Origin of the sequence: Pandoraea captiosa (assembly GCF_902459775.1) — a bacterium.
GTDB lineage: Bacteria > Pseudomonadota > Gammaproteobacteria > Burkholderiales > Burkholderiaceae > Pandoraea > Pandoraea captiosa.
In genome coordinates, this window is the sequence record NZ_CABPSQ010000004.1 from 169,367 (window position 1) to 284,709 (window position 115,343).

99 protein-coding genes and 1 tRNA gene (2 of these 100 running past the window's edge) are annotated in these 115,343 nt (G+C 63.0%); 72 read left to right on the plus strand and 28 right to left on the minus strand.

Features of this window, described 5'->3' with window-relative positions:
• The 20 genes from PCA31118_RS14195 to PCA31118_RS14290 all read left to right on the plus strand — a co-directional run.
• Window positions 1-372: the 3' portion of an NADH-quinone oxidoreductase subunit C gene (locus PCA31118_RS14195; RefSeq protein WP_150625828.1), read on the plus strand. Its footprint begins 228 nt before the window's first position; only the last 372 of its 600 coding nucleotides appear in the window; its start codon lies off the left edge, out of view; it ends in the stop codon at window positions 370-372.
• A 9-nt stretch (window positions 373-381) separates the two neighbouring features.
• On the plus strand, window positions 382-1,635 hold the full coding sequence (locus PCA31118_RS14200; protein ID WP_044455297.1) for an NADH-quinone oxidoreductase subunit D: 1,254 nt from the start codon (window positions 382-384) through the stop codon (window positions 1,633-1,635).
• Window positions 1,636-1,806: 171 nt separating this feature from the next.
• A complete protein-coding gene (nuoE, locus tag PCA31118_RS14205; protein ID WP_150625829.1) occupies window positions 1,807-2,307 on the plus strand; it encodes an NADH-quinone oxidoreductase subunit NuoE in 501 nt (166 codons plus the stop codon).
• Window positions 2,304-3,596, plus strand: a complete 1,293-nt coding sequence (gene nuoF, locus PCA31118_RS14210) for an NADH-quinone oxidoreductase subunit NuoF (RefSeq protein ID WP_044455299.1) — start codon at window positions 2,304-2,306, stop codon at window positions 3,594-3,596. The genes nuoE and nuoF overlap by 4 nt, the downstream gene beginning before the upstream one ends.
• A 29-nt stretch (window positions 3,597-3,625) precedes the next feature.
• A complete protein-coding gene (gene nuoG / locus PCA31118_RS14215) occupies window positions 3,626-5,938 on the plus strand; it encodes an NADH-quinone oxidoreductase subunit NuoG (RefSeq protein WP_150625830.1) in 2,313 nt (770 codons plus the stop codon).
• Entirely contained in the window at window positions 5,939-7,003 is a 1,065-nt protein-coding gene (gene nuoH / locus PCA31118_RS14220) for an NADH-quinone oxidoreductase subunit NuoH (RefSeq protein WP_044455301.1), read from the plus strand.
• 23 nt (window positions 7,004-7,026) lie between these two features.
• On the plus strand, window positions 7,027-7,518 hold the full coding sequence (gene nuoI / locus PCA31118_RS14225; RefSeq protein ID WP_039399235.1) for an NADH-quinone oxidoreductase subunit NuoI: 492 nt from the start codon (window positions 7,027-7,029) through the stop codon (window positions 7,516-7,518).
• 80 nt (window positions 7,519-7,598) lie between these two features.
• Complete coding sequence (locus PCA31118_RS14230; protein ID WP_150625831.1) at window positions 7,599-8,234, plus strand: NADH-quinone oxidoreductase subunit J; 636 nt, start codon at window positions 7,599-7,601, stop codon at window positions 8,232-8,234.
• Between the two features lie 9 nt (window positions 8,235-8,243).
• Window positions 8,244-8,555: an NADH-quinone oxidoreductase subunit NuoK gene (nuoK, locus tag PCA31118_RS14235; RefSeq protein ID WP_023596640.1), complete on the plus strand. Its 312-nt coding sequence runs from the start codon at window positions 8,244-8,246 to the stop codon at window positions 8,553-8,555.
• 15 nt (window positions 8,556-8,570) lie between these two features.
• Window positions 8,571-10,622 carry an NADH-quinone oxidoreductase subunit L gene (gene nuoL / locus PCA31118_RS14240; RefSeq protein ID WP_150625832.1) on the plus strand — a complete coding sequence of 684 codons (2,052 nt, stop codon included), beginning with the start codon at window positions 8,571-8,573 and terminating at the stop codon, window positions 10,620-10,622.
• An 18-nt stretch (window positions 10,623-10,640) separates the two neighbouring features.
• Window positions 10,641-12,122: an NADH-quinone oxidoreductase subunit M gene (locus PCA31118_RS14245; protein WP_044455304.1), complete on the plus strand. Its 1,482-nt coding sequence runs from the start codon at window positions 10,641-10,643 to the stop codon at window positions 12,120-12,122.
• Between the two features lie 20 nt (window positions 12,123-12,142).
• Complete coding sequence (gene nuoN / locus PCA31118_RS14250; RefSeq protein ID WP_150625833.1) at window positions 12,143-13,612, plus strand: NADH-quinone oxidoreductase subunit NuoN; 1,470 nt, start codon at window positions 12,143-12,145, stop codon at window positions 13,610-13,612.
• 54 nt (window positions 13,613-13,666) lie between these two features.
• Window positions 13,667-13,978, plus strand: coding sequence for a DUF2818 family protein (locus PCA31118_RS14255; protein ID WP_150625834.1), 312 nt, complete (start codon window positions 13,667-13,669; stop codon window positions 13,976-13,978).
• 79 nt (window positions 13,979-14,057) lie between these two features.
• Window positions 14,058-14,651 (plus strand): NUDIX domain-containing protein, encoded by a 594-nt coding sequence (locus PCA31118_RS14260; RefSeq protein ID WP_150625835.1) that lies wholly within the window; start codon window positions 14,058-14,060, stop codon window positions 14,649-14,651.
• Between the two features lie 72 nt (window positions 14,652-14,723).
• Complete coding sequence (locus PCA31118_RS14265) at window positions 14,724-15,209, plus strand: DUF1178 family protein (protein WP_150625836.1); 486 nt, start codon at window positions 14,724-14,726, stop codon at window positions 15,207-15,209.
• A gap of 124 nt (window positions 15,210-15,333) precedes the next feature.
• On the plus strand, window positions 15,334-15,789 hold the full coding sequence (locus PCA31118_RS14270; RefSeq protein WP_150625837.1) for a MaoC family dehydratase: 456 nt from the start codon (window positions 15,334-15,336) through the stop codon (window positions 15,787-15,789).
• A gap of 202 nt (window positions 15,790-15,991) precedes the next feature.
• Window positions 15,992-16,942, plus strand: a complete 951-nt coding sequence (locus PCA31118_RS14275) for a hypothetical protein (protein ID WP_150625838.1) — start codon at window positions 15,992-15,994, stop codon at window positions 16,940-16,942.
• A gap of 93 nt (window positions 16,943-17,035) precedes the next feature.
• On the plus strand, window positions 17,036-22,114 hold the full coding sequence (locus PCA31118_RS14280; protein ID WP_150625839.1) for an RHS repeat domain-containing protein: 5,079 nt from the start codon (window positions 17,036-17,038) through the stop codon (window positions 22,112-22,114).
• 14 nt (window positions 22,115-22,128) lie between these two features.
• Window positions 22,129-23,223 carry a hypothetical protein gene (locus PCA31118_RS14285; protein ID WP_150625840.1) on the plus strand — a complete coding sequence of 365 codons (1,095 nt, stop codon included), beginning with the start codon at window positions 22,129-22,131 and terminating at the stop codon, window positions 23,221-23,223.
• A gap of 100 nt (window positions 23,224-23,323) precedes the next feature.
• On the plus strand, window positions 23,324-24,385 hold the full coding sequence (locus tag PCA31118_RS14290; protein WP_150625841.1) for a hypothetical protein: 1,062 nt from the start codon (window positions 23,324-23,326) through the stop codon (window positions 24,383-24,385).
• Window positions 24,386-24,527: 142 nt separating this feature from the next.
• Here PCA31118_RS14290 and PCA31118_RS14295 read toward each other — a convergent pair whose 3' ends face one another.
• The 7 genes from PCA31118_RS14295 to PCA31118_RS14325 all read right to left on the minus strand — a co-directional run bounded on the left by PCA31118_RS14295 (window position 24,528) and on the right by PCA31118_RS14325 (window position 31,854).
• Window positions 24,528-24,863 carry a YegP family protein gene (locus PCA31118_RS14295; RefSeq protein ID WP_150625842.1) on the minus strand — a complete coding sequence of 112 codons (336 nt, stop codon included), beginning with the start codon at window positions 24,861-24,863 and terminating at the stop codon, window positions 24,528-24,530.
• Between the two features lie 208 nt (window positions 24,864-25,071).
• A complete protein-coding gene (locus PCA31118_RS14300) occupies window positions 25,072-25,764 on the minus strand; it encodes a glutathione S-transferase C-terminal domain-containing protein (RefSeq protein ID WP_150625843.1) in 693 nt (230 codons plus the stop codon).
• A gap of 166 nt (window positions 25,765-25,930) precedes the next feature.
• A complete protein-coding gene (locus PCA31118_RS14305; RefSeq protein ID WP_150625844.1) occupies window positions 25,931-27,178 on the minus strand; it encodes an acyl-CoA dehydrogenase family protein in 1,248 nt (415 codons plus the stop codon).
• A gap of 101 nt (window positions 27,179-27,279) precedes the next feature.
• The gene (locus PCA31118_RS14310) at window positions 27,280-28,416 is read right to left on the minus strand and encodes a phosphotransferase (RefSeq protein WP_150625845.1); all 1,137 of its coding nucleotides are present in this window, start codon (window positions 28,414-28,416) and stop codon (window positions 27,280-27,282) included.
• Window positions 28,417-28,541: 125 nt separating this feature from the next.
• Window positions 28,542-29,219 (minus strand): histidine phosphatase family protein, encoded by a 678-nt coding sequence (locus PCA31118_RS14315; protein WP_246190239.1) that lies wholly within the window; start codon window positions 29,217-29,219, stop codon window positions 28,542-28,544.
• Between the two features lie 282 nt (window positions 29,220-29,501).
• Window positions 29,502-30,281 (minus strand): oxepin-CoA hydrolase, alternative type, encoded by a 780-nt coding sequence (locus PCA31118_RS14320; protein WP_150625847.1) that lies wholly within the window; start codon window positions 30,279-30,281, stop codon window positions 29,502-29,504.
• 16 nt (window positions 30,282-30,297) lie between these two features.
• The gene (locus PCA31118_RS14325; protein ID WP_150625848.1) at window positions 30,298-31,854 is read right to left on the minus strand and encodes a 3-hydroxyacyl-CoA dehydrogenase; all 1,557 of its coding nucleotides are present in this window, start codon (window positions 31,852-31,854) and stop codon (window positions 30,298-30,300) included.
• Between the two features lie 455 nt (window positions 31,855-32,309).
• Here PCA31118_RS14325 and PCA31118_RS14330 point away from each other — a divergent pair, with 455 nt between their 5' ends.
• Complete coding sequence (locus PCA31118_RS14330) at window positions 32,310-32,957, plus strand: glutathione S-transferase family protein (RefSeq protein WP_150625849.1); 648 nt, start codon at window positions 32,310-32,312, stop codon at window positions 32,955-32,957.
• A 125-nt stretch (window positions 32,958-33,082) separates the two neighbouring features.
• Here the strand turns inward: PCA31118_RS14330 and PCA31118_RS14335 are convergent, their stop codons facing one another.
• Both PCA31118_RS14335 and PCA31118_RS14340 read right to left on the minus strand, forming a co-directional pair.
• Window positions 33,083-34,270 (minus strand): pyridoxal phosphate-dependent aminotransferase, encoded by a 1,188-nt coding sequence (locus tag PCA31118_RS14335; protein ID WP_150625850.1) that lies wholly within the window; start codon window positions 34,268-34,270, stop codon window positions 33,083-33,085.
• 89 nt (window positions 34,271-34,359) lie between these two features.
• Window positions 34,360-34,872 (minus strand): putative toxin-antitoxin system toxin component, PIN family, encoded by a 513-nt coding sequence (locus PCA31118_RS14340; RefSeq protein ID WP_150625851.1) that lies wholly within the window; start codon window positions 34,870-34,872, stop codon window positions 34,360-34,362.
• Between the two features lie 58 nt (window positions 34,873-34,930).
• Between PCA31118_RS14340 and yaaA the strand changes: the two genes are divergently transcribed.
• Both yaaA and PCA31118_RS14350 read left to right on the plus strand, forming a co-directional pair.
• Complete coding sequence (gene yaaA, locus PCA31118_RS14345) at window positions 34,931-35,710, plus strand: peroxide stress protein YaaA (RefSeq protein ID WP_150625852.1); 780 nt, start codon at window positions 34,931-34,933, stop codon at window positions 35,708-35,710.
• Window positions 35,711-35,776: 66 nt separating this feature from the next.
• Window positions 35,777-36,925, plus strand: a complete 1,149-nt coding sequence (locus PCA31118_RS14350; RefSeq protein ID WP_150625853.1) for a M14 family metallopeptidase — start codon at window positions 35,777-35,779, stop codon at window positions 36,923-36,925.
• A 109-nt stretch (window positions 36,926-37,034) separates the two neighbouring features.
• On the opposite strand, the gene PCA31118_RS14355 is transcribed toward PCA31118_RS14350, so the two are convergent.
• The gene (locus PCA31118_RS14355) at window positions 37,035-37,688 is read right to left on the minus strand and encodes a BspC domain-containing protein (protein WP_150625854.1); all 654 of its coding nucleotides are present in this window, start codon (window positions 37,686-37,688) and stop codon (window positions 37,035-37,037) included.
• Between the two features lie 439 nt (window positions 37,689-38,127).
• Here PCA31118_RS14355 and trmB point away from each other — a divergent pair, with 439 nt between their 5' ends.
• Window positions 38,128-38,838 carry a tRNA (guanine(46)-N(7))-methyltransferase TrmB gene (trmB, locus tag PCA31118_RS14360; RefSeq protein ID WP_150625855.1) on the plus strand — a complete coding sequence of 237 codons (711 nt, stop codon included), beginning with the start codon at window positions 38,128-38,130 and terminating at the stop codon, window positions 38,836-38,838.
• A gap of 194 nt (window positions 38,839-39,032) precedes the next feature.
• On the opposite strand, the gene PCA31118_RS14365 is transcribed toward trmB, so the two are convergent.
• The 6 genes from PCA31118_RS14365 to PCA31118_RS14390 all read right to left on the minus strand — a co-directional run bounded on the left by PCA31118_RS14365 (window position 39,033) and on the right by PCA31118_RS14390 (window position 47,999).
• A complete protein-coding gene (locus PCA31118_RS14365; RefSeq protein ID WP_150625856.1) occupies window positions 39,033-40,211 on the minus strand; it encodes a DUF2863 family protein in 1,179 nt (392 codons plus the stop codon).
• 202 nt (window positions 40,212-40,413) lie between these two features.
• On the minus strand, window positions 40,414-41,043 hold the full coding sequence (locus tag PCA31118_RS14370; protein WP_150625857.1) for a methylated-DNA--[protein]-cysteine S-methyltransferase: 630 nt from the start codon (window positions 41,041-41,043) through the stop codon (window positions 40,414-40,416).
• Window positions 41,040-42,536 carry a DNA-3-methyladenine glycosylase 2 gene (locus tag PCA31118_RS14375; RefSeq protein WP_150625977.1) on the minus strand — a complete coding sequence of 499 codons (1,497 nt, stop codon included), beginning with the start codon at window positions 42,534-42,536 and terminating at the stop codon, window positions 41,040-41,042. Before PCA31118_RS14375 ends, PCA31118_RS14370 begins: the two co-directional genes overlap by 4 nt.
• Before the next feature lie 428 nt (window positions 42,537-42,964).
• The gene (acnA, locus tag PCA31118_RS14380) at window positions 42,965-45,673 is read right to left on the minus strand and encodes an aconitate hydratase AcnA (RefSeq protein ID WP_150625858.1); all 2,709 of its coding nucleotides are present in this window, start codon (window positions 45,671-45,673) and stop codon (window positions 42,965-42,967) included.
• A 206-nt stretch (window positions 45,674-45,879) separates the two neighbouring features.
• The gene (locus PCA31118_RS14385; protein ID WP_150625859.1) at window positions 45,880-46,368 is read right to left on the minus strand and encodes a hypothetical protein; all 489 of its coding nucleotides are present in this window, start codon (window positions 46,366-46,368) and stop codon (window positions 45,880-45,882) included.
• 647 nt (window positions 46,369-47,015) lie between these two features.
• Entirely contained in the window at window positions 47,016-47,999 is a 984-nt protein-coding gene (locus PCA31118_RS14390; RefSeq protein ID WP_150625860.1) for a malate dehydrogenase, read from the minus strand.
• Between the two features lie 347 nt (window positions 48,000-48,346).
• Here PCA31118_RS14390 and PCA31118_RS14395 point away from each other — a divergent pair, with 347 nt between their 5' ends.
• The 26 genes from PCA31118_RS14395 to PCA31118_RS14520 all read left to right on the plus strand — a co-directional run bounded on the left by PCA31118_RS14395 (window position 48,347) and on the right by PCA31118_RS14520 (window position 77,166).
• Window positions 48,347-49,189, plus strand: coding sequence for a GntR family transcriptional regulator (locus tag PCA31118_RS14395; protein ID WP_150625861.1), 843 nt, complete (start codon window positions 48,347-48,349; stop codon window positions 49,187-49,189).
• A 243-nt stretch (window positions 49,190-49,432) separates the two neighbouring features.
• Window positions 49,433-49,846 (plus strand): succinate dehydrogenase, cytochrome b556 subunit, encoded by a 414-nt coding sequence (sdhC, locus tag PCA31118_RS14400; RefSeq protein ID WP_044455323.1) that lies wholly within the window; start codon window positions 49,433-49,435, stop codon window positions 49,844-49,846.
• A gap of 1 nt (window position 49,847) precedes the next feature.
• Window positions 49,848-50,213 carry a succinate dehydrogenase, hydrophobic membrane anchor protein gene (sdhD, locus tag PCA31118_RS14405; protein WP_044455324.1) on the plus strand — a complete coding sequence of 122 codons (366 nt, stop codon included), beginning with the start codon at window positions 49,848-49,850 and terminating at the stop codon, window positions 50,211-50,213.
• Between the two features lie 3 nt (window positions 50,214-50,216).
• Complete coding sequence (gene sdhA / locus PCA31118_RS14410; RefSeq protein ID WP_150625862.1) at window positions 50,217-51,992, plus strand: succinate dehydrogenase flavoprotein subunit; 1,776 nt, start codon at window positions 50,217-50,219, stop codon at window positions 51,990-51,992.
• A gap of 12 nt (window positions 51,993-52,004) precedes the next feature.
• On the plus strand, window positions 52,005-52,709 hold the full coding sequence (locus PCA31118_RS14415; RefSeq protein WP_044455326.1) for a succinate dehydrogenase iron-sulfur subunit: 705 nt from the start codon (window positions 52,005-52,007) through the stop codon (window positions 52,707-52,709).
• A gap of 10 nt (window positions 52,710-52,719) precedes the next feature.
• Window positions 52,720-52,992: an FAD assembly factor SdhE gene (locus tag PCA31118_RS14420; protein WP_150625863.1), complete on the plus strand. Its 273-nt coding sequence runs from the start codon at window positions 52,720-52,722 to the stop codon at window positions 52,990-52,992.
• 29 nt (window positions 52,993-53,021) lie between these two features.
• The gene (gene gltA, locus PCA31118_RS14425) at window positions 53,022-54,323 is read left to right on the plus strand and encodes a citrate synthase (protein ID WP_044455328.1); all 1,302 of its coding nucleotides are present in this window, start codon (window positions 53,022-53,024) and stop codon (window positions 54,321-54,323) included.
• A gap of 284 nt (window positions 54,324-54,607) precedes the next feature.
• Complete coding sequence (gene leuC, locus PCA31118_RS14430) at window positions 54,608-56,017, plus strand: 3-isopropylmalate dehydratase large subunit (protein WP_150625864.1); 1,410 nt, start codon at window positions 54,608-54,610, stop codon at window positions 56,015-56,017.
• Window positions 56,018-56,072: 55 nt separating this feature from the next.
• Window positions 56,073-56,201 carry an entericidin A/B family lipoprotein gene (locus tag PCA31118_RS14435; protein WP_044455330.1) on the plus strand — a complete coding sequence of 43 codons (129 nt, stop codon included), beginning with the start codon at window positions 56,073-56,075 and terminating at the stop codon, window positions 56,199-56,201.
• A gap of 131 nt (window positions 56,202-56,332) precedes the next feature.
• Window positions 56,333-56,983: a 3-isopropylmalate dehydratase small subunit gene (leuD, locus tag PCA31118_RS14440; RefSeq protein WP_150625865.1), complete on the plus strand. Its 651-nt coding sequence runs from the start codon at window positions 56,333-56,335 to the stop codon at window positions 56,981-56,983.
• A 32-nt stretch (window positions 56,984-57,015) separates the two neighbouring features.
• Entirely contained in the window at window positions 57,016-58,083 is a 1,068-nt protein-coding gene (gene leuB, locus PCA31118_RS14445) for a 3-isopropylmalate dehydrogenase (protein WP_150625866.1), read from the plus strand.
• Window positions 58,084-58,143: 60 nt separating this feature from the next.
• Complete coding sequence (asd, locus tag PCA31118_RS14450; protein ID WP_072617453.1) at window positions 58,144-59,274, plus strand: aspartate-semialdehyde dehydrogenase; 1,131 nt, start codon at window positions 58,144-58,146, stop codon at window positions 59,272-59,274.
• A 124-nt stretch (window positions 59,275-59,398) separates the two neighbouring features.
• Window positions 59,399-62,629, plus strand: a complete 3,231-nt coding sequence (locus PCA31118_RS14455) for a motility hub landmark protein FimV (protein WP_150625867.1) — start codon at window positions 59,399-59,401, stop codon at window positions 62,627-62,629.
• 110 nt (window positions 62,630-62,739) lie between these two features.
• On the plus strand, window positions 62,740-63,540 hold the full coding sequence (gene truA, locus PCA31118_RS14460; RefSeq protein ID WP_150625868.1) for a tRNA pseudouridine(38-40) synthase TruA: 801 nt from the start codon (window positions 62,740-62,742) through the stop codon (window positions 63,538-63,540).
• On the plus strand, window positions 63,537-64,196 hold the full coding sequence (locus PCA31118_RS14465; RefSeq protein WP_246190228.1) for a phosphoribosylanthranilate isomerase: 660 nt from the start codon (window positions 63,537-63,539) through the stop codon (window positions 64,194-64,196). The genes truA and PCA31118_RS14465 overlap by 4 nt, the downstream gene beginning before the upstream one ends.
• Window positions 64,197-64,273: 77 nt before the next feature.
• On the plus strand, window positions 64,274-65,476 hold the full coding sequence (gene trpB, locus PCA31118_RS14470) for a tryptophan synthase subunit beta (RefSeq protein WP_150625870.1): 1,203 nt from the start codon (window positions 64,274-64,276) through the stop codon (window positions 65,474-65,476).
• A 159-nt stretch (window positions 65,477-65,635) separates the two neighbouring features.
• On the plus strand, window positions 65,636-66,469 hold the full coding sequence (locus PCA31118_RS14475; protein ID WP_044457949.1) for a DNA-methyltransferase: 834 nt from the start codon (window positions 65,636-65,638) through the stop codon (window positions 66,467-66,469).
• Complete coding sequence (gene trpA, locus PCA31118_RS14480) at window positions 66,423-67,247, plus strand: tryptophan synthase subunit alpha (RefSeq protein ID WP_150625871.1); 825 nt, start codon at window positions 66,423-66,425, stop codon at window positions 67,245-67,247. Before PCA31118_RS14475 ends, trpA begins: the two co-directional genes overlap by 47 nt.
• A 159-nt stretch (window positions 67,248-67,406) precedes the next feature.
• A complete protein-coding gene (gene accD / locus PCA31118_RS14485; RefSeq protein WP_044455339.1) occupies window positions 67,407-68,282 on the plus strand; it encodes an acetyl-CoA carboxylase, carboxyltransferase subunit beta in 876 nt (291 codons plus the stop codon).
• Between the two features lie 105 nt (window positions 68,283-68,387).
• Window positions 68,388-69,686: a bifunctional tetrahydrofolate synthase/dihydrofolate synthase gene (gene folC, locus PCA31118_RS14490; RefSeq protein ID WP_150625978.1), complete on the plus strand. Its 1,299-nt coding sequence runs from the start codon at window positions 68,388-68,390 to the stop codon at window positions 69,684-69,686.
• Between the two features lie 45 nt (window positions 69,687-69,731).
• Entirely contained in the window at window positions 69,732-70,760 is a 1,029-nt protein-coding gene (locus tag PCA31118_RS14495; protein WP_246190229.1) for an SPOR domain-containing protein, read from the plus strand.
• A 1-nt stretch (window position 70,761) separates the two neighbouring features.
• Window positions 70,762-71,703 (plus strand): CvpA family protein, encoded by a 942-nt coding sequence (locus PCA31118_RS14500; RefSeq protein ID WP_150625872.1) that lies wholly within the window; start codon window positions 70,762-70,764, stop codon window positions 71,701-71,703.
• A 55-nt stretch (window positions 71,704-71,758) separates the two neighbouring features.
• Window positions 71,759-73,279, plus strand: a complete 1,521-nt coding sequence (gene purF / locus PCA31118_RS14505) for an amidophosphoribosyltransferase (protein WP_150625873.1) — start codon at window positions 71,759-71,761, stop codon at window positions 73,277-73,279.
• 308 nt (window positions 73,280-73,587) lie between these two features.
• Window positions 73,588-74,775 carry an O-succinylhomoserine sulfhydrylase gene (locus PCA31118_RS14510; RefSeq protein WP_150625874.1) on the plus strand — a complete coding sequence of 396 codons (1,188 nt, stop codon included), beginning with the start codon at window positions 73,588-73,590 and terminating at the stop codon, window positions 74,773-74,775.
• Between the two features lie 16 nt (window positions 74,776-74,791).
• Complete coding sequence (hisC, locus tag PCA31118_RS14515; RefSeq protein WP_150625875.1) at window positions 74,792-75,865, plus strand: histidinol-phosphate transaminase; 1,074 nt, start codon at window positions 74,792-74,794, stop codon at window positions 75,863-75,865.
• A gap of 323 nt (window positions 75,866-76,188) precedes the next feature.
• Window positions 76,189-77,166, plus strand: coding sequence for a halovibrin HvnA (locus PCA31118_RS14520; protein ID WP_150625876.1), 978 nt, complete (start codon window positions 76,189-76,191; stop codon window positions 77,164-77,166).
• A 106-nt stretch (window positions 77,167-77,272) separates the two neighbouring features.
• On the opposite strand, the gene PCA31118_RS14525 is transcribed toward PCA31118_RS14520, so the two are convergent.
• From PCA31118_RS14525 to PCA31118_RS14540, 4 genes are all read right to left on the minus strand, one after another.
• Window positions 77,273-78,553, minus strand: coding sequence for an MFS transporter (locus PCA31118_RS14525; RefSeq protein WP_150625877.1), 1,281 nt, complete (start codon window positions 78,551-78,553; stop codon window positions 77,273-77,275).
• Window positions 78,554-78,656: 103 nt separating this feature from the next.
• On the minus strand, window positions 78,657-80,288 hold the full coding sequence (locus PCA31118_RS14530; RefSeq protein ID WP_150625878.1) for a phosphoethanolamine transferase: 1,632 nt from the start codon (window positions 80,286-80,288) through the stop codon (window positions 78,657-78,659).
• 209 nt (window positions 80,289-80,497) lie between these two features.
• Entirely contained in the window at window positions 80,498-80,863 is a 366-nt protein-coding gene (locus PCA31118_RS14535) for a tRNA-binding protein (RefSeq protein ID WP_150625879.1), read from the minus strand.
• A gap of 213 nt (window positions 80,864-81,076) precedes the next feature.
• On the minus strand, window positions 81,077-81,874 hold the full coding sequence (locus tag PCA31118_RS14540) for a helix-turn-helix domain-containing protein (RefSeq protein WP_150625880.1): 798 nt from the start codon (window positions 81,872-81,874) through the stop codon (window positions 81,077-81,079).
• Window positions 81,875-82,168: 294 nt separating this feature from the next.
• Between PCA31118_RS14540 and ssuE the strand changes: the two genes are divergently transcribed.
• From ssuE to gltX, 6 genes are all read left to right on the plus strand, one after another.
• Window positions 82,169-82,777, plus strand: coding sequence for an NADPH-dependent FMN reductase (ssuE, locus tag PCA31118_RS14545; protein WP_044455346.1), 609 nt, complete (start codon window positions 82,169-82,171; stop codon window positions 82,775-82,777).
• 14 nt (window positions 82,778-82,791) lie between these two features.
• The gene (gene ssuD, locus PCA31118_RS14550) at window positions 82,792-83,952 is read left to right on the plus strand and encodes an FMNH2-dependent alkanesulfonate monooxygenase (protein ID WP_150625881.1); all 1,161 of its coding nucleotides are present in this window, start codon (window positions 82,792-82,794) and stop codon (window positions 83,950-83,952) included.
• Between the two features lie 108 nt (window positions 83,953-84,060).
• Entirely contained in the window at window positions 84,061-84,957 is an 897-nt protein-coding gene (gene ssuC, locus PCA31118_RS14555; RefSeq protein WP_150625882.1) for an aliphatic sulfonate ABC transporter permease SsuC, read from the plus strand.
• Window positions 84,954-85,970, plus strand: a complete 1,017-nt coding sequence (locus tag PCA31118_RS14560; RefSeq protein WP_150625883.1) for an ATP-binding cassette domain-containing protein — start codon at window positions 84,954-84,956, stop codon at window positions 85,968-85,970. Before ssuC ends, PCA31118_RS14560 begins: the two co-directional genes overlap by 4 nt.
• Before the next feature lie 58 nt (window positions 85,971-86,028).
• The gene (locus tag PCA31118_RS14565) at window positions 86,029-86,244 is read left to right on the plus strand and encodes a TOBE domain-containing protein (RefSeq protein ID WP_010807342.1); all 216 of its coding nucleotides are present in this window, start codon (window positions 86,029-86,031) and stop codon (window positions 86,242-86,244) included.
• Between the two features lie 273 nt (window positions 86,245-86,517).
• A complete protein-coding gene (gene gltX, locus PCA31118_RS14570) occupies window positions 86,518-87,909 on the plus strand; it encodes a glutamate--tRNA ligase (protein ID WP_150625884.1) in 1,392 nt (463 codons plus the stop codon).
• 125 nt (window positions 87,910-88,034) lie between these two features.
• Here the strand turns inward: gltX and PCA31118_RS14575 are convergent, their stop codons facing one another.
• Window positions 88,035-88,895 carry an inositol monophosphatase family protein gene (locus PCA31118_RS14575; protein ID WP_150625885.1) on the minus strand — a complete coding sequence of 287 codons (861 nt, stop codon included), beginning with the start codon at window positions 88,893-88,895 and terminating at the stop codon, window positions 88,035-88,037.
• 419 nt (window positions 88,896-89,314) lie between these two features.
• On the opposite strand from PCA31118_RS14575, the gene PCA31118_RS14580 reads away from it, so the two are divergent.
• The gene (locus tag PCA31118_RS14580; protein WP_150625886.1) at window positions 89,315-90,160 is read left to right on the plus strand and encodes an RNA methyltransferase; all 846 of its coding nucleotides are present in this window, start codon (window positions 89,315-89,317) and stop codon (window positions 90,158-90,160) included.
• Window positions 90,161-90,504: 344 nt separating this feature from the next.
• The gene (cysE, locus tag PCA31118_RS14585; RefSeq protein WP_150625887.1) at window positions 90,505-91,293 is read left to right on the plus strand and encodes a serine O-acetyltransferase; all 789 of its coding nucleotides are present in this window, start codon (window positions 90,505-90,507) and stop codon (window positions 91,291-91,293) included.
• Window positions 91,294-91,452: 159 nt separating this feature from the next.
• Here the strand turns inward: cysE and PCA31118_RS14590 are convergent, their stop codons facing one another.
• From PCA31118_RS14590 to PCA31118_RS14605, 4 genes are all read right to left on the minus strand, one after another.
• A complete protein-coding gene (locus tag PCA31118_RS14590) occupies window positions 91,453-92,331 on the minus strand; it encodes a UDP-2,3-diacylglucosamine diphosphatase (RefSeq protein ID WP_246190230.1) in 879 nt (292 codons plus the stop codon).
• Window positions 92,332-92,368: 37 nt separating this feature from the next.
• Window positions 92,369-92,863, minus strand: a complete 495-nt coding sequence (locus tag PCA31118_RS14595; RefSeq protein ID WP_044455353.1) for a peptidylprolyl isomerase — start codon at window positions 92,861-92,863, stop codon at window positions 92,369-92,371.
• Between the two features lie 45 nt (window positions 92,864-92,908).
• A complete protein-coding gene (locus PCA31118_RS14600; protein WP_150625981.1) occupies window positions 92,909-93,496 on the minus strand; it encodes a peptidylprolyl isomerase in 588 nt (195 codons plus the stop codon).
• A 67-nt stretch (window positions 93,497-93,563) separates the two neighbouring features.
• The gene (locus PCA31118_RS14605; protein ID WP_246190231.1) at window positions 93,564-94,292 is read right to left on the minus strand and encodes a tetratricopeptide repeat protein; all 729 of its coding nucleotides are present in this window, start codon (window positions 94,290-94,292) and stop codon (window positions 93,564-93,566) included.
• 280 nt (window positions 94,293-94,572) lie between these two features.
• On the opposite strand from PCA31118_RS14605, the gene cysS reads away from it, so the two are divergent.
• The 8 genes from cysS (at window position 94,573) to PCA31118_RS14645 (ending at window position 104,082) form a co-directional block, all read left to right on the plus strand.
• The gene (gene cysS / locus PCA31118_RS14610) at window positions 94,573-95,976 is read left to right on the plus strand and encodes a cysteine--tRNA ligase (RefSeq protein WP_150625888.1); all 1,404 of its coding nucleotides are present in this window, start codon (window positions 94,573-94,575) and stop codon (window positions 95,974-95,976) included.
• Between the two features lie 24 nt (window positions 95,977-96,000).
• A complete protein-coding gene (locus tag PCA31118_RS14615) occupies window positions 96,001-97,242 on the plus strand; it encodes an endonuclease III domain-containing protein (protein ID WP_150625889.1) in 1,242 nt (413 codons plus the stop codon).
• 231 nt (window positions 97,243-97,473) lie between these two features.
• Complete coding sequence (locus PCA31118_RS14620; protein ID WP_150625890.1) at window positions 97,474-98,442, plus strand: acetyl-CoA carboxylase carboxyltransferase subunit alpha; 969 nt, start codon at window positions 97,474-97,476, stop codon at window positions 98,440-98,442.
• A gap of 292 nt (window positions 98,443-98,734) precedes the next feature.
• Complete coding sequence (tilS, locus tag PCA31118_RS14625) at window positions 98,735-100,081, plus strand: tRNA lysidine(34) synthetase TilS (RefSeq protein ID WP_174990473.1); 1,347 nt, start codon at window positions 98,735-98,737, stop codon at window positions 100,079-100,081.
• 536 nt (window positions 100,082-100,617) lie between these two features.
• Window positions 100,618-101,868, plus strand: a complete 1,251-nt coding sequence (locus PCA31118_RS14630) for an aspartate kinase (RefSeq protein WP_044455357.1) — start codon at window positions 100,618-100,620, stop codon at window positions 101,866-101,868.
• Between the two features lie 245 nt (window positions 101,869-102,113).
• Window positions 102,114-102,207, plus strand: a tRNA-Ser gene (locus PCA31118_RS14635).
• Window positions 102,208-102,362: 155 nt separating this feature from the next.
• Window positions 102,363-102,704 carry an FKBP-type peptidyl-prolyl cis-trans isomerase gene (locus PCA31118_RS14640; protein WP_044455358.1) on the plus strand — a complete coding sequence of 114 codons (342 nt, stop codon included), beginning with the start codon at window positions 102,363-102,365 and terminating at the stop codon, window positions 102,702-102,704.
• A gap of 127 nt (window positions 102,705-102,831) precedes the next feature.
• Window positions 102,832-104,082, plus strand: a complete 1,251-nt coding sequence (locus tag PCA31118_RS14645; RefSeq protein WP_174990474.1) for an MFS transporter — start codon at window positions 102,832-102,834, stop codon at window positions 104,080-104,082.
• Window positions 104,083-104,211: 129 nt separating this feature from the next.
• Here PCA31118_RS14645 and PCA31118_RS14650 read toward each other — a convergent pair whose 3' ends face one another.
• Window positions 104,212-105,084 carry an aspartyl/asparaginyl beta-hydroxylase domain-containing protein gene (locus PCA31118_RS14650; protein WP_246190232.1) on the minus strand — a complete coding sequence of 291 codons (873 nt, stop codon included), beginning with the start codon at window positions 105,082-105,084 and terminating at the stop codon, window positions 104,212-104,214.
• A gap of 234 nt (window positions 105,085-105,318) precedes the next feature.
• On the opposite strand from PCA31118_RS14650, the gene PCA31118_RS14655 reads away from it, so the two are divergent.
• The 5 genes from PCA31118_RS14655 to PCA31118_RS14675 all read left to right on the plus strand — a co-directional run bounded on the left by PCA31118_RS14655 (window position 105,319) and on the right by PCA31118_RS14675 (window position 111,993).
• Window positions 105,319-107,223, plus strand: a complete 1,905-nt coding sequence (locus tag PCA31118_RS14655; protein ID WP_150625893.1) for an extracellular solute-binding protein — start codon at window positions 105,319-105,321, stop codon at window positions 107,221-107,223.
• Between the two features lie 2 nt (window positions 107,224-107,225).
• The gene (locus PCA31118_RS14660; RefSeq protein WP_150625894.1) at window positions 107,226-108,281 is read left to right on the plus strand and encodes a microcin C ABC transporter permease YejB; all 1,056 of its coding nucleotides are present in this window, start codon (window positions 107,226-107,228) and stop codon (window positions 108,279-108,281) included.
• Window position 108,282: 1 nt separating this feature from the next.
• On the plus strand, window positions 108,283-109,380 hold the full coding sequence (locus PCA31118_RS14665) for an ABC transporter permease (protein WP_150625895.1): 1,098 nt from the start codon (window positions 108,283-108,285) through the stop codon (window positions 109,378-109,380).
• Window positions 109,377-110,972, plus strand: coding sequence for an ABC transporter ATP-binding protein (locus tag PCA31118_RS14670; RefSeq protein WP_150625896.1), 1,596 nt, complete (start codon window positions 109,377-109,379; stop codon window positions 110,970-110,972). Before PCA31118_RS14665 ends, PCA31118_RS14670 begins: the two co-directional genes overlap by 4 nt.
• Before the next feature lie 322 nt (window positions 110,973-111,294).
• Window positions 111,295-111,993, plus strand: coding sequence for a C40 family peptidase (locus PCA31118_RS14675; RefSeq protein WP_150625897.1), 699 nt, complete (start codon window positions 111,295-111,297; stop codon window positions 111,991-111,993).
• 101 nt (window positions 111,994-112,094) lie between these two features.
• Here PCA31118_RS14675 and PCA31118_RS14680 read toward each other — a convergent pair whose 3' ends face one another.
• Entirely contained in the window at window positions 112,095-113,216 is a 1,122-nt protein-coding gene (locus PCA31118_RS14680; RefSeq protein ID WP_425495363.1) for a patatin-like phospholipase family protein, read from the minus strand.
• Between the two features lie 534 nt (window positions 113,217-113,750).
• Here PCA31118_RS14680 and PCA31118_RS14685 point away from each other — a divergent pair.
• The gene (locus PCA31118_RS14685) at window positions 113,751-114,803 is read left to right on the plus strand and encodes an extracellular solute-binding protein (protein WP_150625898.1); all 1,053 of its coding nucleotides are present in this window, start codon (window positions 113,751-113,753) and stop codon (window positions 114,801-114,803) included.
• A gap of 157 nt (window positions 114,804-114,960) precedes the next feature.
• On the opposite strand, the gene PCA31118_RS14690 is transcribed toward PCA31118_RS14685, so the two are convergent.
• Window positions 114,961-115,343, minus strand: the 3' portion of a protein-coding gene (locus PCA31118_RS14690) for a tetratricopeptide repeat protein (protein ID WP_150625899.1). The gene runs 634 nt beyond the window's last position; only the last 383 of its 1,017 coding nucleotides appear in the window; its start codon lies off the right edge, out of view; the stop codon is at window positions 114,961-114,963.

The window sequence follows — 115,343 nt, forward strand, 5'->3', positions numbered from 1 at the left end:
TACGCCGCCGTCTCGCATCTGCTCTCGCTTACCCACAACTGGCGCCTGCGCGTGCGCGTGTTCGCACCGGAAGACGATCTGCCGGTCGTGGCATCGCTGATCGATGTGTGGAGTTCGGCGAACTGGTTCGAGCGCGAAGCATTCGATCTGGTCGGTATCGTGTTTGAAGGTCACCCGGACCTGCGCCGTATTCTCACGGACTACGGTTTCATCGGTCACCCGTTCCGCAAGGACTTCCCGACGTCGGGCTATGTCGAGATGCGTTACGACCCGGAGCAGAAGCGAGTGATCTACCAGCCGGTGACGATCGAGCCGCGCGAAATCACGCCGCGCATCATCCGCGAAGAGCATTACGCCGGTCTGAAACATTAAGGTGGCCTTGTGGCAGACATCAAGAATTACACCCTGAACTTCGGTCCGCAGCACCCGGCAGCACACGGCGTGCTGCGTCTGGTGCTCGAACTGGACGGCGAAGTGATCCAGCGCGCCGATCCGCATATCGGCCTGTTGCACCGCGCGACCGAAAAACTCGCCGAATCGAAGACGTTCCTTCAGTCCGTGCCGTACATGGATCGTCTCGATTATGTGTCGATGATGTGCAATGAGCACGCATACGTCATGGCGATCGAAAAGCTGCTCGGCGTGGACGTGCCGATTCGCGCACAATACATCCGTGTGATGTTCGACGAGATCACGCGCGTGCTGAACCATCTGATGTGGATCGGCTCGCACGCGCTCGACGTGGGCGCGATGGCGGTGTTCCTGTACGCCTTCCGTGAGCGCGAAGATCTGTTCGACGTGTACGAAGCCGTCTCGGGTGCCCGTATGCACGCGGCTTACTACCGTCCGGGCGGCGTGTATCGCGATCTGCCGGACACGATGCCGAAATATCGTGCGTCGAAGATTCACAACGAGCGCGCCATCAAGAAGATGAACGAAGCACGGGAAGGCTCGTTGCTCGACTTCATCGAAGACTTCGCCATTCGTTTCCCGAAGTGTGTCGACGAGTACGAAACGCTGCTCACCGACAACCGTATCTGGAAGCAGCGTCTGGTCGGTATCGGTGTGGTGTCGCCCGAGCGCGCCATGCAACTCGGCTTCTCCGGCGCGATGCTGCGCGGTTCGGGCATTGCCTGGGACTTGCGCAAGAAGCAGCCGTACGAAGTGTACGACCGCCTGGATTTCGAGATTCCGGTGGGCAAGGAAGGCGATTGCTACGACCGTTATCTGGTGCGCGTGGAAGAAATGCGCCAGTCGGCCAGCCTGATCCGCCAGTGCGTGAAGTGGCTGCGTGCGAACCCGGGTCCGGTGATCACCGACAACCACAAGGTAGCACCGCCCTCGCGCGTCGAGATGAAGTCGAACATGGAAGAGCTGATTCACCACTTCAAGCTCTTCACGGAAGGCTTCCACGTGCCCGCGGGCGAGACGTACGCCGCAGTCGAGCACCCGAAGGGCGAGTTCGGCATCTACCTGGTGTCGGACGGCGCGAACAAGCCGTACCGCCTCAAGATTCGTGCGCCGGGCTTTGCCCACCTTTCCGCGCTCGACGAGATGGCGAAGGGTCACATGATTGCAGACGCTGTCGCGATCATCGGAACCCAGGACATCGTGTTCGGCGAGATCGATCGCTAAATGCGCAGCGGGCGCCTCAGGCGCCCGCGAGTTTTATTCGGCAGGGTTTCGCAGGTCGATACCATTGCCGTTTCCAGTAGCCGTGCCAGTAGTGCGTGGGCAGTCGACAACATCGGCGCGCCCGCGCTGGCACGAGCGGGGATAACGTTTTAGAAAACAGTCGGATCGGAAATGCTTTCTCCCGAAGCCCTGAAGAAAATCGACCGTGCCGTTGCCAAATACCCTGCCGAGCAGAAGCAGTCGGCGGTGATGCACGCGCTTGCCGTTGCGCAGGTCGAAAAAGGCTGGTTGTCGCCCGAAGTGATGCAATTCGTGGCGGACTACCTCGAAATGCCCGCCGTCGCGGTGCAAGAGGTCGCAACCTTCTACACCATGTTCAACACGAGCCCGGTGGGCAAGTTCAAGTTGACCGTGTGCACGAACCTGCCTTGCCAGCTCACGCGTGGCGAAGAGATGGCCAAGTACCTGAAGGAGAAGCTGGGCGTCGAGTATGGCGATATCACGCCCGACGGCCTCTTCACGGTCAAGGAAGGCGAGTGCATGGGCGCTTGCGGCGATGCCCCCGTCATGCTGGTGAACAACCATCGCATGTGCGGCTTCATGAACGAAGAAAAGGTCGACGCGCTCATCGATGAGCTCAAGGCCAAGGGCGCTGCAGGAGAGAAAGCATGACGTCGCTGCACAACCGTCACATCAAGCCCTTGATTCTTGCCGATCTGAACGGCGAGAACTGGCATCTGGAAGATTACGTCAAGCGCGGTGGTTACCAGCAGCTCGCCCGTATTCTGAAGGAAGGCATCACGCCGGAGCAGGTCATTGCCGACGTCAAGGCGTCGGGCCTGCGCGGTCGTGGAGGCGCAGGCTTCCCGACCGGCCTGAAGTGGAGCTTCATGCCGCGCGCGTTCCCGGGGCAGAAGTACCTCGTCTGTAACTCGGACGAAGGCGAACCCGGTACGTTCAAGGATCGCGACATCCTGCGCTACAACCCGCACGCGCTGATCGAAGGGATGGCCATCGGTGGTTATGCCATGGGCATTACGGTGGGCTACAACTACATCCACGGTGAAATCTACGAAGTGTACGAACGCTTCGAAGAGGCTCTGGAAGAAGCGCGCGCAGCCGGTTATCTGGGCGACAACATTCTCGGCACGGACTTCTCGTTCCAGTTGCACGCACACCATGGCTATGGCGCGTACATCTGCGGCGAAGAAACGGCGTTGCTCGAGTCGCTCGAAGGCAAGAAGGGACAGCCGCGTTTCAAGCCGCCTTTCCCGGCGAGCTTCGGTCTGTACGGCAAGCCCACGACCATCAACAACACCGAAACGTTCGCTGCGGTTCCGTTCCTGCTGGCCACCGGCCCGCAGCAGTATCTGGAACTGGGCAAGCCAAACAACGGCGGCACCAAGATCTTCTCGGTGTCGGGCGACGTCGAGCTGCCGGGTAACTACGAAGTGCCGCTGGGCACGCCGTTCTCCGAATTGCTCGAACTGGCCGGCGGCATGCGCGGCGGCAAGAAGTTGAAGGCGGTGATTCCTGGCGGGTCGTCGGCACCGGTGGTGCCGGCCGGGCTGATGATGGAAACCACGATGGACTACGACAGCATCGCGAAGGCGGGTTCGATGCTGGGTTCGGGCGCCGTGATCGTCATGGACGAGACGCGCTGCATGGTGAAGTCGCTGCTGCGCCTGTCCTACTTCTACTACGAAGAATCGTGCGGTCAGTGCACGCCTTGCCGTGAAGGTACCGGCTGGCTGTGGCGCGTGGTCAATCGTATCGAGCATGGTGAAGGCCGCAAGGAAGATCTGGACCTGCTCAACTCGGTGGCCGAGAACATCATGGGCCGTACCATTTGCGCGCTGGGCGACGCCGCAGCGATGCCGGTGCGCGGCATGCTCAAACACTTCTGGGACGAGTTCGCCTACCACGTCGAGCACAAGCATTGCTTGGTCGGCGCTCACTAATCCCTTTTGACGCTTGGCATTGAACCGCTATGGTTGAAATCGAAATTGACGGCCAAAAGGTCGAGGTGCCCGAAGGCAGCATGGTGATCCAGGCTGCCAAGAAGAACGGCACCTATATTCCCCACTTCTGTTACCACAAGAAGTTGTCCATCGCTGCGAACTGCCGCATGTGCCTGGTCGAGGTCGAGAAGGCCCCGAAGGCAGTGCCGGCATGTGCGACGCCTGTGGCCAACGGCATGATCGTGCGCACGAACTCCGAGAAGGCTGTGAAGGCACAGCAATCGGTCATGGAGTTCCTGCTGATCAACCACCCGCTCGATTGCCCGATCTGCGATCAGGGCGGTGAGTGCCAACTGCAGGATCTGGCGGTGGGTTACGGCAAGTCGGCATCGCGCTATCAGGAAGAGAAGCGCGTGGTGTTCCACAAGAACGTGGGCCCGCTCATCTCGATGGAAGAGATGTCGCGCTGCATCCACTGCACCCGCTGCGTGCGCTTCGGCCAGGAAGTGGCCGGCGTCATGGAATTCGGCATGCTGGGTCGTGGCGAGCACTCGGAAATCACGTCGTTCGTCGGCAAGACGGTCGACTCCGAACTCTCGGGCAACATGATCGACCTGTGCCCGGTCGGTGCACTGACCTCGAAGCCGTTCCGCTACAGCGCCCGTACGTGGGAACTGTCGCGCCGCAAGTCGGTGAGCCCTCACGACGGCGTGGGTGCGAACCTCGTGGTGCAAGTGAAGAACAACAAGGTCATGCGCGTTGTGCCGCTCGAGAACGAAGCGATCAACGAATGCTGGATCTCGGACAAGGATCGCTTCTCGTACGAAGGTCTGAACAGCGACGAGCGCCTCACCAAGCCGATGCTCAAGCAGGGCGGTGAATGGCACGAAGTCGACTGGCAGACGGCGCTCGAGTATGTCGGTCATGGCCTGACGGACATCATCCGCGACTTTGGCGCCGACGGGCTCGCCGCGCTGGCGTCGCCGCATGCGACCGTCGAGGAACTGCACCTGCTGCAAAAGTTCGTGCGTGCACTCGGCAGCGACAACATCGACTTCCGTCTGCGTCAGACCGACGTGTCGGGCGGCACGCAGGGGGCGCCGTGGCTCGGCCTGCCGATCGCCGAACTGGACACGCTGCAAAGCGCGCTGGTCGTCGGTTCGTTCCTGCGCAAGGATCATCCGCTGTTCGCCTCGCGTCTGCGCTCGGCCGTCAAGGCCGGTGGCCAACTGAACCTGCTGCATGGCTCGGACGACGATCTGCTGGTGAAGCTCGCCAACAAGATCATTGCCGCACCGAGCGCGTGGGTGAGCGAGCTGGCCGGTATCGCCGTGGCTGCCGCTGCTGCCAAGGGCGTTTCCGCGCCTGCGGAGCTGGCTGGTGTGACTGCCAGCGAGGCCGCCAAGGCCATCGCCGCTTCGCTGATCAGCGGCGAGCGTCGTGCGATTCTGTTGGGCAATGCCGCGGTTCAGCATCCGCAATTCGCGCAACTGCATGCCATCGCGCAAGTGATCGCCGACACGACGGGCGCCAAGCTTGGCTTCCTGACCGAAGGCGCCAACACGGTTGGCGGCTATGCGGTCAAGGCGACGAATGCCAAGGGCGCTGCCGCGCTGTTCGCGCAGCCGCGTCAGGCTTATCTGCTGCTGAACGCCGAGCCGGAATTCGATTCGGCCGATGCCAAGCAAGCCCTCGCGGCATTGGGTGCCGCGAAGATGGTCGTTTCGCTCTCGCCGTTCAAGCACGGTCTCGAATACGCCGACGTGCTGCTGCCGATCGCCCCGTTCACGGAAACGGCGGGTACGTTCATCAACGCCGAAGGTCTGCCGCAACACTTCAACGGTGTGGTGCGTGCGCTGGGTGAGACGCGTCCGGGCTGGAAGGTGCTGCGCGTGCTGGGCAACCTGCTCAAGCTGCAAGGCTTCGAACAGGACACGGCCGAACAAGTGCGCGACGAAGCGCTGGCCGGTTTCTCGGCGGCGTCGCTCGACAACCGCGCGAAGGCTGCACTGGCGGCACCGAAGGCACCGGCCCAAGGTCTGGAGCGTCTGGCCGATGTGCCGATCTACGCGGCCGACGCGCTCGTGCGCCGCGCACCGTCGCTGCAACTGACCAACGATGCCAAGGCTGCGCTGCGCGCCACGCTGCCGGCGGCGCTGTTCGACAGCCTGGGTCTCGCCAAGGGCGACGCGGTTCGCGTGCGCCAGGGCGACGCCGTGGTTACGCTGCCGGCCGCTCGCTCGGAAACGCTGCCCGCCAATGTGGTGCGCGTACCGGCAGCCACGCCGGCGTCCGCCGCGCTTGGCGCGATGTTCGGTGAAATTTCGGTGGAGAAGGCGTAAATGAGCCTGAACGAAGTCATCAATCAATACGGCACGCAATTGCTGGGCGTTGCCTGGCCGACGGTGTGGGCGCTGGTCCGCATTCTCGTCGTCGCCGTGATTCTGCTGCTGTGCGTGGCGTATCTGATTCTGTGGGAGCGCAAGCTCATCGGCTGGATGCACGTGCGTCTCGGTCCGAACCGCGTGGGCCCGGCCGGTTTGCTCCAGCCGATCGCCGACGTGTTGAAGCTTCTGCTCAAGGAAGTGATTACGCCGTCGCAGGTCAGCAAGGGCATTTACGCCATCGCGCCAGTGATGGCCGTGCTGCCCGCGTTCGCCATCTGGGCGGTGATCCCGTTCCAGCCGGGCGCCGTGCTGGCCGACGTGAACGCCGGTCTGCTTTATGCCATCGCCATTTCGTCGATCGGCGTCTACGGCGTGATTCTCGCCGGCTGGGCGTCGAACTCGAAGTACGCGTTCCTCGGCGCGATGCGCGCATCGGCCCAGATGATTTCGTATGAAATCGCAATGGGCTTTGCGCTGGTCACGGTGCTGATGACGGCCGGTTCGCTCAACCTGTCGGACATCGTCCGCTCGCAAGAGCACGGCATGTTCGCCGGCATGGGCCTGAACCTGCTGTCGTGGAACTGGCTGCCGCTGCTGCCGATGTTCGTCGTCTACTTTATCTCGGGCATTGCCGAGACGAACCGCCACCCGTTCGACGTGGTGGAAGGCGAGTCGGAAATCGTGGCCGGTCACATGATCGAATACTCGGGCATGGGCTTCGCCCTGTTCTTCCTGGCCGAGTACATCAACATGATCATCATCTCGGCGCTGGCGTCGGTGCTGTTCCTGGGTGGCTGGAGTGCGCCGTTCGGCTTCCTGTCGTTCATCCCGGGCGTGTTCTGGCTGGCGTTCAAGGTGTTCCTGCTGCTGTCGGTGTTCATCTGGGTGCGTGCGACGTTCCCGCGCTACCGCTACGACCAGATCATGCGTCTGGGCTGGAAGGTGTTCCTGCCGTTGACGATCCTCTGGGTGATCGTGGTTGGGGGCTGGATCATGTCGCCCTGGAACATCTGGGGCTGAGGCGAACGGAGTAGAGGAATCCCATGGTAAGGGCAATCAAGGACTTTTTCGGCAGTTTCCTGTTGTTGGAACTGCTCAAGGGCATGGCGCTCACGGGGCGCTACACGTTCGCACGTAAGGTGACGGTGCAGTTTCCGGAAGAGAAGACGCCGCTGTCGCCGCGTTTTCGCGGTCTGCATGCGCTGCGTCGTTATCCCAACGGCGAAGAGCGTTGCATCGCCTGCAAGTTGTGCGAAGCCGTGTGCCCGGCAATGGCCATCACGATCGAATCGGACGTGCGTGAAGACAACACGCGTCGTACCACGCGTTACGACATCGATCTGACGAAATGCATTTTCTGCGGCTTCTGCGAAGAAAGCTGCCCGGTGGACTCGATCGTCGAGACGCACATTCTCGAGTATCACGGCGAGAAGCGCGGCGATCTGTACTTCACCAAGGAGATGTTGCTCGCGGTGGGCGATCGTTACGAAAACGAAATCGCGGCGGCCAAGGCGGCCGATGCGCCGTACCGTTAAAGCAGGGCAGGGCGCGGTGCATGGGTAGCGCGCCCGGTACGGCAACAGACGTTGGCTAATTCTCGGCACACCCGGTGATTATGGAATTCACAACTTTTCTTTTTTACGTGTTTGCGCTGATCCTCGTGATCTCCGGCCTCAAGGTCGTGACCTCGCGCAACCCCGTACAGTCGGCACTGTTCCTGGTGCTGGCGTTCTTCAATGCTGCGGCGATCTGGATGCTGCTCGAAGCCGAGTTTCTGGCAATCATGCTGGTGCTCGTCTACGTCGGCGCGGTGATGGTGCTGTTCCTGTTCGTGGTGATGATGATCGACATCAATCTCGACGAACTGCGTCGTGGCTTCGGCAAGTTCATTCCGCTGGCGAGTACGGTCGGCGCGATCATGATCGTCGAAGCGGCGCTCGTGCTGATGCGCGGCTACGGCGCCACGCGTGCCCCGGTCAAGGCCGTGTCGGCGCCGGACGTGCCGAACACCAAGGCCCTCGGCATTGCGCTCTACACCGATTACATCTTCGCCTTCGAAGTGGCAGGTCTGATCCTGCTGGTAGCTGTCGTGGCAGCCGTTGCGCTCACGATGCGTACCCGTAAGGACCACAAACAGACCGACCCGAGCCAGCAGGTGCGCGTGAAGAAGCGTGACCGCGTGCGTCTGGTGTCGATGCCCGCCGAAGCCCGGCAGCAATCCACCGGCACTGACAAGCCGGCGGCGGAATAAGGAGACAGCATGATGTCGTTGTCGCTAGCGCATTACCTGGTGTTGGGCGCGATTCTGTTCGCGATCAGCATTACCGGTATCTTCCTCAACCGCAGAAACGTGATTGTGCTGCTCATGGCCATCGAGCTGATGTTGCTCGCGGTCAATCTGAACTTCGTCGCGTTCTCACATTACCTGGGCGACATCGCCGGCCAGGTATTCGTGTTCTTCATTCTTACGGTGGCCGCCGCAGAAGCTGCGATCGGTCTGGCCATTCTGGTCACGCTGTTCCGTAAGCTCGAAACGGTCAACGTCGAAGATCTCGACCGCCTCAAGGGTTAAAAAGCGAACGCTGTTATGGCATCCACATTGAATCCCAACCTGCTGCTCGCGATTCCGCTGGCGCCGCTCGTCGGCTCCATGATTGCCGGCCTGTTCGGCAAGCAAGTCGGACGCGCGGGCGCCCACACGGTCACGATCCTCGGCGTGCTGGTCGCGTTTGTCCTGTCGGTCATGACCTTTATCGACGTGTTGAACGGGGCGAGCTTCAACGCCACGGTCTACGAATGGGCGCGCATCGGCGAGCTCAAGCTCGAGATCGGTTTCCTCGTCGACACGCTCACCGTCACGATGATGTGCGTGGTCACCTCCGTCTCGCTGATGGTGCATATCTACACCATCGGCTACATGGCGGAAGATCCTGGCTACCAGCGCTTCTTCTCGTACATCTCGCTGTTCACGTTCTCGATGTTGATGCTCGTGATGAGCAACAACTTCCTGCAACTGTTCTTCGGCTGGGAAGCGGTGGGGCTGGTCTCGTACCTGCTGATCGGTTTCTGGTACACGCGTCCGACCGCGATCTACGCCAACATGAAGGCGTTCCTGGTCAACCGTGTCGGTGACTTCGGCTTCCTGCTCGGTATCGGCCTGCTGCTGGCGTTCACCGGCACGCTGAACTACGGCGAAGTGTTCGCCAAGGCCAACGATGTCGCGGCCCTGTCGTTCCCGGGCACCGACTGGCGCCTGATCACCGTGGCCTGTATCTGCCTGTTCATTGGCGCAATGGGTAAGTCGGCGCAGTTCCCGCTGCACGTCTGGCTGCCGGACTCGATGGAAGGCCCGACCCCGATCTCGGCGCTGATTCACGCGGCAACGATGGTGACGGCCGGTATCTTCATGGTGAGCCGTATGTCGCCGCTGTTCGAACTGTCGGACACTGCGCTGTCGTTCATCACGATCATCGGTGCGATCACGGCGTTGTTCATGGGCTTCCTGGGCATGATCCAGAACGACATCAAGCGTGTCGTGGCCTATTCGACGCTTTCGCAGCTCGGTTACATGACGGTCGCGCTCGGCGTGTCGGCCTACCCGGTCGCCATCTTCCACCTGATGACGCACGCGTTCTTCAAGGCGCTGTTGTTCCTCGGTGCGGGCTCGGTCATCATCGGCATGCATCACGATCAGGACATGCGCAACATGGGCGGCCTGTGGAAGTACATGCCGATCACGTGGATCACGTCGCTGCTCGGCTCGCTGGCTCTGATCGGCACGCCGTTCTTCTCGGGTTTCTATTCGAAGGACTCGATCATCGAAGCGGTGGCTGCCTCGCATCTGCCGGGTTCGGGCTTTGCCTACTTCGCCGTCGTCGCCAGCGTGTTCGTCACGGCGTTCTACTCGTTCCGCATGTACTTCCTGGTCTTCCACGGCAAGGAACGTTTCGGTCAGGCGCATGCGCATGATCATCACGATGCGCACCACGAGGAAGAAGAGGATTCGCACGACGAGCACCACGGTCTGGCCCCGGGCCAGAAGCCGCACGAGTCGCCGGCTGTCGTCACGATTCCGCTGATTCTGCTGGCGATTCCGTCGGTCATCATCGGCGCCATTGCGATTGCCCCGATGCTCTTCGGCGAGTTCTTCAAGCAGGGCGTGGCGTTCAAGGACGTGATCTTCATTGGCGAGAATCATCCGGCGATGGAAGAGCTCGGTCACGAGTTCCACGGCTGGGTGGCGATGGCGCTGCATTCGTTCGGCACGCTGCCGATCGCGCTGTCGGCGCTGGGCATCATCCTGGCGGCGTTCTTCTACCTGAAGCGCCCGGATATTCCGGAAGCGCTGAAGAACAAGTTCTCGGGTGTCTACAAGCTGCTCGATAACAAGTACTACATGGACAAGATCAACGAAGTGGTCTTCGCCAAGGGCGCGCTCAAGATTGGTCGCGGCCTGTGGAAGGCGGGCGATCAGGGCCTGATCGACGGCGCGCTTGTGAATGGCAGCGCACGTCTGGTGGGCTGGTTCGCCGGCGTCATCCGCTTCGTCCAATCCGGTTACATCTATCACTACGCGTTCGCCATGATCATCGGCATGCTCGGGCTCCTGACGCTGTTTGTGACGTTGAACGGCAAGTAACAGGGGGAGCCAATAACAATGCAATCGCTACCGCTTCTGAGTCTGGCCATCTGGCTGCCCATCATCTCGGGGATCGTCGTCCTCGCGGTGGGTAACGACCGCAATCCGGGCGGCGCACGCGCGCTGTCGCTCATCGGTTCGCTGCTGAGCTTCCTGGTCACGCTGCCGCTGATCTCGAATTTCGACGCCAAAGCCTCTGCGTTCCAGTTCGTCGAGAAATCGAGCTGGATCGAACGCTTCCACATCAACTACTTCCTCGGCATCGACGGCATATCGCTGTGGCTGGTCGTGCTCACAGCGCTCATCACGGTGATCGTGGTGATCGCGGGCTGGGAAGTGATCACGGAGCGTGTGGCGCAGTACATGGCCGCATTCCTGATCCTCTCGGGTCTGATGATCGGCGTGTTCTCGGCACAAGACGGCATGCTGTTCTACGTGTTCTTCGAAGCCACGCTGATCCCGATGTATCTGATCATCGGTGTGTGGGGCGGACCGAACCGTGTGTACGCAGCGTTCAAGTTCTTCCTGTACACGCTGCTCGGCTCGCTGCTGATGCTCATCGCGCTGATCTATCTGTACAACGTGACGGGTTCGTTCACGCTGACCGACTGGTACGCCGCGAAGCTGCCGATGAACGTGCAGATACTGCTGTTCGTGGCCTTCTTCATGGCCTTCGCCGTGAAGGTGCCGATGTGGCCGGTGCACACCTGGCTGCCGGACGCCCACGTGGAAGCGCCGACGGGCGGCTCGGTCGTGCTGGCGGCAATCATGCTCAAGCTCGGCGCATATGGCTTCCTGCGCTTCTCGCTGCCGATCGCACCGGACGCCAGCCATTACCTGTCGGGTCTGATGGTCGCGCTCGCGCTGATCGCCATCGTGTACATCGGCCTCGTGGCACTGGTGCAGACGGACATGAAGAAACTCGTGGCCTATTCGTCGATTGCTCACATGGGTTTCGCGATCCTCGGCTTCTTCATGTTCAGCGAAATCGGCATGCAGGGCGCGATGGTGCAGATGATCTCGCACGGTTTCGTCTCGGGCGCCATGTTCCTGTGTATCGGGGTGCTGTATGACCGCATGCACTCGCGCAACATCGCCGACTACGGTGGTGTCGTGAACACGATGCCGAAGTTCGCCGCATTCCTCATGCTGTTCGCGATGGCCAACAGCGGTCTGCCGGCAACGTCGGGTTTCGTGGGCGAATTCCTGGTGATTCTCGGTGCCGTGAAGCTGAACTTCTGGGTGGGCCTGCTGGCTGCGACCTCGCTGATCACCGGTGCTGCGTATTCGCTGTGGATGTACAAGCGTGTGATTTTCGGCGCGATCGCCAACGATCACGTGCGCGAACTGGTCGATATCAACAAGCGTGAGTTCTTCATGCTGGCCGTGCTCGCAGCGCTCACGCTGTTCATGGGTATCTATCCGAAGCCCTTTACGGACCTGATGCACACCTCCGTGGTTAACCTCCTCGCCCACGTGGCGCAGACCAAGCTGCCGTAATCGGGGAGGACATCTAGATCATGCAAAACATTAATCTGCTGCCTGCGTTGCCGGAGGCCATTCTGCTGCTCATGATCCTCGTGATCATGATGTGCGACGCGTTCCTCGGCCAGACGCGCAAGCTCAACTACGTGCTGGCGCTCATCACGTCCGCTGTCGTTTCCGTTCTGTGGGCGTGCAACGCCGGGGACCCGACGTCGCATTACCTGTTCGGTAACGTGTTCATCGCCGACCCGATGTCGAACCTGCTCAAGGCCTTCGGTGGTCTGGCAACGTTCGTCACGTTCATCTACGGCCAGAAGTATCTGGAAGCGCGCGGGCTCGCCCGGGGTGACTTCTACGTCCTCAGTCTGTTCTCGCTGCTCGGCCTGTCGGTGATGATCTCCGGCAACAGCTTCCTGACGCTCTATCTGGGTCTGGAGCTGATGTCGCTGTCGCTGTACGCCCTGGCTGCGGTGTGGCGTGACTCGACGAACGCGACCGAGTCGGCCATGAAGTACTACGTGCTGGGCGCGCTCGCTTCGGGCTTCCTGCTGTACGGTATGTCGATGATGTACGGTGCGACCGGTTCGCTCGAACTCGCCAAGGTCTTCGAAGTGATCGCTTCGGGCGCCGTGAACAAGATCGTGCTGGTGTTCGGCGTGGTGTTCGTGGTGGCCGGTCTGGCGTTCAAGCTGGGGGCCGCGCCGTTCCACATGTGGGTGCCGGACGTCTATCAGGGCGCACCGACCCCGGTGACGCTGCTCATCGGTGGCGCACCGAAGCTGGGTGCCTTTGCACTGCTGCTGCGCTTGCTCGTCGAAGGCATGCTGCCGCTGGCGATCGACTGGCAACAGATGCTGATCATTCTGGCGGTGCTCTCGCTGGTGATCGGTAACCTGACGGCCATCGTGCAGACCAACGTTAAGCGTCTGCTGGCTTACTCGACGATCTCGCACATGGGCTTCGTGCTGCTGGGCATGCTCTCGGGCGTGGTGGGCGGCAAGATCGACGGTATCGCCGACGCCTACGGCTCGTCGCTGTTCTACAGCGTGATCTACCTGCTGACCACGCTGGGCACGTTCGGTATCGTGCTGCTGCTCTCGCGTCAGGGCTTCGAGGCCGAGAACCTCTCGGACCTGAAGGGTCTGAACCAGCGTAGCCCGTGGTTCGCGTTCGTCATGCTGATGCTGATGTTCTCGCTGGCCGGCATTCCGCCGCTCGCAGGGTTCTACGCCAAGCTGGCCGTGCTCCAAGCGGTGGTGAACGCCGGTATGGTGTGGCTGGCGGTGGTGGCGGTGATCGCTTCGCTGATCGGTGCGTTCTACTACCTGCGTGTCGTGAAGCTGATGTACTTCGACAAGGCCGAAGACACCAACGCGCTGCAAGGCGGCGGCGCCATGCGCTTCGTCCTGTCGCTCAACGGTCTGGCCATGCTCTATCTGGGCCTGATGCCGGGCTCGCTGATGGACTGGTGCCTGCGTACGATCAAGCTGACGCTGGCGAGCTGATTCGTCCGGCCTGGCGCAATTCGCAAATACGGAAGAGGGAGTCGAACGATGGGCATGTCGGCAGGAGGAACGCTGGTGATTCTGCTGGCCGTGCTGGGTGCGAACCTGCCGTTCGTGAACCAGCGGCTGTTCGGCTTTCTCCCGCGCAAGACGGCGGTCAAGCCATTGTGGCTGCGTCTGATCGAGATGGTGGTGGCGTACTTCGTTGTGGGGGCGCTGGGCTATCTGATCGAGTCGGGCATCGGCAACGTGTTCTCGCAGGGTTGGGAATTCTATGCCGTGACCGCAAGCCTGTTCGTCGTGTTCGCGTTTCCGGGCTTTGTCTACCGGTATTTGTGGCGTCATCGACCGGCGGCTGCCGCGTGAGATGGATGCTTCGCAAGACGCCGCCCCGAGGGCGGCGTTTTGTATTTTGGGTTCGCCAATTTTCAGTCGTGGAGGGCTTATGACCCAACCTCAGAACGACGATCTGCACCTGATCGAGACGGGTATCGAGAGCGATACGGTCTATGAAGGCGCATTCCTGACCATCAAGCGCGATCGTGTGCGCCTGCCCGACGGCAAGACGGCGGTGCGCGAGTACACGACGCATCCGGGCGCGGTCATGGTCATTCCGCTTTTCGAAGACGGACAGGTGCTCATGGAGCGTCAGTATCGTTATCCGCTTCAGCGCGTGATGACGGAGTTGCCGGCCGGCAAGCTCGACGAGGCGGAGGGCGGACTGGTGTGCGGGCAGCGCGAACTGCTCGAAGAGACCGGCTACATGGCCAAGCGGTGGGACTATCTCACGCGGATTCACCCGGTGATTTCCTATTCGACGGAGTTCATCGATATCTGGCTCGCGCGCGATCTGACGAAGGGCGAGCAGCGTCTGGACGAGGGGGAATTTCTCGATGTCTTCAAGATGCCCGCGACGGAGCTGATTCAGTGGGTGCGAGACGGGCGGATCACGGACGTTAAGACGATCATCGGCGCGTTTTGGCTGGAGAAGATATTATCGGGAGTCTGGCAGCCCGGTGAACGTTCGCCGTTGCGCTGATTTCCCGTCATACGGTCATTTTTCGATCCCCGACCCCGGCGCTGGCCGGGGTGAGGACATCTACGTTGCATCATGAAGGTTTTTGATCTGCGTTGTGCCCATGAGCACACCTTCGAGGGCTGGTTCGGCTCGGAGGACGATTACCTCTCGCAGCAGGCGCGGGGGCTCGTGAGCTGCCCGGTGTGCGGCGATACGGCCATCGTGCGCACGCCGTCTGCCCCCCGGTTGAATCTGTCGGGGGCGACCTCCCGCACGGAAGCACCGGCGCCGACGTCAGGCAACGGTCCGGCGCGTGCCGATGCGCCATCGCCCGAAGTCGCCCAGGCACAGCGTCAGTTGCAGACGCTATGGATGAAGGCGATACGGCATGTCATCGCCAACACCGAAGACGTTGGCAGTAACTTCGCCGAAGAGGCTCGCAAGATTCACTATCAGGAAGCCCCGGAGCGCAATATCCGCGGTACGACGTCGCGTGAAGAGGCCGAGGCGCTTGCGGAGGAGGGCATCGACATCATGTCGCTGCCGCTGCCCGATGGCGTGAAGGAAACGCTGCAATAGCGATTGCGGCGTGCCCCGCCCTGGGGACTCGACGGCCGAGTCGCGTCATGCATAATGCTCATCTGATGCATGCCGACGCCGATCGCGCTATGCACATCGATCACTCGCACACCGGGAGGTTGGGATGGCAACGCTTGAGTACTACTTTGAAGACTTCGCTGTCGGGGACACCTTCGATCTCGGCGAATACACGTTCACGGCAGACGAAATCGTGCACTTCGCGCGGCAGTTCGATCCGCAGCCCTTTCACGTCGACGAAGCCGCCGGGCGCGAGTCGCACTTCGGCGGGCTGGTGGCCAGTGGATGGCATACGTGCAGCATCATGATGCGCATGAACGTCGACAAGTTGCTGTCGCGCTCGTCGAGCATGGGGTCTCCCGGGGTCGAGCAGATCGAATGGCTCAAGCCGGTGCGTCCCGGCGACACCCTCAACGTGACGAGCAGCACGCTCGAAGTGCGCGCCTCGAAGAGCCGTCCGGATCGCGGCATCGTGCGTCAACTGTGGACGGCGACAAATCAGCACGGTGAAGAAGTCTGCCGTTTCCGGGGCACCGGGTTGTATCTGAAGCGGGCGGTGTGAGCGACATAGCCGACAGGCGGCGACACGGTGTCGCCGCTTTGCCAGGTGCCTCGCGCGTTTCGATGTCCGTGTAAATCCCGCTGTTCCCGCTTTCGCAATTCTCTGTGTCCCGCAATACGCCCATCGCCTGTCAAGGTTGACAGGTGCGCCGGGTTATCGTCGCTCCTAATATTCATCTCACATGTCTCGGACGGAGATTGAGATGAATGCGAGCAAGCGGGCGATGACGATCAGTGAATTCACACTGGAGATTTCGTCCGGTTCGGAGTTTGTCTACAACAATGGTCTGAGCCAGGCGCGGATCACGATCATCATCGCGGCCGACAGCACGCTGACGAAAGACGAGCGCGACAGTCTGCGACTGTGCGATGCCGATAGTCGGCAGACGATTCCTGTGGTCGATTCTTCGGTGCCTGTGCCTGCTGCCTGGGGGGCATCCACGCAGAAGAATGCCTACGACTTCTACCCATCAGGGGCGACACCCCCAACGCTGGCGCCCGATACGAAGGCAAGGGTCCAGGAGGTGTTCCATCAGTACGTTCAGACAGCCGATTTCGCCGGTACTCGGCGGAAATTCGGCGCGCGCATCACGCTGGACGCCGGCGGGGATGTGTACTCCATGGATACTGAAGGTAGCAAAGGGGAAGTCGAGATTGTTTCGTCGCAGTACCCAATGCCGAGTTTTTCCGCATGGCATATGGAATGGGACAACCCCGACAAGTTCGAGGTTGGATCCACCATCAAGGTCACCGTCTATCACCTTGGTATGACGGACAACGGCAAGCGATACGGCATCCGCACGATCACCGTCGCCCCACAGAGTTGGGCCAGCACGTTCCGATGGTTGTCACCCAACTCCTCCACGGGCGCGTTCTGCGGCTATGCGCCGCCACCTGACACGCAAACCCCGCAGCAACGTTTCGTCTACTCGCACGAGTCGTCCATGGGCGACTATCGGCCGGCGACCAACAATTATTCAAGGCACGGCTGCGCATCGGTGGCGTTCGTCTCGCGCGTTGGCGGCCTCCCGTATGCGGGCGGCGTGAACATGCAAGGGAGTGTCTACATCTTGCGCGATCAGTACGGAACGACGCATCGCGTGCGCGTAAATATCGCCACATCTCTCGATGAAATGACATTGACGCAAGCCTGACGAAGATCCGACGGTGCACGTGCACGGCGAATCGCGCAACTGGGTCCGGGGCTGCATCGTATGCCAACAGGTTGAAGTCGCAAGGAGTTCGGTATGGGCGAGCCGGTCCCGCAACCCGCACAAGCCGACCGGAATTCGCTGTATTCCGGGGCACAGAGTTTTCTCAGCTTCCTCGAGAAAGGCGTCGATCCGCGCACGGGTACGTATACCGTGCGCGTTGCGTTGCCGGTCATGGCCATGAATGCGTTGGCCGGACCGGACTTGAAGCTCGCGCTCAGCTTCGATCCAATGCAGAACGTGGACGCGGGGCTTGGCCGCGGCTGGAACTGGGGCCTCTCGCAACTGCAACCGGCTGCCCGGCGTTTGCGATTGTCTGACGGCGAGACGCATCTTGCGCTGCTGACCGATGCGAGCATCACATTGCCGGACCAAAAGTTGCCCAGCGTCATGGTGGAGAAGTTCGCCACGAGAGTGGTCGTGACCTATCGGTCCGGCCAACGCGAGATTCTGGAGCCCTTTCAGCCTTCCGAGCCGCTTACCCCGTGGGTGCCGGTGGAAATCGTGTCACCGCAGGGGCGGTCGGTTTTTCTGACCTGGCAGGCTTTCGAGGGGGAACCGTCGCTCGCTGCGATGAGCGATCAGGAGCGCGGCGAATTGCTGCGTGTCGTGCGTACGCCGCAGGCGGTCGCCATCACGGTGGCGGGCCCGGTGCCGGTTGTCTACGAGATGGCGCTTAGCGACCACCTCGTGACGGCGGTCCGTTTGCCGTTGTCCGGCAAACCCGGCTGGACGTTCAAATACGAGCGATACACCAACGCCGATCTCGCGTTCATTTCGGAGGTCACGTCGCCCACCGGTAGTGTGGAACGCATGGCCTACGAAGAAGCTGGCCATCGCTTTCCGGCGCGCTCGAACGAAGCGCCTGGCACGCCGCCGTCTTATCTCCCGTACGTCACCCGCTATGTGATGGAGCCGGGGGCCGGTCAGCCTGCGCGAGTCACGACGTACACCTACTCGACAGAAAATTTTCTGGGGTACGACGCCGGCGTCGACTGGGAAGACGCCACCGATGCGCTCTATAAAGTCACTTCCGATTATCGCTATTCGTGCGTCGAATCGCAGATCGATGAAAGCGGCGCCGAGCCTGTGGTGTTGGCGACGGTGTACCGCGAGTTCAACCGTTTTCACCTGCTCATGGAGGAACGGCGCGAAGAGGACGGCTGCGAATACACGCAACTGAATGTCTATCACGATGAAACGGGCAAGCCATACGACCAGCAGCCGGCCATTGTGCAATTGCCGCGACAACAGACGGTGCGGTGGCGCCGCGCTGGGGTGTCGCGCTCGGAGATGACGACGCATCGGTATGACGCGTGGGGCAATCCGATCGAGGTCGTCATGCCGGACGGCGTCCGCCAGACGACCGACTATTACGATCCGGCGGGCGAGGACGGCTGTCCTGCCGATCCCGTGTGGAAGACGCCACGCACGGTCAAGGCGCATACGATGCTGCCGGGGGACGCCACACCGCGCAGCCCCGGCATGAAGCCCACGGCGGTCGCACCTACACGGATGCAGCGATTTCGCTATGAGCGCTATCCATCGCTGGTCTCCGGCGCCGCCGACTTTCTGGCCCTCTCGGAGCAGTCGCAACTGGCAGACGGTGTGACGTTCGACAAGGTCGCGATCGCTTACTTCAACCGGCCGACATCGACGCTGTTGCATGGTCGCGTCATGTGGCGCGCCCAGACCTTGGGCGGGCACACCACCACGATCGATTTCTCCTATGCGAAGACGGCGACGGATCTCGTGACGACGACGCACCAGCATACCGATTTCGACGACACCGAAAGTGCGACCGTGACGCACACCTCGATCCACACCGGATTGGACACGCTCGTGCAGAGCACGGACGAGGTCGTCACATCGCGATACGACATGCTGGGCCGGTTGGTCGAAGAATCGACGACGCCCACCTCGGAGGACGCGGCCTACACCACCACGCTGCGCTATGGCTACACGTTCCCGAGCGCACCCGGTGGTTCGACGACGCAGCAGACGACACGGGATTCGGGGATCGTCGAGACCGCCTACTTCGACGGCACGGGACTGAACGTACGTCTGACCCGTAGCACCCCTGACGTGGCCGATGGTGAAACGCTGGAATTGACAAGGCATGATTTCGACGCGCGGGGTCGCAAAGTCAAGAGCACGATGACGGACCGCATCTGCGACACGACGCTCGTGCGCACGATGCGGTTCGCATACGACGGGTGGGGGCGCTGTCACGCGGTGGTGAGACCGGACGGCGTGACAGAACATGACGAGTGGAATGCGGTGACGCAAGTGGCGACGCATTGGCTCGAAGGCGGCGGCAAGTGCTCGGGGGTGACGTCGCGCACCTACAACCGCTTCGCCGAAATAGAACGTGAGACCCGTACCGACACGGCAGGCCGGCTGGTAAGTCAATGGACTTACGCCTATGACGGTTTGGGGCGGCGCGTGAGCGCAGTCGATACGTCACGCCGCGAGACCACGTACACGTACGATTTCGCGGACCGCACGAGCCACGTCGATCTCGCTAATGGCGATACATTCGACTATGCCTACGCCGCCCATTCGCTTGACGCCGGTATTGCACAAGTGAACGTGAACGGCACCGAATTAGGGAAGCGTACGTTCGATGGTCTGATGCGTGTGACCGACCAGACGGTGGGCGGGCGTACCACGACGTGGTCGTTCGAGCTCGACCGCAAGCATCCGGTCCAACAGACGAACGCCGCGGGGCAGGTGGTGACCTTTGCACTCAATCCCTCGTTGGCGGAGGTGCCGCAACAACGCGTCTCCGGTCCTGTGCAGACCACGTACGAGCATGACCCGCACACGGGGCAGCTTCTGACGGCGACGCAGGCGGGCGGCTCGATGGCCAGTGCGACGTATCATTGTGAGCGCTACACCAGCGGTGCCGCGCACATCGAGACCTGGACGGATGATGCCGGTGAGCACCGCTCGGTGCACGAATGGACATTGCTCGGTCTGCCCGCATCGTATGAGGATGCCGCGGGCCAGATGCACCGCTATCGATACGATCCCGACACCGGGCAGTTAATGGAGTACACCTGCGGCGACGCCGTGCTCACCTATTCGTGGGACTCGCTTGGCCGGCTGGACGGACAGATCCTGTGGCAGGGCGGCGCATTACGCCTGACGACGACATTCGGATACGACGACTTCGGGCGCGAGATACGACGCGAAACGGTCGCGCCAGGCCGGACGCCACTGGTGTTGACGCAGGGCTACAACGATCTCGACTTGCTGGTGAGCCGTACGCGTGTGGAAGGCGGCGTACAGCGGTTGCAGGAGTCGATGGCGTACGACCGGCGCGATCGGCTCGATACCTATTACACAACAGGGACGGAAAGCCCGCCGGACCCTCACGATCCTTCGAAACGAATCTCCGTGCAGCAATGGGTGCACGACGCGTTCGACAACATAGCCGAAATTCTGACGTGGCACGACGGCGTGGGTACCCCTGCCACAGTGACTTACCACTACGAAAACGATGACGATCCTACGCAACTCACCGCATTCGAGCGGACCGGGTACGGCGCGGCAAACGGACGATTCACGCTCGGCTACGATGCGGCGGGACGCGTGACCAACGACGGGCTGGGCAACACGTACACGTACAACGAGCAGGATCAGATGACGTCCGTGCAGCGAAGCGGACAGACACCGACCGAGTACGGTTACAACGCGCTCGATGAGCAGGCGCTCGTCATGCGGTCGGGCCAGCCGACGCGTCATCGGATCTTCCGTCGCAACAAGTTGGCCGTGGAAGTGCAGGGCACGCTCTCGCGCAGTTATCTCGATGGCGCGGCGGGGACTCTCGATTCGTCGGGACAATTGCTCGCGTACACCGTTGATCGGAAGTCGAGCGTGCTCGAAGTGCATGCGAGCGGCGATGCGACGCGCGGTATCGCCTATTCACCGAGCGGCTATCGCCGGGCGGACGTACCTGACAGTGTTCCCGGTCAGGACGGCGAAATGGTCGATCCGGCGACGCAGGGGATCTGGCTGGGCAATGCGCGGTTGTATTCCCCCGTGCTGGGTCGCTTTCTGGTGCCTGACACCTACGTTCCGTTCGACGGCGGTGGTCTGAACGCCTACGCACGTGTCGACCCTCTGAACTCCATCGATCCGACGGGGCATATTCCGGGATGGCTCGGAGGATTGGTTACCGCGGTGACCAGTACCATCGCGGTCGCGTTGGCCGTATTCTCGGCGGGGATTATGACGCCGGTGAGCGGGGCGATCGCGGCGGCGGGAACCGGGGCCGGGGCGTCGGTGACGGCGGGGGTGGCGGCGGTGGGCGTCACGGCGGCTGCGACGACCGGCGTGTCGGCGGCATCGGCGGTGACGACAGGCATTTCGATCGCGACGATGTCGGCCAACTTCGGCATGCTGAGCACAGTGGCACAGATGTCATTTATTAGTACGGTCAGCATCAATACGACCATCATCGGCGTTTCGGCAGCGAACTCGATCGCGGCGGCAACCGGTAACGACAATCTCTCCGGCGCACTGAGCTTTACCGCCACTGTCCTCGGCGCAATCGACATTGGGGCAGGCTTGGGATTCGCTGTCGCAAATGCACGCATGGCCGCACGTGCAGCGAACGTCGGCACGACTGGCACGCGAGGCAGCCTGACAAACAGCGATTCGCTATTCGAACTGGCAGACGACGCGACGAACACGCCGATAGGTCCTGTCGGTGGGAGAGGCACGGGCGGCGCCCGCAGCACGCTCAGTACCGCGCCTGAGTCCCGCCCGCCTTCCAGCACGAGCATGCTGAATAAGAGGATCGGTAGCGAATCGACATCGCTTGGTGGGAGATCGAACGCATCGTCGAGTAGCGGAAGCCGGGCATCGACGCCGACGCGCCCGGTCGTGCCTCACGGCACCGCCACCGTCATGGCGGTCAGATCTGCAGGCCATATCGCGGGTATCGCGGCACGCACCATGTCGGAACTCTCCAGTCGTCCGAATTCCGCGCTGAGCCAGCGCAGTTCGCCATCGCTGAGTCTGCGCATGCGCTCCTATGATCGTGAGCAGGTGCATGCGCAGAACAGGCAGGTTCACTTCGATGATGTCGAAGACACATGGCTTTAAGCGGAGGCAGCGAAATGAGAGTCGGCAACCTGCGGAAGTCCCCCGATCGGGCGGTCCCCTACCTTGCCTTCAAGGTCGATGTCGAGGTCGACGCGAATGGCGTCACGGAAGAATACCTGGCCGCCCACGGCGACGTATTGTCGGCGAGCACGCAGATGTACCCGCCGTTCACTGAACCTGACGACATGTTGTTCTGCTCGATCAATGGCGCAGATATCGCGTCGATGACACGCCCGCTGACCGATAACGACGTCGGAGCGGAAATCGTCGTGAACTTCCCGGGCGATGTGCTGCGCGGCCTCACCTCCGGCGAGTATGCATTCACGTATCGATGCGAGGCGCCGGACGGCACGGTGATCGGGCTGTCTGCGCAGAAGATGATTCTGGTCGATCTCACCCCCTCGCTGACGCTGATACCGCCGCAGGTCGAGCATGGGGGCGACGGCAATCTCAATCCGATGCTCGCGCTGCAAGGTGCCAAGGTGCAGGTGCGTTATCAGGGCATGACGGCCGGACACCGCGTGCAGGTTCACTGGGATGGCACCCCGGGCGACGGCACGATCGATACGGCCTTCGAGACAGTCCCGGCACCGCAGCCGGACTTCCTCGAGTTCGCGATCGCGCCCGCCGTGGTTGCGGCCAATGTCGGCGCGCCGGCGTGCGACGTGCGCTATACGGTGTCACGCAGCGGCGCCGATCAGACGAGTCCGGCCTTCTTGCTGAGCGTGTTGCGGTTCATGCCGAACAATATGCCGGTGCCGCAATTGCCGGACCTTGCCGGTAACGATTACATCGAGCCGGACAAGTTGCCGAATGGCGCGCGGGTGCAGCTTCAGCCGTGGCGTCTCGCGTTCGAGCGACAACGATTGTGGTTTTGGGCCGAGGGCGAGCATGAAGACAGGCCGGGCGAGAGTTATGTGTGCGCGATGCGGGATGGACTTCCGATTACGGCGACGGAGGCGCAACAGGGAATCGATGTACTGATTCCGTCGTCGTGGCTGGGTGTCTTGAAGCACGGTTCGCGTTTGATGATCCGCTATCAGGTCGGGTTTCATGACGAGGGACGACAGGACGGGTTCAACGTGTCGTTCGAGGTGCGCAACCGTTGAGGCATGAGCGCACGGAACAGGAAGTGAGGGATCGAAGTTTGCGGTGCGACGAGAGGGCGGCGTTCGCCATGTTAACCAGAAGGTATGCGGGAGGTACGTCATGCGCACAGTTCGACGGAACGATTCGTTTCACGGCCGGCGGGTAGTCCAGACGCTGCTCATCTGCCTGTTGATGGGGTATCGGAGTGTCGCCTTCACGGCCGATACGATGACGAGCGGGGCGGGTGGGGCGGCAGGGGCGGCTGACACGCAGGCAAGCGCAGTCGCCGTGCCACCATCGACAGGCGCGATGCCGAAGCACGACCATGCGTTGCCGTTGATCGAGATGCGACAGAAGGATAACGACAAGCCGTGCTCGTTCAGCTTGTACGACGGTCAGAAGATCAACTTCAGGAACGACTCGTCAGGTTGCGTGAACGACGAATACTACTTCTTCAAGATCACCGGCGCCCACGAAGGGATGTGGGTCGAGATCCAGAATAATCCTGACTGTGGGTACAACGAGTCGTACGCGGCTTATGTGGTGTCGTTTCAAGACACGTCGACCGGCGATATCGGGGCAACGCGAGTCGAACTCTCGCAGCATAAGGCGGTGGGTACGCGATTGCTTGACGGCAACGGCAAACCCTACCTGGTGGCAGACGGCTGGCGAGGCAGCAGTCAGTTGCAGGGCGCGGTGTCGTGCGTCAAGGTGGGGGCGCTATTGCCGGACGGGCCGTTCGCGTTTGAATCGTCAGTCGTGGATTTGCCCGGGCATCCGGTCTGCCTCGGACTGAATTCGCACTATGGCGGCACGCAAAGTCTCGGGGTGCAGTGGTGCGACTCCGCTTACGATCGACCGATGCAGGCGTTTTACGGCACCCTCACGGAAGTGCCGGTGTACTACGCGCAGTGGATACCGCGGACCAAGGCATTTACGCCTTTCATCGGCGTTGGGATAGCTCATCGCAAGATGGTTGCCAATGTCAAGCAAACGCCGACTGACGCTGTGGCGGCGCCCTTGAGTTTCGACGAGGCGACAGGTCGACTCACGCTCGGCGGTCTGTTATGTGCCTTCAGTTCCCCGACGTATGTGGAAATGCATCCCTGCACGCCGGGTACGCCGTCGCCGCAAGAAGTGTGGAAGAGAGTCCCGTGGACGCCGGTGAGTACGTCGCAGTGAGCGGAGCGCTTATCATCGACCGACAAGCTAGCGAAGGTGGCCTCGCTCTCGCAACGGCGCAGCGCAGGCCACTTTCCATGCCGCGTTGTCGACCATCTCGCTGGCGACATCCGGTATGACTGCGGCACGCCAACACGGGGCGTCAGTGCGACAAATCGCTAACCGATGCCGACGGCGCGTCGTGCTTGACTTGCTTGATGCCGTCTTCCATCTGTTCCGCGTTGGAGAACATCTGGCTTTGTCCGATGATCTCGCCGTTGCGAGCCTTGAGCACGAAGTAAGGCCGCCCCGATGTCGAGGTCTTGCGCTCGAAACGGTGATCCTCGGCGGAGTTCTTCCGAACGGATTCGATGCCGTTCTGCGCGGAGGCGCGCGCTTTGTAACTCTCGGAGGAGAGGATGGTGTGGCCGCTCTCGCCCAGCAGGTAAAAGTGAAATTCACCGTTGGGGCTGCGCTTGAGTTCGAACTTGCCTGACATATGTGGATCTCCCGGATCTTCCAATGGCCAGCGGCGAGGGACTGCGAACTGCAAGGTGACGGCGGCGTTGCGCCGCGTCGGAGAATGCGCCTAGATTAGCACCGCACGGTCTGTGGCGATACCGCACTTTGTTTCGAAGTGTAAACCACTTTGCGCAGTACATCGCCGCAGGGCCGCCGCCATGGCGACTGCCCTGCGGTACGCCGAATCAGCGCCGCGCGTACTGCGTGGCGCCGAACAGCATTTCGCGCGCCTTGTCGTCCTGCAACGGCTTGCGGGCGTCGGCGAGCACCTTGATGCCGCGCTGGACCGCCGGACGCACCTCGATCGCCTCGAACCACTTCTGTACGTTCGGAAAGTCCGAAAGCTCGACCCCCTGGTTCTTCCACGAACGCAGCCATGGCCAGATGGCGATGTCGGCCACCGTGTACATGTCGCCGGCGACATACGGATGGTCGCCAAGTCGCTTGTCGAGCACGCCATACAGACGTCGCGCCTCGTTGGTGTAGCGCTTGATCGCGTAATCGATCTTCTCGGGCGCGTAGATCCGGAAGTGGTGCGCCTGACCGAGCATCGGCCCGACCCCGCCCATCTGGAACATCAGCCATTGCAGCGTTTCATACTTGCCGCGCACGTCTTCCGGGAGGAAACGGCCGGTCTTGCCCGCCAGGTACAGCAGAATCGCCCCCGATTCGAACAGGGAAATCGGCTTGCCATCGGGGCCGTCTTCGTCAACGATGGCGGGAATCTTGTTGTTCGGCGAGATGGCGAGAAATTCGTCCTTGAACTGATCGCCCGCGCCGATATCGACGGCATGGGCGTGGTATGCGAGTCCACACTCTTCGAGCATGATGTGGACCTTGTGGCCGTTGGGCGTGGCCCAGGAATAGACCTGAATCAATTGCGGCTCCTCGTGGATCCTCGTGGATGCATCGGTCGGCAGACAGCGCTGCCGGGAAAGTTACCGGAAAAACTGCCCGGAAATTACACCACAGAACGTTTTTCCCTGCCGGCCATGGGGTCGGACGTCCACTTTGCACCTATCGAGGGCTTGATCCAGGGCCGATCTAGGGCCGATCCGGCGCGTGAATCGCCTCCTCCACCGGGTATTTCGCCAGTTCCAGCTTCGCAATGGCATTGCGATGGACCTCGTCCGGCCCGTCGGCGAAGCGCAAGGTCCGGGCGCTGGCATAGGCATATGCCAGCGGGAAATCGCCGGACAGACCCGCCGCGCCGTGCGCCTGCATCGCCCAGTCGATCACCTGGCACGCCATGTTCGGGGCGACCACCTTGATCATCGCAATTTCGGCGCGTGCCGCCTTGTTGCCGACCGTATCCATCATGTACGCCGCCTTGAGCGTGAGCAGGCGCGCCTGCTCGATCAGACACCGCGCCTCGCCGATGCGCTCGCGCGTGACGCCCTGAGCCGCAATGGGCTTGCCGAACGCCACGCGTGAGAGCGTGCGCTGGCACATCAGCGACAGCGCGCGCTCGGCCAGCCCGATGAGGCGCATGCAGTGATGGATTCGACCGGGGCCAAGCCGACCCTGCGCGATTTCGAAGCCACGGCCCTCGCCGAGCAGCATGTTGGTCGCAGGCACGCGCACGTCGTCGAGCACGATTTCCATGTGGCCGTGCGGGGCGTCGTCGTAGCCGAAGACGGTGAGTGGGCGAACGCGCGAGACGCCCCTGGCGTCGGCGGGGATCAGAATCATCGACTGCTGGGCGTGTTTCGGCGCATCGGGGTCTGTCTTGCCCATCACGATGTATAGCGCGCAGCGCGGATCGCCCGCGCCCGTCGACCACCATTTGCGACCGTTGACGACATAATCGTCGCCGTCGCGACGGATGCTGCATTGCACGTTGGTGGCATCGCTCGACGCCACGTCCGGCTCCGTCATCAGAAACGCGGAGCGGATCTCGCCGCGCAGCAGGGGTTCGAGCCATTGCGCCTTTTGCGCATCGGTGGCGTAGCGCTCCAGGGTCTCCATGTTGCCGGTGTCGGGCGCATTGCAGTTGAACACTTCCGGCGCCCAGGGCACCTGTCCCATGATCTCGCACAAAGGCGCGTATTCGACGTTGGTGAGGCCTGCGCCGCGGCCCGAGTCCGGCAGGAACAGATTCCACAGGCCCGCCTGCTGTGCGAGCGGTTTGAGACGCTCGATCACCTGGGAGGGCTGCCACGCGTCGCCACGGCGGCGGGCGACTTCGATTTCTTCGAGATAACGCTGCTCGTTCGGAAAGATGTGCGCATCGAAGAACGCCGAGAGACGCTCACGCAGCGCTTCGACTTTCGGGCTGTAGCTGAAATCCATGGTGTCTCCGTTCGATGAGGTGGGTTCGCCGATGTGCGTTCAATGAAGTGCGTTCAATGAGGTGCGTTCAATGAAGTGCGGCTGCCGTGCACTGGCACTGTTTATGAGCGTTCCGAATGATCCGAGCCTTCCAGGCGTTCTGCGCGTTGCGCGTAAGTCCATGCCAGTTCCGCCATCGGGCGTGCGCGTCGGCCGGCGTCCATCGCTTGCTCACTCGCGGCGGTGCCGTCGCTCACGCGCTTCATGATGCCTTGCAGAATCGCCGCGATGCGAAACATGTTGTAGGCCAGATAGAAATGCCACTGCGCCGGCGGCGCGATGCCTGTGCGCTCGCTGTAGCGGCGGATATAGACATCTTCCAGGGGGATGCCGAGCGAGGGCCAGTCGAGGCCCGCGATGCCACGGAACACGCCCGGGCTCACATGCCACGCCATGCAGTGATAGCTGAAGTCGGCCAGCGGATCGCCCAGGGTAGAGAGTTCCCAGTCGAGCACGGCAAGCACGCGCGGCTCGCTTGGATGGAAGATCAGGTTGTCGAGGCGGAAGTCGCCGTGCACGATGGTTGTGCGCTCCGGCGCTTCGGGCGTATGGGGCGAATGGGGCGGCAGGTGCGCCGGCAACCACTCGATGAGACGGTCCATGGCGTCGATGGGCACTGTCTCCGAGGCGCGGTACTGCTTGCTCCACCGCGCAATCTGGCGTGCCATGTAGTCACCCGGCTTCCCGTACGACTCGAGACCGATCGCACGATAGTCGACCCGGTGCAGCGCCGCAATGACGCGATTCATTTCGTCGTAGATGGCGCTGCGTTCGAGCGGCGTCATGCCGGGCAGCGACGGGTCCCACAACACGCGTCCTTCCACGAAATCCATGACGTAGAACGCGAGTCCGATCACGCCTTCGTCCTCGCAAAGCGCGCGCATTCGGGCGACGGGGACATCGGTGGCGGCCAGCGCGTGCATGACGCGATACTCGCGCTCGATGGCATGCGCCGACGGTAGCAGTTTTGCCGCAGGCGCCGGCTTGGTGCGAAGCACGTATGCGGCAGCGGGCGTCGTCAGGCGATAGGTGGGATTGGATTGGCCGCCATTGAACTGCGTGATGGCAAGCGGCCCGGCGAATCCCTCGATGTGCGAGGCGAGCCAGCGCTCGAGCGCCTCGGCATCGAAGGGCAGGCGTGTACCCAATGCGCGCTCGCCTGCAAACGCGGAAAAGTCCTGTCCAAGCTCCTCGGCCATGCTGTCTCCTGCATTTCCGGTGCTGCGTTGATCCAGACTGATGCGTCAGAATATGCGTTCTGATGCGTGGGGTGCTACAGGTCTCTCAATGTGCCATGTGCGCTGCTGAGCGGGCGTGTGCCGTCTCAGCGCGGCAGCCGTGAGCGCACAAACGACGCAAAGATCTTTTCCATGACGGTGAGCCGATTGCCGACATGCAACGGCTGCGGCGGTGCAAAGTTCGTGAGGCGCACCACCCAGTCGTTCGGCTTGTCGCCCACGTCCAGCGCATTGATGCATGCCGGCGCCTGCGCCAACTGGCCGAGGAAAAGGCGCCCTTGCGGATGCAGGGCATGCGAGAGGATCGCGCGATTGACGCCGCCGTGCAACACGAGCAGCACGGTATCCCACGATGTGTCGGCGCGCAGTTCGGCCAGTGGCGGAATCACGCGGTCGAGCAACTCGCGCACCGATTCGCCGTTCAAAAAGCGGGTGGCTTCCGGCACCAGACCGTCGAACGCACCGAGAAACGCCTGCGCCAGGTCGGCCGGTGGCAGCTCGGAGATGCTTCCGGCACGGATTTCCTGCCAGCATGTCCACGTCTCGATGTCGACGCGTTGTCCGGTCTCGGCCAGCACGCGCTCGGCCGTCTCGCGCGTGCGCGGCAGACCGCTCACGATCACGCGGTCGAAGCGCAGATTCTCCGCGGCGAACGCGCGCCCGGCCGCAGTGGCCTGTTCGCGCCCCAGCGCGTTGAGCGACACGGTATCGGCGTCGATGGGCTTGCCGCTGTCGTCGAAATAGGTCACGTCGCCGTGGCGCATCAGGTAGATGCGTCGGCGCCCTGGCGGGGTGAACGCCAAAGGACCCGTTGCGGCGCCGGACGCGGCGCCAGGGTGATGGCTGTTGGGGGCGGAGGTGCCGGGGGAACTCATGCGGAAATTCTCCTGATCGATGCCGGGCTGTCGGCCACAACGTCGCAGATGCCAACGACCAATATCGACGACGGGTGTCTACGAAGGGGCGCTGACGGCCGGGCTTTGACCGTCGGAAGTTGAGGGTCGGTGCACGCCAATGGTTCGTGTGCACCGGGTGTTTTCACACGATCAGGTGTATTTTGCCGGACGTTTTTCGAGGAAGGCACTGATGCCTTCCAGTCCGTCGGCGTGGTGAAGCGAAGCGACGAAGTTATCGCGCTCGGCACCGAGTTGTGAGGTGAGCGTCTGACTCGCGCCGCTGTCGATGAGCGACTTGATGCGGCCGACCGCGTTCGGCGAGAGTTGCGCCAGATCCGTCGCCCAGTTCAGCGCTTCGGCACGCGCCTGTCCCGGCGCAACCACCCGATTGACGACTCCCGCCGTGGCCAGACGTGCTGCCGACACCGGTTTGCCCTCCATCAGGATTTCCGTGGCGAGCGGGCGGGGCAGCGCCTGCGACAGGAACCACGAAGCACCGCCGTCGGGCGTGAGTCCCACCTTGACGTACGCCATGACGAACTTGGCGTTGTCGGCCGCAACGAGCAGGTCGCATGCCAGGGCGAGCGAGAACCCGGCACCGGCAGCGGCGCCTTCGACGGCCGCGATGATCGGCTTCGGGCAGGCGCGCAGCGCTTCGATCCACTCGGCCAGCGCGTCGATGCTGGCGGCCTGCACAGACGGATCCTTCTGACGATTCTCCAGCAGGCGGTTCAGGTTGCCGCCTGCGCAGAAAAAGTTGTCGGCGCCGGTGAGTACCACGGCGCGCACGGACGCGTCGCGCTCGGCGGTCGCAAGCGCCTCGACGCCGGCGGCGTACATGTCGGGGTGCAGCGCGTTGCGCGCACCTGGGTTGGACAGCGTCAGCACCAGGGTATGGTCGACGCGTTCGGCGAGCAGTTCAGCGGCCATCAGTCGGGTCTCCGGATCACTGTTCTTCGGTGAGCAGCGACACGCCGAGTTGCGCGCGACGCGTGAGCCACGGCGACGGACGATAACGCGGGTCGCCATAGAACGATTGCAGATTACGCAATACCGTGAGCAACTGGCGTGCGCCCACGGCGTCGCCCAGCGCCAGCGGGCCTTTAGCATACCCAAGGCCCAGCGTGACGGCGCGGTCGATGTCGCCCGGCGTTGCAATCCGCTGCTGTGCGATGTCCGCGCCGATATTCACGATCGTGGCGATCACGCGCTGCGCGACGAAACCGGCCGAGTCGCGGATCACCGTCACCGGCGTGCCGCCATGGGCAAAGAGCGCGTGTGCGGCGTCCCGGGCATCGCGGCTGGTCACGGGCGTGGTCATGATCGTGTGACGCTTCGCGCCCGCGAGCGGCAGCAGCGTATCGATGGCGACCGTGCGGGTGGCATCCAACCCTTGCTCGACGGCGCAGGTCGTAGCATCCAGACCGAGCGGAGTGACGACGATGAGCGCCGTGTCCGAGGGCTTGTCGCCATTTTCGAGGGTCACGCCCGTCGCACCAAGCAACTCGACCACAGCGGCAAAACCGCGCGTGTCGGCACGACTGACCCAGACGCTCGCAGGCAGCGTATCCGGCGCGGGTGCTTCGGGCGGCACTTGCTGCTTGCCGTCGACATAGCGGTAAAAGCCTTCGCCGACCTTGCGCCCGAGCAGTCCTCCGGCGAATCGTACGGCCGTGATCGGCGACGGGCGAAAGCGCGCTTCTTCATAAAACTGGTGATAGATCGATTCCATCACCGGATGCGAGACGTCGAGTGCCGTGAGGTCGAGCAACTCGAACGTACCAAGGCGGAAACCGGCCTGTTCGCGCAGAATGCGGTCGATGTCGGCGAAGCTGGCGACGCCTTCGCCGGCAACGCGCAGACCCTCGGTATTCATGCCGCGACCGGCGTGGTTGACGATGAAGCCAGGCATGTCCTTGCAGCGCACGGCCGTGTGACCCATGCGCTGGCCGAGCGCGAGCAGGGCGTCGCCGACTTCCGGCGCCGTGCGCAGGCCGTCGATGACTTCGACCACCTTCATGAGGGGGACCGGATTGAAGAAGTGATAACCGGCCACCCGCTCCGGGCGCTCGCACGCGGCGGCAATGGCGGTAATCGACAGCGACGACGTGTTGGAGGCCAGGATCGCGTCGGCAGCCACGATGCCTTCGAGCGAGCGGAACAGGTCGCGCTTGATTTCGAGCTTCTCGATGATCGCCTCGACGACCAGCTGGCAATCGGCCAGATCTTCCAGCGCGTTACAAGCCTGCAAACGGCCCATCGTCGCCTCGACGCTCGATGCATCGATCTTGCCCTTCGCAGCGAGCTTGTCGAGCGTGTCGCGCAGCGCGTCCAGGGCGGCTTGTACGGCCTTCGCGTTGGTGTCGTACAGCATCACCTGCAAACCGGCCTGAGCGGCGATCTGGGCGATGCCACGGCCCATTGCGCCGGCACCGACGATGCCCAGCACTTCGATGGCTTTGCCGGCGGTGGCCTGGGAGGGTGAGGGGGAGGATGCGGTCATTCGGAATGTCTCGAGGTTGGTGTCGATTATCGTCGATCGGTATTGTGGTGACGGCGGCTGTGACGGCGGCTGTGACGGCGGTTGTGTCGCCGTTGTGGCGGGGCGCAGCCTGTCGGCGTTGCGTCCTCCACGTAACGCGTCATTCTATCGTCCGACCGGTCGGTCGGGAAATGAATTTCCTCCCGAATGACCGCGCGATGCAAACCGATGCCCAAATCACGTTGCGGCTATTGTCGCTGATCTTGCCTCCCTTGCCAGCGCTTGTTCCGCTCAGCGGTCGGCCCGACGCGTCACATGGATCACATGAGCGTGCGTGGGCAGTCGATCCGACACCGGAATTCGGGACGTTCGGGGTTGAATTTCGCTCACGAATCGTTGCGTGGTAACTGTACACTCCCGGTACCCGGCGCGCGCAATCGGATCGCAAGCGCCGGCTCACTCACATGGGAGACATCATGTTGAAGCTGTACGGCTTTCCAGTCAGCAACTACTACAACAAGGTCAAGGTGGTGCTGTACGAGAAGGGCTTGCCCTTCGAGGAGTCCGAATCCATTCCGTGTCAGGACGAACCGGTGCTGCAATGCTCGCCGCTGGGCAAGGTGCCGTATCTGCAAACGGAGCAGGGCTTTTTGTGCGAGTCGCAGGTCATTTGCGATTTCCTTGAAGTGGCGCATCCCAACCCGGCCCTGTTCTCGGCCGATCCGTGGCGCCAGGCCAAGGAGCGCGAATTGCTCACGATGATCGAGCTGCATCTGGAGCTGGTGGTGCGTGAGGTCTACAAGCAGGCATTCTTCGGCGGCACCGTGTCGGAAGACATACGTGAGCGTACCGAAAAGCTGCTGCGCCGAAATATCGTTGCGTTCAAGCGCATTGCGAAGTTCGCGCCGTACGTGGCGGGCGAGACGTTCACGATGGTGGATATCGCTGCCGGTATCCACTTGCCGATTCTCGGCATGGCCACGCAGGCGGTGTATGGGGAAGACTTCCTGAACGCCGAAGGCATCGACTGGAAGGCCTACGGCAAGCGGCTCTCGGAGCGCGAGTCGTTCCAGCGTATGCGTGCCGAACAGAAGGCTTACCAGCAAGCCAGGAAGGCGGGGTAACTGGCCCTAGGCCGGTGACTGGGGAATTCAGGGAGCACGTGCAGGAAAGTGTTCCCGGCGACGGAAAAGCGGCCGCGATCCTGAGGATTGCGGCCGTTTTTTCTGGGGGCGCAAGGCCGGGAGAATCAGATCTTCGCCAGGCGTGCCAGCGCTTCGCGCAGCGTGTCGTCCTGCTTGGCGAAGCAAAAGCGCACCACGCCGGACTCATGTGGCTCGTGGTAGAACGCCGAGACCGGAATGGCCGCAACGCCGATTTCTCCCGTGAGCCACAGTGCGAAGTCGGCTTCGCTCATGTCGCTGATCGCGCTGTAATCCACGCACTGGAAGTAGGTGCCTTCACAGGGCAGCAGCTTGAAGCGCGTGTTCGAGAGACCTTCGCGAAACAGATCCCGCTTCTTCTGATAGAACCCCGAGAGCTCCAGATACGGGGCAGGGTCGCGCATATAGTCGGCAAGACCGACCTGCATCGGCGTGTTGACCGTGAACACGTTGAACTGGTGCACCTTGCGGAACTCCGCCGACAGCGCGGCCGGCGCTGCGACAAAACCGACCTTCCAGCCCGTGACGTGATACGTCTTGCCGAAGCTCGACACGATGAAGCTGCGGCGTGCGAGTTCCGGGTGACGCGCCACGCTTTCGTGCCGCTTGCCGTCGTACACCATGTGTTCGTAGACCTCATCGGAGATCAGCAGAATGTCGGTGCCCGCTACGATCTCGGACAATTGCACAAGATCGCGCTCATGCCACACGGTGCCGCTCGGGTTGTGGGGCGTGTTGAACAGGATGAGCCGCGTGCGCGGCGTGATGGCCGCCGCCAGCTTGTCGAACGGGATGCGGAATTCCGGCGCTTCGAGCGTGATGAATACCGGCTTGCCACCGGCCAGTTCGATGGACGGAACGTAGCTGTCATACGTCGGTTCGAACACGATCACTTCGTCGCCCGGGTGCACCGTGGCCAGAATCGCGGTGAGCAACGCCTGCGTGGCGCCGGCCGTCACCGTAATTTCGGTGTCCCAGTCGTAACGCTGACCGTAGAGCTTGCCGATCTTCTCGGCAATCGCCTGGCGCAGTGCCGGCACGCCAGCCATCGGCGGGTACTGGTTATGGTCTTCACGCATGGCGCGCGAGACGGCGTCGACGATCTTCGGATCGCACGAGAAATCGGGGAAGCCCTGACCGAGATTCACCGCCTGCTTCTCGGCGGCGAGGGCGGACATGACGGTGAAAATCGTGGTGCCGACGTTCGGCAGACGCGACGCGAGCGGCGGGGCGACCAGCGCAGGCGTGGTGGATCCAGTGTGAGGCGCGTTCATGTTGACGTGGGACGATGCAGTGATCAGGCCGCCATTCTAACGCCGTCGCGCCAACCCTGCGGGCGGCGCCTTCCCTTGGTGCGACGCTGTCATCGGCCTGTGACCAGGAGTGACGTGAATGCACTGGCCGTCACGATCCGGAAACCGAACTGGCGCGCCACACGACTGCGCAGCTTGAGCACCGCCTTGTCCTTGCTCACGAGCCAGTGTGCGTGTCCGTCACGCGCGGCTTCAAGAAACTTCTGGTCGTCGCGGTCCCGACAAAGCGGCAGCGGCGCGCCAGGGGTAACGTCTTCCGGCACGACGATACGGTGGGTGTGGGCGTCGACCCAGTCGAGCGCGGCGTCATTGTCGATCTCGCGCGCGGCGAACTGGGGGTAAGTCAGCACGATCGCGAGTTCGTCGCGACAGCGCGAGGCCATAAGTGCGATGAGGCGGCGCTCGATGAGCGCATCGCGCACCGGTCGGGCGACCGGGTCGTCGAACACCAGCAGATCGATCCAGACATTGGTGTCGAGCACCACGCGCGGCGGTGTGGCGAGCGCGTCGAGGTGCTCGGCTAAGGCCCGGTCAGCGGGCGTGGCAACAGCGTTTTGAAGCATTGGATAGAATGACGGTTTCTCGATAGTTTCTTGATCAAGCAGGAACGCTGCACCCCATATGATAATTGTTCTCTCGCCGGCCAAATCGCTCGACTACGAAACGCCGCCTCACGTGAGCACCCACACGGTGCCTCAGTTCGTGGACGACGCAGCCGAACTGATCGAGGGGCTGCGCGAACTGAGCCCCGCGCAGGTCGGCTCGCTCATGAGCATCTCCGACCCGCTCGCCGCGCTCAATGTCACGCGATACGCCGAATGGTCGCCACGCTTCGACACCACCAACGCCAAGCAGGCCGTGCTCGCTTTTAACGGCGACGTCTACGAGGGGCTGTCCGCCCGTACGCTCGATGCCGGTCAACTCGACTTCGCCCAGAAGCATCTGCGCATTCTGTCGGGGCTTTACGGCGTGCTTCGTCCCCTCGATCTGCTGCAACCTTATCGTCTCGAGATGGGAACGCGTTTCGTGAACAAGCGCGGACGCGATCTCTACGCCTTCTGGGGGGAGCGCGTCACGCAAACGATCAATGCTGCGCTCGCCGAGCATAGCGAGACGCGTCGGGTGCTGGTGAATCTGGCGTCGGAGGAGTATTTCAAGGTCGTCAAACGCCGTCTGGTGCAAGCGCCGGTGATTACACCGGTGTTCGAGGACTGGAAGGGCGGCAAGTACAAGATCATCAGCTTCTACGCCAAACGCGCTCGCGGCCTGATGGCGCGCTATGCCATCGAACGCGGTGTGACCGACGTGCAGCAGCTCAAGGCCTTCGACACCGAAGGCTATGCGTTCGACGACAGCGTCTCGAACGATTCCCTGTGGGTCTTCCGTCGCCGCGTGGCCTGACGTCGCCCCATTCGTAGCCCCGGGCCATGTTCCGGGGCTTTTTCATTTCCGTGTGCGAGACAAGTCATGACCGTCCACATCAGCAGCAAATTCGACAGCGGCGCGATCGAGGTGGTGAGCGCTGCGCGTGCCGACGATATTCACGTACGCATCGCCAAAGACGGGGCCGCCGAATTTGCACAGTGGTTCCATTTCCGGGTGCAGGGCGTAGGCGGCGTGCCATGCCGCATCGTCTTCGATAACGCGGGCCAGACATCGTATCCGCGTGGCTGGGAAAACTATCGTGCGGTGGCGTCCTATGATCGGGTGACCTGGTTTCGCGTGCCGACGTCCTTCGACGGGCAAGTCATGACGGTTGCGTTCACCCCCGCGCACGACAGCGTCTATCTGGCGTATTTCGAACCGTATTCGGACGAGCGTCATCTGGCGCTGCTGGGTACCGCGCAGAATTCGCCGCTGGTGAGCTCGCGCTCGCTGGGTCAGAGCGTTGACGGACGCGACATGACATTGCTCACGGTCGGTGAACCGCGTGCCGGCAAGCGCGCTATCTGGGTGATCGCCCGTCAGCATCCTGGCGAGACGATGGCCGAATGGTTCGTGGAAGGCATGCTGCGCCGGCTGCTCGGCGCCGGGGACTGGGCGGGCGATCCGCTGGCGGCGGCGCTGCTCGACGAAGCCGTGTTTTACGTGGTCCCCAACATGAACCCCGACGGTTCGGCTCGCGGCAATTTGCGCACCAATGCCACGGGGGCGAACCTCAACCGCGAATGGTTGACGCCGGACCCCGTGCGCAGCCCGGAAGTGCATCACGTGCGCGCCGCCATCGAGTCGACGGGCTGCGACATGTTCTTCGACATCCACGGCGACGAGGCGCTGCCGTACGTGTTTCTCGCAGGCAACGACGGGGTCGAAGGCGTGACGGACGCCGTGCTGGCGCGGGAAAAGGCCTTCGGCGAGCGACTGAAAGCGGCCAGCCTCAACTTCCAGGACAAGTTCGGCTATCCGCCGGGCAAGCACGGTCCTGAGTCGTTCAAGCTGGCCTCGAAGTGGGTCGCGCACCGCTTCGGCTGCCTGTCGCTCACGCTCGAAATGCCCTTCAAGGACAATGCCAATCGTCCCGACCCGCAAGTCGGGTGGAGCGGCGCGCGAAGTGCTGCGCTCGGCGCATCGATGCTCACGGCGATCTGGGCGCAAATGCAGGCCGATCAGGTGTGAGCGCAGCGCCTCGATAGGTTCGTCACGAAAGGGGCAAGTGGGTAGACGTGATGAAGCACGACGCGCAATGCGTCGTGCTTTGCTGCCTCGCTGAAACGCGATGCTGCGATCAGTTCTTCTTTTTCGTCGCGCTCTTCTTCGCGCTGGTCGACTTCGAGGCCGACGATTTTGCCGTCGACTTGCCGCCCGACGCCTTGGCCGTCGTCCCGCGCTTGCCGGATTTGGCGCTCGCGTGCGAGGCCTTGCCGCGCGAGGTGCGCTTGACCGGCTGCTCCACTTGCGAGAGCGGCGAAGTGTAATCGAAGCCCATCATGCGACCGTCCGCGTATCCACAGCGAATGTGGATGTTGTCCGTCTGACCGCTCGTGCGCTTGCCGACACCGTCGAGTTCGACCATCTGCGTGACATCGACGCGTTGCTTGCGATCGTCGAACGGCCCGTTCCACGGCTCGATTTTCGCGTGCGCGGGATCGAGGGCTGTCTCGCCGTATTCGACACTCTCGTAACCGGGCAGCGTCGCGACAACGAAACTCGCGTGAGCGGCACAATCGGCCACCAGCGGTTCGGCGTGACGGGTGTTGATGAACTGCTCGACCAGCGCGCGGTGCTGTTCGAGCGTGAATGCCTGCGCAGGGGCCACGAAGGCCGATAGGCCCAGCGGCGCAGCGACGGCGGCGACGCCTGCGACGCTTGCGATTCCGGCGACCTGGCGCACGGCTCGCATCACGACGCCAGCGGCGCGTTGAAAAAATCGTTTCGACATTGCTTGACGTATTCTCGGGGGCGTAAGGGTCACTCGGATGAAGTGGCCCTGAGCATTGCAGAGCAATGCGGGCATTCGGCACGCAGCACTTACCACGTAGCAAGTAGCACTTAGCACGTGTTCGATGCGTTGCCGATCATGCACCGCTCGCGAAGAAGCTTGACCGCATTTTGAAAGACAGCGGCGAAGCGGCATCCATCTTAACCGAAAAAATACCGCTCAAGCCCGCTGGATAAGCCCTTGGGCACCGCGCCGCGCTCGACCGACCTTGGCGAACCTTACGGCGCGCTACAATGCGGGCCTGTCCGAGGGATGCGGCACCGCCGTGCTTGTTCGCATTCTCGCGCGCACTTCAGCCGATCGACGGTATTGGCGTCATGGTTAGTGTCCTTCGCCGTGGCGCGCTGCGTCACCGGGCTCCACGTTTTCATTATTTGGCATGTTCGCAAATTCACGCACTGTCGTCAGTGCTCAAACCGGTCCGCACGACAAGCTTGCCGCGCTCGTCGAGCGGCATCGCGACGCGACGTTTCGCAAACCGCTCGCCGCCTATAGCGCTGCGGCTTTCGATGCCGCTATCGCGGCATGGCGCAACGCCGGTTCGGCGCCCCTGATCGTCGATGCGGGATGCGGTGTGGGCGAGAGCACGCTGCGCCTGGCGACCCAGTTTCCCGACCACTTCGTTATCGGCATCGACCAGTCCGAGAGCCGTATCGTGCGGGGCAAGGACTGGTGGGAGGGTGTCTGGCCCGAGAATTTCGTCTGGGTGCGTGCCGATCTCGTCGATTTCTGGCGTCAGCTTCACGCCGCGGGCATTCGCCCGGCACGTCATTACCTGCTGTATCCGAACCCGTGGCCGAAGATCGGCCAATTGGCGCGTCGATGGCACGCCCATGCCGTGTTTCCGACCGTGGTCGCACTGGGCGGGGTGCTGGAGTGCCGTAGCAACTGGGAGACCTATATCGACGAATTTGCGCTGGCCGTCGAGTGGCTCAGTGGCGTGCGCCCGCAGGTCGAAGCGTGGGTGCCGCGGGACGACATCGCGCCGATGACGCCGTTCGAGCGCAAGTATCTCGCGTCGGGGCATGGGCTGTACCGCTGTGTGGTGACGTTGCCGCCGGTATTGCCACGGCCGCCTTCCCTTCCTTAGCCAGGGTATTGCAGGGATTTTGCGGAGATATTGGGGGATAGTGCGGTGATGTCGCACTCGCCTCGATCACTGCTTCGGACGCATGCCAAAACAAGATCGGCCATGCAGATTGACATGCATGGCCGGTCTTGTTTTCGACGCTTACGGCAGGCGTGTTCAAGGCACGCCCGCGGGTCGCGGTTACCGAGCCGCGATCAGTGAAAGTGCGGACGGCTCGGTTCTGCGTCTTCCGGCATTTCCGCATGCACGACTTCGCCCACGGGGTCCGGGTACAGCGGCACGCCGCAGTCGTCACAGTACTCGGGATCGAAGCGCCCCGGATGCTTGCGGATATCGCTCACGCCACACGCCTTGAGGAGATCGGTGACTTCGTCGAGCGCGCCGCCTTCGACTTCGCCATTCTCGCGACCGTAGAGCGGCCATACCACGCCGTAAATCACGTCGTTGCTGCCACGCTGTGTAAAGCCGATGCGGTATTCGTCGATATTCTGCTCACCAAAGCCGGCCACGACCGCACGCAGTTCCTGCGGCGTGAGCGAGAGCACGTCTTCAAGATAGCGCAGGGCCGTGCGGATCGTGTGCGGACGAATGCGTTCGTCGGCCTCGCGGCAGCTCGCATAGTAGGCGTCGGGCAGCAGGCACTCGATTTCACAGCCCGGCAGCAGGGCATTCAGGTTTGGTCCGCCCTGCGCGGACCAGGCTTCCTGGCATTGACCGCGCTCGGCGTGGCGCGGGCCATCTTCCTGCCAACGGAACATCGGCGCGCCCTTGGGGACTGTGACCGCTGCGAGCAGGAAGCGCGGGTCGGCGAGGATCGGCGCCGTCTCCGGCAGATCGCTGCCGGGCTGCTTGACCTCGGCGTTGCTCACGGCGGCCTGCACGAGTTGTTGCGTGACCTTCCACGATTCGCAATGCGTTCGCGGGAGCTGGTCGATGCTGTAAAGGTAGGGCGAGAGCGCCACGCGAGCCGATTCGGCCAGCACGTGGGCGTGCAGATGCGCGCGCACCGGCATCAGGGCATCGGCCTTCACCGGGCCCGAGGGAATCGCGTAGCGTGTCCACGCGAGAATCGGAATGGCGACGAGCAGGCCGTCCCAGCGCTGATCCTCGGCTTCGGGTTCGGCGGATTCGCTTTGCGACTCGATCAGGTCGGCGAGGGCGCCATAGGCTTCGCTATGGTTGGCCTGAAGGTGGTCCAGGGCGGCGTCGATCGCCGGCTGGTTGCCGGTGCGCAGCACGCGCGTGAGCAGCGTGTCGAGCTGGGCTTCCCAGAAGCGGTCTTCGATGCGGCTTCCCGAGGCAGCCAGCGCGAGCGCGTGGCCGACCAGCTTTTCGGCGTCGGGAGTCAGTCGTTTGGCGGTGCGTGAGCGCATAGTTATGCAAAGCAGAAACACATGAACTCACGATTGTACGGCATGCGTGGACGCGATAGACGCGACGCCGTCACCAATCGCGCCGACGCCTGCTGCCCGGGCACGTGCGCATGACCGCCGGACCGACACCCACGCTACGGCACGACGCCGCTGTGCACCCATGCCGCAGCAGGGTGCAGCGTCGGGTCCCGTAGGTGCCGAATCAGAAATCGAAGGCGAGATTCGCCGGGGCGGACAGGCGTGTGTGGCGCGTGGTGGGGGAGCGGGCGCCGGGTACGGAGGGCAGGGCGGCGCCTTCGAGCGAGAGCAGGGTGAGCTTGCGCTCGAGGCCGCCCGCGTAGCCGGTCAGCGTGCCGTTCGCACCGATCACGCGGTGACACGGCACGATGACCGATATCGGATTGCGCCCGTTGGCTGCCCCGACCGCACGGGACTTGTTCGCGTCGCCGAGCGCATGCGCGAGGTCGCCGTAGCTGCGCGTCTCGCCGAAGGGGATACGGCGGAGTTCGTCCCAGACGCTCTTCTGAAACGGCGTGCCCTCTGGCGCGAGATCCAGTTCGAAAAGGCGCCGGCCGTCGTGAAAATATTCGTCGAGTTGCTGCCTGGCTGCGCGCAGCACGGCGAGGTCACCGCCGTCGCGTCGCGCCTGCTCGTCAGGCGGAAAGTACTTCTGATGCGAGAAATACACGCCGGTGAGCGCGTCGCCGTTGGCGACGAGCAGCATCTGGCCAAGCGGGCTCTCGTAATGCGCTTCGTAACGTGTTGGCTCACGCGTGCCGACGGGGGCAGATGCAGCAGATGCAGCAGATGCCGCGGATGTCGTTCGGGTCATGCAAATACCTCCTGCAAAGTCTCGACCGGCTGGCCTGCCGGTCCTTGCGCCGCGGCGCGCCATACGTGCAGCGCAGCATAGGCGCGCCAGGGCGCCCACCGGGCGGCGCGCAGCGCGACCGCACGTCCGTCGGCGACGCCAAGTGCCTGACGAAGCACCAGATCGTCGACCGGCATCGCATCGGGCGAGCCGAGGGCACGCATCGCAATGTACTGTGCCGTCCACGGGCCGATGCCACGAATCGCGAGCAGCGACGCGATCGTCGCTTCCAATGGTGCGAGCGGATCGAGCCGCAGTTTGCCGTCCACGATCGCTTGCGCGACACCGTGAATTGCGGCGATTCGACTTCGAATGATACCGGCTTCGCCGAGCGCGTCGACTGGCACGGCCAGCATTTGTGCGGCGCTGGGGAAGGTGTGCGTCAGTCCGTGCGTGGGCGAGGCGAGTGGTGTCCCGAAGCGTTGGGCCAGACGTCCGAGCAGGCGTCGTGCGCCCTTGACCGTGATTTGCTGGCCGACGATGGCGCGCACGGCGATCTCGAAGCCGTCGACGGCACCGGGCACGCGCAGGCCCGGCGTGGGGCTGGCGAGCGAGCCCAGATGGGCATCGATCACATCCGGGCGGGCGCCCAGATCGAACAGGTGGCGCAATTTGCCGAGCACCTGAGGCACGCTGCCCGCCAGCGACGGCGGCAATGTGACCTGTAACGCATGCCGGTTTGGCAAGGGGGAGACGCGGCACCAGCCGGCCGTCGGCTGACCGTCCTGCCGCTCGATGCTCAACGTGCGGGTGTAGACGCCGCCATCGCGCCGCTCCACGCCTTCGATGGCGCGATCGCCGAGGAAGTCGAGCAGGGCGTGCCAGGCAAACGGCGGGCGATAGGCGAGCTGGAACACCAGATCGCCGTCGGGCAGGGCCGCCATGCGGGCGGTATGCGTGCTTTGGCGCAAGCGTCCGGGCGCGAAGCCATAGCGGGATTTGAACAGTCCGTTGAAGCGTCGGACGCTTCCGAACCCGGACGCCAGCGCGACTTCCGTCACGGGCAGTGCGGTATCCGTGAGCAAGCGCTTGGCGAGCAGCAGTCGTTGCGTTTGGGCGTATTCGACCGGAGAGACGCCGAACTCGTCGGCGAAGATGCGTCGCAAGTGGCGTTCGGTGATGCCGATACGAGCGGCCAGATCCGGTAACGATGCGTGATTGAGAAAGCCTTCGTCGATCATGGCGGCGGCAGCGTCGGCCAGCTCACGCGACGCGTCGAAGCGGGCGCTGCCGGGCGCGAGCTCGGGGCGGCACTTCAGGCAAGGGCGGTACCCGGCTTTTTCCGCCGCTGCGGCGCTGCCGTAGAACGTGCAATTCTCGAAGCGTGGCGTACGAACGTTGCAAACGGGACGGCAGTAAATACCGGTCGAGGAGACGCCGACGAAGAACCAGCCGTCGAAGCGCCGGTCGCGGGCGGAGACGGCTTTGTAGCAGACTTCCGGATCGAGCTTCATGGGGTGTGACGCGGTAAAGAACATGGCTGCCACTCTACGCGCGCGCCGTAGCCACGGCTAGTCATTTTCGGACATGACAAGGTCGGAGAGGGCCGGGCGGCAAAGGGGGGGCAGAGCCCTGGGCAAGACAGGCAGGCGCACGGGCGCGCTTGCCGGTGCGACTATAGGTGGAGTGCCGGGAAGTGCCCCCTTGCGCCTGTCCCGCTGCGTGGTGGGAGGGTGGCTGGGTGGTGGGCGAGATGGTTTTTGGGCGGGGGATGAATGAAGCGGCAGGTCAGAAAGCGACAAAGCAGAAACGACAAAGCAGAAACGACAAAACCCGGCGCGAGGCCGGGCTTTGGTGACCCGCGGACGACGCAAAACCGTCATCCGCGAGCCAGGGTGCTGAACTGCCCGAGCGCCGGAGCGCTCAAGCGAAGGTGCCGATCTTACGCGGCAGCGAGCAGTTGACGCAGCACGAACGGCAGAATGCCGCCGTGCTTGTAGTAATCCACTTCGATCGGCGTGTCGATACGCAGCAGGACTTGCACCTTTTGCGTTTCGCCGTTCTTGCGATGGATCACCAGCGTGACATCCTGTTGCGGCTTGATGTCGGCCGTCAGGCCTTCGATGTCGTACGTTTCTTCGCCCGTGATACCCAGCGATTCCACGCTGTCCGTGCCCTTGAATTGCAGCGGCAGCACGCCCATGCCGACGAGGTTCGAGCGGTGGATACGTTCGAACGAGCGGGTGATGACCGCCTTCACGCCCAGCAGCTGCGTGCCCTTGGCGGCCCAGTCACGCGACGAGCCCGTGCCGTACTCTTCGCCACCGAACACCACCGTCGGGGTGTTCTCGGCAACGTACTTCATCGCTGCGTCGTAGATCGAGAGCTGTTCGCCGCTCGGCTGGTGGATCGTCAGGCCGCCTTCCACGCGCGAGCCATCGGCCTTCGGCGGAATCATCAGGTTCTTGATACGGACGTTCGCAAACGTGCCGCGCATCATCACCTCGTGGTTGCCGCGACGCGAACCGTAGCTGTTGAAATCGGCCTTCAGCACGCCATTTTCGAGCAGCCACTTGCCGGCCGGCGACGTTTCCTTGATCGAGCCTGCGGGGCTGATGTGGTCCGTCGTGACCGAGTCGCCGAACACGCCCAGTGCGCGTGCGCCCTGAATCGGCTTGATGTCGGCGTTCGGCGCCATCGCGAAGCCCTCGAAGAAGGGCGGCTCGGCGATGTACGTCGACGTCGGCCAATCGTAGACCTGGCCCGTCGAACCCTTGACCTTTGCCCACAGCGGGCTCGGCTCCTTGACCGAGTCGTAGTTGGCCTTGAAAACCTTGGCGTTCATGGCGAACTTCATCAGCTTGTGAATCTCTTCGCTGGTCGGCCAGATGTCGCCCAGGAAGATGTCGCGGCCGCCGCGGCCCTTGCCGACCGGTTCGGTCATCAGGTCGCGCGTCACATTGCCCGCGATGGCGTAAGCCACGACGAGCGGGGGCGATGCGAGGAAGTTCGCGCGGATGTTCGGGTGAATACGGGCTTCGAAGTTACGGTTGCCTGACAGGACGGCCGCAGCCACCATGTCGTTCTTCGTGATCGTCTCGTTGAGTTCGGCCGTCAGGTCGCCGGCGTTACCGATACAGGTCGTGCAACCGTAAGCCGTCACGCCGAAGCCGAGCTTCTCGAGGTACGGCAGCAGGCCCGCAGCTTCCAGATACTCCGTAACCACGCGGCTTCCCGGCGCGAGCGAGGTCTTGATGTGCGGCGCGACCGTCAGACCGGCTTCCACCGCCTTCTTCGCGAGCAGACCGGCGGCGAGCAGCACGCTCGGGTTCGAGGTGTTCGTGCACGACGTGATGGCGGCAATCAGCACATCGCCGTTCTTCACGTCGATGCCGCTTGCCGTCTTGTAGGTCGCGTCGAGTTGTTCTTTCGTAAGGTTGAAACCGTTCTCGGATACCGGCTTGGTGAACAGGTCCTGGAAGGTTGCCTTCACATTGCCGATCTCGATGCGGTCCTGCGGACGCTTCGGACCCGCGAGCGACGGTGCGACCGTACCCAGATCGAGCGAGAGCGTCTTCGTATAGTCGATGCTGTTGGTCTTGGGCACGCCGAACAGATTCTGTGCCTTGAAGTAGGCTTCGAACGCGTTGATTTCGGCCTTCGTGCGACCCGTGCCCTCGAAGTAGTCGATCGTCTTTTCGTCGACCGGGAAGAAGCCCATCGTGGCACCGTATTCCGGCGCCATGTTGGCGATCGTGGCGCGGTCCGGCAGGGCCAGACTGGCGGTGCCTTCGCCGAAGAACTCGACGAACTTGCCCACCACCTTTTCACGACGCAGCATTTCCGTGATCGTCAGCACCAGATCGGTCGCCGTCACGCCTTCGCGCAGACGGCCGGTCAGTTCCACGCCCACGACGTCCGGTGTCAGGAAATACACCGGCTGACCCAGCATGCCGGCCTCGGCTTCGATACCACCCACGCCCCAACCCACCACGCCGATACCGTTGATCATGGTCGTGTGGCTGTCCGTGCCGACCAGGGTGTCCGGGTAGTAGACGTCGTCCTTCTTGTGCACGCCGCGTGCCAGATATTCCAGGTTCACCTGGTGGACGATGCCGAAGCCCGGTTGCACCACGCCGAACGTGTCGAACGCCTGCATCCCCCACTTCATGAACTGGTAGCGCTCGTTGTTGCGCTCGAATTCCAGTTTCATGTTCAGATCGAGCGCTTTCTTCTCGCGGAAATGGTCGATCGTGACCGAGTGGTCGACAACCAGGTCCACGGGCACGAGCGGCTCGATACGCTTCGGGTTCGCGCCCTGACGCTCGGCAACGTTGCGCATTGCCGCAAGGTCGGCCAGCAACGGCACGCCGGTAAAGTCTTGCAGCACGACGCGTGCCACGACGAACGGAATTTCGTCGGTGCGCTCGGCGTTCGGCTTCCAGTTGGCCAGTTGCCTGACGTGCTCTTCGGTGACCTTCTTGCCGTCGCAGTTACGCAGGACGGACTCGAGCACGAGGCGAATCGATACCGGCAGGCGATCGACGTTGACACCCAGGGCTTTGCCCAGTTGGGGCAGCGAATAGAACTTGCCTTTCTTGTTACCGCCGAGCTTGAACTCTTTAAGCGTTTTGTGGAGGTTGTGGGCCATGATCTTTCCTTGAGTGATACAGAAAAACAAAGCGGTGGTGATGCCATTAACGGGGGGCGCCATCGCGCGAGCCTCTGTATGAGGGCTCGCTGCGATGTCTGTGTACCGGACTGCCGGTGCACGGGGAATTACCAATCTTGCACAAGCTACAGCAGGAAAGCGGCTGGCGCATTACACGACCGAGTCAGTGTCCACTGAGCGCACGCTCAGTTCGTCACCTTGATGAGCTCGTTCGATTGCGTCGGGGCAAGCTTGTTCTGATCTGCCATGGCCTGGGTCATGCATTCGTCTGCCAGACGGCTGCCGCCGTCGCGGTGGGTGAAGAGCATCGCCTTGGCCGGGATCACAACCAGATCCATACCGCTCGCAGCGTCGTAGAAGCGATCCGCGCCGGTCGTCGTCTGTTGACGCGGCAGGCGGTAATTCCGGCCTTCCCAGAACATCGTCAGGATCTGGTCACGCTTCATGTCACCCTTGATGTACAACTTGTTGTTCTCTTTGCAGGCCCAGAGTTCCGAGCCTTCGTCCGGTTGCGCCGGTGCGGCGGCGACCGCGGCGTTCTTCTTGGCCGGCGCCTTCTTCTTCGGGGCTGCCTTCTTCGTGGTGGTCTTGTTCGTCGGTTCGGCGGCAAACGCCGTCGGCAGGACGGCCACGGAGCACAGGGCAACCAGCGCGGTCAGGCAAAGCTTCTTCATGGTGAGTCTCTCCAGAGGGGTAAGAACCGGGATTCGTAAAAGCGCAGATTATCGTACGAAGTCTGCGTCGTTCGACGTCACCACACAAATTTTTTCAATTCCTTTCACGCAAGCGCAACCGGCGACGGCGGTGTGAACCGGCGTCGCGATCATTTGTGTTGCGTTGCGGAATTCGGCGATTCGGCGGATTTGCCGGATCTGGCGGCGCTTCGGACCCGGTGCGATATCAGGCGAGGGCAGCCAAAAAGGTCGAGAGCGCGGCGGGCGGAGTGCTTGGCGAAACGAACGCGACGCGATGCGCGTTGCGGCGAGAGGGGCGGGGCAAACTACGCTTGTCGCGGGCACTGCGCCGTCGCCGGTCACCCGGTGCGGTGCGTAGCTGGCGGCAATCGGACGCTGCATTCGCTTGGCCAAGAAATCGCTCGATGAGACGTGAGGGAGTGGCAGGCGCATCACGCACTGACGGGCAGTGTGCCGGTCAGCGACGGTATGGCGTCACTCTGGATTCAAGGAACGTTCGGGTACGACTTCGATACTGGTAATTCGGGGTGATGCAGGAGGTTGCGCCGGCACTGGGGGTAGCCGCCGGCGCAGTTTCGGCCCATGACGACGCTTTTGGCGTCGCGCCGGGCCGACTCCTAGGGGGATTAGCCCAGCAGATGTGCCACGCCGGCGCGCTCTTCTTCGAGCTCCTTGAGCGTGAAGTCCATCTTTTCACGCGAGTAGGCGTCGATTTCGAGGCCTTCCACACGCTTGTACTTGCCGTTTTCGCAGATCACCGGCACGCCGTAGATCACGTCTTCCGGAATGCCGTACGAGCCATCCGACGGGATACCCATCGTGACCCACTTGCCGTTCGAGCCGAGCACCCAGTCATGGATGTGGTCGATGGCGGCGTTGGCAGCCGAAGCGGCCGACGACAGGCCGCGGGCTTCGATGATGGCGGCGCCGCGCTTGCCGACGGTCGGCAGGAACACGTCGTTATTCCACACGTCGTCGTTGATCAGGGCCTTGACGCTCTGGCCGTCGATCGTGGCGAAACGGTAGTCGGCGTACATCGTCGGCGAGTGGTTGCCCCACACGGCCAGCTTTTCGATGCTGGCGACCGGCTTGCCGGTCTTGGCGGCGATCTGCGACAGCGCGCGGTTGTGGTCCAGGCGGAGCATCGCGGTGAAGTTTTCCTTCGGCAGGTTCGGTGCCGACTTCATGGCGATGTAAGCGTTGGTGTTGGCCGGGTTGCCGACGACCAGCACCTTCACGTTGCGGCTGGCAACTTCGTCCAGCGCCTTGCCCTGCACCGTGAAGATCGCGCCGTTGGCTTCGAGCAGATCCTTGCGCTCCATGCCCTTCGAACGCGGACGGGCGCCAACCAGCAGGGCGACGTCGGCATCCTTGAAGGCAACCTTCGGGTCGTCAGTCACGACCACGCCCTGAAGCAGCGGGAATGCGCAGTCTTCGAGCTCCATCACGACGCCCTTGACGGCGGCTTGCGCTTGCGGGAGGTCGAGCAGTTGCAGGATGACGGGCTGATCCTTGCCGAGCATGTCGCCATTGGCGATGCGGAACAGCAGGGAGTAGCCGATTTGGCCAGCGGCGCCGGTGACGGCGACACGCATTGCGGTTTTTGCCATGAGAATCTCTCCAGACGTGTACAAATTCCTGCGAAGCGCATGATGCGCTCGCCGTCCGGGTGGCAACTCTCGCCAGGCTGACAGCGCAGCGTCACATGAGGCTTCTAAAATTCCTTGACCTACGGAAGCTTGCGGGCTGCGCGGGGTGTGCTGTCGTCGACATGTGCGAAGCACCGGACTGTCTTATCTTATAAGATAGCCGTCGCGGCCCGCAGGCCCCTGTTAGCCCGCGCCAGTGTAGGAGTCGCCACAACGAATGTCAACTCTATCTTATGTCTTATATAAGACATAGGATTATTGCTGTTATTCGATGGACGAAGGTCTTGATTTGTGGTCAAATCCCCGCCATGAATGCGAACGTTCGCGACACATCCAACCTCCCGCCGACTGTCGACGCTGCACAGCGATCCGACGGTGCGCGCGACGCTGCACCGGCCGCTCAGGCCTTGCCGGGGGCGGCGGTTGCCGGGGCGTCGCCGACCTTCAGCCCGCTTTATCAGCAGATCAAGGGGCTCATTACCCAGAGTCTGCAGGCCGGTGAGTGGAAGCCCGGTGAAATCATCCCCAGCGAAGTCGATCTGGCCTCCCGCTACAAGGTGAGCCAGGGTACCGTTCGCAAAGCCATCGACGAACTGGCTGCCGAGAATTTGCTGGTGCGTCGCCAGGGGCGCGGCACCTTCGTCGCGACCCATCACGAAGACCGGGTGCAATTCCGGTTTCTGCGTCTCGCGCCCGATTCGGGCGAACCCCATCACCCGCCCAGTCGCCTGATCGAGTGCCGCCGCATGCGCGCACCCGCGGAAATCGCGCGTCAGCTCGAGTTGCGTGCCGGTGACGGCGTGATCCTGATTCGCCGGATGATGGATTTCTCGGATCGCCCGACGGTGCTCGACGAAATCTGGCTGCCCGGCTCGCTGTTTCGCGGACTGACCGCAGAAAAGCTCAATGAGTACAAAGGGCCGATGTACGGCCTGTTCGAAGACGAGTTCGGCACGCGCATGATTCGCGCCGTGGAAAAAGTCCGCGCCGTGGCGGCGGACGACATGACGGCGGACCTGCTCAAGGTGCCCAGGGGCTTCCCGTTGCTGAGTGTGGAGCGCGTGTCGTTCACCTATGGCGACAAGCCGGTGGAAGTGCGCCGGGGCTGGTATGTCACCACGGAACATCATTATCAGAACGAACTGAGTTGAGCGAATTGGCAAATCGGGCCGGGGCGTCCGGTTTGCGTTTGCATTGGATTTGTATTGAGAGGGTAGGGCGACTTCCCCAGGGGTGTGTCGGTGTCGTGGCCGGCGCATGCCTGAGAGTCGAGGCTTGGGGGCGGCGTGTCGTGCGCCGTTGGCAGGAATTTCCGAACCATTGGAACCGGTATGGTGCAACGCACTAGAATCGGCGCTAAAATTCGGAGTTGATGTAACTACATGGGGTCTAGCATGGCTGAAGTGGTAAAAAAAGAGCGGCCAGTCTACAGGAACATTGGTATCGGACAGATTGTCTCGTACCGTCTCCCGCCGGCTGGTATCGTTTCGATTCTGCACCGTATTAGCGGTGTCATCTTGTTCCTTCTGTTGCCGTTCGCGCTGTATCTGTTCGAACAGAGCCTCACGTCGGAACTGACCTTCGACACGCTTCGAAGCGTCGCCTCCAACTGGTTTGTCAAGCTCGTCATCCTTGCACTGTCGTGGGGTTTCCTGCAGCACTTCTGTGCCGGCGTGCGCCACCTGCGCATGGACTTCAATCACGACGCAGTGAGCAAGGAAAGCGGCAAGAACTCGGCTGTGGTCGTACTCGCCGTGTCGCTCGTGCTGACGCTGGCCGTCGCCCTCAAGCTGTTCGGAGCGTTCTAAGATGGCACAGAACAATATCGGTTCCAAGCGCCTCGTCGTTGGCGCCCACTACGGTTTGCGCGACTGGATCGCCCAGCGCATGACCGCGGTCATCATGGCCGTGTACACCGTGATCCTGCTGGTGTGGTTCTTTACCGCCAAGGATTTCTCCTACGAAGGTTGGGCCGGCATCTTCTCGCATCAGTGGATGAAGTTGGCCACGTTCGTCACGCTGCTCGCGCTGTTCTATCACGCGTGGGTCGGTGTTCGCGACGTCTGGATGGACTACGTCAAGCCCGTCGGTGTGCGACTGGCGCTGTACGCGCTGACGATCGTCTGGCTGCTGGCTTGTGCCGGCTACGCCGCCCAGATTCTGTGGAGAGTGTAAAGAATGGCTGCAATTAAAAATTCGCTGCCGCGCCGCCGCTTTGACGTTGTCATCGTGGGCGCAGGTGGTTCGGGCATGCGCGCTTCGCTGCAACTGGCCAAGGCCGGTCTGTCGGTGGCAGTGCTGTCCAAGGTGTTCCCCACCCGTTCGCATACCGTGGCCGCTCAGGGCGGCATTGGCGCTTCGCTTGGCAACATGAGCGAAGACAACTGGCACTACCACTTCTACGACACCATCAAGGGTTCCGACTGGCTCGGCGACCAGGATGCGATCGAGTTCATGTGCCGTCAGGCACCGAACGCCGTCTACGAGCTGGAACACTTCGGCATGCCGTTCGACCGTAACCCGGACGGCACGATTTACCAGCGCCCGTTCGGCGGTCACACGGCGAACTACGGCGAGAAGCCGGTTCAGCGCGCTTGCGCGGCTGCCGACCGTACCGGTCACGCGCTGCTGCACACGCTGTACCAGCAAAACGTCGCCGCCAAGACCCACTTCTTCGTGGAGTGGATGGCGCTCGACCTGATCCGCAACGAAGAGGGCGATGTCCTCGGCGTGTCGGCGCTGGAACTCGAGACCGGCGAAGTCTACCTGCTCGAAGGCAAGTGCACGTTGTTCGCGACCGGCGGTGCCGGCCGTGTGTACGCGGCATCGACCAACGCGTTCATCAACACCGGCGACGGTCTGGGCATGGCGGCGCGTGCAGGCATTCCGCTCGAAGACATGGAATTCTGGCAATTCCACCCGACCGGCGTGGCGGGTGCGGGCGTGCTGATCACCGAAGGCGTGCGTGGCGAAGGCGGGATTCTGCGTAACTCGAACGGCGAGCGCTTCATGGAGCGCTATGCGCCGACCCTGAAGGATCTGGCGCCGCGTGACTTCGTGTCGCGTTCGATGGACCAGGAAATCAAGGAAGGCCGTGGCTGCGGCCCGAATGGCGACTACGTGCTGCTAGACCTCTCGCACATCGGTGCCGAGACGATCATGAAGCGCCTGCCGTCGATTCGCGAAATCGCATTGAAGTTCGCCAACGTCGACGCGATCAAGGAACCGATCCCCGTCGTGCCGACCATCCACTATCAGATGGGCGGTATTCCGACGAACTACAACGGTCAGGTCGTCGTGCAAAAGGACGGCTCGTCGGTGCCCGTCAACGGCTTCTACGCCGTGGGCGAGTGCTCGTGCGTGTCGGTGCACGGTGCGAACCGTCTGGGCACGAACTCGCTGCTCGACCTCGTGGTGTTCGGCCGCGCTGCCGGTAACCACATCGTCGACTTCGTCAAGAACCATGGCGAGCACAAGCCGCTGCCCGCCGACGCCGGCGAGAACGCGCTGGCGCGTCTGGGCCGTCTGGAAGGCTCGAGTTCGGGCGAATACGCGCAGGACATCGCGAACGACATTCGCGCGACGATGCAGAAGCACGCGGGCGTGTTCCGTACGTCGGACCTGCTCAAGGAAGGCGTGGACGAGATCAAGCAAGTGGCCGAGCGCGTGTCGCACGTCCACCTGAAGGACAAGTCGAAGGTGTTCAACACGGCGCGTATGGAAGCGCTGGAAGTCGACAACCTGATCGAAGTGGCAAAGGCCACCATGATTGCAGCGGAAGCCCGTAAGGAAAGCCGTGGTGCGCACGCACACAGCGACTATCCGGAGCGCGACGACGCCAACTGGATGCGCCACTCGCTGTTCTTCAGCGAAGGCAATCGTCTGGAATACAAGCCGGTGCAGATGAAGCCGCTGACCGTCGATTCCGTGCCGCCCAAGGCGCGTACGTTCTAAGGGATTCGCAAGATCATGAAACGCATTTTTGAAGTCTACCGCTACGATCCGGACAAGGACGCTGCACCGTACATGCAGACCTACGAGGTCGAACTCGACGGTCACGAGCGCATGCTGCTCGACGCCCTGGTCAAGCTCAAGAAGATCGACGAAGGCATTGCTTTCCGCCGCTCGTGCCGCGAAGGCGTGTGCGGTTCGGACGCGATGAACATCAACGGCAAGAATGGTCTGGCCTGCCTGACCAACATGAACGATCTGCCGAACAAGATCGTGCTCAAGCCGCTGCCGGGCCTGCCCGTCATTCGCGACCTGATCGTCGATATGACGCACTTCTTCAACCAGTACCACTCGATCAAGCCGTATCTGATCAACCCCGAGCCGGCACCGGAGAAGGAGCGTCTGCAGTCGCCCGAGCAACGTGACGAGCTCGACGGCCTGTACGAGTGTATTCTTTGCGCGTCGTGCTCGACGTCGTGCCCGAGCTTCTGGTGGAACCCGGACAAGTTCGTCGGCCCGGCCGGTCTGCTCCAGGCTTACCGCTTCATCGCGGATAGCCGTGACACGGCAACCAACGAGCGTCTGGACAACCTGGAAGACCCGTACCGTCTGTTCCGTTGCCACACGATCATGAACTGTGTGGATGTGTGCCCGAAGGGTCTGAACCCGACGAAGGCCATCGGCAAGATCAAGGAGCTGATGGTGCGTCGCGCCGTCTGATTCGACGATCATGCCGGATACCACTCACCAGTCCGATCCGGTAAAACGTGCCCGCCTGCGCTGGCGGGCACGTCGCGGTTTGCTGGAAAACGACCTCATTCTCGAACGATTCTTCGCCAAGTACGAAGCCTCGCTGACCGACGAGGATGTGGGCGCCCTCACGAAGCTGCTCGATTTGAGCGATAACGATTTGATGGATCTGCTGCTAGCGCGTAAAGAGCCCGAGGCGGATCTGGACGGGCCGGACGTGCAGCGCCTGCTGGCGCTTTTGCGTGCCGTGTAGGGGTTTTGGAATTTTTTTGAGGAAGCGATATGACTCCGTCTGATGTTAAAGCCACCCTATCTTTCTCTGACGATTCGCCCAGCGTAGAGCTGCCGATTTATCAGGGCACGATGGGCCCGGATGTGATTGACATCCGCAAGCTGTACGGCCAGACCGGCAAATTCACGTATGACCCCGGCTTTATGTCGACGGCGTCGTGCAATTCCGCCATCACCTACATCGATGGCGACAAGGGTGAGCTGCTGTACCGCGGCTACCCGATCGAGCAGCTGGCTACCCACTGCGACTTCCTCGAAACCTCCTACCTGCTGCTCAAGGGCGAACTGCCGAACGCGCAGCAGAAGAAGGAATTCGTCGACACGGTGACCCGTCACACGATGGTTCACGAGCAGATGAACTTCTTCTTCCGTGGCTTCCGTCGCGATGCCCACCCGATGGCCGTGCTGACCGGCTCGGTCGGCGCGCTTTCGGCGTTCTACCACGACTCGCTGGACATCAATAATCCGAATCACCGTGAAGTCTCGGCGATTCGTCTGATCGCCAAGCTGCCGACGCTCGTCGCCATGGCGTACAAGTACAGCATCGGTCAGCCGTTCGTGTACCCGAGCAACGACCTGTCGTACAGCGCGAACTTCATGCGCATGATGTTCGCCAACCCGTGCGAAGAGTACAAGGTCAACGACGTGCTGGTGCGCGCGCTGGACCGTATTCTGATCCTGCACGCCGATCACGAGCAGAACGCTTCGACGTCGACCGTCCGTCTGGCCGGCTCGTCGGGCGCCAACCCGTTCGCCTGTATCGCTGCCGGTATCGCCTGTCTGTGGGGCCCGGCGCACGGTGGTGCGAACGAAGCCGCGCTGAACATGCTCGAGCAGATCGGTTCGCCGGACAAGATCCCCGAATTCATCAAGCAGGTGAAGGACAAGAACTCGGGCGTGAAGCTCATGGGCTTCGGTCACCGCGTGTACAAGAACTACGACCCGCGTGCCAAGCTGATGCGCGAGACGTGCTACGAAGTGCTCAACGAACTGGGCCTGCACGACGATCCGCTGTTCAAGCTGGCCATGCAGCTCGAAAAGATCGCCCTGGAAGACGAATACTTCGTGTCGCGCAAGCTGTACCCGAACGTCGACTTCTACTCGGGTATCGTGCAGCGCGCACTGGGCATCCCGACCTCGATGTTCACCTGCATCTTCGCGCTGGCCCGTACCGTGGGCTGGATCGCGCAGTGGAACGAGATGATCGGCGAGCCGGATCAGAAGATCGGTCGTCCGCGTCAGCTGTTCATCGGCCACACGCCGCGCGAAGTAGTGTCGATCGACAAGCGCTAAGCGCTGTCGAGGCGTCCGGCACGGCCCCCGCTTGCCGTGCCGGCACCGCAACCTTGCCGAAACGGCAAGGCGGTGCGGCCCGCAACGAGCCCTCGTTGCGCTATATTCGAATCCACGGCACAAGCTGCCGTGATTCGCACAAATCCCCGGTTCATCGTGCGTTTACCGCCCGGTTTCCCGGGGATTTCGTATTCCGCCCGCGCGAAAGCGCTATGGCATAATCAAAAGTTCACAGAACGATATTCCGCGTTCTCAGAACGACATTCCGCCCCCGCGTTTTTATCATGGCCAAGACGCTGTATGACAAGTTGTGGGATGCACACGTCGTGCATACCGAGGACGATGGCACGACCGTGCTTTACATCGACCGTCACCTGTTGCACGAGGTGACCAGTCCGCAGGCGTTTGAGGGCCTAAAACTCGCGCAGCGCCCGGTCTGGCGACTCTCCGCCAACCTCGCCGTGTCGGACCACAATGTGCCGACCACGGACCGCACACAAGGCATTGCCGATCCGGTGTCGCGTCTGCAAGTCGATACGCTCGACGAGAACTGCGACAACTTCGGCATTACGCAATTCAAGATGAACGATGTCCGTCAGGGCATCGTGCACGTGATCGGGCCGGAGCAGGGCGCCACGCTGCCGGGAATGACGGTGGTTTGCGGTGACTCGCACACGTCGACTCACGGGGCGTTCGGGGCCCTGGCGTTCGGCATCGGCACCTCGGAAGTCGAACATACGCTCGCCACGCAGACGTTGCTCATGAAAAAGAGCAAGAACATGCTCGTGAAGGTCGAAGGCACGTTGCCGCGCGGTTGCTCCGCGAAGGACATCGTGCTGGCCGTCATCGGCAAGATCGGTACGGCGGGCGGCACGGGTTACACGATCGAGTTCGCCGGCTCGGCGATCCGCTCGCTGACGATGGAAGGTCGCATGACGGTGTGCAACATGGCGATCGAAGCGGGCGCACGCGCCGGTCTCGTCGCGGTGGACGACACCACGATCAACTATGTGAAGGGGCGCCCGTTCGCGCCGAGCGGTGTGGAGTTCCAGCAGGCCGAGGCTTACTGGCGCACGTTCCATAGCGACCCCGGTGCGACGTTCGACCATGTGGTCGAAATCGACGCCAACACGCTGCGCCCGCAAGTGAGCTGGGGCACGTCGCCGGAAATGGTGGTGAGCATCGAAGACCGCGTGCCGGATCCCGAGAAGGAAAAGGACCCGGTCAAGCGCAGCGCCATGGAGCGCGCGCTCGAGTACATGGCGCTCACGCCGGACACCCCGATGGCGAGCATCAACGTCGACAAGGTGTTCATCGGGTCGTGCACGAACTCGCGTATCGAAGACATCCGTGCCGCGGCGTACGTCGTGAAGAAGCTTGGCCGACGCGTCGCATCGAACGTGCGTCTGGCGATGGTGGTGCCGGGTTCGGGGCTCGTGAAGCAGCAGGCGGAGCAGGAAGGCCTGGATCAGGTCTTCAAGGCGGCGGGCTTCGAATGGCGCGAGCCGGGTTGCTCGATGTGTCTGGCGATGAACGCTGACCGTCTGGAGTCGGGGGAGCGATGCGCGTCGACCTCGAACCGTAACTTCGAAGGCCGTCAGGGCGCGGGTGGGCGTACCCATCTGGTGAGCCCGGCGATGGCGGCTGCGGCGGCCATCGAAGGTCATTTCGTGGACGTGCGCCGTCTCGTCTGACACGCACGCATCGATTTATCCGTCGTTTGACAATTTCTTTGACAGAGACAAGACCATGAAGAAACTGTGGATGCTGATCGGTGCGGTGCTGCTGTTGGGCGTGGCAGGTTGCAACACGATGGCCGGCCTCGGCAGGGATACCCAGGCCGCAGGCTCGGCGCTCGAGAACGCCGCGAAGAAGTGAGGCGACGATGCGCGTGACGAGGCCAAAACCTCGTTCGCGCACCTTTGAGGATTCCGGTTTCATGGCGTTGTTGCCACGCAGTTGCGAATGCAGCAGGCCATGGCCGAATTGTTTTGATCAGGTGGTTCGTGATGGAAAAATTTACCGTCCATACGGGGTTGGTGGCACCGCTGGATCGCGAAAACGTCGATACCGACGCGATCATCCCCAAGCAATTCCTGAAGTCGATCAAGCGCACGGGCTTTGGCCCCAACCTGTTCGACGAATGGCGTTATCTCGACGTGGGTCAGCCGGGGCAGGATTGCAGCACGCGTCCGCTCAACCCGAACTTTGTGCTGAACCAGCCGCGGTATCAGGGCGCCACGGTGTTGCTCGCGCGCAAGAATTTCGGCTGCGGCAGCTCGCGTGAGCATGCCCCCTGGGCGCTTCAGCAGTACGGCTTCCGTGCCGTCATTGCGCCGAGCTTTGCCGACATCTTCTTCAACAACTGCTACAAGAACGGATTGCTGCCGATCGCGCTCTCCGAGATGCAGGTCGATCATCTGTTCAACGAGACGGCCGCATTCAATGGCTACCAGTTGACCATCGATCTGGACAAGCAGGCGGTGATCACGTCGGACGGCCGCGCTTACGAATTCGACATCGCGCCGTTTCGCAAGTACTGCCTGATGAACGGTTTCGACGACATCGGCCTCACGCTGCGTCACGCCGACAAGATTCGCGCCTACGAGGCCGAGCGGCTCGCCAAGCAGCCGTGGCTCGCAACGCGTTTGCCGGGCTGAGCCCGCGCGCAAGGCACATCCAAGGAGATTGCATGAAAATCGCTGTGTTGCCGGGTGACGGCATTGGTCCCGAAATCGTGACGGAAGCCGTCAATGTGCTCAAGGCACTTGGCGAGACGTTCGAGCTGGAAGAGGCGCCTGTTGGTGGTGCCGGTTACGAGGCGTCGGGCCACCCGCTGCCGGAAGCGACGCTGAAGCTGGCCAAGGAAGCCGATGCGATCCTGTTCGGCGCCGTGGGCGACTGGAAGTACGATTCGCTCGAGCGGGCATTGCGTCCCGAGCAGGCCATTCTGGGGCTGCGCAAGCATTTGCAGCTGTTTGCCAACTTCCGTCCCGCCATCCTCTACAAGGAGCTGGCGGACGCGTCGAGCCTCAAGCCGGAGATCGTGGCGGGGCTTGATATCCTGATCATTCGCGAGCTCAATGGCGACATTTACTTCGGTCAGCCGAAGGGCTTTCGTCAGTCGCCGGACGGCGCTTTCGAAGGTGCGCGCGAAGGTTTTGATACCATGCGCTATAGCGTGCCCGAAGTGGAGCGTATCGCGCACGTGGCATTCCAGGCGGCAGCCAAGCGCGACAAGCGTCTTTGCTCGGTCGACAAGGCCAATGTGCTGGAGACTTCGCAACTGTGGCGCGACACGATGATCGAGGTCGCCAAGCAGTATCCGGAAGTCGAACTGTCGCATATGTACGTCGACAACGCCGCGATGCAGTTGGTCAAGGCGCCGAAGAACTTCGACGTGGTGGTGACGGGTAACATGTTCGGCGATATCCTGTCGGACGAGGCCGCCATGCTCACGGGGTCGATCGGCATGCTGCCGTCGGCATCGCTGGATGCCAATAACAAGGGGTTGTACGAACCGTCGCACGGTTCGGCCCCCGATATCGCCGGTAAGGGCGTGGCCAATCCGTTGGCGACGATCCTGTCGGCTGCCATGATGCTGCGTTACACGCTGGGTCGTGCCGAACAGGCCGACCGTATCGAGAACGCAGTAAAGAAGGTGCTGGCGCAGGGTCTGCGCACGCCCGACATCTGGCAGGAAGGCGCGACCAAGGTCGGTACGCGCGAAATGGGTGCGGCAGTGGTGGCCGCACTATAACGTTGACGGGGCGTCGTGAGACGCCCCTCGGCGCAATTGCAACGATAAGAGAGTGGATAAATGAAAACCGTAGGTCTGGTAGGTTGGCGGGGCATGGTCGGTTCGGTTCTGATGCAGCGCATGCAGCAGGAGAACGACTTTGCTTTGATCGAGCCGGTGTTTTTCAGCACCAGCAACGCGGGCGGCAAAGCCCCGTCGATGGCGAAGAACGAAACTTCGCTGAAAGACGCCAATGATGTCAACGAGCTGAAAAAATGCGACATCATCATTACCTGCCAGGGCGGTGACTACACAACGGAAATCTTCCCGAAGCTTCGCGCTGCGGGTTGGAACGGTTACTGGGTCGACGCGGCCTCGACGCTGCGCATGAAGGATGACGCGATCATCGTTCTGGACCCGGTCAACCTCGACGTGATCAAGAACGCCCTCACCAAGGGCACGAAGAACTTCGTCGGGGGCAACTGCACGGTCAGCTGCATGCTGATGGGCCTGGGCGGCCTGTTCCAGCACGGTCTGGTCGACTGGCTCACCTCGATGACCTATCAGGCGGCCTCGGGCGGCGGTGCGCAGCATATGCGCGAACTGCTCACCCAGTTCGGCACCATCAATGCCGAAGTCAAGGCGCTGCTGGACGATCCGCACTCGGCCATTCTCGAGATCGACCGCAAGGTGCTCGCCAAGCAGCACGCGCTCACGGCTGACGAAACGAAGCAGTTCGGCGTGCCGCTGGGCGGCAACCTGATTCCCTGGATCGACAAGGATCTGGGCAATGGTCAGTCGAAGGAAGAGTGGAAGGGCGGTGCCGAGACCAACAAGATCCTGGGTCTGGGCGACGGTTTCCCGGGCACGCGCGCCATTCCGGTCGACGGTCTGTGCGTGCGTATCGGTGCGATGCGCTGCCATAGCCAGGCGCTGACCATCAAGCTTACGAAAGATGTGCCGTTAGACGAACTGACCGACATCATCGGCCAGGCGAATGACTGGGTGAAGGTCGTGCCGAACACGCGCGAAGCGTCGATGACCGATTTGACGCCTGCGGCCGTGACCGGCACGATGACGATTCCGGTGGGTCGCCTGCGCAAGATGTCGATGGGTCCGGAATACCTGTCGGCATTCACGGTGGGCGATCAACTGTTGTGGGGCGCGGCTGAACCGCTGCGTCGCATGCTGCGGATCCTGCTCGACGCTTGAGCGTTGCAGCGTATCGGTAAGGCGTGAAGAACGGCGGCCCGCGAGGCCGCCGTCCGCGCTTTGGGAGGCCCCCGAGTGGCAAGGGCGGCCAGTGACAAACGACTGACAGGCTAGACAAGACACAGTGCGGAAATACTCGACCGGCAAGCGCGCAAATTCGACCCGTAATTCGTTTCGCTTGAGTGCGGCGGCGGCTGTCTTGTGGAGCCTCGGGCTTCTCAACGCCGGGGCCGCCGAGTTTGGTCCGCAACAGGTGCGCTCGGGTCCGGGCCAGCCGTTGCGCGCCGTGATCGTGCTGGGCAACGTGTCGCAGGCGGAAGCCGACGGGCTGTCGGTGAAGCTCGCGCCGCGCGAAGCGTTCCGGCAAGCCGGTTTGCGCTACGACCCCACGCTGGAAAAGCTCTCCGTGTCGGTTTCGCCGACCGGCGGGCGCGAAGCGGGCTACAGCGGCACCTATCTCGTGCACGTCGACTCGGCTGAGCCGGTCAGCACGTCGTTCCTCGATTTGTTGCTGTTGCTCGAGTGGCGCACCGGCCGTCAGTCCAACGCGATTACCCTCTCGGCCATCCCGGAAGCCGGCGCTGCGCAACCGCAGGCCGTTGTCCCGGCGGCGACCGCCAATGGCAATGCGTCTGCGGCGACGTCGTCTGCCGCGTCTCCGTCGCCTTCGGCGTCGGCGCCGGCGGGCGGTGCTGCGGGCGGTGCTGCAAGTTCGGCGGCGGGTGGCGACACGCGCACGGTCGGTCGCGGCGACTCGCTATCGTCGATTGCGCGCGAGCTTACGGGCGGTGAGGGCGGCACGACGCTGGCACAGATGATGACCGCGCTGTTCGAGGCGAACCGTTCGGCGTTCATTGCCAACGATCCCAACCGGCTGCGTCAGGGCGCGACGTTGACGCGTCCGGCCGATTCGCAGGTGCAGAGCATTCCTGCCGCGCAGGCACGCAAGTTCGTGTCCGCAGCGCGGGAACAGTTTGACGCGTATCGCGCGCGGCTGGCCGATTCGACGGCCCAGCAGGCGGCACCGGCCGGTGGCCGCAGTGCACAGGGCGCGATCGAAGCGGGTAAGGCACCGGAAGCTGCCGCGCCCGCCACGCGCGATGAATTGAAGTTGTCGCGACCCGGTAAGGGTGGAGCGGGCGGCACGGCCGGTCGCTCCGGCGGCAACGAAGAAGAGCAAATCGCCCAGGGCAAGGCGCAGACCGAGGCCCAGGGCAGGGTGAATGAGTTGCAGAAGAACGTAGCAGATCTCCAGAAGCTGTTGGCGATGAAGAATCAGGCCGTCGCTAATCTGGAGCAGCAGGCCGCCACCGCTTCCGGGGCGAGCGCGCAAGAAAAGACGGCGAAACCGGCCGATGGAAAGACGGCGAGCGCACCGGCGGCCACGACCACGAGCGAGGCGCAAAGCCGGACACGTGGAGAAACCGGCAGCGCGGACGCAAAGCCGACGGATGCCGCTGCCAGCGGCGCGACCGCCGCGGCCAGCGCGGTAGTGGATGAGGGCGCATCGGCCGCTTCGGTACAAGCGGGCGCCTCGGACGCCGCTGCGGCGGCGGCACCGGCAAGCGACGTTGCTGCGGCTTCCGCTGCCGCCGCCGCGAGCGCACCGGCAGCCGAATCGAAGCCGGCGCCGAATGCCGCCATGAACTGGCGTGCGCTCACGCAGAATCCTTATGTGTTGCCGGGGGCAGGCGCGCTGGTGGTGTTGCTCGGCCTGTGGGCGCTGATGCGTCGTCGCCGTGCCGAGCCGCCGGCTGGCCAGCCGGGGCCGTACGACGACGGCCACGATGGCCACGATGGTCGCGATAGTCACGTTCAGCCGGACGCCTCGCACGATGCCACCCATGGCGCCGAGCCGACGTCGTCGAGCGCAGCGGTGGGGGCAGCGGGCGTTGCGGCGGCAGGTGTTGCTGGCGCCGCGGCCTTGTATGCGGCGAATCAGGCAGAAGCCGACGAGCACCTGCATCCTGACGCCGACCCGGCGTGGGCCGCGTCGGATGAGGACGCAGCGACGCTCGAAGCGGTGCCGACGGACGAGGTTGCCAACGAAGCCGCCGGGTCTGCCGAACTGGATGCGTGGGATGCCGAGCAAGACGCCCTGACGGGCCAGTTGGCCGATGAGGCTGGCGATGTGGCGATCGACCCGGTGAGCGATGAAGTGGCCGAGGGGGCGTCCCACACGGCGCAGATCGACGCCACCGATACTGCTGATACCGCTGCCACGCCGAGCGATTCCCCCGCATTTGATGCTCCCGTTGAGCCGCTCGCCAGCGAGTCGGCGCACGAGGCGCCTGAAGCCTCGCACGAGGCTGTCAGCGAGCCCGAGATCGATTGGGATGCCGCGTTCGCGGAAGCGGCGGGCGAGGCCCCGATCGCGCCTGACACAACTGACTTGGCTGATGCAGCTGACTCAGTTGACGCAGCGCACGCTCACGAAGAACCGGTGGATGCGGCGCTGTCGTCGCTCGAAGCCCTGGGCGCCGCAGCGGCGGCGGGCGGCATTGCCGCCACGCACGCGTCGGCGTCTGACGCCGAGCCGCAGGCACCGAAAGCCGACGCAACGCCCGAGGGAGGCGTCGCGGGCATGCTGGGGGACCTCGATCTGGGCATTCCCGGCCAGCCGGCGAACGTCGGCACGATTTCCAGCGATGCCTTGCCCTCGCTGAGCAAGGGCATCGGTTCGGTGCAGTTCACGATGGCGCCGCCGGGCGACCCGCGTCTTGCGGCAGCGTCCGGCGATTTGGGTGATATGTCGGCTCCGGCAGATGATGCCTCGGATGCCGACGACCTCGACGGCGAATTGAGCGACGCCGACTTCGACGCGGCCATGCTGCAAGCCCGACAGCCGGCCAGCGCGCCGGAAGCACCGCGCAGCTATACCGACGCGGCGCATGAAGCACCGTCGCTGCGACCGATGTCGTTCGACCTGTCGGACTTCAGCCTCGACCTGAAGGGCGACGATGCTGCATCGGCAGCACCGGCAACATCTGCCTTCGTGAGCGCCCCGACGTTGCCTGCCGCGCCGGGCGAAGAAGCGCTCGTCGCACATGAGACGCTGGACGCCCCGGCACCGCAGACCGACTTTGCGCAGGTACCGGGCTCGCCACAAGCGCAGCAGGTGTCGGCGCCGGAAGTCGCTGCAGCGCCATCCGCCGAACCGATCGCGCCGCGTGCGGCGGTAACCGATGTCCCGGCTGTGCCGGACGAGTTCCATACGAAGCTCGAACTGGCCACGGCCTACCAGACCATCGGGGACGACGACGGCGCGCGGGAATTGCTCGAAGAGGTGATCGCCGGTGGCGACGCCGCCCAGCAGTCCGTCGCCCGCGCGCGGCTGGCCGAGTTGGGCAAGTGACGCTGTATCGTTGTATCGGCATCGCGAAAATCGATCCGAACGACCTGAACAAGACTGATTGACCGTAGTTTTGGGCGCTCGTTGGTTGAGCGCCCATTTTTCTTTTTCATATGCGAATCGCACTGGGCATCCACTACGACGGCACGGCGTTCTCCGGCTGGCAATCGCAGCCGCATGGCAACACCGTGCAACAGGCGCTCGAAGCCGCGCTGCGGGAATTCGGCGGCGTTGCCTTGCCGACTACGGTGGCGGGGCGCACGGACGCCGGTGTTCATGGCATTGGCCAGGTCGTGCATTTCGACACGGACCTGGACCGCGCGATGTTCTCCTGGGTGCGCGGTGTGAACGCCTTCCTGCCCAAGACGGTTGCGGTGCAGTGGGCGCAAGCGATGCCGGACGACTTCCACGCCCGCTTCGCGGCGTTCGAGCGCACGTATTTTTACGTGCTTTACGCGAATCCGGTGCGCTCGCCGCTGTTGCACGGTCGAACCGGCTGGCTCCACACGCCGCTCGATCTCGAGGCGATGCGTGCGGCGAGTCAGGTGCTCGTGGGGGAGCACGACTTCTCGGCGTTCCGGTCGTCCGAGTGTCAGGCGAAGACACCCGTCAAGCATCTCTACGCCATCGACATCGAGCAGCAGGGCGACTTCTTCATCTTTCGCTTTCGCGCGAGCGCCTTCCTGCACCACATGGTGCGCAACATCATGGGGTGTCTGGTCTCGATCGGCCGCGGGCGCCAACCCGCGAGCTGGATGACGCATGTGCTCGCCAGCGGCGACCGACGTCAGGCGGCGCCCACGTTCATGCCCGACGGCCTCTATCTGGCGCGCGTGGGGTATCCTGAGGCATTCAACGTGCCGGAGCCCAACTGGGCCGCGTGGCCGTTCCCGATGCCGTGGTCAAGCTCATGAAATCTCGTACCCGAATCAAGATTTGCGGCCTGTCGCAACCGGCTGACGTCGATCATGCCGTGGCGCTGGGGGTCGACGCCATCGGCCTCGTCTTTTACCCGCCCAGCCCGCGCCACGTGGACCTCGCGCGTGCCGCGGAACTGGCCCGCCGGGTGCCGTCCTACGTGAGTGTGATCGGCCTGTTCGTCAACGCCAGCGTCGACGAGATCGCCCGCACCGTCGAGGCCGTGCCGCTCACCGCCCTGCAATTCCACGGGGATGAAACGCCGGCGCAGTGTGAGGCGCTGGCGGCAGCGGCGGGGAACCGTCCGTTCCTGCGCGCCATGCGTATCGGCCCGGAGACGAAAGACAGCGGCGATTTGCTACAATTCGCCAATGCATACACCGCCGCGCAAGGCATCTTGCTCGACGCCCTGGTCGAGGGTTATGGCGGTGGAGGAAAGGTTTTCGATTGGTCACTTATTCCAAAAGACATCGCGCGTCGGGCCGTTTTGAGTGGTGGCTTGAACGCACACAACGTTGCTGATGCCATCCGTCGGGTGACGCCTTATGCCGTTGACGTATCGAGCGGTGTGGAAGCGTCGCGGGGCGTGAAGGATCACGCCCGCATGACGGCGTTCGTGCAAGCGGTGCACGCTGCGGATGCCGAAAGCTAATGCAACCCGCCGGGGTTTGGCCGCCAGGGCCAGCGCCCGAGATGCCAGTCTCCCCGGTAACGCGAAGAGTGACGACCATGTACGATTTGCCTGACGCCCGCGGCCATTTCGGCCAGTACGGCGGTGTCTTTGTGGCCGAGACGCTGATTCACGCGCTCGACGAACTGCGCGAGGCTTACGCCAAGTATCAGCAGGATCCGGCCTTCCTCGAAGAATTCCACTACGAACTGAAGCATTACGTCGGCCGCCCGTCGCCGATCTATCACGCCAAGCGCTGGAGCCAGGAACTGGGCGGCGCGCAGGTGTACCTCAAACGCGAAGACCTGAACCACACGGGCGCGCACAAGGTGAACAACGTGATCGGGCAGGCGCTGCTCGCGCGTCGTATGGGCAAGCGCCGTGTGATCGCCGAGACCGGGGCCGGTCAGCACGGCGTTGCGACGGCGACCATTGCGGCACGTTTTGGCATGGAGTGCGTGGTCTACATGGGCTCGGAAGACGTCAAGCGTCAGGCCGCCAACGTGTACCGCATGCAATTGCTGGGCGCGACCGTCGTGCCGGTGGAGTCCGGCTCGAAGACCCTCAAGGACGCCCTCAACGAAGCCATGCGCGACTGGGTGACGAACGTCGAAAGCACGTTCTACATCATCGGCACCGTGGCCGGCCCGCATCCGTACCCGATGCTCGTGCGCGACTTCCAGAGCGTGATCGGCGAAGAGTGCAAGGTGCAGATGCCGGAGCTCGCGGGCCGTCAGCCGGACTACGTGCTGGCCTGCGTGGGCGGTGGTTCGAACGCCATGGGCATTTTCTACCCGTACATCGACGTGCCGAACGTGAAGCTCGTGGGGGTGGAAGCGGCCGGGGACGGCATCGAGACCGGTCGTCACGCGGCGTCCATCATCGGCGGCACGCCGGGCGTGTTGCACGGCAACCGCACGTATTTGCTGCAGGACGCCAACGGTCAGATCACCGAGACGCACTCGATCTCGGCCGGTCTGGACTATCCGGGCGTAGGCCCCGAGCACGCGTGGCTGCACGACATCAAGCGTGCCGAGTACGTGGGCATTACCGATACTGAAGCGCTGCGGGCATTTCACGACTGCTGCCGGATCGAGGGCATCATTCCGGCGCTGGAGTCGAGCCACGCGCTCGCCTATGCGTGCAAGCTGGCGCCGACGTTGCCGAAGGATCAGATCGTTCTGGTCAATCTCTCGGGGCGCGGCGACAAGGACATGCATACCGTCATGGCGCTGGCCAAGCCAGAGCCGACGCGCGCATAAGGCGAGACGCGAGACACCGCAGAGCGCAAGTACCCGACTCAGGTTAAGGACACCAGAACCAGCATGACCGATCTGACTGATCGCAAGGCTCAGAATGACGCCCTCGGGACCGAGCGTCCCGTGGACGCCACCGAAGCTGCCGCCGCGCGTCTCGAGGCCATGGAAGCGGCCGGCGAGTTGCGCGCGCGTTGGGCGCCGGGCGACATCACGTTGCGTCATGCGGACTTCCTGCAACATCTGCACGAACTGGAAGACGGCAGCGTCGACCTGATCCTTGCCGACCCGCCTTACGGGCTCGGCAAGGACTACGGCAACGACTCCGACAAGCGCTCCGGCGAGGATTTTCTCGGCTGGACGTACGGCTGGCTCGAAGCGGCGATTCCGAAGCTCGCGCCGCGCGGCTCGCTCTACCTGTTCTGCACGTGGCAGTACGCCCCGGAACTGTTCGTGTTCCTCAAGCAGCGCATGCTGATGATCAACGAGATCATCTGGGATCGCCGCGTGCCCAGCATGGGCGGCAGTACGCGGCGGTTCTCGTCCGTGCACGACAACATCGGCTTTTTTGCGGTATCGAAGGACTATTACTTCGATCTCGACGCCGTGCGTGTGCCGTACGACGCCGCCACGAAGAAGGCGCGCTCGCGCCGCATCTTCGAGGGCAGCAAATGGCTGGAGTTGGGCTACAACCCCAAGGATCTGTGGTCGATCTCGCGATTGCACCGGCAAGACCCCGAACGCGTCGATCATCCGACGCAGAAACCGCTGCATATCATCGAGCGCATGGTGCTGGCCAGTTGCCCGCCCGGCGGACTCGTGCTCGACCCGTTCATGGGCAGCGGCACGACTGCCGTGGCTTGCGCGCTGCACGGCCGACGCTTTGTCGGCTATGAGCTCAACGCGCACTACCACGCGCTCGCCAACCAACGACTTCAGAGACTTTCCGATCATGTCCCGCATTCAAGCGACGTTCCAAGCCTTGCAAGCGCAGGGTAAAAAGGGCCTCATTCCGTTCATCACCGCCGGCGACCCCGAGCCGGGCTGGACGGTCAAGCTGATGCATGCGCTGGCCGACAGCGGCGCCGACGTCATCGAACTCGGCGTGCCGTTCTCGGACCCGATGGCCGACGGCCCCGTCATTCAGCGCGCCTCCGAGCGCGCGCTGGCGCGCGGCGTGAGCCTTGCCGAAGTGCTCGGCTACGTGGCCGCTTTCCGTCAGACGAACGACCGCACGCCCGTGGTGCTCATGGGCTACGCCAACCCGATCGAGGCGATGGGGCTCGACGCCTTCGCCGAGCGCGCCGCCACCGCCGGAGTCGACGGCGTGCTGGTCGTGGACTATCCGCCGGAAGAAGCCGAAGGCTTCGCCGGTGCGGTGCGCGCGCACAACATCGATCCGATCTTCCTGCTCGCGCCGACGTCGACCGACGAGCGCATTGCGGCCGTGGCGCGTCAGGCCAGCGGCTATCTGTACTACGTCTCGCTCAAGGGCGTGACGGGCGCGGCAAGCCTGGATACGGCCAGCGTGGCGGCCAAGATCCCCCAGATCAAGGCGCAGGCCCGGCTGCCGGTGGGGGTGGGCTTCGGCATTCGCGACGCCGAAACGGCCCGTGCGGTGGCCAATGTGGCCGACGCCGTGGTGATCGGCAGCGCCATCGTCCAGTTGCTGGAAAACACGCCGCGTGATCTGGAGGGCCAGAACGCGGTAAAATCGCTGGCTGAATTTATCGGCGGTATCCGTCAGGCGCTCGACTCGGGCGCCAAATCCGCGTAAATTCGCGGCAGAAATTGGCCGTGAATGGTGGCGCGACATGGTTGCCGTCCGGTAAAACGCTGAATTGAAACGACCGTATCGTTCCCGCGGTACGGCTGCCTGGAAATGCCCCCGAAAGCGCCCGCTCCTTCCCGAGCGGGCGTTTGGCAAGGAGAAACTATGAGCTGGCTCGACAAGCTGCTGCCCCCGAAGATCAAGCAAACCGATCCGACGCAGCGCAACAAGAGCATCCCGGAAGGGCTGTGGATCAAGTGCCCGTCGTGCGAAGCGGTGCTGTACCGCGCCGACGTCGAGGCGAATCTGCACGTTTGCCCCAAATGCGACCACCACATGCGAATCGGTGCGCGTGCGCGTCTCGACTCGCTGCTCGATGCGGAAGGCCGTTACGAACTGGGTCAGGAAATCGTGCCGGTCGATGCGCTGAAGTTCAAGGACAGCCGCAAGTACCCGGATCGCATCAAGGAAGCGATGGACGACACCGGCGAGACCGACGCCATGGTGGTGATGGGTGGCGCGATCCACACGCTGCCGGTCGTCGTGGCCTGCTTCGAGTTCTCGTTCATGGGCGGCTCGATGGGATCGGTCGTCGGCGAGCGCTTCGTGCGCGGCGCGCAGAACGCGCTGGAGCAGGGTGTGCCGTTCATTTGCGTGACCGCTTCGGGTGGCGCGCGCATGCAGGAAAGCCTGCTTTCGCTCATGCAGATGGCGAAGACCACGGCCATGCTCACCAAGCTGGCTAACGCCAAGCTGCCGTTCATCTCGGTCCTGACCGATCCGACGATGGGGGGGGTGTCGGCCAGTTTCGCCTTCCTGGGCGACGTGGTGATCGCCGAACCGAAAGCGCTCATCGGCTTCGCCGGCCCGCGCGTGATCGAGCAGACCGTGCGTGAGAAGCTGCCCGAAGGCTTCCAGCGCTCGGAGTTCCTGCTGCAAAAGGGCGCGATCGACATGATCGTCGACCGCCGCAAGCTGCGCGAAGAAATCGCTCGCCTGATCGCGCTGATGCAGTGCCAGCCGGCGGACGCCGTCGCGTAAGTCCGTGATTGGTCGCGCCGGACTTGAACCTGGGCCGGCGGGATCGATGGATAGGAAGCGCGGACGTGAATGACGTCCGCGTTTTTGTTTTTCTGCACGCACATCATGCCGACATACTCCACTCTCGACGCCTGGCTCGCCCATCTGGAAACCGCTCACCCCGTGGGCATCGATATGGGCCTCGCGCGCATTGGCCGTGTGAAAGAAGCCCTCGGGCTGACATTTCCGTGCCCCGTTTTCACTGTCGGCGGCACGAACGGCAAGGGCTCGACCTGCGCCATCATCGAAGCGATTCTGCTGTCCGCCGGGTACCGCGTGGGCTGCCATACGTCTCCGCACCTGATCTCGTTCAACGAGCGGGCTCGCATCAACGGCGAGAACGTCGACGACGCCACGCTGCTGCCGCATTTCGAGGCAGTGGAAAAGGCGCGCACGAGCTTTGCGGAGCCGGTCTCGCTCACGTATTTCGAATTCACCACGCTCGCGATCATGCACATGTTCGCCACCGCAGGGCTCGATGCCGTGATTCTCGAAGTCGGGCTCGGCGGCCGCCTGGACGCCGTGAACATCGTCGACACCGACTGCGCGGTCATTACCAGCATCGATATCGATCACCAGCAATATCTCGGCGATACGCGCGAGGCGATCGCGACCGAGAAGGCGGGCATTTTCCGCGCGGGCAAGCCCGCCGTCTGCGGCGACCCCATGCCGCCGGCCACGCTGATCGCCGAGGCGCAGCGCATCGGCGCGGACCTGTGGCTGTTCGGACGCGATTTCAACTATCAGGGCGACAAGCAGCAATGGAGCTACGGCGGGCGAAACATGCGTCGTCCTGCACTGGCCTATCCGGCGCTTCGTGGCGCCAATCAGTTGCTCAACGCCTCGGCGGCGCTCGCGGCGCTCGAATCGATGCGCGACGTGTTGCCGGTCTCGGCACAGGACATCCGCCTGGGCCTGGCGTCCGTGGAGTTGCCCGGACGCTTCCAGGTGCTGCCGGGCCGCCCGGCCGTGGTGCTCGACGTGGCGCATAACCCGCACGCCGCGGCGGCGCTGGGCCATAACCTCGACGGCATGGGCTTCTTCCCGTACACCTACGCCGTGTTCGGCGCGATGGCGGACAAAGACATCGAAGGCGTGCTGCGCCACCTTGTCGACAAGGTCGATCACTGGCGTTTGTGCGGGCTGCCGACCGAGCGTGCCGCGAGTCCGGCGTTGCTCGAAGAGAAGTTGCGCGCCGTGGGATTCGTCGAAGATGCCGATCATTCGGTCGAAACCTTCGAATCCCCTGAGAAAGCCTATGCTGCCGCGCTCGAGCAGTGCGGCGAGAATGATAGAATTGTGGTTTTTGGATCGTTCTTTACGGTGGCGGGCGTGATGTCGCACCGCAAATTGCAGCGCCACTGAGGTGTAGCGGTGCCCATGCCGTGACATTTGCTTACGAGAAATGTCATGCGCGTGACGCACCAGATGCGCGATGATCAGTCCAATGACGCAAGTTTCGACCTGAGCCAAGGGCCTATGGGATTGTTTTCCTTCCGCAAGAAAGACGCCGAAGCCGTTTCCCCGAAGCGCGGTAGCCGCAGGAGCGGCCGCACCGGCACCCGTACGGCGGGAGGAGGGGGCGAGTACAGCGAGCACGAGCAACTCGACCCGCTGCTGCCCGAAAAGCAACGCGCGCGACGCCGTCTCGTCGGCGCACTCGCGCTGGTGCTCGCGGCTGTCATCATTTTGCCGATGGTGCTCGCACCTGAGCCGAAGCCGGCGGCCGACGACATCGCCATTCAGATTCCCGGGAAGGACGCCAATTCGCCGCCCGTGCGCGTGAAGCCGCAGGCGGCAGCGGTGCCGCCGTCCGATGCGTCGCTCGACAAGGGCGAAGAGGCCATCGACAGCAGCACGCTGGCGCAGTCCGCCAAACCGGCACCGAGTGCCGTGCCGCCGTCTGCGGCTGCGGGTTCGACATCCACGCCGACGCCCGGGCCGGTGGCCACCGTTCCGGAACCGCAGGTCGCGCAGGTCAAGCCCGAACACAAGCCGGACGCCAAGCCCGAGGTCAAGAAGCCGGAGCCGCACGCCGACACGAAGGTGGCAGCCAAGCCGGAATCGCATGACGCGGCCAAGACGCAGCCCAAGCCGAACAACAACGTTGCCGATCCGATCGCGCAGTTCGCGCAGAACAACACCACCGCCAAGCCTGCCGCCAAACCGGCGGACAATCACGACAACGCCCAGAAGACGGCCTCGAGCGGCAAGTATCTGGTGCGCATCGGCGCCTTCTCGACGCAAGATCGCGCGCAGGCGTGGCTCGTCAAGCTCAAGCTGGTCAACGTGCCGAGCTACATGGTGAAAAGCACGGTCGATGGCCGTGAGCTTTACCTGTTGCGGGCCGGTCCGTTCCCGGATCGCAACGCCGCCGAAGCGGCCGGCAAGAAGATTCGCGACGCCGGCCTGACGGCGCAGGTCGCCGAGGCAGGCTGAGTTGAGCGATACGGTGCATAGCGGTCTGTTGACCGTGGTGGATTACGCGGCCATCGCCATTTTGCTCGGTTCGATGTTGCTGGGCATGCTGCGCGGACTGGTGCGCGAGTTGTTCAACCTGGTCGGCTGGGTGGTGGCGTTCTTCGTGGCGCGCGCCTTCGGCCCGAGCGTGGCGCACTGGCTGCCCGCCGATCTGCCTGGCGGCGAGCTCACGCAAGGGGCGTTGGGGTTCCTGCTGGTGTTGATTGCCGTCGTGTTCGGTGCGGGCATCGTGAGCGCACTGGTGGGGCGTATGACCGATCTGATCGGTTTGCGCCCGGCCGATCGCGGACTCGGTATGCTTTTCGGCATCGTTCGCGGCATTCTGCTCTTGATGTTGTTGATGGTCGCCGCCAAGTTAACGGCGTTGCCGCAGCAACCGGTCTGGCAGCAGTCGGTGACGCGCCCGTGGGTGGAAGCGGGGCTTGAGCGCCTGATGCCGTATCTGCCCGAGGCCGTGCAGCAATACTTGCGCAAACCCGAGACCGCGGTGCCGAACGTCAATCCGATGGGAACCATGGCTCCCTTGCCGCGATTGGAACCTTACTCGGATCCCTATCGCAGCGCGCCGGAATCGGGGGGGACGCACGGGCAGGAACGTGGCCAGTCGGGCGCGACGAACGACGCTGTGGACCGTGGGGTTACCGGGGTGGCCGCGGAAGTGACGAATAAAGTGACGAGCGAAGTAACAAGCGAAGTCAGGAATACGGCAACGAAAGCCATGTCGACGCGCTTGTCGAACCTGATGGGTGGCGGCGCATTGCGCGACACCAATGGTACCGGTCTGAACGCTCAGGCCGCAGGCGAGGGCGCTGGCGCCCCGCAGCAGGGATGGGGAATGCGCAGCGGCGGATCGAGCGGATCGCCCACGCCATCGACCGGCCTGCACAAGGTTTCCGAATGACGGATAATACTGTCCGTTTGAAGCAGATTTCGATGTTTTTAGAAGGATTCATGCCATGTGTGGCATCGTCGGTGTAGTCTCCAAATCCCCGGTCAACCAGTTCATCTACGACAGCTTGCTGCTCCTGCAGCACCGCGGCCAGGACGCCGCCGGTATCGCGACGACGGATGGCCAGTCCTTCTACATGCACAAGGGCAACGGCATGGTGCGCGACGTGTTCCGCACGCGTAACATGCGCGACTTGCCGGGCACGGTCGGTATCGGCCAGGTGCGTTACCCGACGGCCGGGTCGTCGAGCGCCGCACAGGCCCAGCCGTTCTACGTGAACGCCCCGTACGGCATTGTGCTCGCCCACAACGGCAACCTGACGAACTGGGAACAGCTCAAGGACGAGATGTTCCGCGTCGACCGCCGCCACATCAACACCACCTCCGACTCCGAAGTCCTGCTCAACGTGCTCGCGCACGAGTTGCAGGAAAGCTCGCGCGACGGTCTGTCCGTCGAGTCCCTGTTCCAGGCGGTGACCAAGGTGCACAGCCGTCTGCGCGGCTCGTACGCCATCGTCTCGATCATTTCCGGTTTCGGTCTGCTGGCGTTCCGCGATCCGAACGGCATTCGCCCGCTGTGCATCGGTCGTTTCGACGGTCCGAACGGCACGGAATGGATGGTGGCGTCGGAATCGGTGGCGCTCGAAGGCATGGGCTTCGCGTTCGAGCGCGACGTCAAGCCGGGCGAGGCAATCTTCATCAGTAACGACGGCGAACTGACGTCCAAGCAATGCTCGGCCTCGTCGTCGATGCACCCTTGCATTTTCGAGCTGGTGTATCTGGCGCGCCCGGACTCCGTGCTCGACGGCGTGCCGGTCTATGACGCACGCCTGCGCATGGGCGATTACCTCGCCGAGAAGATCCGTCGCGAAATCGACTACAAGGACATCGACGTTGTCATGCCGATTCCGGATTCCAGCCGTCCGGCCGCCATGCAGGTCGCCAAGCGTCTGGGCCTGAACTACCGTGAGGGTTTCTTCAAGAACCGTTACGTCGGTCGTACGTTCATCATGCCGGGCCAGGCGATGCGCAAGAAGTCGGTGCGCCAGAAGCTCAATGCCATGCGCGTGGAGTTCAAGGACAAGAACGTGCTGATCGTCGACGACTCGATCGTGCGCGGCACGACCAGCCAGGAAATCGTGCAGATGGCGCGCGACGCGGGCGCCCGCAAGGTGATCTTCGCCTCTGCCGCGCCGCCGGTGAAGTTCCCGAACGTGTATGGCATCGACATGCCCACGCGCAGCGAACTGGTCGCGCATGACCGTAGCGACGAGGAAGTGGCGCGCATCATCGGTGCCGACGAACTGATCTATCAGGACGTCGAGGACATGAAGGCTGCGGTGCGCGACATCAACCCGGCGCTGTCCGACTTCGACGCGTCGTGCTTCGACGGCAACTACATCACGGGCGACGTCACGCCGGAATACCTGAACCGCCTGGAGCAGCAGCGCAAGGCGCCCAAGGCGCCCGTCGTCGAATCTGGCGAAGGCGATGAAAACGAGCCGCGCGGCGCGCAACTGGGTCTGTAATCCTGCCGCCTGGCAGATGGCGCTCGGGGCGCGCTCGGTCGCGGCGCCCGGGCGTTGCCCGAGTCCTGTTCGCGTCAGTCGGTACAGACGGCCGGTCAGGGCGGCGGACGTTTTCCCAGCGCGCCGCCAACGTGCTACACTGCTTCTCACGTCGATTTGATTTCAGCTTGCGGACGTGGGGGAATCTCCCCGAAACAGCTAAAGCGAGGCCTAGACAGATGGATTTCGAGCCCGTTTTGCTGACAAGCGAAACGGGCTTTTCTTTTTTTTTGGCCGGCGAGCGAGCCGACCCAATGACGAGACACACGATGGATTCCTTCGACTTCGATACCCTGGCGGTGCGCGCGGGCACGCAACGCTCCGAGTTTGGTGAACATTCTGAGGCGCTGTATCTGACCTCCAGTTTCGTTTTCAAGAGCGCGGCCGAAGCCGCCGAGCGCTTCGCGCACTCGGAAGAGGGGTTCACGTACTCGCGTTTCACCAATCCGACGGTATCGATGTTCCAGGACCGGCTGGCGGCCCTCGAAGGCGGTGAGGCGTGCATGGCCACGGCCTCGGGCATGAGCGCCATCGTCTCCGTCGTGATGTCGGCCCTGTCGGCCGGCGATCACCTCGTGAGCTCGCAGAGCATCTTCGGCTCGACGCTGAACGTCTTCTCGACGATCTTCAGCCGCTTCGGTGTGGAGACGACCTTCGTCGATCCGACCGACCTCGATGCGTGGCGCGCCGCGATCCGTCCGAACACGAAGATGTTCTTCCTGGAGACGCCGTCCAACCCGCTCACCGACATTGCGGACATCGAAGCCATCGGCAAGATCGCGAAGGAAGCGGGCGCGCTGTTCGTCGTCGACAATTGTTTCTGTACGCCGGTGTTGCAGCGTCCCATCGAGTACGGCGCCGACGTGGTGGTGCACTCGGCCACGAAGTATCTCGACGGTCAGGGTCGTGTGCTGGGCGGCGCCATCGTCGGCAAGAAAGACTTCATCATGGGCAAGGTGTTCACGTACGTGCGTAGCGCCGGTCCGACCCTCTCCGCATTCAACGCGTGGGTGCTGCTCAAGGGCCTGGAGACATTGTCGCTGCGTGTCGAGAAACAATCGGCAAACGCCCTCGAAGTCGCGAAGTGGCTGGAGCAGCAACCGCAAGTCGGCCGTGTGTTCTACCCCGGGTTGCCGTCGCACCCGCAGTACGAACTTGCCAAACGTCAGCAGAAGTCGGGCGGTGCGATCGTTGCGTTCGAGCTCAAGGGGCAAACGCCTTCCGAGCAGCGCGAGAATGCCTGGCGCGTGATCGACAGCACGCGTGTGTGCTCGATCACCGGCAATCTTGGCGACACCCGCACGACCATCACGCACCCGGCGAGCACCACGCATGGCCGCATCACGCCGGAAGCCCGGGCGGCAGCGGGCATTACCGAAGGGCTGATTCGTCTGGCCGTCGGTCTCGAGTCGCCTGCCGACATTCAGGCCGATCTGGCACGCGGTTTCAAGCGCTGAGCGGGATAAGCACGACATGAGCAAGTTCTGGAGTGCGGGCGTCGCCGATCTGACGCCTTATGTCCCGGGTGAGCAGCCGCAGATGCAGCGGCTCATCAAACTCAACACCAATGAAAATCCGTACGGCCCGTCGCCGCGCGTGCTTGCCGCGATACGCGAGGCGCTCGGTGGCGACGCCGACGCGCTCAAGCGTTATCCGGATCCGGATGCGCGCAGCTTCAAGCAGGCCATTGCGGCGCGTTTCGGTCTGGATGTGACCAACGTGCACGTGGGTAACGGTTCGGATGAAGTCCTGGCGAACGTGTTTCAAGGATTGCTCAAGCACGACAAGCCGATTCTGTATCCGGACATCACGTACAGCTTCTACCCGGTGTATTGCGGGTTGTATGGCGTGGCGTTCGAGAACGTGCCGCTCACGGATACGTTCGAGATCGACGTCGACGACTATCTCAGGCCGAACGGCGGCATCATTTTCCCGAATCCGAATGCGCCGACGGGGCGTGTGCTCGCGTCGGGCGAGATCGAGCGTCTGCTTGCGGGCAATCCGGATTCGGTGGTCGTGATCGACGAGGCGTATATCGACTTCGGCGGCGAGACAGCGGCTGGCCTGATCGCAAAGTATCCGAATCTGCTCGTGGTGCAAACATTGTCGAAGTCGCGCTCGCTCGCCGGATTGCGCCTTGGCTTCGCCATCGGTCACGCGGATCTGATCGAAGCGCTCGAACGGGTGAAGAACAGCTTCAACTCGTATCCGCTCGACCGTCTTGCGCAGGCGGCGGGCGTGGTGGCCATCGAAGACGAGGCGTATTTCGACGAGACGCGTCACGCGGTGATTCGAAGCCGCGAGGCATTGACGACACGGCTCGACGCGCTGGGCTTCGAGGTCCTGCCGTCCAAAGCGAACTTCGTGTTCGTGCGCCACCCGTCACACGACGCCGCACAACTGGCCACCGCGCTGCGCGAGCGCTCGATCATCGTGCGTCACTTCAAGCATGCGCGAATCGCGCAGTTCCTGCGAATTACCGTGGGCACGGATGCCGAGTGTGTGGCGTTGACGGATGCGCTGAGCGAGATATTGGCGAAGGCGTAGTCTGCATGGAAGCGCGGGGTTCGCTGTCACGGCATGATGGGCAGGATCCGCATGAAGCAGTAACGCAACGCCGGTGACGGCCCCGAATGAAGGGGCTGTCACCGGCGTTCTCGTTTGGGTTTACGGCAACTCGGCGACGATATCACCGCTGCGCAACCGGTCTCTGTGCATCGCTCCGTCACAAGGCATGAGGGTCGAGTATCTCCTGCGATTCTCGTGCGAAACAACTGTCAACGTTGTCAGTTGCCGCGCGTAACGCTTGCTGGAAATCTTCCGGTATCCGCCACGCCACGTGGCGGTCCATTCGTCGAGGAGATCGCATCATGCGTCACGTACACATCCGTCAGTGGACCGTCGTCATGGTGCTCGCAATGCTGCTGAGTGCGTGCGCCACAACGCCCACGCCCACGCCCACGCCCACGGCAACAGGACCTGATCAGTCGTCGGTCGCTTCCACGCAGCGCGATATCAAGAGTCTTCACAAGCGAGGACGGGAGACGATCATCGAACTGCATCGCTACTACAACGCTGCGGTCAAGGACTGTGGCGGCCCCAATCTGCCTGCGGCGCTGTGCAGCGGCATCTTGCTCCGTGCGACGGAGAACACACCCAATGGCATTCCCTGGGATCCGAGCCCGTCATCGATCACTAACGGCGGCATGTCGTTTTCCTGGACGCGTCAGGACACCAATTTCTCGCTGATTCCCATCGATCGGACCAATGGTTTTCTCTTCTATCCGAAGATGCGTACGCCGCCGGGCAAACTCAGCAACATCGACGTATTGTGCGCATTTCCGAACGATGGCTTCACTTTCATGAGAGACCAGCAAGGGTGCGGCATCATTTCGTACCAGCCCGATGTCAGCCGTCCGTGCGAACTCCAGGGCATTACGACCGCCGCCCAATGGTTCGCAATGTGGGAAGCGGCATTCGACAAGATGGCCGAAACGTGCGCATTCAATGTTCGACCGAACGCGCAGGATCAGGCCGATCGGTTCATGCAGATGATTCTGGCCAAGGAGATGATCCCCGACTGGGCGTGGGTGCAGTGGAACGAGCTCCGACTTGCGACGTGGCCGCAGGGCGTCGGAAAGGATTTGCCGATCATCGCGTGGTTCTACGGAGAAGGTGACGCTGCGGGGCTCGCCGGTGCGCAGACCGATCAGCAGAAGTACTTCGATATGTACGGACAGGCGATTCCGATCGTTCGCATTACGCTACCGCCAGCCAAGGGTGGTCGCGCAAAATTCTCGTACAGCGACGACGATCAGGCGGTTCACGACAAGGTGGCAGGGCGGTAGCGGACGTGGCATCGGCCGATGGGAAAGGGTCGGTGCGACATCGCGTCGGCCCTGATGCCAGGCAACGAGATGCACGCACGCCACCTGGACGCACCGCCTCAGAAGTTCACAGGTTCGGACTCTGTCCATCCCCGAGAGAATTCAACCGTGCCGCACGTGAGCGCGCAATGATCGCGAGTTGCAGGAGAAACCCTGCGGCCATCGCCATCAGGCACGCTCTCACGCCGAATGCCGATGCAATCCATGCGCCCAGAAACGCACCAAGCGGACGCGCGCCGAAGGTCGCCGTCATGGTCACGGCCGACACGCGTGCGACCAAGCCGCCCGGCGTGACGATCTGGCGCAGCGATGTCGTTGAGATCGTCCAGACGATGGGGCCGAAGCCGAACAGGAAGAATGCGGTGAACACGACCGCGTGAACGCCCAAGGACCCGCTTGCGCCACTCGCTATCGATGTCGACGCCATCGCCACTGCCGCCAGCGCCGCGCTAACGGGCCCCAACAGGATCTGATGGCCGAACCGCAGCCGTTGTGCGAGGTGTGCGTAGCCCATAGCTCCGCACACCATGCCGAAGCCGTACACGCCCAACGCGATGCCGACTGCTTGCGCGGAGAATCCGAGCGCGTCGATCGCATAGTAGGCAAAGATCGCGAGTAGCAGATACCACGAAGTATTGAACACGAACGCGGTCGCGACGATCGAGCGCAGATGGGCGTTCGTCGCGATGAAACGAATGCCTTCGCCGAGCTCGGCCACAAAGTGACGGCGCGATCGCGCGCGAACCGCCTCGCTTGGCAAGCGCGAGAGCCAGAACGCGCTGGCGATCGATAGTACGAAGGCCGCCACGAATGCGAACATGCCCGACGCCACGCCGGCGAGCACGCCGCCCAGTGCGGGCCCCGCCGTGAACGCGATGCTGCGCGCCGTCTCCAATCGCCGGTTTGCGCTGAGCAGATGCGACGGACCGACGAGTGTCGCCACGAGCGACGGGGCTGCCGCGCCGAAGACGACCGTTCCCGTCGCCATGGCGAAACCGAGCAGGCCCAGCGCGCTCAGCGTGAGCCACTGAAGTTGAAAGAGAACGAAAAGCAGCAGCAACGCCGCGGCTCGAAGCCACTCCGTGCCGATCATGAGGGGTTTGCGGCGGTAGCGGTCCGCAAGCACGCCCGCAGGCAACGAGAGCAGCAGAAACGGCAGCGTGGTCGCAGCTTGTAGCGATGCCGTCTGTTGCGCATTTGCATGCAAGGCAATGACCGCGACGATAGGAATGACGGCCAGCGTCATTTGTTCGCTGAACTGTGCGGCAAGATTCGCGCGCGCGAGCGCTGTGACGAGCGAATCCGTCGACGAGGCGTCGCGTGCGGTGAACTGGCTGGCGTCTGACATGGCGCATTCCTTCGGGATCGTTGTCTCGAAGGAATGTTGGGGGACGCCGGGGCCGATGGCGCTCCGCTTCTTGCTATTGAATTGCTATTGAATTGCTATCGAATCACTTTTGCGCCATGAGCGGCTCGTAAGCCTCGCCGTTGATGCGCCGGGGCGTTGGCGTGAAGGCATCGCTCATCACATCGTGCGCAGCGTTGTAATACGGCGTGTCGATGTCGAGCAAGCCGAGCATCGTATGTTCGAGTCGATCCGTCTGATACGGGCGTGCTTCGAGCGCGGCGCGGGTGTCCACGTTCGGCGCCTGGCGTGTCCAGACGATCATCGGTATCTCGTAACCGGAGGCATCCGCGACGGATTGCCCGGTGTGGTTGCGCGTATGGCCGACCTCCTGCGCGTGATCCGAACTGAATAGCAGGCTCGCGTCCGATTGCGTCGACGCCGCCATGGTCTTGCGGATCAGGTTCGAGACGACATAGTCGTTGTAGGCGATGGCGTTGTCGTAATCGTTGCGTGAATGGCGTACCCACAGCGAGCGTCCGCGGGCTTCGAGATCGGCCATGACGCTGTCGTTGGTGTTGTCGAAGCGTGCGAATTCGTCGGGGTAGCGCATGTCGTACGTGGGGTGCGCCCCCAGAAGATGCACGATGATGAGCTTGCGCGGGGCATCGTGCGCGAGCGCGGCATCCATGACCGGCAGCAGGTTGCCGTCGAAATTGTTCTCGCCGCGTCCATAGCCCTTGTTGATGAAGGTGCGCTCGTCGGCACGGTTGGCCACGAGCCCCAGCCACCCGTCGTTGGGCACCTGATTCGAGATCCAGAAGGTGCGATATCCCGCTTCCCTGGCGAGCATCACGAGATCGGGCTGCCGGGTCCACGCCTCGGGATCGTCGAGGCTCGCGGGCGTGAGCATCTTCATGAGCGACGCCATCGTTGCCGGTTCGGAGGAGACGACGTCACGGAACACGGTCAGGTCGTCACGCATCGAGCCGAGCATCGGGGTGGTGTTGCGTGCATAGCCATAGATGGACATGTTGTTGCGGTTCAGGCTCTCGCCAATGACCCATACGACCGTTTTGCGCGCCGGTCCGCGATACCGCACCTGCCATTCGGCGCGTTGCGCCATGTTGCGCGCCAGTTCGCGCTGAAGTTCGTCGGCATGCGCCAACTGCCCCTTGTAATCGAGATAGCGGATCGGCCAGTAGAGCAGCGGATTCTCCTTGGCCATCGTGGGATTCAGATGAAGGGCGAAGAAGCCGGTAAAGAGCGTGACGATGGCGAGCTTGCTTCGACGCCGCAGCGCAGGTAGCGCACGCGACGCCTCGATGCGCGTCAGGCGGCGCTCCAGCACGGTGGCCACCGTCATCAGCAGGACGAAGGCGGCGCTCGCTTCGACCACGTCGCGCCAGTTATGCCGGAAAAACTCGCCGGTCTCCGAGGGGTTGGTGTTGAACACTGCCTGCAACACCAACAGATGGTTCGGGCGCAGGCCGAAGTAATCGCGCAGGAACCCTTTGGTGGCGGCGTCGAGGAAAAAGACGGCAATGACGCCAAGGGTCGTGGCACTGAGCCATGCGGGCCGCGCCCGCAGCAGCAGACACAGCCCTGCCAGACCGGGCAGGGCCGTCGCCATGATCGCGGCGCTCTTGCCGTATTCGTTGCCGCTGAGCATGCCGAGCGCCCAGAACATGGCCAGCCCGCCCAGCCCAATGCCCAGCCGGTAAAGAAGTGATCTCAAGATGAATGTCCCCCAATGCTGCTGGCACGTCGAAGCGTGCCTGTCGATCGTCGCTCGCCCACGCGTGGTCATGACGCGAAGCCTGCAAGCCTCGCTTGGCGGCAGCGATTCGACCGGGGAATGGGATTTTGGGTTCTTGAGGGACTAATTTTTGGGACGAATGCCGGTCGGTATTCCGATATTTCTCAGGAACCCGACGCGTCGGCACGTCAGTGCAGGCGCGCGCCGTTGGGCACGGGGCGCTCGACACCCGCCAGCACGATCGCGCCATCGGTATCGGCGAATCCTGTCACCAGCACCTCCGAGACCACGCCTGCAATGCGTTTCGGCGCAAAGTTGCACACGCACAGCACTTGACGTCCGACGAGGCCTTCCGGGGTGTAATGCACGGTGATCTGGGCGCTGGACGTCTTCACGCCCATCTCGCCCAGATCGACCTCCAGCACATAGGCCGGTTTTCTGGCTTTCTCGTTGACGCGAGCGGCCACGATGGTGCCCACACGCAACTCGATCTTCTCGAAGTCCTGCCACTCGATAGAGGGCGCGGTGTCGGCGGTTTTGACGGTGTCGGTCATGAGGGACTCCTCGATGGGCGCCTGAATCCTGAAGGGAGACGATGAATGAAGCGCAGGAGCTTAACGCGGCGCACGCCCGTGCGGCTTGTGAAATCCGGCAGGCGGCGCGCTGACGACGCGGGGCAAGCGGTGGCAAGCAACCACCGGCCCGATCCCCGATACCCGACACCCGGTACAGGCAACTGGCAACGGACGACCCGCCACCGGCGCGGGTCAGCCTTGCGCGAGGTCCCCGGCGTTGCACGTGGCCGCGTGCTTGCGACGCCATGCGGCGGGCGTCAGGCCATAGTGCTGTCGAAACGCGTGCGTCAGTGCGCTCTGATCGTTGAAGCCGACGTCGAGCGCGATTTCAGCGAGCGGCGTGTCCTCGGCGACGAGCCGCGACGCCGCTTGCGTCAGACGCAGACGCATGAGGTGTCGGTGCGGCGTCTCGCCGGTCATCGCCACGAAGCAGTCGTGAAAGTGGCGAACGCTCATACCGGCTTCGCGCGCGAGCGTCGCGGTGTCGAGCGGCGTGGCCAGATCGGCTTGCAGTCGCCTGTCGACCTGCGCCAGATCCAGTCGAACGGTGCGCGACGCATGGCGCGCCGGCGCCAGCCGCGCCGTGAGTGCCGCCAGCCAGTCGCGCACGGCGGGGTCGTCAGCATCGAGCGGGCGGCCGGTGTCGATACTCGCGCTCACCCGGCGCGCCAACGCCAGCAGCTTCGTATCCAGGGCAAAGAACGCCGCATGCGCGAAGGCGCGCTCAGCGCCCGTCTGTCGTGCGACAGGCGACGGCACGTCCAGCACGACCTGGCGGTTCGGCCCGTCGCCCCGATAGTCATGTCGCACACCCGCCGGAATCACCACACCGTTGCGTGCGCCGACGCGCCCCGACTGCGCAGTGTTGTCGTCAAGCGTGAGCGACATGCGCCCGGACAACCCGATCACGACCTGATGAAAGTCGTGCGTGTCGGTGCTGTCGGTGGGACGGTACTCGCGCAGTTCGAGAATCGGAGCGGGGGCGGCCATAAGACGTTGCTCGTTGGACGTCGGCTAAGCGGCAGAAACACGGAAATCGTCGCGAAATCGGACGTTAGCACCATTTCTGGGAATAAGACGGGAGAGGTGCATGACTTCAGGTTATGAGAAAACGCGCAAAGCTATCCCGGATTGATTGGTTCGGCCTCGCAGGACGGATCGCTACACTGGTTCTCCAGTGGCCGGAGACCCCGGCCGGCGTCGTACCAGCACGGGCAACCGCTCACCGCCAGTGCGATGCGCTTCGATTCCTCCGGGCCAGCGGCCCGTCTTTGGCAGGGAAGTATGACATACGCCGTTACGATTTCGGGCAGCCCGTCGGCCGCCTCGCGCAGCGCCCGGTTGCTGCGTTTCGTCGAATCCGAACTGGTCGAGGCCGGTATCGAGGTTCGCCGCATCGACATTCGCGCCTTGTCGCCTGCGGCATTGCTCGCGGCCGATACGTCGCACGACGACCTGCGCTACGCGCTGGCGCAAGTCGCCGGCGCACAAGCCGTGGTTGTCGCCACCCCGGTCTACAAGGCGGCCTACAGCGGACTGCTCAAGGCATTCCTCGATGTGTTGCCGCAAGACGGCCTCGCCGACAAACTCGTCGCTCCCTTTGCCACGGGCGGTAGCCCCGCGCATTTGCTCGCCCTCGACTACGCGCTCAAGCCGGTGCTCTCCGCGCTCGGCGCGCAACACATTCTGCGTGGGGTGTTCGCGGTCGATCAGCAGGTGCCCAAAGAAGAGGGCGCCACGCTGGATGCGACCATCGCCGAGCGACTCGGCGCGACCGTCGATCAGCTCTCGCAATGGCTGCATGAGCGTGAGGTGATTCGTCAGTGGCCTGCGAAGACGGCCGAGGGCATTCGCAATGCACGTAGCGCAAACCGCGCCACGCTCGCTGCCTGATTGCCGGAGTTCGTATGCAAGTTTTCTGGTTCATTCCGACGCACGGCGACACGCGCTATCTCGGCACATCCGATGGCGGACGCCTGTTCGATTTCGATTACGCACGTCAGGTCGCCAGCGCAGTCGACACGCTCGGCTACGAAGGGGTGTTGCTGCCGACGGGCCGGTCTTGCGAAGACGCCTGGGTCACGGCGTCGAGCCTGATCGGCGCCACGCGGAACCTGAAGTTTCTCGTCGCCATCCGCCCGGGGATCGCATCGCCCGCGCTGACGGCGCGCATGGCTTCGACGTTCGATCGTCTGTCGGGGGGCAGACTGTTGATCAACGTCGTGACAGGGGGTGACGCAGGTGAGCTCGAAGGCGATGGCTTCTTCGCGGACCATGCCGAACGTTACGAGGTGACCGACGAGTTCCTGCGCATCTGGCGCGCGATCCTCGAAAAGTCGCATACCGGCGAGAGTGTCGATTTCGAGGGCAATCATCTGCGTGCGAAGGGCGCGAAGCTGCTTTATCCGCCGGTGCAGACACCGCACCCACCGCTGTACTTCGGTGGCTCGTCGGAGGCGGCGCGGCAGATTGCCGCCGAACAGCTCGATGTCTACCTGACCTGGGGCGAGCCGCTGGCCGACGTCGCCGAAAAAATCGCCGACGTACGCGCACGTGCCGCCAAACTCGGCCGCACGCTGCGCTTCGGGTTGCGCCTGCATGTGATCGTTCGCGAGACGGAAGACGACGCATGGCGCGCGGCCGACTCGCTCATCAGCAAACTCGACGACGAGACCATTGCGCGCGTGCAGACCCAGTTCGCGAAGATGGACTCGGAAGGGCAGCGACGCATGGCGGCGCTGCATGGCGGGCGCCGCGACAAGCTCGTGGTCGCGCCCAACCTGTGGGCCGGCGTGGGGCTGGTACGCGGGGGGGCCGGCACGGCACTCGTGGGCGACGGTCCGACGGTGGCGCAGCGCTTGCGCGAATACGCCGATCTGGGCATCGACACCTTCATTCTGTCTGGCTACCCGCACCTCGAAGAAGCGTATCGCTTCGCCGAACTCGTGTTTCCGCATCTGCCGGAGCGGGTGCGAAGCAAGCTCGGTGGCCTCGACAAGGTCCCGCTGTCCGGTCCCGTCGGCGAAGTCATGGCCAACAACATCGTGCCGCAGGCGTCGCAGAGCTGAGCGACGGCCACGTTGCGTTGTACTGTGCTGTGCCGCTCGACGTCGCATCGACTTCACCTGTAACGAAACCCTCCGGCCGACTCACGTGAATGCTCCGGGAGAATTTGCATGACCCAAACCACTTCAACGACATTGACCGACGCCACGGCCAACACCACCGCCACTGTCGCTTCAGGCGCAGCCGGTAATGTTGCCGCAAGCGCCGCACCGGATACGTTGCAACGCTATCGGCGCACGCTCGCGCGACGCCTCGCGCCGTGGGCCGTCCCCATTGCGCTGGTCGCACTGTGGCAACTCGCTGCGGAAGCGGGCTGGTTGTCGACACGTGTGTTGCCGGCGCCGTCTGCCGTTGTCGAAGCCGCGTGGCAACTGGCAATCACCGGTCAGATCTGGCGCGACATTGGCGTCTCGACGGGACGCGCCGTCATCGGCTTCGTCATCGGCGGCGGCCTTGGCCTGTTGCTGGGCATGCTGACCGGTCTGTCGCGCGTGGCGGAAACGGCGCTGGACTCCTCGTTCCAGATGCTGCGCAACATTCCGCATCTGGCGCTCATTCCGCTGGTGATCCTGTGGTTCGGCATCGACGAGAAAGCCAAGCTGTTCCTTGTCTCGATCGGCGTGTTCTTCCCGATGTACCTCAATACCTACGCCGGGATCCGCGCCGTCGATCCGGCGCTGGTCGAGATGGCGCGCAGTTACGGCCTGCGCGGCTGGGCACTGTATCGCGACGTAATTCTGCCGGGCGCGCTGCCGTCGATTCTCGTGGGCGTGCGCTTCTCGCTGGGCCTGATGTGGGTGACGCTGATCGTGGCGGAAACCATCTCGGCGCAATCGGGCATTGGCTACCTGACGATGAACGCCCGCGAGTTCCTGCAAACCGACATCGTGCTCGTAGGGATTTTGCTGTACGCACTGCTGGGCAAGCTGGCTGACGTGCTGGCCAAGGAACTGGAATTTCGCTGGTTGCGCTGGCATCCGGCCTTTCAACGAGGAGCCGCCGCATGAGCGCACAACAACTGGCCCCGGTCGCGGGCGCCGATATCGAAGCCGAATGGACGGCCGAACAACGCGCGACGTCAGGCACAGGCCGATTGCCGCTCGATCCGCATGCCGACCCGTACGGCACGCAACTGCCGTTGGGAAGCCACGTCGGTGCGCAACGTACGGCACCGGGGACGAATCTTAAAGTGGTGCACCCCGCGAGTGACACGCATGGTGCCAACGTGGCCGCCGGCGGTTTGCGCATCGACGCCGTGGGCAAGCGTTATGGCGCACGCTCGGTATTGTCGGATTTTTCGCTGACGATTCCGCGCGGCGGATTCGCCGCCATTGTGGGGCGTAGCGGTTGCGGCAAGTCCACGCTGTTGCGCCTGATCGCCGGGCTGGAGACGCCGGATGCCGGTCGTATCACGCTCGATGGTCATGCGCTGGACGGCACGTCCGCCAAGGTTGCGACGCGCATCATGTTCCAGGACGCGCGCCTGTTGCCGTGGCGCACGGTGCTGGAGAACGTGGCCATCGGCCTGCCGAAGTCTTCGCATGCGCAGGCGCTCGAAGTGCTGCGCGAGGTGGGGCTCGCTGAGCGCGCCAACGACTGGCCGAGCCAGTTGTCGGGCGGTCAGCGTCAGCGTGTGGCGCTGGCGCGCGCGCTGGTGCATCAGCCGGACCTGCTGCTGCTCGACGAACCGTTGGGCGCGCTCGATGCGCTCACTCGCATCGAAATGCATGCGCTGATCGAGCGGCTCTGGCGCGCTCACGGCTTTACCGCATTGCTCGTGACGCACGACGTCCAGGAAGCGGTGGCGCTGGCCGATCGCGTCGTGCTGATCGAACAGGGACAACTTGGGCTGGACCAATCGGTGTCGCTGGCGCGTCCGCGCGCGAGGGGCAGCGTCGAATTCGCCGGGCTCGAAGCTCAGGTGCTCGCGCGCGTGTTGCAAACCGAAGTTGCACCGTCCTCGCATGCCGCCGCAGCCGAGCCGCTTTGGCCGGCGGCGACCGTGCGCTGGGCCGTCTGAACCGAATCGCCAATTTTTCGAACCGATCCACCCGATTTTGCGAACACAGGAGTTCACCATGGGTATCACTGCCATTAACGTCCGTAACCAGTTCAAAGGCCGCATTCGCGAGATTCTGCGCGGCCCCGTGCTGTCCGAAGTCGACGTCGAAACCCCGAGCGGTATCGTGACGTCGGTCATCACCACGCGCTCCATCGACGAGTTGCGTCTGGACGTAGGCTCCGAAGTCGTGGCGCTGGTCAAGGCCACCGAGGTCTCGCTGGCGAAGCTCTGAGGCCGCATCGCCGCTGACTCGATGCATGGTCGGCGGCCCGCCGTTGTCCTGTTTTTCCTGTTTTTTCCTGTGTAGAGACCTGCATCGGACGCACGCGGGGGCGACGTCCGATGCAGGATGCAGGAAATTCCGAGCCCCGTCTCGGACTGTGCCGCGAATGCACGCACTCGGCTGATATAATGACGGCTTCCAACTGTTGGCGACCCGCCTGCGCGAGACCCTCCGCCGCGGGCGTTTTTGTTTGTCGCCGACGCGATGCACCGAAGCCAAACCATGACCACTGTCCGCACCCGCTTTGCGCCTAGCCCGACCGGATTCATCCATCTGGGCAACATCCGTTCCGCTCTCTATCCGTGGGCCTTCGCGCGTCACAACAACGGCGCGTTCATCCTGCGTATCGAAGATACCGATCTCGAGCGTTCGTCCCAGGAAGCCGTGCAGGTCATTCTGGAAGGCATGGAATGGCTGGGCCTCGACTACGACGAAGGTCCGTTCTATCAGATGCAGCGCATGGATCGTTACCGCGAAGTGCTCGAGCAACTGAAGGCGGGCGGTCACGTCTATCCGTGCTACATGAGCATGGAAGCGCTGGACGAATTGCGTGAGCAGCAACGCGCACGCGGTGAGAAGCCGCGCTACGACGGTCGCTGGCGTCCGGAACCGGGCAAGGTGCTGCCCGAACCGCCGGCCGGCGTGGAACCGGTGCTGCGCTTCAAGAATCCGCTGAGCGGCAGCGTCGTGTGGGAAGACGCCGTGAAGGGGCGCATCGAAATCTCGAATGAAGAACTCGACGATCTGGTGATCGCGCGTCCCGACGGCACGCCGACGTATAACTTCTGCGTGGTCGTCGACGACATCGACATGGATATCACGCATGTGATTCGCGGTGACGACCACGTGAACAACACGCCGCGCCAGATCAACATCTTCGAGGCGCTCGGCAAGCAACCGCCGGTGTACGCGCACTTGCCCACGGTGCTCAACGACCAGGGCGAGAAGATGTCCAAGCGCAACGGCGCCATGAGCGTGGTGCAGTATCGCGAAGAAGGTTATCTGCCCGAAGCGGTCGTGAATTATCTGGCCCGTCTGGGCTGGGCGCATGGCGACGCGGAAGTCTTCTCCCGCGAGCAGTTCGTCGCCTGGTTCGATCTGGAGCACCTGGGCAAGTCGCCGGCACAGCACAACCCGGAAAAGCTTCAGTGGCTCAACAACCAGTACCTGAAGCAGGCCGACAACGAGCGTCTGGCCGGTCTGACCGAGCCGTTCCTGCAAAAGGCGGGTGTCTCGATCGAGGGCGGGGCGTCGCTCGCCGGCGTGGTCGGCCTGTTCAAGGACCGCGCGAACACGATCAAGGACATTGCGGCCAGCGCCGAGATGTTCTACCGTGCGCCCGCACCGTCGGCCGAAGACGTGGCGCAGCACATGACGGATGCTGCACGTGCAGCCGTGAAAGATCTGGCTGTCGCATTGGCCGCGTTGCCCGAATGGAAGAAGGGAGCGATTTCACCGGCCTTCAAGGCAACGCTCGCGCAGCATGGCATGAAGATGCCGCAACTCGCGATGCCGGTGCGCCTGCTCGTGGTCGGCACCACGCACACGCCGGCCATCGATGCCGTGCTCGAACTGCTGGGCCGCGATACGGTGCTCGCCCGTCTGGGCGCCTGACGGCTATCTTCATGCGGTTGCGGCGCCGTTTTGACGGCGCCGAAAGTCAAAAAACCCCGGAATGCGCATGCATCGCCGGGGTTTTTTTACGCGGGGCGCATGCGTCGATGCATGCCCGCGTGAACTTACGCTTGCGGGTCCGCGTTCAGCGAGAGGGTCGTGCCCGCCTTGGACGTCGGCGCCGGGCGCTTGGTGAGCGAATAGCTCTCGAGCAGTTTGACCATCTGTGCGTAGATTTTCGGGTTGCCCGCCAGGATTTCGCCCTGGAACAGGAAGTCCGATTCGCCGGTGTAGTTGCCGACGAGACCTCCGGCTTCGCTGATCAGCAGGCTGCCTGCTGCCATGTCCCACGGGTTCAGACCCTGCTCGAAGAAGCCGTCCATGCGACCGGCGGCCACGTTGGCCAGATCCAGTGCGGCAGCGCCCGGGCGGCGGATGCCCGCGCAATGCTCCGTCATCGTGCCGAACATCTTCAGGTAGTTGTCCACGCCTTGCAGATCGCGGAACGGGAAGCCGGTGCCGATCAGGCCGTCGGCCAGACGATCACGGCGCGAGACGCGAATGCGCTTGCCGTCGAGGAACGCGCCGCGCCCGCGCGAAGCGGTGAACAGTTCGTTGCGGGTCGGATCGTAAATCACCCCCTGCGAGACGACGCCCTTGTGCGAGAGGGCAATCGACGTGCAGTAATAGGGCAGGCCGTGAATGAAGTTGGTGGTGCCGTCCAGCGGGTCGATGATCCACTGATATTCCGAGTCGGCATTGCCGTGCGCTTCGCCGGATTCCTCTGCGAGGATGGCGTGGTCGGGATAGGCTTCGAGGAGAACCTGAATGATCGCTTGCTCGGCCGCTTTGTCGACTTCCGTCACGAAGTCGTTGTGCTGCTTCTTGCTGACCTTGACGGTATCGATGTCGAGGGAGGCCCGGCTGATGATGTTGCCGGCGCGGCGCGCGGCTTTCACCGCGATATTGAGCATGGGATGCTGCATGACAGATTCCTGTTAAGGCCACCGCTAACGATACGCACGGCCCCCATTGGGCCGGTCGGCAAGCGTGGCAGACAAAGCGAACAAATTGAGCAAGAGCGATGCCCGGCAAGCGCCGCGCACTCACACTGGCGGTGTGGCGGCTCGTTTGCAGGGACGAAAACGCGCATTTTACCAAAAATGCGGGCAACGCGCTCTGGAATCCAGTTGTTCTGACCCCTTTTTTCACCTGGGGCATTGCGTCGGCTTCCGTGCCCAACGCGCCCCGGTGTGGCCGACGTTCCAGCCGTCATCGGTGCGATGGCTGCAATCGCACCCCCGCACACGGCGATTCAGGCAAAATAGCGGCGTTTCTCCGTCGATCTCCTTCGCCCGCCTCGCGACTCGTCGCCCGTCATTGCCATTGCCGTCATCGCTGTCACATGTCCCAGTCTGCTGCTACCGCCTCGCCGTCCATCTTCGACCAAGTGCGTTTCGTGCTCAACGAAACGAGCCATCCCGGCAACGTTGGCTCGGCTGCGCGTGCGATCAAGACGATGGGCTTCGGACGGCTGGTGCTCGCTGCGCCGCGTGCCGGGGCCGACGTGTTGCGCGACGCCGAGGCGGTCGCGCTGGCCAGCGGCGCCGACGACGTGCTGGCCAGCGCGCTCGTGGTGCCGGATCTCGATGCCGCGTTGCAGGGCGTGAGCTGGGCGGTTGCGCTGTCCGCACGTTCGCGCGAGTACGGCCCCCCCAATGCCGAACCGCGCGAGAGTGCGGCCATTGCCGTGCAGCATGCGGCACAGGGCGGCTCGGTGGCGTTCGTTTTCGGTAGCGAGCGCACGGGGCTGTCGAACGCCGATGTCGAGCGCTGCAACGCGCTCGTGCATATTCCGGCCAATCCGGTGTACAGCTCGCTGAATCTCTCGCAGGCGGTGCAACTGATCGCCTGGGAGATGCGCATGGCGTGTCTGGCGCATGAGCGCGGCGACGCTGCAAACGTCGTCGCCGACACAAGCCATGAGGCCATTGAGCGTGCGACGGGCCTGCCGACGCCGTCGCCAGGCTCTGCGCCCCACGAGGCGCTCGCTACGCGCGACGATGTCGAAGGCATGCTGGCGCATCTGGAGCGGGCGCTCGTCGATCTGGATTTCCTCGATCCCGACAATCCCAAGAAGTTGATGACGCGGTTGCGCCGGTTGTTCGCGAAGAGTCATCTCGAGCGCGAGGAAGTCAACATTCTGCGAGGCATCGCAAAGCACATTCTGGAGCGCAGAACGCGTCGGTGAATGCGTCGCTGAATGTGTCACTGAATGCGCAAAAATCTCATACAATCGTGAGTCACAAGCTTATCGGCCTCTCGCGGATATGAATCGTTTGCGCCAGCGTTGCGCTGCTTCTCTGCCTTATCACGTTCACTGTTGTTAGCCCTGCGCTGACTTGCGTGACGCTGCGCCGATGCGGCGTGCGTCACCGCTTTGCAGTGCCCGCCGGTCCTCATCGGGTCCAATCGGGTCCAATCGGGTCCAACCGGTTCACCTCGGCTCGCGCTGCGCTCGCATCCCCGCTTATTCACGTCGATCCCCGCAATAATGACGGCCGGACGACGTACGACAGGACCGCATTCAGGCTTATGTTCACCCGTCTTCGCGAAGATATCGCCGCCATTCGGCAAAAGGATCCCGCCGCTCGCAGCAATTGGGAGGTCTTCACCTGCTATCCCGGCCTGCATGCCGTGATGCTGCATCGCGTGGCGCACCGTTGCTGGACGTCGGGTTTCAAGTGGCTGGGCCGTTACGTTTCGCAGTACGCCCGCTTTCTCACCGGTATCGAAATCCATCCGGGCGCGACGCTCGGGCGGCGTGTGTTCATCGATCACGGCATGGGCGTGGTGATCGGAGAGACCGCGGTGATCGGCGACGACTGCACGATCTATCAGGGCGTCACGCTCGGCGGCACGTCGCTCGCGCGCGGCGCAAAGCGTCACCCGACGCTCGAAGCCGGGGTGATCGTGGGGGCCGGCGCGAAAGTACTCGGCGGCTTCACCGTCGGTGAGGGCGCGAAGATCGGATCGAATGCGGTCGTCGTGAAGGCGGTGCCGGCCGGTGGCACGGCCGTGGGCAATCCGGCCCGCATCGTGCGCGCCGAAGCACCCCGCGAGGGGACTGGCGGCGCTGACGCCAAATCGGCAGGCGCCGCGCGCAAGGCGGAATTCTCGGCTTACGGCATTGCGCCGAACGCCGACGATCCCGTTTCTCTCGCGATTCACGGTCTGATCGAAAATGCGACCGATCAGGCGCACAAGATCGATGTGATGGTGGCGGCGCTCAATCAACTCGGGGCCCATCTCGAAGCGCTCGGTGCGAGTAAGATCGACACCGCCGAACTGCGCAAGCTCGGCAAGGAAATTCAGGACATGTGACGCGAGGGCGTGCGAAGGCGTGCCAGCACGGTACGTCCGGACGAATGGAGCGGCCCGCTTTCGAGCGGGCCGTTTTGCGTTCGGGGGGGCAGTGAGGCGGTGACCGTGAAGCGGCGGCAGTGACGCAGTGATGCACGGAGCGTCGATCCGACGATGATGTCAGTCAGTGACAGCGCCCGTGACGTCGACCGAAGGCGCGAGATCGATGGCACGCAACCCGTTGGCGTCCCATTGCAGATAGCCGCCGCGCGGCGGCTCGACATCGAACTCCCAGTCGGGCAGCACCCAGCGCACGCGTCGTCCGTCGGCATGTCGTGCCGGGCGGTGCGTGTGTCCGTGCACGAGCGTGCGTTCGCCGGTGGCGTCGAGCAACGCGGCGATGGCGTTCGCATTGGCATCGGCATACGCCATGCGATGCGCACCCTTGGCCGCGCTTCGTTGCCGGATGCGATCGGCGATGCCCATGCGCACCCGCAGCGGCAGCATCAGGAAAAATGCCTTGCCGAGCGGCGAATGCGCAATGCGGCGAAAGCGTTGGTAGCCCACGTCGTCGGTGCACAGCTGATCGCCGTGACTAAGGACCAGCGCCTGACCGAGAAACGAGAACACGCACGGGTCGTCGAGCATGACCGCGCCGGCCGCATGTGCGAAGCGCTTGCCGAGCAGGAAATCCCGGTTGCCGCGCATCACCGCGATAGGGACGCCGCTGGCCGAGAGATCGGCCATGGCGGCGGTCATGCGTCGTGCAAAGGCGCCGAGCGGTTCGGCAGCGGGGCCGTCCGTGGGCGGCGCGCCTGGCGGATTGCCGTTGCCGGGGAGGTCGGCGTCGAGCATATCGTCGCCGATCCAGTATTCGAACAGATCGCCGAGGATGAAAAGGATGGACGCTTCACGCGCGGGACCGCGCAGGAAGTCTTCGAAGACCTGCACCGTACGCGGCAGCGCCGGTGAGAGGTGGAGATCGGAAATGAAAAGCGCGGGCCCGTCGCCCCGTGGTGTCACGGGACATTGCGGGCACCGCGCAGTCGATACTGGCATCGAGTGTCGCCGTTCGCTGTTCGCGCAGTGCGTGAGCTTAGGCGACGATCACGGCCTTTTCGATCACGACGTCGTCGACCGGCACGTCCTGGTGGAAGCCCTTCGAACCGGTCTTCACGCCCTTGATCGCGTCGACCACTTCCTGGCCTTCGACGACCTTGCCGAACACGGCGTAGCCCCAGCCTTGCGGCGTCGGCGAGCTGTGGTTCAGGAATTCGTTGTCGTTCACGTTGATGAAGAACTGTGCCGTGGCCGAGTGCGGATCGTTCGTGCGCGCCATGGCCAGCGTGTACTTGTCGTTCTTGAGGCCGTTGTTGGCTTCGTTTTCGATCGGTGCTTCGGTCTGCTTTTGCTTCATGCCGACTTCGAAGCCGCCGCCCTGAACCATGAAGCCGTTGATGACGCGGTGGAACACCGTGCCGTCATAGAAGCCCTTCTTGACGTATTCGAGGAAGTTCGCGACCGTCTTCGGTGCTTTGGCTTCGTCGAGTTCGATACGAATGACGCCGTGATTGGTGTGCAGTTCAACCATGATGCTTTCCTTCTGATGAAATGGTCCCGGGGGGCCGGAGGAGGATCAGCGCTTGACGACGCTGGCCGATTCGATCACGACCGCCGTGGCGGGCACGTCGGAATACATGCCCTTGCGAGTCGTGGCCACACCCTTGATCTTCTCGACGGTATCCATGCCGGACACCACCTTGCCGAATACCGTATAGCCGAAGCCGTCCGGGTTGGGGTAATCCAGTGACGCATTATCCTTCACATTGATGAAGAATTGCGCGGTTGCCGAATTCGGGTCCGACGTACGAGCCATCGCGATGGTGCCGATCGTGTTCTTCAGACCGTTCTTCGATTCGCTCGGAATCGCGGCGCGCGTGGGCTTTTGATCCATGGCAGGGGTGAAACCGCCGCCCTGAATCATGAAGCCATTGATCACGCGATGGAAGATGGTGCCGTTATAGAAACCATCGTTGACGTATTGCAGGAAGTTCTCGACCGTCTTGGGGGCGGCCTTCGGGTTGACTTCGACCACGAAGTTGCCGAGCGATGTTTTGAACTGCACCTGCGGTTGCGCACTCTGCGCGAAGGCCGGCAGGCTCGTGCCTGCGAGCGCCGCTGCGCTGAGCGCGGCGCCGACGCCGCCGAGCAGTGCGCGGCGCAGACGATTCGGGAAGGACATGCGTGTCTCCATGACGAAAGGGGAATCGCTTCGAGTCGAAGCGCTGAGCTTAGTTGCCCGACTTGCCGACGTTTTTCAGGTCGGCATTTTCGCCGGTCTTAGCCGGTGACGGTGCCTGGCCGACCGGCGCTGCGCGCTGCGGTGCGAGCATGCCCGACAGGATCTTCTCGCGGTTCGACACGCGGGCCGTCGGCGCGAGCTTCAGGGATTTCTGATAAGCCTGTTGCGCGAGCTTGGCGTAGACATCGCCGAGGTTGGCATAAGCGACGGCAAAGCCGGGGTTGTTGCGAATCGCGCTCTCGAGTGCGGCGCGCGCCTTGTCGTATTCGCCTGCCTGCGCATAGAGCGCCGCGAGGTTGTTGAACGGTTCGGGCAATTCCGGGAAGTCCTGCGTGAGCGCCGTGAAAACGTCGATCGCTTCCGCATTACGGCCCATTTCCATCAGCACGCGGCCGCGCGTAAAGCGCACCTGCGCATCGCGCGGGTACTGCTTGAGATGCTCGTCGATCTTGGTCAGGGCGTCGTTGAACTTGCCTGCATCGACCAGCTTGTTGATGGCCGATTCGCTGGCTTGCTGCGGTGTTTGCAGCGGCGCGGGCGGCGGCGGATCAGTGATGGCCTGCGCCCCTGCAGGCAGAGCGAACAGTGCACCGGCCAGGCCGAGCGTGGCGCCGGCGAGCATCGATGCGCGCGCCAGGGCGCGAGCGCTGCGAACCGCAGCGGCGACCGGGTGCAAGCGAGAGGCAAGGCGGGAAGCCAGGCGAGAGGCGGGGCGCAAGGAAACGCGCGTGGACGGGTGCGGAATTGACCGGCTTCGTTGCGTCATAGTGGGTGCTTGGGATACCTGAGAGGTGCACAAGAGATGCTATACTCGGCCGCATTCTAACAAAACACCTGCGCCCGGCCCGCGCCATTTCTCGATGTGGCAGTGGCGGCGGTTCGCAGGTTCGTTTTTTCTACCGCACGGCGCGCAGCCCGCCTCGCGATATCGCTCTCGTTTCACGTGAGGATATCGTCGCAGCGTCCGGCGCTGTTGCCGCCCGGTCAAGCGCATATCTATGGATTCACTCCGTGTCTACAACTCGCTCGCGCGAGATAAGCAGCCGTTCGTACCCCTCGTCGCTGGCGAAGTCCGCATGTATGTTTGCGGGATGACGGTGTACGACTACTGTCACATCGGTCATGCGCGCGTGATGGTGGTATTCGACATGGTGCAGCGCTGGTTGCGCACGCTGGGTTATCGCGTCACGTATGTGCGCAACATCACGGATATCGACGACAAGATCATCAAGCGCGCGCTCGAGAACGGCGAGACGATGCGCGAGCTCACGACGCGTTTCATTGCGGCCATGCACGAAGACGCCGATGCGCTCGGCGTGCAGCGTCCCGATCACGAGCCGCGTGCGACCGATTTCATTCCGCAAATGGTGGACATGATCGGCACGCTGCAACGCAACGGTTATGCCTATCAGGCCGACGACGGCGATGTGAACTACGCGGTGCGCAAGTTCGCCACTTACGGCCAGCTCTCCGGCAAGTCCATCGAGGACCTGCGCGCGGGCGAGCGCGTGGCAGCCAATACGGCCAAGCAGGACCCGCTCGACTTCGTGCTGTGGAAGCGCGCGAAGGACACCGAGCCGGAAGAGTCGAAATGGGCGTCGCCGTGGGGCGCCGGTCGTCCCGGCTGGCATATCGAGTGCTCGGCCATGAGTTGCCAGTTGCTCGGCAACCATTTCGACATCCATGGCGGCGGCGCGGATCTGCAATTCCCGCATCATGAGAACGAAATCGCGCAGAGCGAGGGCGCGACGGGCGAGACGTTCGTCAATTACTGGATGCATAACGGCTTCGTGCGCGTGGACAACGAGAAGATGTCCAAGTCGCTGGGCAACTTCTTCACGATCCGCGAGGTGTTGGCGAAATTCGATGCAGAGGTCGTTCGCTTTTTCATCCTGCGCGCGCAGTATCGCAGTCCGCTCAACTACAGCGATGCGCATCTCGACGACGCACGCGGCGGTCTGACGCGGCTTTACACTGCGCTCAAGGATGCGACGGGCGACGGTGCGCCACTGGACTGGAACGAGCCGTTCGCGCAGCGCTTTGCCGCCGCCATGAACGACGACTTCAACACGCCGGTGGCGATCTCGGTGTTGTTCGAGCTCGCGGGCGAAATCAACAAGCAGCGCGATCCTGTGCTGGTGCGTCAGTTGCAGGCGCTGGCGGGCACGCTGGGCCTGCTCGGTCGAGATCCGCAGTCGTTCCTGCAAGGGGCGACGGGCGGGGACGATGCGGGCGATGGCGATGCTTTGCGGGCGTCGGTCGAAGCGCGTATCGAAGCGCGGGCGCAGGCCAAGCGCGATCGCAATTTTGCCGAGGCTGACCGTATTCGTGCCGAATTGTTGTCCGAAGGCATCGTGCTGGAAGATCGTCCCGGAGGCGCCACCGAATGGCGTCGTGCTTGAGCGCGACGCATCGAGGCAAATCTCATGGTGACTCGTAAATCCGTAGCCGCGAAGGTTGCGACCAAGACCCCGGCGACCAAGCGTGCCGCAAAGGGCGTGACGAAGGCCACCCGGCCTGCGTCGACGTCCGAGGACGCGACACGTCGCGCACCGCGCAAGGCGGTGGTGGCGGCGACTGGCAAAGCCCCCGTGAAGGCGGTGAAAGCGGACAAGGTGGAAAGGTCGGAAAGGTCAGACAAGGCGATGAAAGCGCCGGCAAAGACGGCCGGGGTTGGCGCTGCGCGCAAGACGGCAATCCAGAAGGCCGAAAAGTCCGACTCGACGGAAAAGACGGCGCGAAAAGTCGCGAAGACGAGCGCAGTGAAGGCCGGTGCGAAGATTGCTGAGACGGTCGGTGCAAAGGTCGGTGCGAAGGTTGGTGCGAAGGTTGGTGCGAAGGTTGGTGTGAAGGTTGGTGTGAAGGTTGGTGTGAGGGCGCCGCGCAAGCCTGCCGCGAAGCCGGAAACGTCTCCGGCGACGACGCGTCGCGTGGTGGCCAAGCGCGACGGCGAGACGCGTATCGTCACCCCGGAAATCGAGCTTATCGAGCACGAGGCTGTCGATGCGGTGGTGACGGGCGTGGTGCCGCTACCGGTCGCGCCTGGGGCGTCGCGCCCCGATTTCTGGGATCAGGCGTGTGCCGATCTGATGAAGCGCGATCGCATTCTCAAGAAGCTGATTCCCCAATTCGGTCCGGCCCATCTGACCGGGCGAGGGGAGCCGTTCGTTACGCTCGCGCGTTCGATCGTCGGGCAACAGATTTCCGTGAAGGCGGCGCAGGCCGTATGGGATCGCGTGGTCGCGATCTGTCCGAAGCTCTCGCCGTCGCAGTTCATCAAGGCCGGGCACGACGCGCTCGCGGGTTGCGGGTTGTCGCGTCGCAAGGCCGAGTACATTCTCGATCTCGCTACCCATTTCAAGTCCGGCGCGCTGCACGTGGACGCCTGGGCGAGCATGGACGACGAGGCCGTGATCGCCGAGCTGACCGGTATTCGCGGCATTGGCCGGTGGACGGCTGAAATGTTCCTGATGTTCAACCTGTTGCGCCCCGATGTCCTGCCGCTCGACGACGTCGGGCTCATCAACGCGATCAGCGTCAATTACTTCAGCGGCGAACCCGTCACGCGCAGTGAGGCGCGGGAAGTCGCTGCCAACTGGGAGCCGTGGCGCTCCGTTGCCACGTGGTACATGTGGCGCAGTCTCGAGCCGGTGCCGGTCGAATACTGACCGAACGCCGGTCGCGGCGAATCGTCCCTGGGGTGACCCGACGAACATTTCGATCGTTTGCGGTGTCTTTACGGTTTCCATACCCCCGAGGACGTATAATCCGCGTCCATTCCGTCTCAACCAGTCATTTCTGACAGCTATCAAGATGCGAGAGGTGATGAAAGTTGCCTATCTCATCCGGGTAGACGTTACCGGCGGTACAATACGCTGCCGCATTTCCGGGGAAACCTGATGAAGAACACCTTTTTGGATTTTGAACAGCCGATCGCCGAACTCGAAGCGAAGATTGAAGAGTTGCGCTTTGTGCAGGACGATTCCGCCGTCGACATTTCCGAAGAGATCGAGCGCCTCTCCAAGAAGAGCCAGCAGCTCACCAAGGACATCTACACGAACCTGTCGCCGTGGCAGGTTTCGCAAATCTCGCGTCATCCGCAGCGTCCCTACACGCTCGACTACGTTCGCGACATCTTCACCGACTTTCACGAACTGCACGGCGACCGTGCATTTGCGGACGACCACGCCATCGTGGGCGGCATGGCCCGTTTCAACGGCCAGGCCTGCATGGTCATCGGTCACCAGAAAGGTCGCGACACGAAGGAGCGTGCGCTGCGTAACTTCGGCATGCCGCGCCCTGAGGGCTACCGCAAGGCCCTGCGTCTGATGAAGATGGCCGAGAAGTTCGGTCTGCCGATCTTCACGTTCGTCGACACGCCGGGCGCTTATCCCGGTATCGATGCCGAAGAGCGCGGTCAGTCGGAAGCCATCGGTCACAACCTGTACGTGATGGCTGAGTTGAAGACGCCGATCATCACCACCATCATCGGTGAAGGCGGTTCGGGCGGCGCACTGGCCGTGGCGGTTGCCGATACGGTCATGATGCTGCAATTCTCGACGTACTCGGTGATTTCGCCGGAAGGTTGCGCATCGATTCTGTGGAAGAGCGCGGCCAAGGCCCCGGAAGCCGCCGAAGCGTTGGGTCTGACGGCGCACCGTCTCAAGGCGCTGGGCCTCATCGACAAGATCGTCAACGAACCGCTCGGCGGCGCGCAACGCGATCCGCTCGGCATGGCGGGCATGCTCAAGCGTGCGCTGGCCGATTCGCTGCGTCAGTTCCAGGGCATCAGCCACAAGGAATTGCTGGAGCGCCGTTTCGAGCGCCTGATGAGCTATGGCAAATTCAAGGAAGCCGGCGCGAAGTAAAACGTCTGCCAATGCGTCGTCGCCCGTGGTGGCGATGGCGCCGAATCCGATGGTTCATCACGATTCTTCCGCTGCCGCGTTCGCATCTGCCCGATGCGACGCGGCAGTTGCACATGTGGACGTCGCTTTGCGCCTGGCGTTGACGGCGCATGTCTCGCCACGCGATGTCTCGCATGCCTCAGGTGCCGACGCTGCGGCAGCTTCGTCGGCTTCCTCCTCCTCTTCTTCCTCTTCTTCCCCCGCTTCGTCCACTTCTTCCGCACAGCCCGCCTTACCGCGCCTTGCGCTCGCCTTGAGCGGCGGTCTCGATTCGATGGTGCTTCTCGACGCGCTGGCGCACTGGTGGCAGAAGCGTCGCGCGGCTGGCGACGCCGTTGCGCAGCCGCTGGCCATCCATGTCCATCACGGCTTGTCCGAGCATGCCGACGAGTGGCTTGTCGTGTGTGAGCGCGAAGCGCGTTTGCGAGGGTTCGCATTCGAAGCGCAGCGGGTGAGTGTGCCGCGCGGCGCCCGTCAGGGAATCGAGGGCGCCGCGCGCGCTGCGCGCTATGAGGCGCTGGCGGCGAGTTGTCAGAGGCATGGTGTCGGCTGGCTTCTCACTGCACATCATGCAAACGATCAGGCGGAGACCGTACTGTTGCAGATGTTGCGAGGCGCGGGGTTGCCTGGGGTGGCGGCGATGGCCACTGAGGGTGACCTGCCGTTAGTGGCGCGTGAGTCGACGCGTGTGCGTTTGCTGCGCCCGTTGCTCGACGTCTCGCGCGAAACGATGCGGGCTTACGCCAGGGCGCGTTCGTTGGCGTGGGTCGAAGACCCTTCGAACGAGGATCGGCATTACCTGCGCAATGCGTTGCGTCACGACGTGATGCCTGCGATTGCGTCGCATGTCCCGGCGTACCGAGAGACGCTCGCGCGGTTTGCGCGGCATGCGGCGCAGGCGCAGACGTTGCTCGATCAGCTGGCGCAACTCGACTTCGAGATGGCGCGAGCGGACCATGCGAGCGAGGAGGGCGACGACCGTTTGCGTCGCAGTCGATTGCAGGGGTTGGACGCACCGCGCCTGGCGAACTTGTTACGGTACTGGGCGGCAAAGAGGGGCTTGCCGATGCCGCCTGAGGCGCGGCTCGACGAGTGGGTGCGTCAGATTCGGGATGCGCAGGCGCAGGCATCGCTGGAATTACCGCATGGCGATGCCGTCTTGCGTTTGTATCGAGGCGACTTGCAGTGGACGCCGGTCTATGACGTTTCGCACGCGGACGATGTCATGCCGGATGTGATCCTGCATTGGGCGGGGGAGCGGGAGTGGCGCTTGCCGCAGTGGAAGGGCAGCATCGTATTCACGCCGGTGCCTGAAGGCGAGTCGATGCCGGGGAGCATTGGTGAGCGCGTATTGCGGGCGGGGCCATTGGTGGCGAAGGCGAGGATGGGTGGTGAGCGATGGCGTGCGCGTGCGGGGGGGCATTCGCGGTCGTTGAAGCATTGGTTTCAGAGTCGCGGGGTGGCGGCGTGGCTTCGGCATGTGCCGGTGGTGTGGCAGGGGGGCACCATCGTGTTCGTTCCCAGGTTGGGGGTGGATGGTGGCGTGCAGGCCCAAGAGGTTGGGGCGGGTTGGACAATGGCGTGGCGAGACGAGGTGTGAGCGGGATAGGGACGGAAAGAAGAGGAAGGAAGCGTCGCCACGAGGTGCAATGGGGTGTGGGGGTGTGGGGGTGTGGGGGGGGGCATGGGGGTGTAGCGGAGGGGATCGGGCGTTTGAGTGGCGGGGATTGGTGGCGCTCAGACGTAGCGACTTTTGGTGGAGCCTAGTCGAGTGCTGCCAATCCCCGCTGCCCGGATGCTTGTCAAGGGTGGTGCGGGTGTGGGATGGCGATGGGTGTTGGGGGGAGTTCGAACTGTGGCGTGCCGGATTGTCGGAGTACTGAAGCGCAGAGTGCCCGAGCGCCGGCATAGCTCAGCGGCGGTGTGAAAGTAAGAAACCTCTGCAAATCGCAGCACAATCTGCCGTCAGATGCGGTGTACGGAAGCCAAGACAGTGCAATCTGCGTCAAACCGACGCCAACGCGATACATTCGTGCGATAATCAAAAGTTCCGCGAATCGAAACGTCTCCGATGCTCAGTGAAGGGCATCCGCGCAGGATTCATAAACGGTTTTAAATCAATGTGTTAGCAATGTTATGGCTCTGATCGTACACAAATACGGCGGCACGTCGATGGGCTCGGTGGAGCGCATCAAGAATGTCGCCAAGCGCGTGGCCAAGTGGCATAAGGCCGGTCACAAGATGGTGGTGGTGCCGTCGGCAATGTCCGGCGAAACCAATCGTCTGCTGGGTCTGGCCAAAGAGATTTCGCCGAACCCGGATCCGCGCGAACTCGACGCGATTGCCGCCACCGGCGAGCAAGTGAGCGTTGGCCTGCTGGCGATGGCGCTCAAAGAGGCGGGTGTCGACGCCGTGAGCTACGCCGGCTGGCAAGTACCGATCAAGACCGACAGCGCTTTCACCAAGGCCCGCATTTCGGAAATCGACGACAAGCGTGTCATGGCCGATCTCGATGCTGGCCGCGTGGTCGTCATCACCGGTTTCCAGGGCATCGATCCGAACGGCAACGTGACCACGCTCGGTCGCGGCGGCTCGGACACTTCGGCGGTGGCCGTGGCAGCCGCTCTGAAGGCTGACGAGTGCCTGATCTACACCGACGTCGATGGCGTGTACACGACCGACCCGCGTGTGGTCGACGAAGCCCGCCGCCTCGACAAGGTCACCTTCGAAGAGATGCTGGAAATGGCCAGCCTCGGCTCCAAGGTGCTGCAGATCCGTTCGGTGGAATTCGCCGGCAAGTACCAGGTCAAGACTCGCGTGCTGTCGAGCCTGACCGACCCGATGATCGCGCTCGACGAAGAAGCGCGCTCGGGCACGCTGATTACTTTTGAGGAAGACGAACAAATGGAAAAGGCCATCATCTCGGGTATCGCGTTCCAGCGTGACGAGGCCAAGATCACCGTGCGCGGCGTGCCGGATCGTCCGGGCATCGCTTACCAGATCCTCGGCCCGATTGCCGACGCGAACATCGACGTCGACATGATCATTCAGAACCTGAGCGTCGATGGGAAGACCGACTTCACGTTCACCGTGCCGCGTGGCGACTATCAGCGTGCCATGGCACTGCTGCAAAACGACGTGCAGGGCCATATCGGCGCCGCCGAAGTGCTGGGCGATCCGAAGGTCTCGAAGGTGTCGATCGTTGGCGTGGGCATGCGCTCGCACGTCGGTATCGCCAGCAAGGCGTTCCGCACGCTGTCGGAAGAGGGTATCAACATTCAGTTGATCTCCACCTCCGAAATCAAGATCTCCGTGCTGATCGACGAGAAGTACATGGAGCTCGCCGTGCGCGCGCTGCACAAGGCGTTTGAGCTGGATCAGGCGTAAGCCATTGCGCAGCGTTCGAACGTCGCCAGCGTTGTTGGGCGACGAGCCGCATGCGAGCGTCATGCATGCGGCGCGCAGCGGAAAATTCGTGCAGTGATGCGGGAAATTTCCTCTGAACGTGTCGAAGGCATGACACGTACGCAAAAAAAGTTGGATTTCGATGCGGATAATGTTTGACGGCATCGAGAACAGTAGGTAGTATCACGGCTTCGTTGCATCACCTCCCTGGTGCGACGACAAGTTTGGGAGACGTGGCCGAGAGGTCGAAGGCACTCCCCTGCTAAGGGAGCATCTGGGCCAAAACCTGGATCGAGGGTTCGAATCCCTCCGTCTCCGCCAAAAGCGGTGACAAAGCCCCGCGAGTTCGAGGACTCGCGGGGCTTTTCTTTTTGTCATCTCAAGTGTTCTTTTGCCGCATTCGTTTCCAGCCGCAGCAGGATGCGGTAAAGTAGCACCCCCGTCATCTTTCCGTCGAACTTCGAGCGAGGACAACCATGTCGACCATCACTACCGATTCCGGCCTGCAATACGACGACCTGCAAGTGGGCGATGGCGCTGAAGCCAAGGCCGGTCAGACCGTTACCGTGCACTACACCGGCTGGCTCACCGACGGCACGAAGTTCGATTCCAGCAAGGACCGCAACGACCCGTTCGCCTTCGTGCTCGGCGGCGGCATGGTCATTCGTGGCTGGGACGAAGGCGTTCAGGGCATGAAGGTCGGCGGTAAGCGCAAGCTCATTATTCCGGCCGAACTTGGCTACGGTGCACGCGGTGCAGGCGGCGTGATTCCGCCGAACGCCACCCTGGTCTTCGAGGTCGATCTGTTGGAAGTCTGAAGCATCGAACGCCGCACATCGCGGCACGAAGCGACAGACACCCCCGGTGCCTCGCAGGCACCGGGGGTGTTGTTTTTTATGTGTGCCGATGTCACGAGCATTGGCGACACAAAGGAGTTCTTACGAGGTGTCTCACTCAGCATCCCCCGTTTCACGATTCTGGTTTCCCTTCTCGCTGGTGCTCTTCGAGTTCGCGGTCTACATCTCGAACGACATGATCATGCCCGGCATGCCGCTCGTCACACGCGAGTTCGGCGCCACCGCCGAAGCGACTACGCTCGCGCTCACCGCCGCCATGCTCGGCAACGCCAGCCTGCAATGGCTGCTGGGCCCGCTCGCCGACCGGTTCGGTCGCCGTCGCGTGCTGCTCTCGGGGCTCGCGATGTTCATCGTTGCGTGCCTGGCCGTGCACTACGTGCAAACGATGCCGCAGTTCATCCTCTTGCGCTTTCTGCAGGGCATGGGCTGCTGCTTCGTACTCACCGTCGGTTATCCAACCGTGCATGAAGCCTTCGAAGAGAAGACGGCGGTACGCGTAATGGCGCTCATGGCGAACGTCTCGCTGCTCTCGCCGTTGTTCGGGCCGCTCGCCGGCGCTGCCGTGGTGTCGTTCTGGCCGTGGCGCAGCATCTTCTGGCTCATTGCCATCGTTGCCGTGGTGTCGTTCGTCGGCCTGTATCGGACGATGCCAGAACTCTCGCGCCATGATCGCAACGCGCTGAACGCCACGCAATTGTGGCAGGGCTACAAGCTCCCGCTCTCGAGCGCGCGCTTTTGGCGAGGTGCCGTACTCACGGGGTTGGCCGTCACGCCGCTGCTCACGTGGATTGCGCTTGGCCCGGTGTTTCTGATCGAGCGTGCCGGTCTGTCGCAGATGCAGTACGCCATGCTGCAAGTGCCGGTCTTCGCGGCGTTGATTCTCGGGAACGTGGTGCTCGCGCGCCAGGTCGGGCGCTGGTCGAATGGTCGCTTGCTGGCCACAGGGGTGGCCGCCATGTTGATCGGCGCGGCAATCTCGCTCGTCGGCACGGCCATTCTGGCGCCCGGCTATCCGGCATTGCTTATCGGTACGACGCTGCATGCCTTCGGGATGGGCCTGAGCTATGGCGTGGTGTATCGCCAGTCGCTGTTTGCCGTCGACAGCCCCAACCGGGCGACCGTTGCCGGCATGCTCAGCATGATTACCATCGTCGTGGCCGTGGCGGTGATCGAAGCCATGAAGTTCGCGTATCTGCATTTCGGCGATGCCGCGCTCGGCATCGGCGCCATGCTTGCGGCAGCGCTCGTTGCCGTGCTGGCGGCGAACTTCGTGCCACCGCCCACGCAGGACGTGCTCGCGCAACCCGGTCGCCGCACATCGGCCGATCCGCGCGCATGAAGTCGTATGGAAGTGGTCTGAGGTGACCTGTAGTTGACCTGCAGGTGACCTGTAGGTGACTTGGAATGGCCTGACATGGAAAACGCCAGCGAGTGTCATTTCGCTGGCGTTTTTTCATGCGCGACGCACTTATCCGTGGGCGCGTTCGTCTTCCACCGTTTCGGCGCGTTTCGCCGGACCTTCGGTCGTTGCGCTTGCGTGGGTCGGCGATGCCGGTGCAGGGGGACTCACCGGTGCGGCAGGCGTTGCGTAGTAATCCCGCTCCCACTTTTCGTGATTCGCCTTGGCCTGCTGTAGCTCTGGTGTGAGCGGCGCAAATGAAAGCAACAGCTTGTTGAGCCATGAGACGGGGGCTTTGCAGGGGCGTTCGAAATCGACGAACAACACGACGCGCGTCTCGTCCGTGTCGTTGTGCACCTGATGCTCGTAAGCGTCGTCGAAAATCACCGCGCGGTTGGCCTGCCACACGTAACGCTGACCATCCACCTCAATCCAGCACTTCTCGCGCTCGCGCGGCACCTTCAGGGCGAGATGCAATCGCAGCACGCCGTTGTACGGGCCGCGATGTGGCGGAATCTTCTTACCGGGAGACAGAATCGAGAAGAAGGCCGTGCGCAGGCCGGGAATGTCATCCAGCGCTTTTGCCGTCGCCGGGCAGCGGGCAAGGTTGCGCTCCGCGCGCATGCCGTAGCCCAGGAAGACGAAAGTCTGCCACTGATGATCCTGCGTGATGGTGGCGACGTCGGGCGAAATCTCGTGGAACGCCGGCAGACGGCCGGGGTTGGCGAGGACCGCGTCGAGCTCCTTCGCGATCGCCGGACCCTGCGCCTCGATCGCTTCGACCCATGGGAACTGCGCGTTGTCGAAGATGGGCTTGTCGCCGACCAATGAGTGACGGGCGATGCTGCGTTGCGCCGCTTCCACACACTGAAAGAAAAATTTGGCGAGCCAGCGGGGCAGGGTACGGTTAGGGTTCTGCACAGGCGATCGTGTAGCACTCAACGTCGGCCTCCAGGGCGGGATGGGGGAACCGGGCCGGCGGGTATGTGTCTTTCAGTGCGGTGAACGCCGGGCTTTTGGGTACAATTGTCGCGCGGTCCGGCCGCGCCGCCAAGTCTCATGCGGGAAATGTGCGTGAGGCGCGGGTTACGAGATGTTTCGCACGGATCGAAGGGGTGGGGCTGGATGCGTCCGAGCCCCGACAGGCTGGCGCTCGCCGACCATCACAGGAGACGCATGAACGCGCGCAAGACACGGCAGCATCCACACACGACCCGGGGCTCGCTCCGCCATTTCATCGTCGCTGTGCTTGCCGCGAGCCTGCTCGCCGCGCCCGTCGCTCAGGCCAAGTACGCTATCGCCCAGTACGGCGAGCCGAAGTATCCCCAAGGGTTCACGCACTTCGATTACGTCAATCCCGACGCGCCCCGTGGCGGCACGCTGACGCTTGCGAACCCCGACCGCCGCACCAGCTTCGACAAATTCAATCCGTTCACGCTGCGCGGCACTTCCGCGCCGGGCGTCTCCGGCCTCATGTTCGAGACGTTGGGCATCGGCAGTGCCGATGAACCGGCCACGGTGTACGGCCTGCTCGCGGACGACATTGCGGTGGCGCCCGACGGCACTTCCGTCACGTTTCACATCAACCCGGCGGCGCGCTTCAATAACGGCGACCCGGTCACGGCGCAGGACGTCAAATACTCGTTCGATACGCTGATGAGTCCGCAGTCGGCGCCCGGCTTCAAGGTCATGCTCGCCGACGTGAAGGGTGTGACGGTGATCGACCCGGGCCGGGTGCGCTTCGATTTTCGTCGCGTGAGCCCGGATCTGCCGCTGCTCGTGTCGTCGGTGCCGGTGTTCTCGCCGAAGTGGAGTGTGGGGGCGGACGGCAAGCGCAAAGCCTTCGATGCGCTGACGTTCGAGCCACCTGTTGCGAGTGGCCCGTATCTGATCGAGTCGTACGACGGCGGGCGCCGCATCACGTTCCGGCGCGATCCGAAGTACTGGGGCAACAATTTGCCGGTGCGACGCGGCACCTACAACTTCGAGCGCATCGTCTACAAGCTCTATTCAGACGACATCGTGCGGCTCGAAGGATTCAAGGCGGGTGAGTTCGATGTCATTACGGAATACCGCGCCCGGAGTTGGGTGCGAAGCTATGTCGGCAAGCGTTTCAAGGACGGCGAACTGATCAAGCGCGAATTCGCGCATCACAATGCCGCAGGCATGCAGGGCTTCATTCTGAATACGCGGCGCGATTTGTTCCGCGACGTGCGCGTGCGTCGCGCGCTGGACCTCGCGCTGGACTATCAGTGGCTCAATCGCCAGTTGTTCTACAACCAGTACCAGCGCATCTACAGCTACTTCACCAACAGTGACCTGGCCGCGCGCGGCATGCCGAGCGAGGCGGAACTGAAGTTGCTCGCGCCGCTTCGCAAGACGCTCGATCCGGCCGTATTCGGACCGATGGTGGTGCAGCCCACGACGACCCCGCCCGCGAGTCTGCGCGACAACCTGCGTGAAGCGCGCGAGCTGCTGGCACAAGCCGGGTGGACCTATCGCGACGGCGCACTGCGCAACGCCAAAGGCGAGCCGTTCGTCTTCGAATTCCTCGACGACGGCGGTGCCATGGGCCCGGTCGCGTCGGCCTACGCGCGCAATCTCGCCAAGCTCGGCATCACGCTCAATTTCCGTACGAGCGATTTCGCGCTGTATCAGAAGCGTCTGGAGACATTCGACTTCGACATGATCTCGCTGCGCTATCCCGACTCGCAGATTCCCGGCACCGAACTGCTCGATCGTTTCGGCAGCCAGTCGGCCAACGTGGACGGCTCGGATAACGTCATCGGTCTGAAAGACCCTGCCGTCGACGCGCTCCTCGGGGCGCTGGTGCGCGCACATACGTATGAGGACCTGATCGCCGCCGCCCGCGCGCTCGATCGGGTGCTGATGCACGGCTACTACATCGTGCCGCACTGGTTCTCGTCGACGCATCGCATGGCATACAAGCGCGAACTTCGTTACCCGGAAACGTTGCCGAAGTACTTCACTGCGGAAGGCTGGCTGGTGTCCATGTGGTGGGATTCGCGCTCAGGGGGCGGGCCAAAGGCCCCGGCAGCTTCGACTGGAGTCGACCGTTAATCATGTGGTCCTACATTCTCAAGCGATTGCTGATCATGATTCCGACGTTGCTCGGTGTGATCACGCTGACCTTTGCGGTCATTCAGTTCGTGCCCGGCGGCCCGGTCGAGCAGGTGATGCTCGAACTCAAGGGGCGTGGCGGTGGCGGTGAAGCGAGCGGGGGCGGGGGCGGCAGCGACTATCGTGGGCGTCGTGGCATCGACGCCCAGCAGCTCGCACAGATCAAGGCGCTCTACGGCTTCGACAAAACGCCGATGGAACGTTACTGGCTGATGCTCAAACGCTTCGTTCGCTTCGATCTCGGGCAAAGCTATTTCCATCATCAGAGCGTTTGGTCGCTGATCGTCTCCAAGCTGCCGGTGTCGATTTCCCTCGGGCTCTGGACGTTTTTTCTCACCTACCTGATATCGGTGCCGTTGGGCATCGCCAAGGCGGTGCGCAACGGGTCTCGCTTCGACACGCTCACGAGTCTGGTCGTGCTGATCGGCTACGCGATCCCGGGCTTCGTGCTTGGCGTATTGCTGCTCGTGCTCTTCGGCGGCGGCACGTTCTGGCAGTTGTTTCCGCTGCGTGAGCTCGTCTCGGACAACTGGAGCGAGTTGTCGTGGCCCGCGAAGATTACCGACTACCTGTGGCATATCACATTGCCGGTGACGGCATCGGTGGTGGGCAGTTTTGCGGTCGTCACCATGCTCACGAAGAACGCGTTTCTCGACGAGATTCGTCGGCAGTATGTGCTTACGGCGCGCGCCAAGGGGCTTTCCGAGCGCAAAGTGCTGTTCAAGCACGTGTTCCGCAACGCGCTGATTCCGCTCATCACGGGCTTCCCGGCAGCGTTCATCGGTGCATTTTTCGCTGGCAGTCTGCTCATCGAAACGCTGTTCTCGCTCGATGGTCTGGGGCGTTTGTCGTATGAATCGGTACAGCGTCGCGACTATCCCGTCGTGCTCGGTTCGCTGTATCTGTTCACGCTCATCGGGCTGGTGACCAAGCTCATTTCCGACCTTTGCTACGTACTGGTCGACCCGCGTATTCAATTCGATCGAGTGGAGCACTGACGTGACCCGATCCGCCACGCCGTCCCCACGCACGTCGTCCTATGCCGCCGCAGCGCGTTCGCCGCGCTGGCGCGTATGGCGGCGCTTTCGCAGTCACCGACTGGGCTACTGGAGCCTGGTCGCGTTCGTCGTGCTGTTCGGCATCAGCCTCTTTGCCGAGGTCATCGCCAACGACAAGCCCTGGGTCGTGCGCTATGAGGGGCAATGGTATTTTCCGCTCGTGAAGACGTATCCGGAGTCGACCTTTGGCGGCGACTTCCCGACACCCACGGATTACCTCGATCCGTTCATCGAGGACCGTATCCGTTCGGGCGAGAACTTTGCGATCTACCCGCCGGTGCGCTATAGCTACGCCACCATCAACTACTTCGCGAAGGTGCCGAATCCGGCGCCGCCGTCGTCGGAAAACTGGCTGGGCACGGACGATCGCGGGCGCGACGTCTTCGCGCGCCTGCTCTATGGCTTCCGGTTGTCCGTGATCTTCGCGCTGGCGTTGACGGTATCCGGCACGCTGCTCGGCATGCTCGCCGGCGCGGTGCAGGGCTTTTACGGCGGACGCGTCGACCTTACGCTGCAACGCCTCATCGAGATCTGGGGATCGTTGCCTGAGTTGTATCTGCTGATCATTTTCGCGTCGATCTTCGAGCCGCATCTATGGCTGCTGTTCGTGCTCCTGTCGCTGTTCGGGTGGATCGGCCTGTCCGATTACGTTCGCGCCGAGTTTCTGCGCAATCGCCAGCTCGACTATGTGCGTGCCGCGCGCGCGATGGGGCTGTCGAACTGGCAGATCATCCGTCGTCATGTTCTGCCCAACAGCATGACGCCGGTCATTACCTTCCTGCCGTTCCGCATGAGCGGGGCGATTCTGGCGCTCACGAGTCTCGACTTCCTCGGGCTCGGGGTGCCGCCGCCCACGCCGAGTCTCGGCGAGTTGCTCAATCAGGGCAAGGCGAATCTGGATGCGTGGTGGATTTCCCTGGCGACGTTCGTCGTGCTGGTGCTCACGCTGTTGTTGCTGACCTTCATGGGCGACGCCTTGCGCAACGCGCTCGACACGCGTGTGGCCGACAAGCAGGCTGCGGCCGGGGGGGCGATGTGAACGCGCCGCTGCTCAGTATCGAAAATCTCAGCGTGAACTTCGGTGATACCGAAGCCGTGAAGAACGTGAGTTTCGCCATCGAACGTGGCGAGCGGGTGGCGCTCGTCGGCGAGTCCGGTTCCGGCAAGAGCGTGACGGCGCTGGCAATCCTTCGCTTGTTGCAGGACGCGGATATCCGTGGGCGGATCCTGCTCGACGGCACGGATCTGGCGTCGGTCAGCGAGCGCGAGATGCGCGGGCTGCGTGGCAACGATGTCGCCATGATCTTTCAGGAGCCGATGACTGCGCTCAATCCGCTCTATCCGGTCGGCGAGCAGATTGCCGAGGCGCTGGCGCTGCATGAAGGGCTGTCCGCGAAAGACGCCAAAGTGCGCGCCATCGAGTTGCTGCGTCGCACGGGCATTCCGGAGCCGGAGCGCCGAGTCTCACACTTCCCGCACGAGTTGTCGGGCGGTCAGCGTCAGCGCGCCATGATTGCGATGGCGCTCGCTTGCCGCCCCAAGCTGCTGCTGGCAGACGAGCCGACGACGGCGCTCGACGTCACCATTCGCGCACAGATCATCGAACTACTGCTGGAATTGCAGCGCGACGCCGCCGAGAAGCGTGGCATGGCGGTGCTGCTCATCACGCACGATCTGAATCTGGTGCGCAAGTTTGCGCAGCGCGTCGCCGTCATGGAGAAGGGCGTGCTTGTCGAGTGCGCCGACACCGAGACGCTTTTCACGAATCCGCAGCACCCCTACACGCGCAAGCTGATCGACAGTCGCCCCGTGCGTGAGATTCACCCGGTGCTCCCGATTGCGCCGGTGCTGCTCGAAGGTCGCGGTGTGACCGTGGACTACGCCACCGCGCAACCCGGCATTCGCGGCTGGTTTCAGCGGGGCCGGTTCCGTGCCGTGCACCCGGTCGATTTGTCGCTACGACAGGGTGAAACGCTGGGCGTGGTGGGCGAGTCGGGTTCCGGCAAGACGACGCTCGCGATGGCCATGCTCGGACTCCAGCACACCAGCGCCGGCCAGATCGAGTTTCAGGGCGAGCCGTTGGCGTCCTACCGTGGCGCAGCGCAGCGTACGTTGCGCTCGCGCATGCAGATCGTGTTTCAGGACCCGTTCGGCTCCCTTTCGCCACGCATGACCATCGAGGAAATCGTGGGAGAAGGGCTGGCGCTGCATCGTCCGCAATTGGGTGAAGACGAGCGCCGTACGCGCGTGGCGGAAGTGCTGCGTGAGGTGGGAATCGATGCGCGGGCCATGTCACGCTACCCGCACGAATTCTCAGGCGGCCAACGGCAACGGATTGCGATTGCACGCGCCCTCGTCGTCGATCCTCAGATTCTGGTACTCGACGAGCCGACCAGCGCGCTCGACGTCTCGATCCAGCAGCAAGTGCTTCATCTGCTCGCGCAATTGCAGATCAAGTACAACCTGAGCTACCTGTTCATCAGCCACGATCTGGCGGTCATGCGGGCGATGGCGCATCGGGTTCTGGTGTTCAAGGATGGCCACCTTGTGGAGCAGGGCGATACGGAATCGGTATTTTTTGATCCGCAAAACGACTACACGCGGGAGCTGGTCGCAGCGGCCATGCTGTAGGGGCGTGACATTGCCGTGAAACGTCACATAACGTCGGTGAACATCGGCTAAATCGCAAAGGCTTGATTGTTAATGAAAATTTTCTGATTGTGCTGATTGTTTTTTTCTATTACCTTTTGACATCATGTGACGTTCACATTACTATCGCGTACCAATTAAGTTGATTATTCAACGAGTTAACTGACCAGCGTATCGGTCGGTTCCTAGATCAAGTTCGGCGGTGGGTCTGCCGGGCGTGACTCGAAGGTCTTCAACACAGCAGCATCCTGTTGCAACTGACGAGCTACTCATCGGCCATCCGACTCAACCAACCCGGCGACCAATGCAGACGACGAAACCTCCGCGCACCCGCAAGACCCTCCTTCTCGCGATCACTGCCGCTGGCCTCGTTACCGCCTCGTTGACGGCGAAGGCTGACGACTACAACAATGGCCCGACCGCCGCAGCGCGTGCCGCCGCCGCGGCCAATCAAGCCAGTGCTTCCCAGAACACCGCAAACGTTGCCACCGTGGCAGACACCGCATCGCCGGTCGTCGAAGAGTCGCGCGTGCAACGTGCGCAGAAGCTGCTCTCGAATGTCACCGACAAGGCGTCGGATGTCGTGCTTGGCGCGCTGAACTACATTGGCGTTCGTTACAAGTACGGCGGCAATACGCCGGACAGCGGTCTGGATTGCAGCGGTTTCGTGCGCTATGTGTTCCAGGACACGCTCAATTTCATGCTCCCGCGCCGCTCGGAAGAAATGAGCCAGGTGGGTGAGCGTATCGCCAAGACCGATCTGAAGCCGGGCGATCTGGTGTTCTTCAACACCATGCGTCGCAGTTTCTCGCACGTCGGTATCTATATTGGCGGCGACAAGTTCGTGCACGCTCCGGCCACCGGCGGCAAGATCCGCGTGGAAGACCTGCGCGAGTCGTACTGGTCGGCCCGTTACAATGGCGCCCGTCGCGTCGAGACGCTCAAGGCCAGCGCCGAACTCACGCGCGTCGAGCAGCTCTTCAAGAACGATCACCCGATGTAAGGCGCCGGTGCCCGCCGTTGGCGTGTGCGACCGTGCCATGGAAAATGCCGCCCCAGGGGCGGCATTTTTATTGGTGCGCCGGGATGGCCGCGACGTCTCGTTCAGCGCGCGGCCTGCGCCACGCCGCGCGTAGCGTCGGTCTGAGCCTCGGCGAGTTTGCGCTGAATGTCAGGCCACGCTTTTGCGACCGCTTCCTCGCCAGCGAGAATCGCACGGTTGCGCCCTTGGAAGTCCGAGGCGGCCATCTTCGCCAGCGACGGGCGAATCACCACATCCGCATTTTTCTCCAGTTCGTACTGCTTGATCGACTGGCCCATGATCGTAAACGTCTGCATCAGGATGTCGAACTGACCCTGTGTGGCCTGCGCGGTCGGATTGGCCGAGATGTCGACGGCAATCACGAAATCCGCCCCCATCTGCCGGGCATATTCGGCAGGCACGGGGGCGACGAGGCCACCATCCACGTAATCGCGATTGCCGATGTGGACGGGTTCGAACACCCCCGGCACGCTGCTCGACGCGCGCACGGCCTGCCCGGTATTGCCGCGACGAAACAGGATGGGTGCGCCGCTTTGCAGGTCGGTGGCCACAATGCCCAACTGACGCGGCATCTGCTCGATGGTACGGTCCTTGAGCACCTTGTTGACGTACGACTGGAGGGCTTCGCCGCGCAGCATGCCGCGCGAGCGGAAAGGCATCGTCCAGTCGCTGATCGACGCCTCGTCCATCGTCGACGCGAGGCGGTTTAGCTGAAAACCGTTGAGGCCGGAGGCATACATGGCGCCGACGACGCTACCCGCACTGGTGCCGACGACGATGTCCGCGTGAATGCCGCGCGCCTCAAGCGCCTTGATCACGCCAACGTGCGCGAAACCGCGTGCCGCGCCACCGCCCAGCGCCAGACCGATCTTCAGCGGGCGTACGACTCTGGGGGGTGAAAGCGGTGTGGCAGGCACGGCCGGCGTTTGCGTGACCAGCGGCGGGGTCGTCGTCGACGTGACCGGTGCATTGCCCGAATCCACGGGCGGTGCGCTCGCACAGCCGGCGAGTATGGCCACGGCGCAGATCGTCGTCAGCGAGGTCAGCGATGTGGTGAGGCTGCGGGAGCGCGAAGGGCTGTCCGACCTGCCGGGCGGCATTGCAATGCGCAAGCCGACCGGGACGACCGATGATGTGGCGGATGGCGCGACGAACGGAGCGGGCGGCACGGCGGCGGCGGGCACGGCGGGGGCATCGGCGGCGGTCGTGGCGACAGCGCGACGCAGAATTCGAATCAACGACAACAAGGGGAAACTCCGGCAGGGCAGGACAAACGCACGCGGCGGCCCCTAAGACCCTGGGAGCAGGGCGGAGGCTACGTGCGTCGACGCGCAATTTTACGGCGATTGGAGCGTGGCGGGCACCCTTGAGTTCACTTTTCGAGGGTGTCATCGGTGTGCGGCAACTTGTCGTGGAACCTTTCGCGGGGTGCCTCATCTTATCAGCCGCAACGCGAGCGCGTCTCCAGGTGTCATCGGGCTTCTCCGGCCATCATCGGCTGTCGCTGGGTACCGGCCGCGCCGCGCCGACGCGCTCAGGCAGCGCGCCGGATCTCGCCGTCAGTGTACTCGCCCCTTCCATCTTTCCTTCCCCCGTCGGCTTCTTCGACCTCAATAGTGAACATCTGAATGAATGCAAATGGGAATCATTTGTGTTAATTCGATTTTTTCATTATGCTGTTCTCCTCTACGAAACCATGATTGCGAGGGGAACGGCCCATGAAGGCAAAGACGATCGGCAAACTGGCGCGACTGACGGTGCTCGGCTCGACGCTGGCAGCGGCATTTGGCGCACAGGCGGACAACGGCGTGCTGAACTTGTATTCGGCGCGTCACTATCAGACCGACGAGCAGCTTTACGGCACGTTCACGAAGCAAACGGGTATCAAGATCAATCGCATCGAAGCGGATGACGCTGCACTGCTTGAGCGTCTTAAGAGCGAAGGGGCGAAGAGCCCGGCCGATGTCATCCTGATGGTCGATGCGGCGCGTCTGTCGAAGGCCGATGAAGCCGGGCTGTTCCAGCCGACCAAGTCGGCCACGCTCGACGCGCGTATTCCCGCCAAGCTGCATGCTGCCAACACCAAGGCGGGTACCGACTGGTATGGCTTCTCCACGCGCGCTCGCGTGATCGTCTACAACAAGGACAAGGTCGATCCGAAGTCGGTCCAGACGTACGCGTCGCTCGCCGAACCCTCGCACAAGGGGCAGGTCTGCACGCGCTCGGGCTCGCATCCGTACATGCTCTCGCTGGTCGGGGCGCTGATCGCGCGTGATGGCGCGCAGGCGACGCAGAAATGGGCCGAAGGCATGGTGGCGAACTTCGCGCGTGCGCCGCGCGGTGGCGATACCGACCAGATCAAGGCCGTGGCGACCGGGGAGTGCGGCGTGGCGCTGGCCAACTCGTACTACTACGTGCGCATGGCTCGCTCGGACAAGCCGGAAGACAAGGCGCTGATGTCGAAGGTCGGCTTCATCTGGCCGGATCAGGCGGGCAAGGGAACGCACGTGAACGTGGCGGGCGCCGGCATCGCCAAACATGCGCCGAACCATGCGAACGCGGTCAAGTTCCTGGAGTACCTGGCGAGCGACGAAGCGCAGCAATACTTCGCCAATGGCAACAATGAATGGCCCGCGGTGCCGACGACGAAGCTGGACAACCCGGCGCTCACGTCGCTGGGCGAGTTCAAGGCGGAGGATGTGTCCATCGGCACCATTGCCAAGAACCTGCCGGAAGCGCAGCGCATTCTCGACCGCGCCGGCTACAAATAAGACGACGCGAGACGAAGGCCACGGATGACGTCCGTGGCGTTGGAAAAGGACAAAGGGCGCCGGAACGGAACCGGCGCCCTTTGGTGTTTACCGTAACGATGTCGACAGCGATGTCCGGTCCCTGCGGCAGATGGCAGGACGTCCAATCGGCGATGCGTCAGTCGTCGAGCAATTCCCCTTCCTCGCCCGGCTGATACATGTGATAGTCGCCGGTGGCATAGACGCCCTTGAAGGCGGTGGCGGACGCGCCGTCGTCGTTTTCGATGGGATGGGTCTCGGCGATCCGCAGCGACTCGCGCACTTGGGGCGGTTCGCATTCGGCGATCAGTCGCAGCGCTTCTTCTTCGTTTTCGGCGACGACATCGTACGTGGTGACGAATTCGGGAGCGGGACCGTCCGGATCTTCGTCTTCCAGCGGCTCATACCATTGGCCCTCGACGATCAGATGCATGGCGCGCGCCGTTTCCGACTGCTCGTCACGCGCGGCGCGCAGCGCCCACAGGGCGGCGTCGCTCCACTTGTAGTGCTGCACGGCTTCCA

Coding starts and splice junctions, on each gene's coding strand:
- nuoF (WP_044455299.1), top strand. CDS start 2,304: ATGACGTCGCTGCACAACCGTCACATCAAGCCCTTGATTCTTGCCGAT.
- PCA31118_RS14375 (WP_150625977.1), bottom strand. CDS start 42,536: ATGAAGCTCGATCCGGAAGTCTGCTACAAAGCCGTCTCCGCCCGCGAC.
- trmB (WP_150625855.1), top strand. CDS start 38,128: ATGTTCGCAAATTCACGCACTGTCGTCAGTGCTCAAACCGGTCCGCAC.
- sdhA (WP_150625862.1), top strand. CDS start 50,217: ATGGCTGCAATTAAAAATTCGCTGCCGCGCCGCCGCTTTGACGTTGTC.
- PCA31118_RS14525 (WP_150625877.1), bottom strand. CDS start 78,553: ATGTCAGACGCCAGCCAGTTCACCGCACGCGACGCCTCGTCGACGGAT.
- PCA31118_RS14535 (WP_150625879.1), bottom strand. CDS start 80,863: ATGACCGACACCGTCAAAACCGCCGACACCGCGCCCTCTATCGAGTGG.
- gltA (WP_044455328.1), top strand. CDS start 53,022: ATGACTCCGTCTGATGTTAAAGCCACCCTATCTTTCTCTGACGATTCG.
- yaaA (WP_150625852.1), top strand. CDS start 34,931: ATGATAATTGTTCTCTCGCCGGCCAAATCGCTCGACTACGAAACGCCG.
- nuoH (WP_044455301.1), top strand. CDS start 5,939: ATGAGCCTGAACGAAGTCATCAATCAATACGGCACGCAATTGCTGGGC.
- ssuE (WP_044455346.1), top strand. CDS start 82,169: ATGACATACGCCGTTACGATTTCGGGCAGCCCGTCGGCCGCCTCGCGC.
- PCA31118_RS14350 (WP_150625853.1), top strand. CDS start 35,777: ATGACCGTCCACATCAGCAGCAAATTCGACAGCGGCGCGATCGAGGTG.
- nuoL (WP_150625832.1), top strand. CDS start 8,571: ATGGCATCCACATTGAATCCCAACCTGCTGCTCGCGATTCCGCTGGCG.
- PCA31118_RS14630 (WP_044455357.1), top strand. CDS start 100,618: ATGGCTCTGATCGTACACAAATACGGCGGCACGTCGATGGGCTCGGTG.
- folC (WP_150625978.1), top strand. CDS start 68,388: ATGCCGACATACTCCACTCTCGACGCCTGGCTCGCCCATCTGGAAACC.
- nuoN (WP_150625833.1), top strand. CDS start 12,143: ATGCAAAACATTAATCTGCTGCCTGCGTTGCCGGAGGCCATTCTGCTG.
- PCA31118_RS14260 (WP_150625835.1), top strand. CDS start 14,058: ATGACCCAACCTCAGAACGACGATCTGCACCTGATCGAGACGGGTATC.
- PCA31118_RS14230 (WP_150625831.1), top strand. CDS start 7,599: ATGGAATTCACAACTTTTCTTTTTTACGTGTTTGCGCTGATCCTCGTG.
- trpB (WP_150625870.1), top strand. CDS start 64,274: ATGTACGATTTGCCTGACGCCCGCGGCCATTTCGGCCAGTACGGCGGT.
- PCA31118_RS14495 (WP_246190229.1), top strand. CDS start 69,732: ATGCGCGTGACGCACCAGATGCGCGATGATCAGTCCAATGACGCAAGT.
- asd (WP_072617453.1), top strand. CDS start 58,144: ATGAAAACCGTAGGTCTGGTAGGTTGGCGGGGCATGGTCGGTTCGGTT.
- PCA31118_RS14565 (WP_010807342.1), top strand. CDS start 86,029: ATGGGTATCACTGCCATTAACGTCCGTAACCAGTTCAAAGGCCGCATT.
- PCA31118_RS14475 (WP_044457949.1), top strand. CDS start 65,636: ATGGAAGCGGCCGGCGAGTTGCGCGCGCGTTGGGCGCCGGGCGACATC.
- PCA31118_RS14265 (WP_150625836.1), top strand. CDS start 14,724: ATGAAGGTTTTTGATCTGCGTTGTGCCCATGAGCACACCTTCGAGGGC.
- PCA31118_RS14315 (WP_246190239.1), bottom strand. CDS start 29,219: ATGCGCCACGGCGACGTGACCTATTTCGACGACAGCGGCAAGCCCATC.
- PCA31118_RS14325 (WP_150625848.1), bottom strand. CDS start 31,854: ATGACCGCATCCTCCCCCTCACCCTCCCAGGCCACCGCCGGCAAAGCC.
- nuoI (WP_039399235.1), top strand. CDS start 7,027: ATGGTAAGGGCAATCAAGGACTTTTTCGGCAGTTTCCTGTTGTTGGAA.
- truA (WP_150625868.1), top strand. CDS start 62,740: ATGCGAATCGCACTGGGCATCCACTACGACGGCACGGCGTTCTCCGGC.
- PCA31118_RS14395 (WP_150625861.1), top strand. CDS start 48,347: ATGAATGCGAACGTTCGCGACACATCCAACCTCCCGCCGACTGTCGAC.
- PCA31118_RS14560 (WP_150625883.1), top strand. CDS start 84,954: ATGAGCGCACAACAACTGGCCCCGGTCGCGGGCGCCGATATCGAAGCC.
- PCA31118_RS14575 (WP_150625885.1), bottom strand. CDS start 88,895: ATGCAGCATCCCATGCTCAATATCGCGGTGAAAGCCGCGCGCCGCGCC.
- leuB (WP_150625866.1), top strand. CDS start 57,016: ATGAAAATCGCTGTGTTGCCGGGTGACGGCATTGGTCCCGAAATCGTG.
- cysE (WP_150625887.1), top strand. CDS start 90,505: ATGTTCACCCGTCTTCGCGAAGATATCGCCGCCATTCGGCAAAAGGAT.
- PCA31118_RS14295 (WP_150625842.1), bottom strand. CDS start 24,863: ATGTCAGGCAAGTTCGAACTCAAGCGCAGCCCCAACGGTGAATTTCAC.
- PCA31118_RS14420 (WP_150625863.1), top strand. CDS start 52,720: ATGCCGGATACCACTCACCAGTCCGATCCGGTAAAACGTGCCCGCCTG.
- PCA31118_RS14595 (WP_044455353.1), bottom strand. CDS start 92,863: ATGGTTGAACTGCACACCAATCACGGCGTCATTCGTATCGAACTCGAC.
- purF (WP_150625873.1), top strand. CDS start 71,759: ATGTGTGGCATCGTCGGTGTAGTCTCCAAATCCCCGGTCAACCAGTTC.
- PCA31118_RS14330 (WP_150625849.1), top strand. CDS start 32,310: ATGTTGAAGCTGTACGGCTTTCCAGTCAGCAACTACTACAACAAGGTC.
- PCA31118_RS14590 (WP_246190230.1), bottom strand. CDS start 92,331: ATGCCAGTATCGACTGCGCGGTGCCCGCAATGTCCCGTGACACCACGG.
- PCA31118_RS14580 (WP_150625886.1), top strand. CDS start 89,315: ATGTCCCAGTCTGCTGCTACCGCCTCGCCGTCCATCTTCGACCAAGTG.
- nuoG (WP_150625830.1), top strand. CDS start 3,626: ATGGTTGAAATCGAAATTGACGGCCAAAAGGTCGAGGTGCCCGAAGGC.
- leuC (WP_150625864.1), top strand. CDS start 54,608: ATGGCCAAGACGCTGTATGACAAGTTGTGGGATGCACACGTCGTGCAT.
- ssuC (WP_150625882.1), top strand. CDS start 84,061: ATGACCCAAACCACTTCAACGACATTGACCGACGCCACGGCCAACACC.
- gltX (WP_150625884.1), top strand. CDS start 86,518: ATGACCACTGTCCGCACCCGCTTTGCGCCTAGCCCGACCGGATTCATC.
- sdhD (WP_044455324.1), top strand. CDS start 49,848: ATGGCACAGAACAATATCGGTTCCAAGCGCCTCGTCGTTGGCGCCCAC.
- PCA31118_RS14390 (WP_150625860.1), bottom strand. CDS start 47,999: ATGGCAAAAACCGCAATGCGTGTCGCCGTCACCGGCGCCGCTGGCCAA.
- PCA31118_RS14310 (WP_150625845.1), bottom strand. CDS start 28,416: ATGGCCGAGGAGCTTGGACAGGACTTTTCCGCGTTTGCAGGCGAGCGC.
- PCA31118_RS14540 (WP_150625880.1), bottom strand. CDS start 81,874: ATGGCCGCCCCCGCTCCGATTCTCGAACTGCGCGAGTACCGTCCCACC.
- nuoK (WP_023596640.1), top strand. CDS start 8,244: ATGATGTCGTTGTCGCTAGCGCATTACCTGGTGTTGGGCGCGATTCTG.
- PCA31118_RS14270 (WP_150625837.1), top strand. CDS start 15,334: ATGGCAACGCTTGAGTACTACTTTGAAGACTTCGCTGTCGGGGACACC.
- PCA31118_RS14365 (WP_150625856.1), bottom strand. CDS start 40,211: ATGCGCTCACGCACCGCCAAACGACTGACTCCCGACGCCGAAAAGCTG.
- PCA31118_RS14280 (WP_150625839.1), top strand. CDS start 17,036: ATGGGCGAGCCGGTCCCGCAACCCGCACAAGCCGACCGGAATTCGCTG.
- PCA31118_RS14660 (WP_150625894.1), top strand. CDS start 107,226: ATGTGGTCCTACATTCTCAAGCGATTGCTGATCATGATTCCGACGTTG.
- sdhC (WP_044455323.1), top strand. CDS start 49,433: ATGGCTGAAGTGGTAAAAAAAGAGCGGCCAGTCTACAGGAACATTGGT.
- PCA31118_RS14385 (WP_150625859.1), bottom strand. CDS start 46,368: ATGAAGAAGCTTTGCCTGACCGCGCTGGTTGCCCTGTGCTCCGTGGCC.
- PCA31118_RS14620 (WP_150625890.1), top strand. CDS start 97,474: ATGAAGAACACCTTTTTGGATTTTGAACAGCCGATCGCCGAACTCGAA.
- PCA31118_RS14285 (WP_150625840.1), top strand. CDS start 22,129: ATGAGAGTCGGCAACCTGCGGAAGTCCCCCGATCGGGCGGTCCCCTAC.
- acnA (WP_150625858.1), bottom strand. CDS start 45,673: ATGGCCCACAACCTCCACAAAACGCTTAAAGAGTTCAAGCTCGGCGGT.
- PCA31118_RS14355 (WP_150625854.1), bottom strand. CDS start 37,688: ATGTCGAAACGATTTTTTCAACGCGCCGCTGGCGTCGTGATGCGAGCC.
- PCA31118_RS14655 (WP_150625893.1), top strand. CDS start 105,319: ATGAACGCGCGCAAGACACGGCAGCATCCACACACGACCCGGGGCTCG.
- leuD (WP_150625865.1), top strand. CDS start 56,333: ATGGAAAAATTTACCGTCCATACGGGGTTGGTGGCACCGCTGGATCGC.
- PCA31118_RS14245 (WP_044455304.1), top strand. CDS start 10,641: ATGCAATCGCTACCGCTTCTGAGTCTGGCCATCTGGCTGCCCATCATC.
- ssuD (WP_150625881.1), top strand. CDS start 82,792: ATGCAAGTTTTCTGGTTCATTCCGACGCACGGCGACACGCGCTATCTC.
- PCA31118_RS14255 (WP_150625834.1), top strand. CDS start 13,667: ATGTCGGCAGGAGGAACGCTGGTGATTCTGCTGGCCGTGCTGGGTGCG.
- PCA31118_RS14290 (WP_150625841.1), top strand. CDS start 23,324: ATGCGCACAGTTCGACGGAACGATTCGTTTCACGGCCGGCGGGTAGTC.
- PCA31118_RS14370 (WP_150625857.1), bottom strand. CDS start 41,043: ATGACCCGAACGACATCCGCGGCATCTGCTGCATCTGCTGCATCTGCC.
- PCA31118_RS14640 (WP_044455358.1), top strand. CDS start 102,363: ATGTCGACCATCACTACCGATTCCGGCCTGCAATACGACGACCTGCAA.
- PCA31118_RS14510 (WP_150625874.1), top strand. CDS start 73,588: ATGGATTCCTTCGACTTCGATACCCTGGCGGTGCGCGCGGGCACGCAA.
- PCA31118_RS14685 (WP_150625898.1), top strand. CDS start 113,751: ATGAAGGCAAAGACGATCGGCAAACTGGCGCGACTGACGGTGCTCGGC.
- PCA31118_RS14675 (WP_150625897.1), top strand. CDS start 111,295: ATGCAGACGACGAAACCTCCGCGCACCCGCAAGACCCTCCTTCTCGCG.
- accD (WP_044455339.1), top strand. CDS start 67,407: ATGAGCTGGCTCGACAAGCTGCTGCCCCCGAAGATCAAGCAAACCGAT.
- PCA31118_RS14435 (WP_044455330.1), top strand. CDS start 56,073: ATGAAGAAACTGTGGATGCTGATCGGTGCGGTGCTGCTGTTGGGCGTG.
- PCA31118_RS14615 (WP_150625889.1), top strand. CDS start 96,001: ATGGTGACTCGTAAATCCGTAGCCGCGAAGGTTGCGACCAAGACCCCG.
- PCA31118_RS14305 (WP_150625844.1), bottom strand. CDS start 27,178: ATGGATTTCAGCTACAGCCCGAAAGTCGAAGCGCTGCGTGAGCGTCTC.
- PCA31118_RS14335 (WP_150625850.1), bottom strand. CDS start 34,270: ATGAACGCGCCTCACACTGGATCCACCACGCCTGCGCTGGTCGCCCCG.
- PCA31118_RS14275 (WP_150625838.1), top strand. CDS start 15,992: ATGAATGCGAGCAAGCGGGCGATGACGATCAGTGAATTCACACTGGAG.
- nuoE (WP_150625829.1), top strand. CDS start 1,807: ATGCTTTCTCCCGAAGCCCTGAAGAAAATCGACCGTGCCGTTGCCAAA.
- PCA31118_RS14465 (WP_246190228.1), top strand. CDS start 63,537: ATGAAATCTCGTACCCGAATCAAGATTTGCGGCCTGTCGCAACCGGCT.
- PCA31118_RS14340 (WP_150625851.1), bottom strand. CDS start 34,872: ATGCTTCAAAACGCTGTTGCCACGCCCGCTGACCGGGCCTTAGCCGAG.
- trpA (WP_150625871.1), top strand. CDS start 66,423: ATGTCCCGCATTCAAGCGACGTTCCAAGCCTTGCAAGCGCAGGGTAAA.
- hisC (WP_150625875.1), top strand. CDS start 74,792: ATGAGCAAGTTCTGGAGTGCGGGCGTCGCCGATCTGACGCCTTATGTC.
- PCA31118_RS14320 (WP_150625847.1), bottom strand. CDS start 30,281: ATGGCCGCTGAACTGCTCGCCGAACGCGTCGACCATACCCTGGTGCTG.
- PCA31118_RS14520 (WP_150625876.1), top strand. CDS start 76,189: ATGCGTCACGTACACATCCGTCAGTGGACCGTCGTCATGGTGCTCGCA.
- cysS (WP_150625888.1), top strand. CDS start 94,573: ATGGATTCACTCCGTGTCTACAACTCGCTCGCGCGAGATAAGCAGCCG.